The 110406-nt window shown below is 57.7% G+C and carries 120 protein-coding genes, 1 tRNA gene and 1 riboswitch (1 of these 122 only partly in view); of the genes, 50 read left to right on the top strand and 71 right to left on the bottom strand.

Going from position 1 to position 110406, the window contains the following annotated elements:
* Nucleotides 1–98: 98 nt before the first annotated feature.
* On the bottom strand, nucleotides 99–1535 hold the full coding sequence (locus tag ACR0JR_RS17790) for an arylsulfatase (protein WP_480457242.1): 1437 nt from the start codon (nucleotides 1533–1535) through the stop codon (nucleotides 99–101).
* Nucleotides 1536–1788: 253 nt separating this feature from the next.
* Here ACR0JR_RS17790 and ACR0JR_RS17795 point away from each other — a divergent pair, with 253 nt between their 5' ends.
* On the top strand, nucleotides 1789–3735 hold the full coding sequence (locus ACR0JR_RS17795) for a DUF3604 domain-containing protein (RefSeq protein WP_480457243.1): 1947 nt from the start codon (nucleotides 1789–1791) through the stop codon (nucleotides 3733–3735).
* Nucleotides 3736–4215: 480 nt separating this feature from the next.
* A complete protein-coding gene (locus ACR0JR_RS17800) occupies nucleotides 4216–4461 on the top strand; it encodes a hypothetical protein (protein ID WP_480457244.1) in 246 nt (81 codons plus the stop codon).
* A gap of 386 nt (nucleotides 4462–4847) precedes the next feature.
* On the opposite strand, the gene ACR0JR_RS17805 is transcribed toward ACR0JR_RS17800, so the two are convergent.
* The gene (locus tag ACR0JR_RS17805) at nucleotides 4848–5489 is read right to left on the bottom strand and encodes a TetR family transcriptional regulator C-terminal domain-containing protein (protein WP_480457245.1); all 642 of its coding nucleotides are present in this window, start codon (nucleotides 5487–5489) and stop codon (nucleotides 4848–4850) included.
* A gap of 189 nt (nucleotides 5490–5678) precedes the next feature.
* Here ACR0JR_RS17805 and ACR0JR_RS17810 point away from each other — a divergent pair, with 189 nt between their 5' ends.
* From ACR0JR_RS17810 to ACR0JR_RS17840, 7 genes are all read left to right on the top strand, one after another.
* Nucleotides 5679–6542 carry an ABC transporter permease gene (locus ACR0JR_RS17810; protein WP_480457246.1) on the top strand — a complete coding sequence of 288 codons (864 nt, stop codon included), beginning with the start codon at nucleotides 5679–5681 and terminating at the stop codon, nucleotides 6540–6542.
* Nucleotides 6539–7333 (top strand): ABC transporter permease, encoded by a 795-nt coding sequence (locus ACR0JR_RS17815; protein ID WP_480457247.1) that lies wholly within the window; start codon nucleotides 6539–6541, stop codon nucleotides 7331–7333. Before ACR0JR_RS17810 ends, ACR0JR_RS17815 begins: the two co-directional genes overlap by 4 nt.
* A gap of 20 nt (nucleotides 7334–7353) precedes the next feature.
* Nucleotides 7354–8469: an ABC transporter ATP-binding protein gene (locus ACR0JR_RS17820; protein WP_480457248.1), complete on the top strand. Its 1116-nt coding sequence runs from the start codon at nucleotides 7354–7356 to the stop codon at nucleotides 8467–8469.
* The gene (locus ACR0JR_RS17825) at nucleotides 8466–9521 is read left to right on the top strand and encodes an extracellular solute-binding protein (protein ID WP_170475601.1); all 1056 of its coding nucleotides are present in this window, start codon (nucleotides 8466–8468) and stop codon (nucleotides 9519–9521) included. The genes ACR0JR_RS17820 and ACR0JR_RS17825 overlap by 4 nt, the downstream gene beginning before the upstream one ends.
* A gap of 94 nt (nucleotides 9522–9615) precedes the next feature.
* Nucleotides 9616–11682 (top strand): oxidoreductase, encoded by a 2067-nt coding sequence (locus ACR0JR_RS17830; RefSeq protein ID WP_480457249.1) that lies wholly within the window; start codon nucleotides 9616–9618, stop codon nucleotides 11680–11682.
* An 8-nt stretch (nucleotides 11683–11690) separates the two neighbouring features.
* Nucleotides 11691–12890, top strand: coding sequence for an aromatic ring-hydroxylating oxygenase subunit alpha (locus ACR0JR_RS17835; protein WP_480457250.1), 1200 nt, complete (start codon nucleotides 11691–11693; stop codon nucleotides 12888–12890).
* A gap of 25 nt (nucleotides 12891–12915) precedes the next feature.
* Nucleotides 12916–14484: a trimethylamine methyltransferase family protein gene (locus ACR0JR_RS17840; RefSeq protein ID WP_480457251.1), complete on the top strand. Its 1569-nt coding sequence runs from the start codon at nucleotides 12916–12918 to the stop codon at nucleotides 14482–14484.
* Between the two features lie 36 nt (nucleotides 14485–14520).
* Here the strand turns inward: ACR0JR_RS17840 and ACR0JR_RS17845 are convergent, their stop codons facing one another.
* Nucleotides 14521–15915 carry an aminotransferase gene (locus tag ACR0JR_RS17845; RefSeq protein ID WP_480457252.1) on the bottom strand — a complete coding sequence of 465 codons (1395 nt, stop codon included), beginning with the start codon at nucleotides 15913–15915 and terminating at the stop codon, nucleotides 14521–14523.
* 172 nt (nucleotides 15916–16087) lie between these two features.
* Between ACR0JR_RS17845 and ACR0JR_RS17850 the strand changes: the two genes are divergently transcribed.
* On the top strand, nucleotides 16088–16690 hold the full coding sequence (locus ACR0JR_RS17850; protein ID WP_480457253.1) for a TetR/AcrR family transcriptional regulator: 603 nt from the start codon (nucleotides 16088–16090) through the stop codon (nucleotides 16688–16690).
* Nucleotides 16691–17024: 334 nt separating this feature from the next.
* Here the strand turns inward: ACR0JR_RS17850 and ACR0JR_RS17855 are convergent, their stop codons facing one another.
* The gene (locus ACR0JR_RS17855; RefSeq protein ID WP_480457254.1) at nucleotides 17025–18620 is read right to left on the bottom strand and encodes a GMC family oxidoreductase; all 1596 of its coding nucleotides are present in this window, start codon (nucleotides 18618–18620) and stop codon (nucleotides 17025–17027) included.
* A 109-nt stretch (nucleotides 18621–18729) separates the two neighbouring features.
* Between ACR0JR_RS17855 and ACR0JR_RS17860 the strand changes: the two genes are divergently transcribed.
* The 4 genes from ACR0JR_RS17860 to ACR0JR_RS17875 all read left to right on the top strand — a co-directional run bounded on the left by ACR0JR_RS17860 (nucleotide 18730) and on the right by ACR0JR_RS17875 (nucleotide 22848).
* Nucleotides 18730–19968 carry a TRAP transporter substrate-binding protein gene (locus ACR0JR_RS17860; protein ID WP_480457255.1) on the top strand — a complete coding sequence of 413 codons (1239 nt, stop codon included), beginning with the start codon at nucleotides 18730–18732 and terminating at the stop codon, nucleotides 19966–19968.
* A 65-nt stretch (nucleotides 19969–20033) separates the two neighbouring features.
* Complete coding sequence (locus ACR0JR_RS17865) at nucleotides 20034–20699, top strand: TRAP transporter small permease (protein ID WP_480457256.1); 666 nt, start codon at nucleotides 20034–20036, stop codon at nucleotides 20697–20699.
* Entirely contained in the window at nucleotides 20699–22057 is a 1359-nt protein-coding gene (locus ACR0JR_RS17870; protein ID WP_170475616.1) for a TRAP transporter large permease, read from the top strand. The genes ACR0JR_RS17865 and ACR0JR_RS17870 overlap by 1 nt, the downstream gene beginning before the upstream one ends.
* A gap of 11 nt (nucleotides 22058–22068) precedes the next feature.
* The gene (locus ACR0JR_RS17875) at nucleotides 22069–22848 is read left to right on the top strand and encodes an IclR family transcriptional regulator (RefSeq protein ID WP_480457257.1); all 780 of its coding nucleotides are present in this window, start codon (nucleotides 22069–22071) and stop codon (nucleotides 22846–22848) included.
* A gap of 306 nt (nucleotides 22849–23154) precedes the next feature.
* Here ACR0JR_RS17875 and ACR0JR_RS17880 read toward each other — a convergent pair.
* From ACR0JR_RS17880 to ACR0JR_RS17920, 9 genes are all read right to left on the bottom strand, one after another.
* Nucleotides 23155–23229, bottom strand: a tRNA-Phe gene (locus ACR0JR_RS17880).
* A gap of 79 nt (nucleotides 23230–23308) precedes the next feature.
* Nucleotides 23309–23491, bottom strand: a complete 183-nt coding sequence (locus ACR0JR_RS17885; RefSeq protein WP_480457258.1) for a DNA gyrase inhibitor YacG — start codon at nucleotides 23489–23491, stop codon at nucleotides 23309–23311.
* Entirely contained in the window at nucleotides 23488–24510 is a 1023-nt protein-coding gene (locus ACR0JR_RS17890; protein WP_480457259.1) for a ribonuclease E/G, read from the bottom strand. The genes ACR0JR_RS17885 and ACR0JR_RS17890 overlap by 4 nt, the downstream gene beginning before the upstream one ends.
* Complete coding sequence (locus tag ACR0JR_RS17895; RefSeq protein WP_480457260.1) at nucleotides 24507–25085, bottom strand: Maf family protein; 579 nt, start codon at nucleotides 25083–25085, stop codon at nucleotides 24507–24509. Before ACR0JR_RS17895 ends, ACR0JR_RS17890 begins: the two co-directional genes overlap by 4 nt.
* A gap of 10 nt (nucleotides 25086–25095) precedes the next feature.
* Entirely contained in the window at nucleotides 25096–25314 is a 219-nt protein-coding gene (gene infA, locus ACR0JR_RS17900) for a translation initiation factor IF-1 (protein WP_005978431.1), read from the bottom strand.
* A 90-nt stretch (nucleotides 25315–25404) separates the two neighbouring features.
* The gene (locus ACR0JR_RS17905; protein ID WP_480457261.1) at nucleotides 25405–26280 is read right to left on the bottom strand and encodes a carbon-nitrogen hydrolase family protein; all 876 of its coding nucleotides are present in this window, start codon (nucleotides 26278–26280) and stop codon (nucleotides 25405–25407) included.
* A gap of 293 nt (nucleotides 26281–26573) precedes the next feature.
* A complete protein-coding gene (locus ACR0JR_RS17910) occupies nucleotides 26574–26918 on the bottom strand; it encodes a DUF427 domain-containing protein (protein ID WP_480457262.1) in 345 nt (114 codons plus the stop codon).
* 63 nt (nucleotides 26919–26981) lie between these two features.
* Complete coding sequence (locus tag ACR0JR_RS17915; RefSeq protein ID WP_480457263.1) at nucleotides 26982–28772, bottom strand: aminopeptidase P family protein; 1791 nt, start codon at nucleotides 28770–28772, stop codon at nucleotides 26982–26984.
* Between the two features lie 71 nt (nucleotides 28773–28843).
* Nucleotides 28844–30016: an alpha/beta hydrolase gene (locus ACR0JR_RS17920; RefSeq protein WP_480457264.1), complete on the bottom strand. Its 1173-nt coding sequence runs from the start codon at nucleotides 30014–30016 to the stop codon at nucleotides 28844–28846.
* A gap of 139 nt (nucleotides 30017–30155) precedes the next feature.
* Between ACR0JR_RS17920 and ACR0JR_RS17925 the strand changes: the two genes are divergently transcribed.
* A complete protein-coding gene (locus tag ACR0JR_RS17925) occupies nucleotides 30156–30317 on the top strand; it encodes a hypothetical protein (RefSeq protein WP_010437527.1) in 162 nt (53 codons plus the stop codon).
* Here ACR0JR_RS17925 and cobT read toward each other — a convergent pair.
* The 16 genes from cobT to ACR0JR_RS18005 form a co-directional block, all read right to left on the bottom strand.
* Nucleotides 30314–32191 (bottom strand): cobaltochelatase subunit CobT, encoded by a 1878-nt coding sequence (gene cobT / locus ACR0JR_RS17930; RefSeq protein WP_480457265.1) that lies wholly within the window; start codon nucleotides 32189–32191, stop codon nucleotides 30314–30316. The two genes, ACR0JR_RS17925 and cobT, sit on opposite strands and share 4 nt — an antisense overlap.
* Complete coding sequence (locus tag ACR0JR_RS17935) at nucleotides 32188–32889, bottom strand: aspartate/glutamate racemase family protein (RefSeq protein ID WP_480457266.1); 702 nt, start codon at nucleotides 32887–32889, stop codon at nucleotides 32188–32190. The genes cobT and ACR0JR_RS17935 overlap by 4 nt, the downstream gene beginning before the upstream one ends.
* Before the next feature lie 13 nt (nucleotides 32890–32902).
* Nucleotides 32903–33889, bottom strand: a complete 987-nt coding sequence (cobS, locus tag ACR0JR_RS17940; protein ID WP_010437533.1) for a cobaltochelatase subunit CobS — start codon at nucleotides 33887–33889, stop codon at nucleotides 32903–32905.
* Nucleotides 33890–34034: 145 nt separating this feature from the next.
* Complete coding sequence (locus ACR0JR_RS17945) at nucleotides 34035–37382, bottom strand: error-prone DNA polymerase (RefSeq protein ID WP_480457267.1); 3348 nt, start codon at nucleotides 37380–37382, stop codon at nucleotides 34035–34037.
* Nucleotides 37379–38854 (bottom strand): Y-family DNA polymerase, encoded by a 1476-nt coding sequence (locus tag ACR0JR_RS17950; RefSeq protein ID WP_480457268.1) that lies wholly within the window; start codon nucleotides 38852–38854, stop codon nucleotides 37379–37381. Before ACR0JR_RS17950 ends, ACR0JR_RS17945 begins: the two co-directional genes overlap by 4 nt.
* Before the next feature lie 101 nt (nucleotides 38855–38955).
* A complete protein-coding gene (locus ACR0JR_RS17955; protein WP_010437537.1) occupies nucleotides 38956–39687 on the bottom strand; it encodes an amino acid ABC transporter ATP-binding protein in 732 nt (243 codons plus the stop codon).
* Nucleotides 39687–40520, bottom strand: coding sequence for an amino acid ABC transporter permease (locus tag ACR0JR_RS17960; RefSeq protein WP_319546411.1), 834 nt, complete (start codon nucleotides 40518–40520; stop codon nucleotides 39687–39689). The genes ACR0JR_RS17955 and ACR0JR_RS17960 overlap by 1 nt, the downstream gene beginning before the upstream one ends.
* Nucleotide 40521: 1 nt before the next feature.
* On the bottom strand, nucleotides 40522–41337 hold the full coding sequence (locus ACR0JR_RS17965; RefSeq protein WP_480457269.1) for an ABC transporter substrate-binding protein: 816 nt from the start codon (nucleotides 41335–41337) through the stop codon (nucleotides 40522–40524).
* Between the two features lie 229 nt (nucleotides 41338–41566).
* Nucleotides 41567–42298, bottom strand: a complete 732-nt coding sequence (gene thiD / locus ACR0JR_RS17970; RefSeq protein ID WP_480457270.1) for a bifunctional hydroxymethylpyrimidine kinase/phosphomethylpyrimidine kinase — start codon at nucleotides 42296–42298, stop codon at nucleotides 41567–41569.
* Nucleotides 42295–43260 carry a ThiF family adenylyltransferase gene (locus ACR0JR_RS17975; protein WP_170542930.1) on the bottom strand — a complete coding sequence of 322 codons (966 nt, stop codon included), beginning with the start codon at nucleotides 43258–43260 and terminating at the stop codon, nucleotides 42295–42297. The genes thiD and ACR0JR_RS17975 overlap by 4 nt, the downstream gene beginning before the upstream one ends.
* A complete protein-coding gene (locus ACR0JR_RS17980; RefSeq protein WP_480457271.1) occupies nucleotides 43257–43850 on the bottom strand; it encodes a thiamine phosphate synthase in 594 nt (197 codons plus the stop codon). The genes ACR0JR_RS17975 and ACR0JR_RS17980 overlap by 4 nt, the downstream gene beginning before the upstream one ends.
* Nucleotides 43850–44617 (bottom strand): thiazole synthase, encoded by a 768-nt coding sequence (locus ACR0JR_RS17985; protein ID WP_480457272.1) that lies wholly within the window; start codon nucleotides 44615–44617, stop codon nucleotides 43850–43852. Before ACR0JR_RS17985 ends, ACR0JR_RS17980 begins: the two co-directional genes overlap by 1 nt.
* Before the next feature lies 1 nt (nucleotide 44618).
* On the bottom strand, nucleotides 44619–44816 hold the full coding sequence (gene thiS / locus ACR0JR_RS17990) for a sulfur carrier protein ThiS (protein WP_170542936.1): 198 nt from the start codon (nucleotides 44814–44816) through the stop codon (nucleotides 44619–44621).
* On the bottom strand, nucleotides 44785–45753 hold the full coding sequence (locus tag ACR0JR_RS17995) for an FAD-dependent oxidoreductase (protein WP_480457273.1): 969 nt from the start codon (nucleotides 45751–45753) through the stop codon (nucleotides 44785–44787). The genes thiS and ACR0JR_RS17995 overlap by 32 nt, the downstream gene beginning before the upstream one ends.
* Entirely contained in the window at nucleotides 45750–47549 is a 1800-nt protein-coding gene (thiC, locus tag ACR0JR_RS18000) for a phosphomethylpyrimidine synthase ThiC (protein WP_480457274.1), read from the bottom strand. The genes ACR0JR_RS17995 and thiC overlap by 4 nt, the downstream gene beginning before the upstream one ends.
* Nucleotides 47550–47650: 101 nt before the next feature.
* Nucleotides 47651–47771: riboswitch (TPP riboswitch) on the bottom strand.
* Between the two features lie 294 nt (nucleotides 47772–48065).
* Nucleotides 48066–49457 (bottom strand): aminotransferase family protein, encoded by a 1392-nt coding sequence (locus tag ACR0JR_RS18005; protein WP_480457275.1) that lies wholly within the window; start codon nucleotides 49455–49457, stop codon nucleotides 48066–48068.
* A 219-nt stretch (nucleotides 49458–49676) separates the two neighbouring features.
* Between ACR0JR_RS18005 and ACR0JR_RS18010 the strand changes: the two genes are divergently transcribed.
* Nucleotides 49677–51305: an acyl-CoA synthetase gene (locus tag ACR0JR_RS18010; protein ID WP_480457276.1), complete on the top strand. Its 1629-nt coding sequence runs from the start codon at nucleotides 49677–49679 to the stop codon at nucleotides 51303–51305.
* On the opposite strand, the gene ACR0JR_RS18015 is transcribed toward ACR0JR_RS18010, so the two are convergent.
* The 9 genes from ACR0JR_RS18015 to hmgA form a co-directional block, all read right to left on the bottom strand.
* Nucleotides 51302–51634 carry a DOPA 4,5-dioxygenase family protein gene (locus ACR0JR_RS18015; protein ID WP_480457277.1) on the bottom strand — a complete coding sequence of 111 codons (333 nt, stop codon included), beginning with the start codon at nucleotides 51632–51634 and terminating at the stop codon, nucleotides 51302–51304. The genes ACR0JR_RS18010 and ACR0JR_RS18015 overlap by 4 nt on opposite strands.
* Nucleotides 51635–51722: 88 nt before the next feature.
* Complete coding sequence (gene maiA / locus ACR0JR_RS18020; RefSeq protein WP_480457278.1) at nucleotides 51723–52361, bottom strand: maleylacetoacetate isomerase; 639 nt, start codon at nucleotides 52359–52361, stop codon at nucleotides 51723–51725.
* Between the two features lie 7 nt (nucleotides 52362–52368).
* A complete protein-coding gene (locus ACR0JR_RS18025; RefSeq protein WP_010437557.1) occupies nucleotides 52369–52911 on the bottom strand; it encodes a VOC family protein in 543 nt (180 codons plus the stop codon).
* 5 nt (nucleotides 52912–52916) lie between these two features.
* Nucleotides 52917–53114, bottom strand: coding sequence for a DUF2783 domain-containing protein (locus tag ACR0JR_RS18030; RefSeq protein ID WP_480457279.1), 198 nt, complete (start codon nucleotides 53112–53114; stop codon nucleotides 52917–52919).
* Between the two features lie 5 nt (nucleotides 53115–53119).
* Complete coding sequence (locus tag ACR0JR_RS18035; RefSeq protein WP_480457280.1) at nucleotides 53120–54730, bottom strand: FAD-dependent oxidoreductase; 1611 nt, start codon at nucleotides 54728–54730, stop codon at nucleotides 53120–53122.
* A 134-nt stretch (nucleotides 54731–54864) separates the two neighbouring features.
* Nucleotides 54865–55815, bottom strand: a complete 951-nt coding sequence (locus tag ACR0JR_RS18040) for an MBL fold metallo-hydrolase (RefSeq protein ID WP_480457281.1) — start codon at nucleotides 55813–55815, stop codon at nucleotides 54865–54867.
* 3 nt (nucleotides 55816–55818) lie between these two features.
* A complete protein-coding gene (locus tag ACR0JR_RS18045) occupies nucleotides 55819–56175 on the bottom strand; it encodes a VOC family protein (protein ID WP_170781029.1) in 357 nt (118 codons plus the stop codon).
* Between the two features lie 3 nt (nucleotides 56176–56178).
* The gene (gene fahA / locus ACR0JR_RS18050) at nucleotides 56179–57435 is read right to left on the bottom strand and encodes a fumarylacetoacetase (protein WP_480457282.1); all 1257 of its coding nucleotides are present in this window, start codon (nucleotides 57433–57435) and stop codon (nucleotides 56179–56181) included.
* Nucleotides 57436–57501: 66 nt separating this feature from the next.
* The gene (hmgA, locus tag ACR0JR_RS18055; RefSeq protein WP_480457283.1) at nucleotides 57502–58857 is read right to left on the bottom strand and encodes a homogentisate 1,2-dioxygenase; all 1356 of its coding nucleotides are present in this window, start codon (nucleotides 58855–58857) and stop codon (nucleotides 57502–57504) included.
* 58 nt (nucleotides 58858–58915) lie between these two features.
* On the opposite strand from hmgA, the gene ACR0JR_RS18060 reads away from it, so the two are divergent.
* From ACR0JR_RS18060 to ACR0JR_RS18070, 3 genes are all read left to right on the top strand, one after another.
* Entirely contained in the window at nucleotides 58916–59368 is a 453-nt protein-coding gene (locus ACR0JR_RS18060) for a MarR family winged helix-turn-helix transcriptional regulator (protein ID WP_170475727.1), read from the top strand.
* Nucleotides 59369–59430: 62 nt separating this feature from the next.
* The gene (locus tag ACR0JR_RS18065; protein WP_480457284.1) at nucleotides 59431–60666 is read left to right on the top strand and encodes an adenylate/guanylate cyclase domain-containing protein; all 1236 of its coding nucleotides are present in this window, start codon (nucleotides 59431–59433) and stop codon (nucleotides 60664–60666) included.
* A gap of 194 nt (nucleotides 60667–60860) precedes the next feature.
* A complete protein-coding gene (locus ACR0JR_RS18070; protein WP_170475731.1) occupies nucleotides 60861–61574 on the top strand; it encodes a DNA/RNA non-specific endonuclease in 714 nt (237 codons plus the stop codon).
* Here ACR0JR_RS18070 and ACR0JR_RS18075 read toward each other — a convergent pair.
* Nucleotides 61571–62380 (bottom strand): division plane positioning ATPase MipZ, encoded by an 810-nt coding sequence (locus tag ACR0JR_RS18075; RefSeq protein WP_010437571.1) that lies wholly within the window; start codon nucleotides 62378–62380, stop codon nucleotides 61571–61573. The two genes, ACR0JR_RS18070 and ACR0JR_RS18075, sit on opposite strands and share 4 nt — an antisense overlap.
* A gap of 217 nt (nucleotides 62381–62597) precedes the next feature.
* On the opposite strand from ACR0JR_RS18075, the gene ACR0JR_RS18080 reads away from it, so the two are divergent.
* The 3 genes from ACR0JR_RS18080 (at nucleotide 62598) to ACR0JR_RS18090 (ending at nucleotide 67384) form a co-directional block, all read left to right on the top strand.
* A complete protein-coding gene (locus ACR0JR_RS18080; RefSeq protein ID WP_480457285.1) occupies nucleotides 62598–63485 on the top strand; it encodes an AEC family transporter in 888 nt (295 codons plus the stop codon).
* Nucleotides 63486–63614: 129 nt separating this feature from the next.
* Nucleotides 63615–65201 carry an MFS transporter gene (locus ACR0JR_RS18085; RefSeq protein WP_480457286.1) on the top strand — a complete coding sequence of 529 codons (1587 nt, stop codon included), beginning with the start codon at nucleotides 63615–63617 and terminating at the stop codon, nucleotides 65199–65201.
* Between the two features lie 275 nt (nucleotides 65202–65476).
* Nucleotides 65477–67384, top strand: a complete 1908-nt coding sequence (locus ACR0JR_RS18090) for a cellulase family glycosylhydrolase (RefSeq protein WP_480457287.1) — start codon at nucleotides 65477–65479, stop codon at nucleotides 67382–67384.
* A gap of 48 nt (nucleotides 67385–67432) precedes the next feature.
* Here the strand turns inward: ACR0JR_RS18090 and rpmE are convergent, their stop codons facing one another.
* The 3 genes from rpmE to ACR0JR_RS18105 all read right to left on the bottom strand — a co-directional run bounded on the left by rpmE (nucleotide 67433) and on the right by ACR0JR_RS18105 (nucleotide 68385).
* Complete coding sequence (gene rpmE, locus ACR0JR_RS18095) at nucleotides 67433–67654, bottom strand: 50S ribosomal protein L31 (protein ID WP_170542971.1); 222 nt, start codon at nucleotides 67652–67654, stop codon at nucleotides 67433–67435.
* Between the two features lie 11 nt (nucleotides 67655–67665).
* Nucleotides 67666–68049: a 50S ribosomal protein L19 gene (rplS, locus tag ACR0JR_RS18100; protein WP_010437578.1), complete on the bottom strand. Its 384-nt coding sequence runs from the start codon at nucleotides 68047–68049 to the stop codon at nucleotides 67666–67668.
* Between the two features lie 162 nt (nucleotides 68050–68211).
* Nucleotides 68212–68385, bottom strand: a complete 174-nt coding sequence (locus tag ACR0JR_RS18105) for a hypothetical protein (protein WP_170475739.1) — start codon at nucleotides 68383–68385, stop codon at nucleotides 68212–68214.
* 45 nt (nucleotides 68386–68430) lie between these two features.
* Between ACR0JR_RS18105 and ACR0JR_RS18110 the strand changes: the two genes are divergently transcribed.
* The gene (locus tag ACR0JR_RS18110) at nucleotides 68431–69231 is read left to right on the top strand and encodes a glycoside hydrolase family 25 protein (RefSeq protein WP_480457288.1); all 801 of its coding nucleotides are present in this window, start codon (nucleotides 68431–68433) and stop codon (nucleotides 69229–69231) included.
* A 2-nt stretch (nucleotides 69232–69233) separates the two neighbouring features.
* Here the strand turns inward: ACR0JR_RS18110 and trmD are convergent, their stop codons facing one another.
* From trmD to ACR0JR_RS18170, 12 genes are all read right to left on the bottom strand, one after another.
* On the bottom strand, nucleotides 69234–70037 hold the full coding sequence (gene trmD / locus ACR0JR_RS18115) for a tRNA (guanosine(37)-N1)-methyltransferase TrmD (protein WP_480457289.1): 804 nt from the start codon (nucleotides 70035–70037) through the stop codon (nucleotides 69234–69236).
* The gene (locus ACR0JR_RS18120) at nucleotides 70034–70849 is read right to left on the bottom strand and encodes a hypothetical protein (RefSeq protein ID WP_480457290.1); all 816 of its coding nucleotides are present in this window, start codon (nucleotides 70847–70849) and stop codon (nucleotides 70034–70036) included. The genes trmD and ACR0JR_RS18120 overlap by 4 nt, the downstream gene beginning before the upstream one ends.
* Nucleotides 70849–71352, bottom strand: coding sequence for a ribosome maturation factor RimM (rimM, locus tag ACR0JR_RS18125; protein WP_480457291.1), 504 nt, complete (start codon nucleotides 71350–71352; stop codon nucleotides 70849–70851). The genes ACR0JR_RS18120 and rimM overlap by 1 nt, the downstream gene beginning before the upstream one ends.
* Nucleotides 71345–71491, bottom strand: a complete 147-nt coding sequence (locus ACR0JR_RS18130) for a hypothetical protein (RefSeq protein WP_170392664.1) — start codon at nucleotides 71489–71491, stop codon at nucleotides 71345–71347. Before ACR0JR_RS18130 ends, rimM begins: the two co-directional genes overlap by 8 nt.
* Nucleotides 71492–71493: 2 nt before the next feature.
* Nucleotides 71494–72129, bottom strand: a complete 636-nt coding sequence (gene bluB, locus ACR0JR_RS18135; RefSeq protein WP_480457292.1) for a 5,6-dimethylbenzimidazole synthase — start codon at nucleotides 72127–72129, stop codon at nucleotides 71494–71496.
* 12 nt (nucleotides 72130–72141) lie between these two features.
* Nucleotides 72142–72531 (bottom strand): 30S ribosomal protein S16, encoded by a 390-nt coding sequence (gene rpsP, locus ACR0JR_RS18140; protein WP_010437590.1) that lies wholly within the window; start codon nucleotides 72529–72531, stop codon nucleotides 72142–72144.
* 42 nt (nucleotides 72532–72573) lie between these two features.
* Nucleotides 72574–72870 carry a chorismate mutase gene (locus ACR0JR_RS18145; protein WP_170392662.1) on the bottom strand — a complete coding sequence of 99 codons (297 nt, stop codon included), beginning with the start codon at nucleotides 72868–72870 and terminating at the stop codon, nucleotides 72574–72576.
* The gene (locus ACR0JR_RS18150; RefSeq protein WP_480457293.1) at nucleotides 72867–73406 is read right to left on the bottom strand and encodes a GNAT family N-acetyltransferase; all 540 of its coding nucleotides are present in this window, start codon (nucleotides 73404–73406) and stop codon (nucleotides 72867–72869) included. Before ACR0JR_RS18150 ends, ACR0JR_RS18145 begins: the two co-directional genes overlap by 4 nt.
* On the bottom strand, nucleotides 73403–73954 hold the full coding sequence (locus ACR0JR_RS18155; RefSeq protein ID WP_480457294.1) for a GNAT family N-acetyltransferase: 552 nt from the start codon (nucleotides 73952–73954) through the stop codon (nucleotides 73403–73405). Before ACR0JR_RS18155 ends, ACR0JR_RS18150 begins: the two co-directional genes overlap by 4 nt.
* Nucleotides 73951–74508, bottom strand: a complete 558-nt coding sequence (locus ACR0JR_RS18160) for a GNAT family N-acetyltransferase (protein WP_480457295.1) — start codon at nucleotides 74506–74508, stop codon at nucleotides 73951–73953. The genes ACR0JR_RS18155 and ACR0JR_RS18160 overlap by 4 nt, the downstream gene beginning before the upstream one ends.
* Nucleotides 74505–76013, bottom strand: a complete 1509-nt coding sequence (ffh, locus tag ACR0JR_RS18165) for a signal recognition particle protein (RefSeq protein WP_480457296.1) — start codon at nucleotides 76011–76013, stop codon at nucleotides 74505–74507. Before ffh ends, ACR0JR_RS18160 begins: the two co-directional genes overlap by 4 nt.
* A 160-nt stretch (nucleotides 76014–76173) precedes the next feature.
* Complete coding sequence (locus tag ACR0JR_RS18170) at nucleotides 76174–76692, bottom strand: hypothetical protein (RefSeq protein WP_480457297.1); 519 nt, start codon at nucleotides 76690–76692, stop codon at nucleotides 76174–76176.
* An 89-nt stretch (nucleotides 76693–76781) separates the two neighbouring features.
* Between ACR0JR_RS18170 and ACR0JR_RS18175 the strand changes: the two genes are divergently transcribed.
* A complete protein-coding gene (locus tag ACR0JR_RS18175) occupies nucleotides 76782–77312 on the top strand; it encodes a prolyl-tRNA synthetase associated domain-containing protein (RefSeq protein WP_480457298.1) in 531 nt (176 codons plus the stop codon).
* Here ACR0JR_RS18175 and ACR0JR_RS18180 read toward each other — a convergent pair whose 3' ends face one another.
* Nucleotides 77313–78053 (bottom strand): aspartate/glutamate racemase family protein, encoded by a 741-nt coding sequence (locus tag ACR0JR_RS18180; protein WP_480457300.1) that lies wholly within the window; start codon nucleotides 78051–78053, stop codon nucleotides 77313–77315.
* Between the two features lie 64 nt (nucleotides 78054–78117).
* Nucleotides 78118–78699, bottom strand: coding sequence for an FMN-dependent NADH-azoreductase (locus tag ACR0JR_RS18185; protein ID WP_480457301.1), 582 nt, complete (start codon nucleotides 78697–78699; stop codon nucleotides 78118–78120).
* A gap of 119 nt (nucleotides 78700–78818) precedes the next feature.
* Between ACR0JR_RS18185 and ACR0JR_RS18190 the strand changes: the two genes are divergently transcribed.
* The 4 genes from ACR0JR_RS18190 (at nucleotide 78819) to ACR0JR_RS18205 (ending at nucleotide 81451) form a co-directional block, all read left to right on the top strand.
* Nucleotides 78819–79697 carry a LysR family transcriptional regulator gene (locus ACR0JR_RS18190; protein ID WP_260024630.1) on the top strand — a complete coding sequence of 293 codons (879 nt, stop codon included), beginning with the start codon at nucleotides 78819–78821 and terminating at the stop codon, nucleotides 79695–79697.
* Complete coding sequence (locus tag ACR0JR_RS18195) at nucleotides 79694–80605, top strand: DMT family transporter (protein WP_480457303.1); 912 nt, start codon at nucleotides 79694–79696, stop codon at nucleotides 80603–80605. The genes ACR0JR_RS18190 and ACR0JR_RS18195 overlap by 4 nt, the downstream gene beginning before the upstream one ends.
* 69 nt (nucleotides 80606–80674) lie before the next feature.
* The gene (locus tag ACR0JR_RS18200; RefSeq protein ID WP_170475771.1) at nucleotides 80675–80953 is read left to right on the top strand and encodes a hypothetical protein; all 279 of its coding nucleotides are present in this window, start codon (nucleotides 80675–80677) and stop codon (nucleotides 80951–80953) included.
* An 84-nt stretch (nucleotides 80954–81037) separates the two neighbouring features.
* Nucleotides 81038–81451, top strand: a complete 414-nt coding sequence (locus ACR0JR_RS18205) for a universal stress protein (RefSeq protein ID WP_480457305.1) — start codon at nucleotides 81038–81040, stop codon at nucleotides 81449–81451.
* A gap of 3 nt (nucleotides 81452–81454) precedes the next feature.
* Here ACR0JR_RS18205 and ACR0JR_RS18210 read toward each other — a convergent pair whose 3' ends face one another.
* On the bottom strand, nucleotides 81455–81787 hold the full coding sequence (locus ACR0JR_RS18210; RefSeq protein WP_010437612.1) for an ArsR/SmtB family transcription factor: 333 nt from the start codon (nucleotides 81785–81787) through the stop codon (nucleotides 81455–81457).
* An 81-nt stretch (nucleotides 81788–81868) separates the two neighbouring features.
* Here ACR0JR_RS18210 and ACR0JR_RS18215 point away from each other — a divergent pair, with 81 nt between their 5' ends.
* The 6 genes from ACR0JR_RS18215 to ACR0JR_RS18240 all read left to right on the top strand — a co-directional run bounded on the left by ACR0JR_RS18215 (nucleotide 81869) and on the right by ACR0JR_RS18240 (nucleotide 85535).
* Nucleotides 81869–82780, top strand: a complete 912-nt coding sequence (locus ACR0JR_RS18215; protein ID WP_480457361.1) for a DMT family transporter — start codon at nucleotides 81869–81871, stop codon at nucleotides 82778–82780.
* Nucleotides 82781–82964: 184 nt separating this feature from the next.
* Entirely contained in the window at nucleotides 82965–83297 is a 333-nt protein-coding gene (locus ACR0JR_RS18220) for an AtpZ/AtpI family protein (RefSeq protein ID WP_170543010.1), read from the top strand.
* Nucleotides 83298–83299: 2 nt separating this feature from the next.
* Nucleotides 83300–84058 (top strand): F0F1 ATP synthase subunit A, encoded by a 759-nt coding sequence (locus ACR0JR_RS18225; RefSeq protein ID WP_010437618.1) that lies wholly within the window; start codon nucleotides 83300–83302, stop codon nucleotides 84056–84058.
* A gap of 48 nt (nucleotides 84059–84106) precedes the next feature.
* Nucleotides 84107–84331: a F0F1 ATP synthase subunit C gene (locus ACR0JR_RS18230; protein WP_005981269.1), complete on the top strand. Its 225-nt coding sequence runs from the start codon at nucleotides 84107–84109 to the stop codon at nucleotides 84329–84331.
* An 86-nt stretch (nucleotides 84332–84417) separates the two neighbouring features.
* A complete protein-coding gene (locus tag ACR0JR_RS18235; RefSeq protein WP_010437627.1) occupies nucleotides 84418–84969 on the top strand; it encodes a F0F1 ATP synthase subunit B' in 552 nt (183 codons plus the stop codon).
* Between the two features lie 5 nt (nucleotides 84970–84974).
* Nucleotides 84975–85535 (top strand): F0F1 ATP synthase subunit B, encoded by a 561-nt coding sequence (locus ACR0JR_RS18240; protein ID WP_480457306.1) that lies wholly within the window; start codon nucleotides 84975–84977, stop codon nucleotides 85533–85535.
* A gap of 67 nt (nucleotides 85536–85602) precedes the next feature.
* On the opposite strand, the gene ACR0JR_RS18245 is transcribed toward ACR0JR_RS18240, so the two are convergent.
* Both ACR0JR_RS18245 and ACR0JR_RS18250 read right to left on the bottom strand, forming a co-directional pair.
* The gene (locus ACR0JR_RS18245) at nucleotides 85603–86091 is read right to left on the bottom strand and encodes a metal-dependent hydrolase (RefSeq protein ID WP_480457307.1); all 489 of its coding nucleotides are present in this window, start codon (nucleotides 86089–86091) and stop codon (nucleotides 85603–85605) included.
* A complete protein-coding gene (locus ACR0JR_RS18250) occupies nucleotides 86091–86861 on the bottom strand; it encodes an FCD domain-containing protein (RefSeq protein ID WP_170475787.1) in 771 nt (256 codons plus the stop codon). Before ACR0JR_RS18250 ends, ACR0JR_RS18245 begins: the two co-directional genes overlap by 1 nt.
* Nucleotides 86862–87012: 151 nt before the next feature.
* On the opposite strand from ACR0JR_RS18250, the gene ACR0JR_RS18255 reads away from it, so the two are divergent.
* From ACR0JR_RS18255 to ACR0JR_RS18275, 5 genes are all read left to right on the top strand, one after another.
* Nucleotides 87013–88206 (top strand): aminotransferase-like domain-containing protein, encoded by a 1194-nt coding sequence (locus ACR0JR_RS18255; protein ID WP_480457308.1) that lies wholly within the window; start codon nucleotides 87013–87015, stop codon nucleotides 88204–88206.
* Between the two features lie 44 nt (nucleotides 88207–88250).
* A complete protein-coding gene (locus ACR0JR_RS18260; RefSeq protein WP_480457309.1) occupies nucleotides 88251–88646 on the top strand; it encodes a hypothetical protein in 396 nt (131 codons plus the stop codon).
* 141 nt (nucleotides 88647–88787) lie between these two features.
* Entirely contained in the window at nucleotides 88788–92243 is a 3456-nt protein-coding gene (locus tag ACR0JR_RS18265) for a chromosome segregation SMC family protein (protein ID WP_480457310.1), read from the top strand.
* Nucleotides 92244–92297: 54 nt separating this feature from the next.
* Nucleotides 92298–92648, top strand: coding sequence for a hypothetical protein (locus tag ACR0JR_RS18270; RefSeq protein WP_480457311.1), 351 nt, complete (start codon nucleotides 92298–92300; stop codon nucleotides 92646–92648).
* A 131-nt stretch (nucleotides 92649–92779) separates the two neighbouring features.
* Nucleotides 92780–93577: a class II glutamine amidotransferase gene (locus ACR0JR_RS18275; protein WP_480457312.1), complete on the top strand. Its 798-nt coding sequence runs from the start codon at nucleotides 92780–92782 to the stop codon at nucleotides 93575–93577.
* 10 nt (nucleotides 93578–93587) lie between these two features.
* Here ACR0JR_RS18275 and ACR0JR_RS18280 read toward each other — a convergent pair whose 3' ends face one another.
* From ACR0JR_RS18280 to cobD, 3 genes are read right to left on the bottom strand one after another with little or no spacing between them, the layout of a single operon-like run.
* Nucleotides 93588–94751 carry a lytic murein transglycosylase gene (locus ACR0JR_RS18280; protein WP_480457313.1) on the bottom strand — a complete coding sequence of 388 codons (1164 nt, stop codon included), beginning with the start codon at nucleotides 94749–94751 and terminating at the stop codon, nucleotides 93588–93590.
* Nucleotides 94752–94763: 12 nt separating this feature from the next.
* On the bottom strand, nucleotides 94764–95684 hold the full coding sequence (gene cbiB / locus ACR0JR_RS18285; protein WP_480457314.1) for an adenosylcobinamide-phosphate synthase CbiB: 921 nt from the start codon (nucleotides 95682–95684) through the stop codon (nucleotides 94764–94766).
* Nucleotides 95681–96646 (bottom strand): threonine-phosphate decarboxylase CobD, encoded by a 966-nt coding sequence (gene cobD, locus ACR0JR_RS18290; RefSeq protein ID WP_480457315.1) that lies wholly within the window; start codon nucleotides 96644–96646, stop codon nucleotides 95681–95683. Before cobD ends, cbiB begins: the two co-directional genes overlap by 4 nt.
* 181 nt (nucleotides 96647–96827) lie before the next feature.
* Here cobD and ACR0JR_RS18295 point away from each other — a divergent pair, with 181 nt between their 5' ends.
* Nucleotides 96828–97190 (top strand): response regulator transcription factor, encoded by a 363-nt coding sequence (locus ACR0JR_RS18295; protein WP_008756687.1) that lies wholly within the window; start codon nucleotides 96828–96830, stop codon nucleotides 97188–97190.
* Here ACR0JR_RS18295 and ACR0JR_RS18300 read toward each other — a convergent pair.
* A complete protein-coding gene (locus ACR0JR_RS18300; protein ID WP_480457316.1) occupies nucleotides 97172–98161 on the bottom strand; it encodes a glutathione S-transferase family protein in 990 nt (329 codons plus the stop codon). The genes ACR0JR_RS18295 and ACR0JR_RS18300 overlap by 19 nt on opposite strands.
* Nucleotides 98162–98370: 209 nt before the next feature.
* Here ACR0JR_RS18300 and ACR0JR_RS18305 point away from each other — a divergent pair, with 209 nt between their 5' ends.
* Nucleotides 98371–98724 carry a hypothetical protein gene (locus tag ACR0JR_RS18305; protein ID WP_010437652.1) on the top strand — a complete coding sequence of 118 codons (354 nt, stop codon included), beginning with the start codon at nucleotides 98371–98373 and terminating at the stop codon, nucleotides 98722–98724.
* Between the two features lie 91 nt (nucleotides 98725–98815).
* Here ACR0JR_RS18305 and ACR0JR_RS18310 read toward each other — a convergent pair whose 3' ends face one another.
* Both ACR0JR_RS18310 and ACR0JR_RS18315 read right to left on the bottom strand, forming a co-directional pair.
* Nucleotides 98816–99514 (bottom strand): fumarylacetoacetate hydrolase family protein, encoded by a 699-nt coding sequence (locus tag ACR0JR_RS18310; RefSeq protein WP_480457317.1) that lies wholly within the window; start codon nucleotides 99512–99514, stop codon nucleotides 98816–98818.
* Between the two features lie 29 nt (nucleotides 99515–99543).
* A complete protein-coding gene (locus ACR0JR_RS18315; protein ID WP_480457363.1) occupies nucleotides 99544–100716 on the bottom strand; it encodes a MalY/PatB family protein in 1173 nt (390 codons plus the stop codon).
* Nucleotides 100717–100810: 94 nt separating this feature from the next.
* Between ACR0JR_RS18315 and def (ACR0JR_RS18320) the strand changes: the two genes are divergently transcribed.
* From def (ACR0JR_RS18320) to speB, 6 genes are all read left to right on the top strand, one after another.
* Nucleotides 100811–101329, top strand: coding sequence for a peptide deformylase (gene def, locus ACR0JR_RS18320; RefSeq protein ID WP_170392632.1), 519 nt, complete (start codon nucleotides 100811–100813; stop codon nucleotides 101327–101329).
* Entirely contained in the window at nucleotides 101326–101820 is a 495-nt protein-coding gene (def, locus tag ACR0JR_RS18325) for a peptide deformylase (protein WP_480457318.1), read from the top strand. Before def (ACR0JR_RS18320) ends, def (ACR0JR_RS18325) begins: the two co-directional genes overlap by 4 nt.
* Before the next feature lie 43 nt (nucleotides 101821–101863).
* Nucleotides 101864–102778 carry a methionyl-tRNA formyltransferase gene (fmt, locus tag ACR0JR_RS18330; protein ID WP_480457319.1) on the top strand — a complete coding sequence of 305 codons (915 nt, stop codon included), beginning with the start codon at nucleotides 101864–101866 and terminating at the stop codon, nucleotides 102776–102778.
* A 6-nt stretch (nucleotides 102779–102784) separates the two neighbouring features.
* Nucleotides 102785–103021 carry a hypothetical protein gene (locus ACR0JR_RS18335; protein WP_480457320.1) on the top strand — a complete coding sequence of 79 codons (237 nt, stop codon included), beginning with the start codon at nucleotides 102785–102787 and terminating at the stop codon, nucleotides 103019–103021.
* A gap of 1 nt (nucleotide 103022) precedes the next feature.
* Nucleotides 103023–103259 carry a GlsB/YeaQ/YmgE family stress response membrane protein gene (locus tag ACR0JR_RS18340; protein WP_480457321.1) on the top strand — a complete coding sequence of 79 codons (237 nt, stop codon included), beginning with the start codon at nucleotides 103023–103025 and terminating at the stop codon, nucleotides 103257–103259.
* A gap of 62 nt (nucleotides 103260–103321) precedes the next feature.
* Nucleotides 103322–104143: an agmatinase gene (speB, locus tag ACR0JR_RS18345; RefSeq protein WP_010437669.1), complete on the top strand. Its 822-nt coding sequence runs from the start codon at nucleotides 103322–103324 to the stop codon at nucleotides 104141–104143.
* On the opposite strand, the gene ACR0JR_RS18350 is transcribed toward speB, so the two are convergent.
* The 6 genes from ACR0JR_RS18350 to ACR0JR_RS18375 all read right to left on the bottom strand — a co-directional run bounded on the left by ACR0JR_RS18350 (nucleotide 104140) and on the right by ACR0JR_RS18375 (nucleotide 108157).
* Nucleotides 104140–104739, bottom strand: coding sequence for a COG3904 family protein (locus ACR0JR_RS18350; RefSeq protein WP_480457322.1), 600 nt, complete (start codon nucleotides 104737–104739; stop codon nucleotides 104140–104142). The genes speB and ACR0JR_RS18350 overlap by 4 nt on opposite strands.
* 24 nt (nucleotides 104740–104763) lie before the next feature.
* Nucleotides 104764–105387 carry a trimeric intracellular cation channel family protein gene (locus ACR0JR_RS18355; protein ID WP_319546470.1) on the bottom strand — a complete coding sequence of 208 codons (624 nt, stop codon included), beginning with the start codon at nucleotides 105385–105387 and terminating at the stop codon, nucleotides 104764–104766.
* Nucleotides 105384–105851, bottom strand: a complete 468-nt coding sequence (rnhA, locus tag ACR0JR_RS18360; RefSeq protein WP_010437672.1) for a ribonuclease HI — start codon at nucleotides 105849–105851, stop codon at nucleotides 105384–105386. The genes ACR0JR_RS18355 and rnhA overlap by 4 nt, the downstream gene beginning before the upstream one ends.
* Nucleotides 105844–106434: a class I SAM-dependent methyltransferase gene (locus tag ACR0JR_RS18365; protein ID WP_010437674.1), complete on the bottom strand. Its 591-nt coding sequence runs from the start codon at nucleotides 106432–106434 to the stop codon at nucleotides 105844–105846. Before ACR0JR_RS18365 ends, rnhA begins: the two co-directional genes overlap by 8 nt.
* A complete protein-coding gene (ispH, locus tag ACR0JR_RS18370) occupies nucleotides 106431–107381 on the bottom strand; it encodes a 4-hydroxy-3-methylbut-2-enyl diphosphate reductase (RefSeq protein WP_170475826.1) in 951 nt (316 codons plus the stop codon). Before ispH ends, ACR0JR_RS18365 begins: the two co-directional genes overlap by 4 nt.
* A gap of 200 nt (nucleotides 107382–107581) precedes the next feature.
* Nucleotides 107582–108157, bottom strand: coding sequence for a LabA-like NYN domain-containing protein (locus ACR0JR_RS18375; protein WP_010437678.1), 576 nt, complete (start codon nucleotides 108155–108157; stop codon nucleotides 107582–107584).
* A 125-nt stretch (nucleotides 108158–108282) separates the two neighbouring features.
* On the opposite strand from ACR0JR_RS18375, the gene folK reads away from it, so the two are divergent.
* The 3 genes from folK to ACR0JR_RS18390 form a co-directional block, all read left to right on the top strand.
* Complete coding sequence (gene folK, locus ACR0JR_RS18380; protein ID WP_480457323.1) at nucleotides 108283–108864, top strand: 2-amino-4-hydroxy-6-hydroxymethyldihydropteridine diphosphokinase; 582 nt, start codon at nucleotides 108283–108285, stop codon at nucleotides 108862–108864.
* A 94-nt stretch (nucleotides 108865–108958) separates the two neighbouring features.
* A complete protein-coding gene (gene rpoZ, locus ACR0JR_RS18385; RefSeq protein WP_010437681.1) occupies nucleotides 108959–109312 on the top strand; it encodes a DNA-directed RNA polymerase subunit omega in 354 nt (117 codons plus the stop codon).
* Between the two features lie 26 nt (nucleotides 109313–109338).
* Nucleotides 109339–110406, top strand: the 5' portion of a protein-coding gene (locus tag ACR0JR_RS18390; RefSeq protein WP_480457324.1) for a RelA/SpoT family protein. Its footprint extends 1065 nt past the window's final position; only the first 1068 of its 2133 coding nucleotides appear in the window; its start codon is at nucleotides 109339–109341; the stop codon falls past the right edge of the window.

Below are 110406 nucleotides of genomic sequence, written 5' to 3' on the forward strand. Positions count from 1 at the left end.
ACCAACAGGCTGAGAGGAACATCCCAAGCGGCTTTTGCCATCGCTCATCGGCAGTTCCAACGTCGACTTTTTCAACACTATCCGGACAAAGCCGCCGTTCAGTTTTTGGGTGGTTCGAAGGGATCCGGCGTTCCTGGTGGGATTGGAGGGTATTCCTCGAAGGTTGCAATGTGCTCCTGCAACTGCGGCAGCGCCTTTTCGGCCGCCCATGTGTGTGGGAAGAGCACGCTTTCGCGCTCATGGGGATCATTCAAAAGGTTGTAGACCCTTGGTGTGTCGAAAGACTCCGTCGCTCCAAAAGCCGTTGTGTTCTCTTTGAACAGAACTTTCCAGTCCTTCCATTTTACGCCGAATATCTGCTCACCCATGTAGACGATCACGCCTTCTCGGTTTGAGTTTGGTTGGGCGCCAAGAAAGAACTTTGACTGGTCGATGCCATCAAAGGCCCTGTCTTCAGGCACCTTGCCCCCTGCAAAAGCCGCAAGTGTCGGATAGAGATCCATTGAGTGGACAACATCGTTGCTTTCTGAACCGGCAGGGATCTTTCCCGGCCACTTGATTGCAAAGGGTACACGCATGCTTCCTTCGAGGCTGGTGAACAGAGTGCCGCGCCAAGGCCCGGCAGTCCCATGTACCGCAGGAACCGGCGAGACGTTGGCATTTCCAACCGGAAGAGCTTCGGGGCCGTTGTCAGCGGTGAATATCACCACGGTGTCGTCGGAAACGCCTGCCGCTTCAATCGCATCAACGATGCGTCCGATATAGCTATCTGTTTGAAGCAGAATGTCAGCCCAGACGCCGTTTCCAGTGGCGCCATCAAACTCCTCGGACGCGATATTTGGATAGTGGGTCTGCGTATATGCAAGATAGATGAAAAACGGCGCATCTTCGACACTCTTCGCTTCGATAAAGTTGATAGCCTTTTTCGTCAGTTCGCCATCTATCTCGCCGCGATAATCCAGATCGTAGTCCCGCGCGATGGTTGCTGGCTCGCCTGCAACACCCTGCATCACAACAGGCTCTTCCATGTTGGCTTCAGCAAATCCCGGAAGCGTGCGCCAGACTGTAACGTCAGTGGTCTCAACTCCGTAAAATTCGTCGAATCCTTGATTCGTTGGATAGCGTCCTTCGGTCCAGCCAAGGTGCCACTTGCCGTACATGGCCGTGTTGTATCCTACATCCTTTAGCATCTCAGCCATTGTGATTTCCCACTGAGTTAAGCCGTAGACGCCGCCGCCCAGTGGGACCGTGTGGTTGCCGCTTCGGATACCGTATCGTCCTGTCATGGTCGCTGCACGGGACGGCGTGCACTGGCTTTCCACGTTGAAGTTTGTGAGTCGTAACCCTTCCGCAGCGAGGGCGTCCATCTCGGGAGTCGCTGTGCCACGGATAATGCCGCCACCGTTGAAACCGGGCTCACCCCAGCCAAAATTATCTAGAAATATGAATACGATGTTGGGTTTATCTTGAGCAGAAGCAACCGTGGCAAACAGAAGAGTTAAGGCCAGTAGGAATGTTCGCGATAACCATTTCATAACAACGACTCCAGTCAAGATCACGGATCCAAGACTGAAGAAGCAAGTCACCAGTCGTCAAGAGCATCCATTTGTAGCGGAACTTTAGCACAGCGGCTGAACGTCAAAGTTACGCGCGAAGCTGCGGTCCGGGAATAGTCGAACCTCCCCCGGGATTTCTAATGCCAAACTAAGAAAAACCGTTGTTTTCCTTGACGAACAGCCACGTCAGATGTTGGCATGGGCTGGCATTCAGCTCGGCTGGGAGGTTCAAATGAAGTTTTTTCTGACGACATCAACAGCAATAGTTTCCGCAGCATTCATAACAAGCTCTTCACATGCTCAAGAGGCCGCAGAAGGTGGGCAAGTTGGAGAGATGACCATATCAGTTGATGATATGCGTGAACCCGCGCCTGCTGATTTCTCACCTTATGCGGGTCGAGATTTTCCTACACGCCCATTGTGGGGTGACACTCACCTGCACACGTCAAACTCACTCGACGCCCGCGGATTTGGTGTCATTCTGAGCCCCGACGATGCCTATAGGTTTGCACGTGGTGAGGAAGTCACCACATCGCACGGCCTGCGCGTGAAGCTGTCGCGCCCGCTCGACTGGCTTGTTGTATCCGATCATTCTGATGCCATAGGTGCAATGAATGAAATCATCGCGGGAAATTCCACGCTGATGCGCGATGCAACGCTCCGAGACTGGAGCGAACGGCTTAACGCGGGCGGAGACGTTGCACTTGGAGCCACTATGGAAGTCATCGAAACCTTTGCTGGCATCACCGGCGAGGCACTTCCCGAGGCTGTCGCAGATCGCAGGTTCGTACAATCCGTATGGGACGAGTTCACACAAACTGCGGATCATCACAACGCCCCCGGCACATTCACTGCGTTCATTGGATACGAATGGACGTCCACCGAAGCTGGCAACAACCTCCACCGTAACGTGATTTATCGAGATGATGCCATTCGCGCCCGGCAAATGCTGCCCTTCACAACCGCAGAAACCTTTAATCCGGAACGGTTATGGGACTGGATGGAAACATATGAACAAGAGACTGGCGGTCGTGTACTCGCCCTTGCCCACAACGGCAACGTCTCTAACGGTCTAATGTTCCCAGTCGAAACTAACCCGGAATCGGGTGAACCGTTGACAGCAGACTACGCAGAACGGCGTGCGAAGTGGGAACCAATGTACGAGATCACCCAAATCAAGGGTGACGGAGAAACGCATCCGTTTCTCAGCCCGAACGATGAGTTCGCGGACTATGAAACCTGGGATAAGTCCAATCTGGGTCCGACACCCAAAGAAGATTGGATGCTGCAATACGAGTATGCCCGTGAGGCTTTGAAGAACGGTCTCAAACTAGAGGCTCAGCTCGGCACCAATCCATACAAGTTCGGAGTAGTGGGCTCGACTGACAGCCATACGGCGTTGGCCACGGCGGAAGAAGACAATTTCTTTGGCAAACACTCTGGCGTCGAGCCGGAACCTGGCCGTTGGCAGCATGTCGTTGGCGAGTTTGATGCCTTGAGGATTCTCGGGTGGGAAATGGCAGCCTCTGGCTATGCAGCGGTCTGGGCTCAGGACAACACACGCGAAGCCATATTCGACGCCATGGAACGGAAAGAAGTTTACGGGACAACCGGTAGTCGCATCGCGGTTCGTTTCTTTGGTGGCTGGGATTTTACGGAAGCTGATGCAAGGTCTCGTTTGCCCGCAGATATAGGATATGAAAAAGGAGTTCCGATGGGTGGGGACCTCGCAGGCGCGACAGAAGGCGCGGACGCCCCAACTTTCTTGGTCGCTGCGCTGAAAGATCCGTTCTCCGGCAATCTCGACCGTGTTCAGATTGTGAAAGGTTGGCTAAATTCCAGCGGCGAAACCGAAGAGCGGGTCTATGACGTGGCTTGGTCGGGAGACCGAGAACCCGATGCGGACGGCAACTTGCCAGCAGTGGGGAACACCGTGGATGTTGCAACGGGCACATTTACCAATTCCATAGGGTCTCCAGAGCTGATCACTGTTTGGACCGACCCTGAGTTCGATCCTTCAGTGCGGGCTTTCTACTATGCCCGTGTCTTGGAAATTCCTACACCGAGGTGGACAATTTACGACTCCGTTCGGTTCGGAGACGAACTTCCCGCGGAGGTTCCGACGTCAACGCAGGAACGCGCGTACACTTCGCCAATTTGGTATACGCCCGAGAACTGAAATATACCTAATCCGACGTCGTTGCGTTAAAAGCCCGGCAGTTCCTGTCGCAGCAACACTAGGCTAATGTGTTCATACGAACATCCGCTTAGGGCTTGATGCGGACGTTGGCCGAAAAATCGCGCATGACCACTATGCGGACAAAGCCGTCATTTACCGTTTATACGAGAGTTGTTAAGCTGTCATCCATGTGGCGTTCCGTGCAACACCAGCGCCCAATTACTATTGTTTGCGGGGGTGAGGCTATTTCCATCCCTTCCCGAGACGCAACACTTGCCTACTTTGCGAATTCAACTGCGGCTGCTGGCATTTCGGGCAATCTGCTCTTTTTCATGTTCTGGGTGCCTGGCATTTTGCATCGCGGTTGCGTGCGTTGCTGATTTTTCAGAAACAGTTTGTTTCGAATATATTAATTGTCAAATTTGATCCGGTGAACGACGTCAAACGTAAGCCCTATATCGAAACAAATGGGGGCTAAAAATGAAAAAGCTTTTCGTACTTTCCACTACCGCGCTCATCGCGTTCACTGCACCTGCCATGGCTAACGGTAATTCCGATGCCGCGAAAAATATGGCGGACACTCTTTCCAGTACGCCGGGAATTGGAGCTGCCGCACCGTCGGTCAGTGGTAAAAACGCTATCGATGGTGACACGAGTGATAGCGGTTGGGGCAACGCCGGCAGTCGTGAGGTTTCGGGACAGCAAGTCTCTCGCGGAAAGAAATAATAAACCACCTTCGTCGCAGTCTTTATCGAGCGATTGTGGGGAGCGGAGGCTTTGCCGGGCCGGGCCGCGGAAGCATCACCAAGTTTTCAATGACAGGGAAGGGCTGGGAATTGCCGTTTGCAATGCAGCGATCATCGGTGCTTCGTCCGCGAGGCAGCCTTTCGTACTCGTTCCAATGAACGGCCATCACTCAACCGGAGATGGCTTCACATAAAACCGCCACTGCGATGTTCGCAGTTTGTTACGGCACATTCGTCAACTTTGGGTTGCGGATAGCAGGTGGTTCAATTGAACTTTTTGCGTCCGTACTGTGCTTCCAACATGTTGACTGAAAGATGGGGATTGTCCACTTCTAGAGCAGCCGGATAGGAAACCTTTCGCAAGCTCTACTCAAACAACAAAGCGCCGTTTAGGTCAAAATGCTTCGGGAACATTGCGCGCAGAAATCGAAAAACAATTCTCATTGCTTCGTCGCGATCAAATGAATCCGGGTGGAGTAGGTAATCGGTCCACATGCCTTCCAGCATTGCGAGTGTGCCGTGCGTGGCATCCCTAGCAACTTGATTAGTGTGTTCGGTTCCAGCTTCTTTCGCAATTCGAGCGAAAGCGTTGAAAACCAGATTACGAAGCTTAGCATCGCGGGTATCTGAAAACGCAGCGATTGCTGCTCTGTTTCGGGCCTCGCCACGAAACGCGTACCAAATGGAAACGTTTTTCTTATTGAGAATGGCCTCACTCAAGTCGCCCCGAACAATCATCTCGATATGCTCCTGCCCGGTTTGCCCGGTCGTTTCCAACAAGTCATAAATGCCATTGTAGTATTGTTCGGAAGAGTGGCGGGCGGCTTCGTCAACCAAGTTATCCTTGCCACCAAAATGAAGGTGAATCATGCCACGGGATAGCTCGGCACGTTGAATAATTTCGCTGACTGAGGTCTCGGAAATCCCTTTCTCTGCGACCGAATCGAGTACTGCCTCGATCAGGGAAAGGCGATTTCGTTCGCGTATTTCTTGTCGTCTTCCAGTCATTTGATCAGGCGTCTCTGTTTGTTTTCAGTCTCTTGCAGTGTCCTTTAGTGGCCGGTGTGAAATTGGCCAGCCCCGGTGGCCAAATTATCTGTTGACACAACTAGTCCAAAAATTCCAGATTTAAATGGACGATTGTCCATTTTGTTATCGACATGTCGCGCCACCGAAAACGAAGCTCAGCAGGGAAGCATGGCCGGAGTACTACGAAGTGAAACGGGCAAGGGCCTGGCACTGAGCGCGCCTGCGACACTCTACGTGGGGCTGCTTGTAGCTGTGCCCCTTTGTATTCTTGTCGCCTACAGTTTTTGGACCCAGACATATGTCGAGATTGACCGGACATTGACCTGGGCGAACTACGAAGAGGCATTTACCGATCCCTTGGTTCGACACCTAATGATCCGTTCGGTCGCAATTGCGGGTGCGGTGACATTGGCAACGGTTTGTCTGGCCTATCCGATTGCCTACTTCATCGCGTTCCGGACACAGAAGAAGACCCTCTGGCTGTTGCTGATCACTATTCCATTTTGGAGCAGCTACCTTCTGCGCGTGTTCAGCTGGAAGCTAATTCTTGGCTTCAACGGGGTGCTGAACTCAGCGCTGATTTCACTTGGTTTGATACAAGAGCCGCTGACATTCCTGCTCTACAACGAGTTCGCCGTCGTCCTGACACTCGCCCACGCTTGGGCGCCGTTTGCGATCCTGCCGATTTATGTGTCGCTGCAAAAGATCGATCGCAGCCTGTTGGAGGCTGCAACGGATCTAGGTTGCAGCAAACTCGAAAGGTTTGTCCGCGTGTCTCTGCCCCTCACAGTTCCGGGTATCATCGCGGCCTGCCTGATCATTTTCATTCCCACGGTGGGTGATTACGTCACTCCAGCCTTGGTCGGAGGTTCGCAGGGCAAAATGGTGGCGAACTTGATCCAGGTGCAGTTTGGCGCCGCCAACAACTGGCCGTTGGGTGCAACCCTGTCTCTGCTTGCCATGCTTTCGGTTGGCTGCGTTGCAATCCTGTTCGTGGTGGCCGTCACCGCATTGGGCCGGAGGATCAGATGACCAAGGTCATTCGTATCCCATGGTTGGCTGTTTACGCGATCGCCTATCTGGTGTTTCTGTATCTGCCAGTACTGCTCTTGCCGCTGTTTTCGTTCAATGACGGAACCATCGTGGCTTTCCCTCTGAAGGGTTTTACGCTGAAATGGTACGCGCAGTTGGGTCAGCAGGACACGCTGCTACAGGCTATGGTGAATTCTCTGATCGTCGGCAGCGTGACTGCCCTGATGGCAACATCTCTGGGCCTCTTCGCAGCTCGCGCCTATGTTCGATATCGTTTCGCGGGGCGTGAGTTATCTGAGGGACTGGTCATGCTTCCACTGGTCATTCCCGGCATCATCGTGGCCAGTTCGATGTTGGTTCTTTTCATCAGCATGGGCTTGAAACCATCGCTGACCACCGTGATCCTCGGGCATGTGTTCGTGGCGTTGCCCTTTTCCGTATCGATCATGAAGTCTGCATTTGACGATTTCGACCAATCCTTGGAGGAGGCCGCGTTCGACCTGGGTGAAAGCGTTGTAGGAACGTTTCGGCGCGTCACTCTGCCAATCGTCGCGCCGGGCATCATCGCCAGCCTTTTGGTCACGTTTACCGTGTCTTTTGACGAGTTCGTCCTGGCATTTTTCTTATCCGGGAACAGCCCGACATTGCCGGTCTATATCTGGAGCCAAATTCGCTTTCCGGCAAAGCTGCCCAACACGTTGGCGCTGGGATCGCTGCTTTTGCTTTCTTCCGTTCTGCTGTTGTTGATTGCCGAATACTTCCGCCGCCGTTCCATCCAATCCTCCGATTGAAGCCAAAGGAAACAAGTAAGATGAGCGAACAGAACATCATCGAGATCAAGGGCGTCGAAAAACGCTTTGGTTCCTTTGTGGCTGTGTCCGATCTGAACCTGACCTTGAAAGAGGGTGAGTTCTTTTCGCTGCTTGGCCCTTCGGGCTGCGGAAAGACAACAGCCTTGCGCATCATCGCGGGTTTTCAAGATCACGAAGAAGGCGAGATCCGGATCGATGGTCGAACGATGGGAGAGGTGCCTGCCAACAAGCGTCCCACTAATATGGTGTTCCAAAGCTATGCGATCTTCCCGCATCTGAATGTCGGCGACAATGTTGGCTTCGGATTGCGCAAGACAAAGCTCTCGCGGAACGAAATCAAGGAACGCGTTGCCGAGGCGCTTGAGATGGTTGAGCTTGGCGGCTTGCAGGACCGCAAAGCCAATGAGCTGTCGGGAGGTCAGAGGCAACGTGTAGCGCTTGCCCGAGCGCTAGTCATGCGGCCTAAAGTGTTGTTGCTCGATGAGCCTTTATCCGCATTGGACAAAAATCTGCGCGAGGCGATGCAATTGGAAATGCGCCGTCTTCAGCAGAAGCTTGGAATTACTTTCGTCATGGTCACGCATGACCAGTACGAGGCGATGACCATGTCCGACCGCATCGGCGTCATGTTCGCCGGGCAGCTCAAGCAGGTCGACAAGCCCGAGGTCCTTTATTCCCAGCCTTGCAACCGTGAAGTGGCCTCTTTCATCGGCGGAATGAACTTTCTGGATGCCGAGGTGACAGCTGAGAACTCTGAATCGCTGGAGGTTAATGTTCAAGGATTTGGGCAGATGACAATCGGGGTGAACCCCAACGTTCAGGTGCACGATAAAGAGCTTCTGGTCGGCGTTCGGCCCGAGCAATTGGAGATCAGCGCGGAAAAACCGGATGGTTACGATGCTCTTGTTCAGGGCGAGGTGTCCGACGTCGCCTTCTATGGTGAAAGCGTCCACTATTATGTACGGGTCGATGGTTTGAAGGACAGCATAGCCGTCGCCGTACCAAACTACTTTCACACAGTCGATCACAGCCGGGGCGATACCGTCTGGCTGGGCGTTCAAAGCGCCTCGGTGATTGACTTGGGTAAACGTGAATCTTTGGGAGGAGAGAAATGAGTAAAACAGCATCACTTACGGCAGCATTGATTGCCACCTTTACGGCCAGTCAAGCTCTCGCCAATGCCGCTGATCTGACCGTTTTTGACTGGTCCGGATATGAGGATCAGGGTTTCTACGGCGACTATGTCGAAAAGTACGGCGGCGCGCCCAGCTACACCTATTTTGGCAGCGTGGAAGAAGCGTTCACCAAGCTTCAGTCTGGGTTTGAAGCCGATTTGGCACACCCCTGCACAGACGCCCTGAGAAAATGGGTAGCGGCAGACATGATCAAGCCGATCGACACCAGTAAGCTGGAGAATTGGGACAAACTGATGCCCAAGATCAAAGAGGTCGATGGCATCACCATCGACGGGCAGACCTACATGGTGCCGTTCGAATGGGGCAATACTGGCCTTATCTATCGAACCGATATGATTTCGGCTGACGATGTTTCGCTGCAATTGCTTGCCGATCCCGCCTATCAGGGCAAAGTCGCCATTCCGGACGCCGCTTCCAGTGCCTTTGCAATGGCGGCATTAGCAACTGGCGCTTCCAGCTATACCGATATGAGTGACGAGGAGTTTCAAAAAGCAGCGGACTATCTGCGGGCGATTCATCCCAATGTGCGCTTTTATTGGTCTGACGCCGGCCAACTGGATCAGGCAATTGCCAGCGGTGAGGTCACGCTGGGTTGGGGATGGAACCAATCGGAACTGAACCTGATCTGGAACGAAACCCCAGCGGTCATGATGCGTGATGTGGACAAAGGTATCGCAACTTGGGTCTGCGGTTATGTGCATCTGAAATCTGCCAAGCAGTCGGATGAGCAAGTCTATGACATGCTGAACGCGCTTAGCTCTGCCGCAAGCGGTAAATACATCATCGAAAGCTGGGGATACGCCCACGCCAACGAGGACGCGTTTGCCCAAGCTGACCCGGAACTGATCGAAACCTACGGGTTCTCGGATGTGGACAGCTTCTTTGAAGGCAGCCTGTTCTTTGATGCGGTTAACCCTGAGCTGGAAGCCAAGATGTTGAAGGAGTTCGAGCGCATCAAAGCTGGCTTCTAAGGACGGCTATACAACACAGCCGGGAATGGTGGGGACGTAGGAAACCTTCCATTCCCACGAAACTATTTCCGATTTTCTTGGAGGAAGCGCGGCAATGTCAGGCGCTGAAGGATACTCTGTACTCTTCGAACCGGTTCAAATTGGGCCAGTGACGGCTCGAAACCGGTTCTATCAAGTGCCCCACTGCAACGGCATGGGGCATCTGCGACCGCAGGCCGAAGCCGCCATGCGGGCAATGAAGGCCGAAGGGGGGTGGGCCGTCGTGTCCAATCAAGAAACGGAAATTCACCCGACTTCCGACCTGTCCCCCTTTGCCGAAAACCGACTTTGGGATGAACGGGATATCCCGGCGCTACGTCTTATGACCGATGCGGTGCATGGAAAGGGCTCCTTGGCGGCCATTGAATTGGCTCACAACGGCCATCATGCGCAAAACCATTTGAGCCGGGCACCTTTGTTGGCGCCGTCAGAACTAGCCTTGCAAACCGCCTATCCCAAGCAGGCTAGGGCGATGGACAAAGCGGACATTCGCGAATTCCGCAAGTGGCATCGCGCTGCGGCTCGTCGTTCGCGCGAAGCAGGATTCGATATTGTGTATGTTTATGCCGGGCATCACATGACCCTGCCGCATCATTTTCTGCTGCCACAGTTCAATGATCGGACGGATGAATATGGAGGTTCGTTGGAGAACCGGGTGCGTCTGACCCGGGAGATTCTGGAAGAAACCAAGGAAGAGGTTGGAGATGATTGCGCCATTGCCCTTCGGTTTGCGGTTGATGAAATGCTCGGGTCAGAGGGGATGCAAGCGCAGGAAGAAGGCCGTGCTGTAGTCGAAATGTTGGCCGAGCTTCCAGACCTTTGGGATGTTAACGTAGCGGATTGGAGCAACGATTCCGCGACGACCCGGTTCGAGCCCCGCGACGGCTTTCAGACCTCATATATCGAGTTTGTGAAACAAGTGACCTCCAAGCCTGTTGTGGGCGTCGGGCGTCTAACTTCTCCGGACTTGATGGCGTCACTGGTCAGGAAGGGCATCCTTGATTTTGTCGGCGCGGCGCGACCATCCATTGCTGATCCGTTTCTGCCCAACAAGATCAAGGAAGGTCGCATCGAAGAAATCCGCGAATGCATTGGTTGTAATATCTGTGTTTCATCCGACTCTCTCGGCGTCCCCATACGCTGTACCCAGAATCCAACTATGGGCGAAGAGTGGCGGAGGAAATGGCATCCTGAGATCATTGAGCGTCGGGTAAAAGAAGAAGCTGCTCTTGTTGTCGGCAGCGGACCAGCCGGACTTGAATGCGCCATGCAATTGGCGCGGCGAGGCTACGAGGTAACTCTGGCTGAGGCAAAGCAAGAGCTTGGCGGCCGTGTGCTGCAGGAAGCTGGCCTGACCGGGCTATCCGCTTGGAAGCGCGTGACAGATCACAGAATCTACGACCTGCAACAACGCGGAAACGTTCAGCTGTTCACCGACAGCCCTTTGTCAGCCAGTGAAGTCGTCGAGCTGGGTATTCCGAACGTTTTTGTTTCAACTGGCGCAAAATGGCGACGAGACGGGCGCGGGAAATCTGCATTTCACGGTGTATCAATCGGTTTAGGTTCTCGGGTTTTTACTCCAGATGACATTATGACCGGGGTCGTGCCGGAGGACGGCCCGGTTGTGGTCTACGATGATGATCAAGCCTATCTCGGTGGAGTCTTGGCCGATCATTTGGCTCAAGCCGGGCGAGAGGTTTTCTTTGTAACACCGGCCTCACTCGTTTCGCCGTTTACCGAATTGACGTTGGAGCAGACTAAAGTGCAACGAAGTCTGTTGGAAAAAGGCGTTCACCTGAACCTGTCCCAGACCTTGGCCAATGTCGCGCCCGGTCAGGTGACATTGCAGTGCGTCTACACGGGACGAGAGAATTCCATTGAATGCAGCTCCGTTGTGCTGGTGACGCAGCGAATGCGAGAAACCACCCTTTACGACGAGCTGTGCGGTACGAATGCGGGTTTGCTGAATACGTTGGAATTAATCGGAGATGCCGCCAACCCTGGCTTGATCGCGGATGCTGTGTATTCGGGTCACATGGCTGCCCGAAATTTCGAACGCAACGCAGACGACATCGACCGCGAATTTTTCCGCCGGGAACTCGTTTCCTTTGAACCTGCGTGAGGTGCGCCATGCCAAAAGATGACTTGCAAGTAATGCGCGACTTGATGGGCGCACAGAGGGAAGGCTTCGCCTTGCCCCGTCACTTCTATACGTCTCAGTCAGTATACGAGAACGATATCAGTACGTTCTGGAATCGTAACTGGATCTGGGTCGGTCATGTTAGTCAGGTCGCTGAACCGGGCGACTATTTCCTGTTCGACTATGGGCCCGAGTCCATCATCATCGTTCGGGATCGCGAGGGCGAGGTGCGCGCGCATCTGAACGTTTGCCGTCACCGGGGATCGAGGGTTTGCATTGAACGGAAAGGCAAGGCACGCAATTTCATTTGCCCCTATCATGCGTGGACTTTTGACCTGAACGGCAAGCTACGAAACGGACGATCAATGGGGTCGGATTTCGACCCGGGCCAATACGGATTGTTCCCGGTTCAGGTGAAGATATTCCAGGGCCTGATATTTGTCTGTGCAGCTGAAGACGCCCCGCCGCTAGATGCTGCATTGGAGCGGTTGGCCCCACTGTCAAAACCGTTCGACTTTGAAAACCTGAAGGTCGCTCATGAAGCCTCATACCCAGTTCCAGCAAATTGGAAACTGGCGTTGGAGAATTACCTGGAATGCTATCACTGCGCCCCGTCTCATCAGGACTATTCGCGCAGTCATTCGTTGAAGGATCCTGCTCAGGTTCTGGAGTTCGGCGGGGCTCTTCATGAGCGGATGGGAGAAGTCGGAGTTCCCTTGGAGGAGCTAGATCTGACAGGAGAAAACGCGCTCGCGCCGGGTGCAGATGTCTATTGGCGCCGCTATCCGTTGTTTCCCGGCTATGTGACCGGCAGCAAGGATGGAGCGCCTCTGGCGCCGCCTTTGGGTGAACTGAAAGGTCACGATGGAGGTGCCACCGATCTGGGGATCGGGACACTGAACTACTTCCTTGTTTATGCAGATCACGTTGTTGGCTACCGATTCGTCCCGCGCGCCCTGCAGGAAACGGATATTCAGATCGTCTGGTATGTGCGCGGCGACGCTCAAGAGGGTCGTGACTACGATAAGGATGCGTTGACATGGCTCTGGCATGTCACTTCGCTCGATGATGAGCGGATCATACGACACAATCAGGAAGGCGTGAACTCCCACCACTTCGTGCCGGGACCGCTGTCCGAGATGGAATGGAGCATTCCAGGCTTCTATCGCAATTACTTCAGCATGATCTGACACGCTGAGAATTCGGAGAAATACCATGACAGAGTTAACGAAGCGCAGATCAAGACGGCGCGGGGGTGGACGTGAAGCACGAGCCGCCGTGCGAACCAGCAACGTCGCTTCGCAAGCAATCTGGCCGGGCATTTCGGGTGGCAGATATAAGCCTCTTTCAGACGCTGACATGTCGCGCATTCATGAAGCCGCCCTTGGCATTCTGGAGCGTACGGGTGTCGGTGATCCAACGCAGGAAGTTCTTGATCTCGTGCTGCCCAAAGGGGCAGCGGTGAACGAGCATGGTAGGCTGTGCTTCCCTCGCGCGTTGATGGAAGATCTTTTGGCCAAGACGGCCAGCGAATTTTACGTCCATGCACGCGGATCTCGGGCCGGTAAGGACGATATGCACTGCACCAAGGACAAGGTGTATTACGCAAACTCCGGCACTGCCGTGACAACTTTCGACGCGGAGACTCGCAGTTACCGGCCTTCAACGCTCAAGGACATTTACGACTTTACCCGATTGGTTGACCGGCTCGACAACATCCACATGACCGGTGATACGGTTCTGGCAACGGATGTGCCGCAGGACTACGAGCACGATATGAGCATGCTCTACGCCATCTTGGCGGGTAGCGAGAAGCCATCTTGCCTGACGTTCCGTACGCGCGAGCATATTCAGGACGCGATCCATCTGTTCGATCTGGCGTCCGGCGGGGAGGGTAAATTCCTTGAAAAACCCTCGGTGATTTTTGGTGGGTGTCCTATCGTTTCACCACTCAGATTCGGGCGGGAAAATCTGGAGATCCTGATTGATACAGCGAAGATGGGGCTTGTTTGCGATCTGGCCGTACCACCGCAGGCCGGGGCTACGTCTCCTGCGCCTTTGGCCGGTACGCTGGCGCAGGCGGTGGCAGAGACCTTGTCATGTGTGGCCATCGCCAATTTGATCAATCCGGGGACCCCGGTGGTCTTTGCAGCCTGGCCGTTTATCACTGATCTGCGCACTGGATCGTTTACAGGCGGCAGTGGCGAACAGGCGTTGATTTCAGCCGCTGCTATTCAGATGGGCAATTTCTACAACCTGCCGACCAGCGTCGGATGCGGTATGACCGATTCCAAGATCCCCGATGCACAATACGGTCTAGAAAAAGCGCTGACCTTCGCTTTGGCGGCCCATGCCGGGGCCAACCGGCTCTGCGAGTTTGGTGGAATGCTCGGCAGCCTGATGGGCTGTAGCTTTGAGTCAATGGTCATCGACAATGAGGCTGCTGGAATGATCTCACGAACGCTTCGCGGGATCGAGGTGAGCGACGACACGCTTTCGGTCGATGTCATCCATGAATGTGCAATCGACCCCGGGCATTTCCTCGGCAACGCTCAAACCTTGCAGTACATGGAAACCGAGTATGTCTACCCGTCCCTGTTAGACCGAGAGCTGACTGACACCTGGGAGAAAGCAGGTCGTCAGGACATGTTCGAACGTAGCCGATCCGTTGTGGATGACATTCTGTCCAATCACTACCCGAATTACTTTGGTAGCAAGGCGGATGAAGAGGTTCGGTCTAGGTTTCCGATCAAATTGCGCCGTGAGGTAATGCGCGCTGGGTAAGCGCTGCTAAAGGAAGGGCAGGCTTCGCGGTTGTGCCTAAGCTTTGAATACGCCTTGGCGCGTCAGGTCGTCGGTTGCCAGCCGGATTCCTTTTTCAAGGATGTCAAACATCTCGTTTAACTCGTCCTCCGTGATGATCAGCGGAGGGGAGAACACACACATGTTTACGATGGGCCGCAGGATCAGCCCGTTTTCCTGGCAATGGTGATCAATCATCGCACCAACCGACTTATCTAGATCCAATAAATTTTCGGCTTCTGCATCCGCAACGCACTCAACGCAGCCAACCAGACCCATTCCACGGGCATCACCGACCAGCGGCAAATCGGCCAGAGCCTGCAGGCGCTCTTCGAACAGCGGAGTGATTGCGCGGACATGTTCCAGAATACCGTCGCGCTCCATGATCTCGATGGTTTTCAAACCTGCTGCCGCACTCACCGGATGGCCGGAATAGGTGAAGCCGTTTGAAAACGTAGCGTTCTGTGCGTTGTCTCCGCTCACATCTGCAATCAACCGTTCTGAGATGATGCAGGCTCCCATGGGTATATACCCAGACGTCATGCCCTTGGCGCAGGTGATGATATCAGGTTGAATTCCAAAGACGTCTTCGGAGGCAAACCAATGTCCAAGCCTCCCGAAACCGGTCACGACTTCGTCTGAAATATATAGGACATCGTATTTCCGGCAAATTTCCAGACAGCGCTGATGATATCCTAGCGGAGGCACAATGACGCCACCAGAGCACAATATCGGTTCGGCGATAAAAGCAGCGACCTTGTCTGCGCCGGCCTGTAGGATCATGTTTTCCAGATCCGCTATTTTTTCGTCCAGAAAGTCGTCGACCGTCTGATCGGTGCGACGCGTATACGGATTCACATTCGGTAGGAAGCGCGTCAGGTGGCTTGCCTGGTCCAACCACCCCTTGTCGCGCTCTTTTCCGGAAACTGAGGCCGCCAAATAAGTCGATCCGTGATAAGCTTTCTGTCGCGATATCACGATTTTCTTTTCAGGTTTTCCCAGCAGGTTATTGCGAAACTGTACAAACCGCAGTGCGCTGTCCACGGCCGTTGAACCACCTGTCGTGAAGAACACATGGTTCAAATCGCCCGGCGTTCTCTTGGCGATTTCATGAGCCAACCGGGCCGGAGTTGAGTTGGCGTTGTTGAAGGGCGAAAAATACGCCATCTCTTTTGCCTGCTGAGCCATCGCATCTGCAATCTCGGTGTTTCCATAGCCCAATTGAATGCACCACATGCCAGCAGGGCCGTCTATCAGGCGCTTTCCGTCCTCTGTCACGACGTGAACGCCAAGCCCACTTTCGGCGAAGGTCCGTTCGTTTTGGCCAAGATATGCCATGCCTTCCCACGGGTGCAGAAAGTTCTCGTTGTCCCAATTGCGTATGGATTGAAAGTCGGAGTTCGAAAGGGTCATAGGGCACCGTTATGTAACATATATCACAAAATGAACAAACATTCATTCAATGTCAATCCTTGAACCTCTGCTCTGTTAAGTGCGAAAAGGTCAAGAAAGAGCACCCCAGCGAAGGACAAGCAAAATTACTCTCGAGCCCGATACCCCAGCCAACGCACGGGAACTCAGCAGGTTGCAGAACCGAAATCAGCTGATCCAATCGGCTGCGGACGCCATCTATAAATACGGAATTCGCGGCACAACCGCGGCAAGAATCCAGGAGTTGTCGGGATTGTCGCAAGGGATGGTAAACCTACACTTTGGTTCCAAGGAAAAGCTGCTGCTTGCGGTGGCTGAGGATCTATCAGTCCGCTACGCGGGGCAGTGGAAGGCCATCGCATTCAATCCAGAGTTAGCCCCCGCAGACAAACTAATCTCTATCATAAAGGCAGATTTCGACCCCTTGGTCCTTAATGCAAGGGACGTCTCGATCTGGTTTTCCTTTCGGGCTGAAGCGCTCTCGAACCCACACGTATTTCCTTTCATCGACTCGCGAGACAAAGGTTTCCGCGCGGTGACCCTGGAGCTGTTGGAGCAAATAAAGGTCGAAGGCGAGTACGAAGACGTAGACATCAAACTTGCAACAGACGCGTTGGTTGCTTTGTTGGAAGGGCTTTGGACCGACTACCATTTGCACTCAGATATCTTCAAACCCTCGGAGGCTCTGAAGATTTGCCTGTTTGTGCTGCAGTCGGTGTTTCCAAAACACTTTAGCACTCAGTCGATCCGCGGGTGAAGGTGACTTAAGTGACTAGGGACTAACCACGGGCAATCACGAATCCGTCCGCGTCTCGTGGTTCAATCGGCGCAAGTCGTTGATCATTGCTTTCCAGACTAGTTTACTTTCAGTCAGAATAGGACTGAAGCTGCGGAAGCGATAGCTGAGAGGAAAATCTTTGCGTCGCAACTGGCAAAACCTGTGCGGCTATGAAAAATTGAATGACTCAAAATCAAAGGCTTAGCCATCGTTCAAAGTCGACCAATTCAAGCCCGGTACTGCGTGCGCACCGGAGTATGGTTGGCAGTAGTATTCGCAGTTCTAATTGGCGTTCAGACCGCGGCGCAATGTGTCAAGCATCCGAGATTATTAGATCGCTTGCCCTTTCGCCGATCATGATCGCTGGAGCGTTAGTGTTGCCGCTGACGATTTCGGGCATGACCGAACAATCTGCCACCCGTAGGTTTGCTATGCCGTGTACCTTCAGTTTCGCGTCCACTACAGACTTCTCCGATTGTCCCATCGCGCAGGTGCCGGTGGGGTGATAGATTGAGGTGGTGTTTGATCTGGCCCAATCTAGTGTGCCTTCGTAATCGTCGATGCTAAGTTCTGCCGTAGGTCGAAACTCCTCTGAAATCTTCGAGGCGAGAGGATTTTGTTTAGCAATTCTGCGCGCGATGTTCACACCGTCGACGATGGTTCGGCAATCTGTTTCCGTAGAAAGGTAGTTCGGAATGATTTTGACAAGTTTGGACGGATCCGGACCGTTCAGGTGCAACTCGCCTCGACTTTCCGGGCGCAGCTGACAGACCGACATCGTGAAGGCTGAAAACGGATGCACACCTTCACCAGGGCTGTCGGCGGACCAGGGTTGCACGTGGAACTGAATGTCCGGAGTTTCAACATCGGGCCGGGTTTTCATGAATCCTGTGGCTAGGCTTGCAGCCATGGTCATTGGACCTGCGCGGAACAACGCATATTTCAACGCGATGCGGGCTTGATTGAGCAGGCTGCGGACTTCATCATTCAGTGTTGGTTCATTGCATTTGAACACAAGCCGTGCCTGCAAGTGATCCTGCAAACCTTTGCCGACGCCAGGCAGGACATGAAGCGGTTCTATTCCATTTTCTTTGAGATGGTCCGCGTCTCCAATCCCCGACAACATCAGGATCTGGGGCGAATTGATCGCGCCGCCAGACAGGATGATCTCACGCCGAACCTTCAGAGTTTGCTCAACCCCCGACCTGTCCCGGTAAACTAACCCAGTCGCCTTTTTCCCGTCCAAAACCACGCGTGTCACCAATGCTTTGGTGATGATGTTCAAATTCTGACGATTTCGAATAGGTTTGAGATAAGCCACAGCCGCGCTGCAGCGACGGCCGTTGCGGGTGGTTAATTGAAAATAACCCACGCCTTCTTGTTCAGCGCCATTATAGTCGGGGTTGTACGGGTAGCCTGCGGCCTGTGCTGCCGCTACCCAAGCGTCGCAGATTGGGCGTTGAATGCGCATGTTTGACACCGACAAAGGCCCACCAACGCCGTGAAACTCATCTTCACCGCGTTCTTGATCTTCGCAGCGTTTGAACAGGGGCAAGACATCGTCCCACCCCCAACCTTCATTGCCCATTTGCCGCCAGCGGTCGTAATCCTCTTTTTGGCCACGCACATAAAGCAACCCGTTCAGCGAAGATGAGCCGCCCAGCACTTTACCGCGTGGCCAGTCGATGGACCGGCCATTCAGGCCTGGGTCGGGCTCGGTCCGATAACACCAATCGACCGACGGGTTATGCATCGTTTTGAAATAACCGACGGGGATGTGAATCCACGGGTTCGTATCGCGACCGCCGGCTTCAAGAAGCGCGACCGATGTATTGGGATCAGCACTTAGTCGATTAGCAATGACACAGCCCGAAGACCCCGCGCCGACAACCGCATAATCCACCTCCATGACCGCCTCCTTCCAACGTCGCTGAAAAAAACTCTATGCAAGATGCAAGAATTATACTAGCCTTTTTTGATACAAAACGTCTCAATAATTGTGATCAGGGAGGTAAACAATGGAGATCGGTAAGAAACTAAGTGGCATTTCCCGGCGAGATTTTTTTCGCGTGGCCGGGCGTTATGGCATGAGTTCGACACTGCTGGCGGCAGGCGGGTTTGGTGGCGCGATGAGCTTGGCGAATCTGGCGCAAGCTGCCGAATCCACCTATGAAAAGCGCTTTTCTAAGGAGCCGAAGCACACGTTGAAATTTGGTGCTTCAGGTTTCAATACCCGCAATCTGTTAATCGAGCGCGCCGGCGCGATTGAATTCGCTCGGGATCTGGAAGAACGCACTGATGGTGAAATTCGGATCGAGTTCATCGGCGACAATCAGATCTGTGGTCAGCTGAGCTGCGTGGAAAAAACCCAACAGGGAATCGTCGACATTTACGCGGCCTCGACCCAGAACTCGGCAGGTGGCGCACCCTACCTGAACGTGCTGGACTATGCTTACATGTTCCCTAGCCGGGCAGCGCAATATCACTTCTTTTATAGCCCCGCGAGCCAGCGCATCCTGCGTGATCCGTTGGAGAAACGTCATGGTCTGAAGTTCCTGTTCACGCACTGCGAATTGCGCGGGCTGCAGATGGGTTCAACCTTTGCAGACAAACCGACCGTGACCAAGCTGGAAGAGCTGTTTGGCACCAAGAACCGCGTGACAGGCACGCAACTGGGCCGGATTGCGATGCAGTTACTGAACCTGAATCCGGTGCCGGTGGCATGGGAGGAAACGCTGGATGCGCTAAAAACTGGCCTGATCGACGGTGCCGAAACATGGGCGTCGGCCGTTGCATACGCCAATATGGCTCCCGTGGTTTCTCAGTCGGTCAACCTGAAGTTCTTCTGCGGCACAGAACATACCTCGATGTCTGCAAAGGTCTTCGACAGCCTCGGTGGTGAGCTGCAGGACGCTGTGATGGAGTCTTCCTACTTCACTCAGGCGTTGATTCAGGGTGCAAATGAAGCCGCATTGCTGAACACGGTCGGTTTCTCGGAGCCGCAGCTGCCTGATACTATCTTTGCCGAAAATGGAGTACGTCCGGCCTTCCTGGCTGACGATCAGATCAAGCTGGCCGAAGAGATGTGCGCCCCGAACTACAACCCAGAACCTTGGGCCCAGTGGCGCGAACGTCTGAACAAATGGGCGGGCGGCATCGATACCTATCAGGAAATCTACGACATCGCGCGCGAGATTCCGGCTGACACCCTGCCGGAGAACGTTGAACCGCGTCGTTGGTGGAAGGGCGAAGCCTGATACAAAAGACGAACCGGCTTCAAGCGGGCCGGTTCTAATACACACCGACTGGGAGGACGGAGTTCATGTCGTTTTGGGCAGACATCGGCGCGATATTCAGCGCCTTTCTCAGCCAGGATTCGTTCGAGATTCAATCAGCACTCGAATCCGACGCCACTTGGGTGTTGGGCGCAGTAGTCTCGGCAATTGGCGGGTTCGTGATCATGCTGATTTATCGGGCAGTGCCCTTTGTCGAACGCCATCTGGAACGGTCGGTGATGGTTTATTCCTACCTCGCGATTGCGTTGATCATCTTCTGGGGCGTGATCGACCGGTTTGTGTTCAACGACCAAGAGCCGTGGTCAACCACCATTCCGCCCCTTTTGTTCATGGTGATGGCGTGGTTCGGAGCATCCTACAACGTCCGCCTGCGCACACATCTGAGCTTTAGCGAGTTTCGCACCGCAATGCCGCGCGGTGGGCAACTGGCCTGCCTGATCCTTGATGCGGTGCTGTGGTTCATCTTCGCGGTTATCGTCATCGTGACGACGACGCGACTGGTCGCGCTTTCGGCGTCCAATTTCCAGATCGTACTCGGTACTGACAATATCATGCAGTGGTGGTTCCTTCTGGCCGCACCGCTGTCGTTCTTTCTGATGGTCGGGCGCGTGTTTCAGAACCTTGCCGATGATCTGAACAACTGGAAAACAGGCGAGCCGCTGATCAAGCAGGCCGTGATTGGAGCAGACTGATGGCAGATGGAACTTTGGTTACACTGATCTCGCTTGGGGTCACCTTTCTTTTCATGCTGGGCGTACCTGTTTTTTTGGTCATCGGATATTGGGTGATCGGTTGCTCGTTCGTCCTTGGTTTGACGCTGGATAACATGGGTGCCGAACTGTTGAATGTGTTCAATAAAGGCTTTGCCCTGCTGGCGATGCCTCTCTTTATCCTGACCGGAGATCTGATCAACAAGTCCGGCATTGCCCGGAGGCTCAGCGATTTCGCCTATGCCTGTTTGGGCTGGATACGCGGGGGGTTGGCCATGGCGTCTCTGGGCGCTTGTGGACTTTTTGCCGCAATCTCTGGTTCGAACTCCGCAACGACTGCAACCATTGGGTCGATGCTTCATCCCGAGATGGTCAAAGGTGGTTATGACGAACGCTTCAGCGCGGCGACCGCTGCCGCGGGCGGAACGGTGGGGATTATCATCCCGCCGTCGATTATCTTCATCGTCTATGGCTTCTTGATGAACCTGCCGATTTCCGAGCTGTTCGTCGCGGGTATCCTTCCGGGCGCGCTGATGGTCTTTGGTATGCAATTTGCGTGCTGGATCATCTGTCGCATGAACGGTTGGGGTCATCTGATACCGCTGCAATTGAACCGGGTGCTGAAGACCGCATTTGGAGCATGGCTTGGGTTTTTCGCCATCGGTCTGGTTTTGTGGGGCATCTACACCGGTAAGTTCTCCCCGACCGAGGCAGCAGGCGTGACGGTCGGCTTTTGCGTGATCGCAGGGTTGGTCAGCTATCCGATCAACCGGATCATGGGCGCGCGGAACGACATACCGCCAACCGAAAAGAGCTTTGCCGAGATGTTCGTCGTCGAAGGTTTTACGATACCTGAAATACCCTCCATCGTGATCCGCTCGGCCCAGATCACCGGCATCCTCGCGCCATTGATCGCCATTTCGGTGGTGATGCAGCAGATCCTGTCTCTGCTAGGGGCACAGCAAACCATCGGGGATTTTGTAACCTCGATGGGCGGGTACTACGCGGTGTTGTTTACATCGATGGTGATCGTATTCTTCTCGGGCATGGTGCTAGAAAGCCTGCCTGTCACGATAATCCTGGCTCCGATCCTTGCGCCGATTGCGGCCTCTGTTGGGATCGATCCAATCCATTTCTCAGTGATATTCCTTGTGGGGGCGTCCATCGGGTTCATCACGCCGCCCTACGGGCTGAACCTCTATGTGGCCTCGGGAGTGACAGGTGTGCCCTATTTCCGGTTGCTTCGGTATACAGTGCCCTATCTGGTAGCGCTTCTTTCGGTCTGGATATTAGTGTCGCTTGTGCCCGATCTGGCCTTGATCCTGCTGCCAAATAGCTAGACTGTTGCGGGATGGCTGAGACGGAAACACAAGACAAAGAAACTCAAATCCCGACCAACCTGCGCCTCCTTCTGATCCTCGAGGAGGTGGCGCGGCGTGGTGTTGCGGTCAAACCCTCAGACTTGGTTGAGGCACTTGGTCTGGCCAAGCCGACCGTCCACCGCCTCCTGCATACCGCAGAGACCGAAGGCTTCCTGCAACGCGATCTTGATGGGCGTTCTTATGGCCCAGGGCGCCGGTTGCGACTGCTTTCGGTCAATACCATGTCTTCAGAGCACCTGCGTACGGCCCGATTGGCAATCTTACGCAGCGTTGCAGAAGAAGTTGGCGAGACCTGCAATCTCGCCATCCCTGACCGAGAAGGTATGATCTATCTAGACCGGGTGGAAACGAAGTGGCCGCTAAGAATCCAGCTGCCTGTCGGTACACAAGTACCTTTTCACTGCACCGCGAGTGGCAAGATGTACCTGTCCACACTGCGGCAGAAAACGTTGGATGGTGTCCTTTCAGCAGGAAACCTGCAACCAAATACTGAAAGTTCTCTGACTGATCCCAAAATCTTGCGAGCAGAGATCCAAAACATCGCAGTGAATCGTTTTTCCACGGATGATGAGGAGTTTATGGCCGGAATGACGGCACTTGCTGTGCCCGTTCTGGACGGGCAGGGCAGGTTGGTTGGCACACTCTCAGTTCACGCTCCAACCCAACGTCATGACGTCAACAGCCTAATGTCGTTTCTTGGAATTCTGCAAAAAGGGGCGGATGAACTTTCAGCGCTATTGAATGAGTGATTAGGGTCTGAGATGGTACCTAAATCGCGACCAATTCTGAGCGGCAAAAACTTCAATTATCGGCTGGTTTCGGGGAATTTTGATCGAAAGCCGATGCGTGCGTGATCAAAATCCAGTGTGGACGTTTGATCGGCTTGAAAAGTTAAATTCCTGCACAACTCGACCTACGCAAAAACAAGCCCGCGGCAAAATATTAGATGCTGTTCTTGGTGAACGAGAAATACACCGATTTGTCCTATGCCATGAACTACGCCCTCACTGTTTCCACAAGTAAACTGTGAGTGAACAATGGGTTAGATATAGAAGTGGTGCCCGGGGGCGGAATCGAACCACCGACACGAGGATTTTCAATCCACTGCTCTACCCCTGAGCTACCCGGGCACGGGAATGGCGTTTGCCATTGGGTGGAGGCCTTCTATGACTTGCTACAGGCAGTGTCCAGAGGCTTTTTGACATTTTTTCAATGCGGGCGGGGCGTGGGGCTTTCGGTGGGTTCCGAAGTCGCCTCGGCGTCTTCTTCACGTTGCGATGGCACCGCATAGGAGCCGTTCAGCCACTTTGCCAAATCGATATCCGCGCAGCGTTTCGAGCAGAATGGGCGAAAGGCTTGCAGCGTGTTTTCTCCGCAGATCGGGCAGCTCATTTCAGGATCTCCGTCAATGGGATACGACCACGTTTGCGCTGAAGTTCGAAATGGCCCAGCGGTGTCCAACCGGCCAGGATTGTCTCGTCAGGATCGGACTTGAAAGCCGACCGTAAGGCAGATTCGAAACCTCTCCGGTCTTTCTTGGGCATCGGTGCGAGGTCAAGGGTGATCTGCCCCCCCAACCCGCGCACGCGCAGGGCGCGCGGCAGGGTTTTGGCGCAGGCGAAGTTGGCCTTGGTCCCAGCGGCCAGAGACGTGTCGGCACCGGTGTTTACATCAACCGCAACCAGGGCGCGGGTCGGTTGGATATAGAGGTGTCCCCCACCGGGCAGCGCTTCGGAAATCCCCTGTGCGGTGTCAAGCGCGTCCAGCACGCCATGGTCTTCGAAACCACCAGATGCGGTCACGACCTCGGCCGGATCCGTCCAATCGCGCCAAGCCAGGATATGTGGGCCATCGCCCTCACTGAGCAATTCGGGTTCTGTGCCTGAGTCACTTAGCACCTGCTCGGCCAGCGCAAGCATGGCCGAGATATCCTCAGCGATCTCACCTGGCTCGGCTCCTTGGCAACATGAGCGTAAGATCAGGCCGTGCGGGCTGTCGCCCATCTGTTCATGAGCGATTTCAAGCAGTTGGTCGCGTACATCTTCATCCCGGATACGGCGCGAGATGTTCAAGCCGGGAGCGTCGGGTGTCACGATTGCATAGCGGCTTTTGAACAGGATGCGGTTTGTGACGGGGATGGCTTTGCCGGGCTCGGCATACCCAGTCACCTGCACCAAAAGCAGCGCGCCGGGGGCCAACCCTTTGACCTGTCTCAGAAACATCGGGCCATCGGGGGTGGTCAGAAACATGCCGCCCTGACCTTTGACCGGGCGATCCGCACGGGCACGGTAGATCGTGCCGGGTGCCGGGGCATCAGCGGCGATAAGGAGATCGTCGAGGATGCCATCTACCATCAGGGCTGCAGCTTCGTGTCCCTGAATGTGATCCAGAATGATGGTACGGCCCTTCATGATGCCTCGCGATATAGGGGATAGCCGATGCCTTGCAGCAGTGCGGCAGTTTCGGACAAAGGCAGGCCGACGATACCGGTGAACGAGCCTGAAATCCATGGGATGAAAGCACCAGCAGGGCCCTGAATTGCATAGGCTCCGGCCTTGCCCTGCCAGTCATCCGTCGCAAGATAAGCATTGATTTCGGTATCTGACAGCCGCTTCACCTTGACCTGAGAAACCACGTCGCGCTGGAGAATTTTGTCGCCGCGCCGCACCGCGACCGAGGTGATCACCCGATGGCGTCGGCCGGAAAGTGCGTGCAGAAATTCGGCAGCCTGTCCTGCATCTTCGGGTTTGCCAAGAATACGGCGGCCCAGTGCGACCGTTGTGTCGGCGCATAGGGTGATATCATCACTATCTGCCTGAACAGCCTGAACTTTTTGCCGTGTGATGCGGCCGCAATAGGGGGCTGGCAGCTCGCCTTTCAGCGGCGTTTCATCGATATCCGGCGCACGGATCGCATCGGGCTGAACGCCAAGCTGCGCCAGCAGGTCCAGCCGCCTTGGGCTGCCCGATCCGAGGATAAACGCCATGTGCTAGGCGTTACTTGAAGCGATAATTGATCCGACCCTTGGTCAGATCATAAGGGGTCATCTCGACCTGAACTTTGTCGCCGGCCAGAACACGGATGCGGTTCTTGCGCATCTTGCCTGCCGTATGTGCGATGATCTCATGGCCGTTTTCCAGCTCGACCCGAAACGTCGCATTAGGCAGGAGTTCCTTCACGACACCGGGAAATTCGAGCGTATCTTCCTTGGCCATGTTGTCTCCATCATTACGTTGCACCTGCAGAATCTGCAGTTCGTGCGCTTAAATGAGCCTATTCCGGCCTTATTTCAAGGGCGAAGTCACCTAAAGAGGTGATATTGTGACTGAATCGACTCGGGCATCTTGCTCGGCCCAATGTGTGCGGTTCAACACACGACCGTCCGCACGGACGTTTGCGATTGCGGACAGGTCGACCTCGGCATAGGTCCAGCCGGCTGTATTCAGAGTGCCTTCGGCAAGCACACCCGACGGCGGGAACCCGATATCGGGCGGGCCAAACACGCCGCCCATACCGGTATTCATGTCTACCGCTTCAGACCATTCATTGCCGCCAACCAATGATGACATTACCGTAACGCATTGATTCTCAAGAGCGCGGGACATGGCGCCAATCCGCACGCGCCAATAACCGGACAGGGCTTCGGTACAGGATGGAACGAGGATCAGATCGGCCTCGCTCAGCGCGCGACCCAAGAGCGGGAACTCACTGTCATAGCAGATGAGAACGCCGATTTTACCCAATGCGGTATCGAACAGTTTCAACGGACCACCTGGGGCGATGTCCCAGACCTCGCGCTCAAACCGTGTCATGATCTGCTTGTCCTGATGGTCGCGGCGACCATCAGGAGCGTAGAGGACTGCGCGGTTCACTGGACGGCCTGATCCGTCGATCACCGGGGCTGACGCACCCAGAATGTATGCATTGTACGTCATCGCCAGGCGGGAATGTATGTCTTGTACATCTTCCATCCGGTCGGAAACGGCGTGGATAGAACGTTCAAGATTACCTGCCACCTTGGGACCATCGAGTGTCGACAACTCCATCGCACCATACTCGGGGAACACGAGAAGATTGGAACCATGACTTACGGCTTCGGAAACCCACGCCTCAACTTTGTCTTCATATTGCGCCCAACTGTCGAGCCAATTCAGGTTGTAAGCAGCAGTTGCGATTTTCATTCATTTTTTCCCGTTTCGCAGCGTGTCGGATCTCTGGGCCGCAAATTACGGCGGACCAATACAAGCATTATGTTGCTCGTTACGGATCATCAAATCTCGGGAGCCTCGAGACCAGACCCGGATCGAAGCATTACCTGCTAGATCGTAGAACCGGCCGCCAACATCCCACGAGCTGGATTATCGATACTCTGGCTATCTTCGAGTAGGCCCGATCTTGGCACCAAGATAGAGTGGACAGTCAGCTTTGGTGGGCATCGAACACATCAATTGTAAAGTAGAGGCAAATTTTGAACCTAAATTCGTTCAACTTTGACCGAGTCTTCGGGATAAAACGCCAGATGGTTCTTAACTTCGGCGATGGTATCGAGTGGGTTCTCATAGCTCCACGCTGCGTTTTTAGTGACTGATGATTTGTTCACGATCGAGAAATGCGTGGCCTCCCCCTTGCCTTCGCATTGGGTAACTTTGTTGGTGCGATCCAGAAAAGCCATAGCGATATCCGTGCGCGGAAAATAGATGACCGGGTCTTTATCACCCTCAAGCAATTCCAGCGCAGCTGTGGTTTCACCTAGAATTGCGCCGCCTGAACGCACGCTCCATTTACCCGGCGCTTTGCGAATTGTGATGGTGTCTGTCATTCCTGTTCCTTCCCTTGTCGGTTTGGGGCTTCTCCTCTGCCCAATCTATGTAACATGCCGGTGTCAGACCGGCGCAGTTGCGGCATCCAACCACAGTTGAGCGGCGTCGCCCAGCCTTGGCCGGATTTTTTCCACCACATCGAGGTGATAGGCGTTTAGCCAAGCACGTTCCTCTCGTGTCAGCATATCTATTACAATCAAACGCCTGTCGATTGGGACATAAGTCAGCGTCCGCCAGTTCAGCATGGCCCGTTCGTCATCGCCACTGGGCAGGGCGGGGGCATCCTCCACGACGACGAGATTTTCCAGACGGATACCAAAGGCGCCCTCGCGATAATATCCCGGCTCGTTCGACAGGATCATTCCCGGCTCAAGCGGGATGTGGCTGACCCGTGACAGGCGTTGAGGGCCCTCGTGCACGCTGAGATAGGTGCCGACCCCATGTCCGACACCGTGGTTGAAATCCTGCCCGGCCAGCCAAAGCGGCAGCCGTGCGACGCATTCGATATCACGCCCGGCCAGACCAACAGGCCAGCGTAGCATCGACATGGAGATCATGCCTTTTAGGACGCGGGTGAAGCAGGCTTTTTCCTCATCCCCCACATCACCGATCGCAATCGTGCGGGTGATATCGGTGGTGCCGTCCAGATATTGCCCGCCGCTGTCCAGCACCAGCAGGTGACCGTTTTCCAACCGACTGTCTGTTTCTTCAGTCACCCGGTAATGCATGATGGCGCCGTTTGGTCCAGTGCCCGCGATGGTGTCGAACGAGATATCCTGCAGGGCGTTGTCGCGGCGGCGGCTTTCTTCCAGCCGCGTCACCACCTGAGTCTCGGTCAGGCTTCCCGGGGTCTGTCCATCCAGCCAGCATAGCAGTTCCACCACCGCTGCAGCATCGCGCAGATGCGCCTCGGCGGTGCCAGCGATTTCGGCCGGATTCTTGCGGGCTTTGGGCAAGGCGCAGGGATCGCCGCCGTCTACCAAACGGTCCCCCAACGTATCCGCCACGATTTGCGGAACCGTGTTTGGATCAACCTGCACCTTGCCTACTAGCGTCTCGACTGCCGTCAGGAATGTGTCGGGCTCGTGCTGGGTAACCTTGTCGCCCAAATGATCCTTTATCTCGGCCAGCTTGCCAGCGGCCATGAACAGATCAACCCGGCCATCGCCGTGCAGGATGGCGAATCCATGAGCCACCGGATTGTACGCGATGTCCGAGCCGCGAATGTTCAGCAGCCACATGATCGAATCCGGCAGAGTGATCACTGCAGCCGTGCGATTCGCTGTTTTTAGCTCATCGGCGAGGCGATGGATCTTGCTCTCGGCACTTTCGCCGGCAAATTCAATCGGATGCACCCTAACCGGATTCATCGGAGGGGCAGGCTGATCCGCCCAAACACGGTCCACAAGATTATCGCAGCGCACCAGTTCGATCCTGCTGCCTTCAAGCTCTTTTTGTGTAGAAGAAATCTGACCTGCTGCATGGAGCCACGGATCGAAGCCGATTTTACCGCCGTTTGGCAGCTGCTCTTTCAGCCACGCGCTCAGGCTCAAATCCGGCCACGGCACCGGTGTGTAATCTTCGGCGACCTGCGCCTTTACCTGCGTACGATAGCGCCCGTCGATAAAAACCCCGGCAACATCCGTGAGTGCCGCACAAAATCCGGCAGACCCCGTGAATCCGGTGAGCCAGGACAGACGTTCATCCCGAGGGGCCACATATTCGCCTTGATGCGCATCTGCGCGGGGGACCAGAAAACCCTGCAAACCTTCGCGCGCCAATTCTTCGCGCAGGGCCGCCAGTCGCGGGGGGCCTTGTTCCGGGCGGGCGGTCACTTCGAAACTTTGGAACATGGGCGGCCTCTTCGGGTGGATTTGGATGCGGTGAAACCTGAGGGCTGCGCCAAAGAATGTCCAGCGCCAGATCAGCTTTGCGAAGTCGCTCCAAGAAATTCGATGAGGCTTTGCATGTAGATCTCGTAGGCGGGGTTTCCGGGCAGCGGAATTTGATTGGCGGTTTCAAGGATAACAAGCGAGGCATTTGGAATACCTGCAGCCAGTTTTCGTGCCTCGGTCAGAGGGTGAACTTCGGTGTGGCGTCCGTGCAGGATCAGGGTTGGGCAAGTGACCTCGGATAGCAAATGCAGGGCGGATGTGCTGTTTCCGATGTCTCGATACAAAAGCTTTTGCTCACGCGAATAAAGCGCCTGCATCTCTTGCACCATGTGCCGAACATCATCGAGCGGACCGTCGGGAAAGTAACTGAGCGTTGAGCCGATTGCGTATCCGCCGCCCGGTGTTTGCCAACCTTCTGCAATGAGTGTTCGGATCGAATCGGGTTGTTTCGTATCACCCCGGTGGTCTCGCCCTTCGGCCCAGCCGCCAGCGATCACCAGCTTATCAACTCGATCCGGATGCCGCGCTGCAAAATGCAGGGCAGGGAAGGTTCCCCCAAACTCGCCGATGATCGAGAAACGCTCGAACCCGGCGGCATTGGTCACGGCCAGAATTTCCTGGATCCTGAGGTCAAAGACGGCTTGATGGTCCGAGTTGGAGCTTACTCCGTGATCCTTGTTGTAGCGCAGCAGGCGGAATTGCTTGGCCATATCCATCAACCGGGTGCGTTCAGAGGACAAGCGCCATTCGGCTTCCAGATCATGAATGACCGAGCCGATGCGAAGAACGGGGTGACCACTGCCCGAGAGCGCGTAGGGGATTGGTCGTCCATCGTTGCCTTGGGCATAACGCAATTTTTGGGTCTGGCTGTTCTCGTCCGAGTTTGAACCAGCGTCGCTTTTGACCTCGGCAGTCATCTGCAATCCGCGCCGAACGATTGTTCGGATGATCCGTTGTGACTTGCCATCATCGCCAACGGCGCGACGGGCTGCCGCAATGCGTGCACTGATCGTTGAATCCGAGACAAACCGGCCGTTCCAGACCCGATCAATGATCTCCTCTCGAACAACCAGTTTACCGGGGCTTTCAGCCAGCAATTCCAGCAGATCAAAGACCTGCGGTTCTACCCGCACGGTCTCGCCGCCTCGCAGCAATACGTGGCGGTCCACATCAAGAACACAGTCTGCAAACTCATATCGCATGGGCTGAATACACTCTGTTTCGGCGCAGGCCTCAAGTTTCAATGATTATCCCAAGGAATTCTCGGGGGTTTCTCAGGATCGCCTTCAAGCAGGCGCGCGGCATAGTGACCACATTGGAAGCAACAGACAGGAGATACAGATGATGCTTCCCTTTGACACCGCGTTGTTGCGCCACCTGGCTGCCCGCCACCGGCCAAGCCTACCCCGCCCGCGCGCTGAACCCTTGGGCAGGGCGATAACCATGCCCAATTGGCTGGTAATTCTGGTGCTTCGTTTGACGGCGCAAGGCGGGCGGGCTTAGCTGGCCCGCTTCATCCCCATGACCCGCGCCCGTGCGCGGGGATCACTGTCGAATAGCGCTGCCAATTGCTCGGTCATGGCTCCGGCCAGTTGTTCCACATCGGTGATGGTCACGGCGCGGTCATAATACCGCGTCACGTCATGACCGATGCCGATGGCCAGCAATTCGACCATCTTGCGTTTTTCGACCATGGCGATCACGTCGCGCAGGTGCTTTTCAAGATAGTTCGCCGGGTTCACGCTGAGCGTGGAATCATCGACCGGAGCGCCGTCCGAGATGACCATCAGGATCTTGCGGGCCTCGCGCCGCGCCAGCATCCGGCGATGGGCCCATTCCAGAGCTTCACCGTCGATGTTTTCCTTCAGCAGGCCTTCTTTCATCATCAGCCCCAGATTGGGCCGCGCACGCCGCCATGGGGCATCGGCACCTTTGTAGATGATGTGGCGCAGGTCGTTCAGACGCCCCGGTTGCTGCGGGCGGCCATCGTTCAGCCACGCCTCACGCGCCTGACCGCCTTTCCACGCGCGGGTGGTAAAGCCCAGAATCTCCACCTTGACGTTGCAGCGCTCCAGCGTTCGGGCCAGAACATCCGCGCAGATCGCGGCGATCGAAATCGGACGCCCGCGCATCGAGCCCGAATTGTCCAAGAGCAGCGTCACGACTGTGTCGCGGAACTCGGTGTCTTTTTCGACCTTGAAGCTTAGTGGCGTGGTCGGGTTTGCGACCACGCGGGCCAGACGTCCGGCATCCAAAATGCCTTCCTCGCGGTCGAACTCCCAAGACCGGTTCTGCTGTGCCTGCAAGCGGCGTTGCAATTTGTTGGCCAGACGGCTCACCGCGCCCTTCAGCGGTTCAAGCTGCTGGTCCAGATAGGCACGCAACCGTTCCAGTTCGGCGGGTTCCGCCAAATCTTCAGCCGCGATTTCTTCATCATGGGTGTTCAGATAGACCTTGTAGTCAGGATCGGCCTCGGACGCAGGGGGCGGGGCAGGTGGCTCCAGCGGGGCCTCGCCTTCGGGCATTTCAGCCTCATCGCCCATCTCATCCTCGGCCATTTCGTCCATCGAGACCTGGGCCTGAGATTGGTCCTGCTGTTCCTCCTGAGTTTGCTCAGGGGTTGCGTCGGCGTCCTGTTCGTCCTGATCATCCTGGCCGGTGCTGTCGGGATCGGACTGTTCTTCGGCGTCTTCCTCGGCCTGATCTTCCTGCTCGTCGTCCAGCTCATCAGGGTCTTCGCCCAGCTGGTCGCCATATCCCAGATCCTTGATCATCTGGCGGGCGAACTTGGCGAACTCGGCCTGATCCGAGAGGATTTCGTCAAGGTTCTCCAGCGTCCCGCCGGCTTGCTCTTCGATGAAGCCGCGCCATAGGTTCATGACATTCTCGGCGGCAGGCGGCATGTCGCGTCCGGTGGCCAGATGCCGGATCAGATAGCCCGCCGCCACAGCCAATGGCGCATCCGCGGGCTGCTTGCACTGGTCATAGCCACGCCGGATCGCCTCATGCCCGATCTTAACGTCGATATTCGATGCGGTACCGGGCATATCGCGCGCGCCCATCGCTTCGCAGCGGGCGGTCTCCATCGCCTCATAGAGATCACGCGCCATATCGCCCGGAGGCGCATAACGCGCATGGGTCGCGTCGTCGTGGTACTTACGCTGCAATGCCAGAGCATCTGCCGTGCCGCGCGCCAACAGAACCTCTTCGCGCGTCATCCGGCGCGACACCTGCGGCAACCGCATCGACTCGCCCGATAGGCCAGAGGGGTCGACCGTGTAACTTACCGACAATTCGGGGTCATCGGCCATGACTTTAGTGGCTTCGGCCAGCGCCTTCTTGAACGGATCAGCAGGGTTGTCGTTTGGTTTACTCATCTGTCCGCCCCTGCTTCTTCAAGCGTCATTTCATCACTTGCCAGACGCGCCAGCATATCCACATGCACATCCAGCGCATCAACAACTCTATAGCCGGAATCTCGCCCATCAAAGGCAAGGTTCAGATCTGTCCCGGCCAAAACGATGGCATCCGCATTCAAATCATCCACCATACGGCGACCTGCGTCCAGAAACAGCGCGCGATCCTGATCCGAGCAAACCCCGGCGACCGCCATATCCTGATAGGTTTGTCCCAGCACTTCGATCTCATCTTCCAACGCAACCGCCCGGGTCTGCCCAAGCTGACCATAAAGTTTGGTCTGCATCACAACGCGCGTTCCCAGCAACCCAACAGTGCCAAACCCCTGCGAGGCGAAATACGCATCCAGAGGTTTTACGGCCGAAACAAGGGGCAACGAAGACAATGGCACGGCCTCATCATAGCAGAAATGCCCACCCAGCGACGTGATTGCTGCACAATCCGCACCTGCCGCCTTCAGGCGATCAATGAGCCCTGCGTAGACCTGCGCCTGTGCATCGCGTTCGTCCGCCAGATTGTTGCGGATCAATTCCTGCACATCCGCATGCACGATGGTCAGTTCCATCGGCTTTCCACGCGCCGCCATCGCCGCACTCAGCCGCTGATAATAAACCACCGTTGCAGCAACACCGATCCCGCCAATCAATCCGATATGCATGGCGGCCCCCCTGTCACCCCAGGCTGGCGCTCGCCGCGCTTTCCGGCAGTTCCTCGTCAAAGCAGCGCTGATAGAACTCAGCTACGGTCTGGCGTTCCAGTTCGTCACATTTGTTCAGGAAGGACAGGCGGAAAGCATAGCCGATGTTGCGGAAAATCTCGGCGTTTTGGGCCCAGTTGATTACTGTCCGGGGGCTCATGACGGTGGACAGATCGCCGTTCATGAAGGCAGTCCGGGTCAGGTCGGCGACGGTGACCATCTGGCTGACGGTCTTGCGGCCCTCGGCTGTGTTGTAATGCGGGGCTTTGGACAGCACGATCATCGTCTCGGCATCGTGGCTGAGGTAGTTCAGCGTCGAGACCAGCGACCAGCGGTCCATCTGCGCCTGGTTGATCTGCTGTGTACCGTGATAGAGGCCGGTGGTGTCGCCCAGACCGACGGTGTTGGCAGTCGCAAACAGGCGGAAGTTCGGGTTCGGCGTGATGATTTCGTTCTGGTCCAGCAGGGTCAGCTTGCCGTCATGTTCCAGCACGCGCTGGATCACGAACATAACGTCTGCACGGCCAGCATCGTATTCGTCGAACACGATGGCAACCGGGTTGCGCAGGGCCCAGGGCAGGATGCCTTCGTGGAACTCGGTGACCTGCTTGCCGTCGCGCAGCTTGATCGCATCCTTACCGATCAGGTCGATCCGGCTGATATGGCTGTCGAGGTTTACACGAACGGCGGGCCAGTTCAGACGCGCGGCGACCTGTTCGATATGGGTCGACTTACCGGTGCCGTGATAGCCCTGAATCATCACCCGGCGGTTATGGGTAAAGCCGGCAAGAATCGCCAATGTGGTTTCGGGGTCGAACTTGTAGGTCGGGTCGATGACCGGCACGCGGTCGCTGCGCTCGGCAAAGCCTTTGACTGCCATATCGCTGTCAATGCCAAACACCTCGCGAACCGAAATGTCCTCGGTGGGTTTTGCGTTGATGTCGATCGATCCGTCAGCCATGCGCCTTGTCCTTATCCTTTGGCCCGTTCACCGGGTTTGAACCCGTGTGTGGTGCAACATATTACGGGCAAGGGCAAGGGAAAGAGGCGGTCGGATCACGTTAGCCGGATGTTTCTTTGAAACTGGCCTTATGGCGGTGCGGGTTCTAGTGAAAATCCCGGCTTGGAAACAGCCGTTTGGCCTGTTCACGCGGATGGCGGGCGCTTGGGCCGTTCTGCCGGGGGCGCGGGGTGTCATCAGCTTGCGGTTGGGTGATGCCGATGGCTTCGTCTAGAGGATGCCCAAGCTCGGACAGTTTGTGCGACATATCGGTGATCTCTTGCGCGATCAGATGCACGACGATCCCCTCGCGCTGCAGATACCCGCGGACCTGCAACAGGCGCCCTCCCATCACGATGCGGCGAAACCGTTCATAGACCTTGGGCCAGACAACCACATTGCTGACGCCGGTTTCATCCTCAAGCGTCAGAAAGATCACGCCCGAGGCGGTTCCCGGCCGTTGGCGTGTGATCACCAGCCCGCACACGCTGTAGCGGCCCAGCGGGATGTCCTGCAGCGTGGCATGGGGCACAAGGCCGGGGATGGACGGGCGCAACAGCTCCATCGGGTGCGAGCGCAGGGTCAGGCGGGTCGAGACGTAATCTTCGACCACTTCCTCGCCCAGATGCATCACCGGCAGGTTGACCTGCGGCTCATTGATGCTCTCGCCATCGATGGGGTCATTGAACAGCGGCAGGGCGGTCCGGCTGCGGATGGCTTTGACATGCCACAGGGCGTCGCGCCGGGTCAGGTCCATGCCGGAAAACGCATCCGCCTCGGCCAGACGGGTCAGCACATCCGGGCGCAATCCGGCCCGCAGCCACAGCGTTTCGGGGTCCGGATACCCATTGCCGCGCGCAGCCACGATCCAATCCGCATCCTCCTGCTTGAACCCTTTGATCTGGCGAAAACCCAGCCGCAGGGCCAGCGCCCCGTCGGCGCGGCGTTCCAGCAGGTTATCCCAGGTCGAGGCATTGACGCAGACCGGACGAATCTCGACCCCATGCTCGCGCGCGTCGCGCACGATTTGGGCAGGCGCGTAAAACCCCATGGGCTGCGAATTCAGCAGCGCGCAAGCAAAGATTGCCGGGTGGTGGCATTTCATCCAGGCCGAGACATAGGCCAGCATGGCAAAAGCTGCGGCATGGCTTTCGGGAAAGCCGTAATCGGCAAACCCTTCGATCTGGCCAAAGCAGCGGTCGGCGACCTCGGGCGTATAGCCGTTGTTCAGCATCCCCGCGATGAACTTGTCACGATATGTGCCAATCGTCCCCATGCGCCGGAACGAGGCCAGCGAGCGGCGCAGGTGATCCGCCTCTTCCGCCGAAAACCCTGCACCAACCACGGCGATTTGCAGGGCCTGTTCCTGAAACAGCGGCACGCCCAGCGTGCGCCGCGTCACCTCTTCCAAGGCAGGGCCGAAGGGTTCGGATTTTTCCAGCCCGTTGCGTCGCCGGATATAGGGTTGCACCATATCGCCCTGAATGGGGCCGGGGCGGACGATGGCAACCTCGATCACCAGATCGTAGAATTCACGCGGTCGCATCCGGGGCAGGAAATTCATCTGCGCCCGGCTTTCGACCTGAAATACGCCCACCGCATCAGCGGCACACAGCATGTCATAGGTCGCCGTGTCCTCTTGCGGGACGGTGGCGATGCTGAGGGGTTCGCTGTTGTGCTGTTGCATCAGGTCAAACGCCTTGCGGATGCAACTGAGCATCCCCAGCCCCAATATATCCACCTTCAGAATGCCAAGCGCATCGATGTCGTCCTTGTCCCACTCGATCACGGTGCGGTCTTCCATCGCGGCGTTTTCGATCGGGCAGAGCTCATCCAGCCGCCCTTTGGTGATGACGAACCCGCCCACATGTTGCGACAGGTGGCGCGGAAAGCCGATGATCTCGCCAATCAGGCGAACCGTCTGCATCAGGCGTCGGTCCTTGAGGTCGAGGCCCAGTTCCTGCAGCCTCTCGGCATCAACGCCGCCATTGCTCATCCCCCAGATCTGGCCGGACAGGCCTGCGGTGACGTCCTGAGACAGGCCCATCACCTTGCCCACCTCGCGGATTGCCGCGCGGGATCGGAAATGGATGACCGTGGCACAGAGGCCCGCGCGGTGGCGGCCATATTTCTCGTAAATCCACTGGATTACCTCTTCGCGCCGCTCGTGTTCGAAATCCACGTCGATATCCGGCGGCTCGCCCCGGTATTTCGAGACAAAACGCTCGAACACCATGGCGATCATGTCGGGGCTGACATCGGTGATGCCCAGCAGATAACACAGGATCGAATTGGCGGCTGATCCACGCCCCTGGCACAGAATGCCCTGCGAGCGGGCGAATTGCACAATGTCATGCACGGTCAGGAAATAGGCCGGGAAATCCAGATCGGCGACCAGGGCCAGTTCCTTTTTCATCAGACTGATGGCCTTCTCGGTCGGGCCATCGGGATAGCGCCGTTTCAACCCCTCGCGCGCCAGACGTTCCAGCCGCGCCAGCGGGGTCTCAGAACTGGCGATCTCGTCTGGGTATTCGTAAGACAGCTCGCTCAGGTCAAAGCTGCAGCGGTCGGCGATTTCCAGCGTGCGGCGCAGCGCGCCGGGGTGATCCTGAAACAGCCGGGCCATATCCGCATAGCCTTTCAGCCGCCGTTCGGCATTGGGCAGGGCGCGGGTGCCGATCTGGTCAATCGTGATGTGCTCGCGCATACAGGTCAGCACATCGGCCAATTGGCGACGGTTGCCACGGTGCATCAGCACATCGCCCACCGCCACCATCGGGGCCGAGGCTCGCAGAGCTGCCTGCGCACAGGCCGCCAGATAGGCCCGATCACTGCCGTCATAACGGGGCACGGCCCCCAGAAAGACCGAATTGGGGAATTGTCGCCGGACGGTCTGAATATCGGGGATGGCCTGTTTCAACCCTGCCTGAGGCAGCGCGATCAGGATCATCCCCTGACAGGCCGCCAGCATATCCCGCATATCCAGATGACAGTCGCCTTTCTCGGCCCGTCGCTTGCCCAGCGTCAGCAGCCGGGTCAGCCGCTGATAGGCGGCGCGATCGCGGGGCAGGGCCAGCCAGTGCACCGCGCTGTCGCGCAGAACCAGACGGCAGCCGACGATCAGCTTGGGCAGGGCGGGTACGTCCGGTTTGTTGATCGGCTGCACATGCCCGACCTCTTGCCGGGACGAGGAATCAAGCCGGTGTTGCGAGCGGATTTGAACCGCGCCTTCCGCCTCGCGCCGCAGCTCTTTCAACGCGCTCCAGCCCCGGACCACCCCGGCCAGAGAGTTCCGGTCGGTGATCGCGATGGCCTTCAGGCCCAGCTCTGCCGCGCGGGTCACCAGCTCTTCTGGGTGTGAGGCTCCGGTCAGGAAGGTGAAATTGGTGGTCACGCCCAGCTCGGCATAGCCGGGTTCCTGCGCGTGTGAGCTGGGCGGGTTCGGTTTGCTCATGCGAATTCCCCATGCACGAACCAGCCCGGATTTTGCGGCGTGTAATACAGCCACAACCGTCGTCCCTGCCGGGTTTCAACCTGCCAGTAATCGCGCAGGCCCGTGCGCCAGTTCTCATCTTCCAGCCACCATTCGGGGCAGATGCGTTCGGGGCCGGTTGAGCGGCCTGTGGTCAGCGACATGCGTCGCCAGCGAAAGCGGCGTGGCGGGTGCGGGCCCGATCCAGCGATGGGTTCCGGCGGAAACAGGTGCAGGGGGCGGGGGCGCAGGGCGCACCAACCGCCTGCGGGGTCGGAATAGGCGGCGGGCGAGATGATGAAGCTGCGTTCGGGGATGTGGCTTTGCGCGGGCAGCAGGCGGTGGACCTGCTCCAACCCGATGCGGGTGCCGATGCGGGTGATCAGGTCGTCCAACTGATCTTTGTCCCGGCTTGCGGCGCGGCTGATCTGGCGCACGGGCAGGGGTTCCACCAGCGTGGCCTCGAGCCGCAGCTGATCGACGCCAAAGCCTGCATCCACCTCGGCCAGCCCGCGTTCGAACAGGGGCAGGATGCGGTACGGGTCACGCAGAGGGCGAGCCAGGCGCAGCTCGACCTGCTGGTGGTCCTGATCCACCCGGCGCAAGATCATGCACAGCTTGCGCGCGCCCATTTCCTGCGCTTTCAGCTTGTCGCAGAGCCGTTCCAGCAGCCGTTCCGCCCCGGCCATCATGTCGGACAGCAGCCCAATGGGCTCGGGCAGAGTCATGCGCACGCCGTAATGGGGCGGATTGGCCAGCGGTGTGATCTGTTCGGGTTGGTCCCCCAGTGCCTGATCCAGACGCATCAGCACCTCGGGGCCAAACCGGCGCGTCAATGGCGCGCGCGGGGTTTGCGCCAGCTCGCCAATCCGGCGCAGTCCCAGCCGTTGCAGCGCGACCGAGGTATCCTCATCCAGCCGCAGCGCTGCCACCGGCAAGGTGCGGATCGCTTTCAGCGTATCCTGGGTCGCGACCCCTTCGCCGTAATGCGCCAGGGCCCAGGCCGCGCCGCGTGTTGGGGCCAGACCGATCTGAACCGCCAGCCCGGCCCGGGCCAGACGCCTGCGCATATCGGTCAGCATCATCTCTTCCCCGCCCGCAAGATGAGCCGATCCTGTGATGTCCAGAACCAACCCATCCTCACCCTCGAGCCCGACCCAGGGGCAATAGCGCGTGGCCCAGCGGCGTAGAGCGTGCAGAAACCGCTGATCCCCTTGCGGGTCGGCGGGGTGACTTTGCAGATCGGGGCAAAAGGCGCGGGCATCGGAATAGGGCATGCCGCTGTGCAGGCCCTGCCGCTGGGCCTGAGAATTCAGGCAATACACTCGGTTTGCATTATTCTGTTTCAGCGTCAGAACAAACGGCCCATCCACCGGGCGCAGCCGCAAAGCCCGGTCACTTGCCAGCCGGGGAAACCAGAGTGAAACGATGCGGCGCTGCGTCCCGCCGAACATATAAAACCCCCAAATGTTCTACATTTGTTCTTATATGTTCTTGACCCTCAAAGAGTCGAGTCCTTGAGGGCCAGATCGTCAGGGATTCAGAGCCCGGGCGCTTACTTCAACGCCCGTGCCAGAAAGGCCTGCGTGGTCTGGTGCGAGGGGTGGTCGAACACCGCTTCGGGCGGGCCTTCTTCAATGATCCGTCCGCTGTCGAGGAAACAGATCTTGTCAGCGGCCTCGCGGGCAAAGCCCATTTCATGCGTGGCCATAACCATCGTCATGCCCTGTTTCTTCAGCATCAGCAGAACATCCAGCACCTCGCCCACCAGTTGGGGATCGAGGGCTGAGGTGATTTCATCAAACAGCATGACCTCAGGCTGCATGGCCAAGGCGCGCACGATGGCGACGCGCTGCTGCTGACCGCCCGACAATTGGTCAGGATAGTTGTGCATCCGGTCGGCCAACCCGAACCGGGCGAACAGCGCCTCGACCTCGGGCTGCAATTCGGCGCGGGTCAGTCCACGCACCCGGCGGGGGGCGAGCATGACATTTTCCAGCGCGGTCATATGCGGAAACAAGTTGAAGCTTTGGAACACGATCCCGATCCGGGCGCGCACCGATTGCGGGTTCAGACCGGGGATCGAGATATCCTCGCCATCCAGAAAGATCGCGCCGTCTTCGATGGGTTCCAGCAGGTTGATACAACGCAGCAGAGTCGACTTGCCCGACCCGGATGCGCCGATCAAGCAAACCATTTGGCCCTCATCAACGGTGAGATTAATCCCGTCACAGACCGTGCGGTCGCCAAAGCGTTTCACCACGCCCTGAAGTTCCAGTTTGGGCATCAGCGCCTCTCTCGCATTTGGCGGGCCATCAGGTGATCGGCGTAGCGGGTGGCGGGGATGGTGACGATCAGGAAGATGATCGCAGCGCCCACATAAGGGGTGAAATTCGCGAGAAGCGATTTGAATACCCCCGCCTGACGGAAGATTTCAACTGGACCGATGAAGCTGAGCAGCGAGACGTCCTTTTGCAGCGCGATCAGCATGTTCATCTGCGACGGCACCACATTGCGGATGGCCTGCGGCAACACCACGTCACGCATCACCTGCCGCTCTGAAAGACCAAGCGACAGAGCGGCGGCGCGCTGGCTGTGGTGGACACTATCGATGCCAGAACGGAAAATCTCGGCCACATAGGCCGAATAGGTCAGGATCAACGCCAGTGAGCCCCAGATGTAAGGCGAATTCCACGGGCGGGGTAGGCCCAGCCCCGGAATGCCGAAGCCGATCAGATAGACCGTCAGGATCACTGGCACGCCGCGGAAAATGTCGGTGAACGCCGCGCCAAAGATGCGCAGAGGAAACAGGGCGGGGGATTTGGCATCCCGCGCCAATGCGATCAGCAGCCCAAGCACCGCGATGGCCGGTGCGGACCACAAAAAGATCATCACGTTGATCCGAAACGCCTCAAGCAGTTTCGGGAAGGTTTTGACCAATGTCTCGCCGTTGAAAAAGCTCTGCTGAACCTTCGACCAGCCCGGCGCCAACGGCACCAGAAAGTAAATCGCGGCCACAACTGTGACCGTACTTATCGTGGCGATCCCCAACGACCTGCGCCGTTGGTGCGCCTCGTACCGTTCGCGGCGGGTCATCCCCGCCGCCTTGTGATCTGCCATGTTACTTGATCAGAGGGACACCGGTGGTGTCCTGCAGCCATACGGCTTCGATCTCGGCCAATTTGCCGTTTGCTGCGAGTGCTGCCAGCGCCTCGTCCACGCAGGCTTTTAGCGGGTTGCCTTCTTCCATCAGCATGCCGAAATGATCGGGATTGTCATTTTCATCCGCCGGGAACTGACCGATGACTTTCGAGCCTTCGATCATAACCGCGCTGAGGAACAGGGCGGTGGGCAGGTCGAACAGGGCCGCATCGATTTGGTTGGCCGACATGGCGGCGTTGACATCCGCATTGTCGCCATAAAGCAGCGGATCGCTGTCGGGTTGGATGATGCTGGCCAGTTTTGGAACCGCTGTGGTCGAGCCGACGGCCCCCCATTGCAGGCCTTTCAACGCTTCGAGCGTTGGGGCAGTTTCGGTTGAATTGGGGCTGACCAGAACCGCCATCGGGGCGGTGTAGTAAGGGGCAGAGAAATCAACCACCTGATCCCGTTCGGGCGTGATCGAATATTGCTGCATGTTGACGTCGAATTCCTTGGCGCCAGGCTGGATCGCCTCGTCGAAGGACGAGCGGACCCAAACGACATCATCAGCTGCGAACCCCATTTCTTCAGCCACGGCATAAGCAACGGCTGCCTCGAACCCCTCGCCACTTTCGGGCGTGTCATCAAGTACCCAAGGGTAATAGGCAGGGTTGCCTGTTGCGATGGTGAATTTGCCGTCTGTCAGTGTCTTGCCAGCGGCGCATTGGTCCTGCGCATATGCTGCCGTCGAGAGAAACAGAACCGAACTTGCCGCGATCGTGAGTGTCTTGGACATCCGAGTGAATCCTCCTGTTGGATCATTTTGCCGCTACGGTAGTTCTGCCGGTCGGGCCTGTCCAGCAGATGCGTAGCTATTGGGCTTCGACTAGATTCGATTTCTATCTTATTTCAGATGATCGAAAGCCCGCCTACACAGCAGCAACAAAATTTGGGAATGAGCTCCAAAGTGACTGGTGCAGTGTCGAGGCCGAATGTCCGTTTTGGTGAAACCGGTATCGACGATATCAGATGTTGATTGCCTCGCGGAGGTAGTTATGGACGAATGATTTTGCCCTCTTGCATGCTAATAGAAGATCGTTCCCCTGGATCAGGCCGCAGGCGATCGCCGTGGCCATCGCGCAGCCTGTGCCGCGCATCGTTGCTACTTCGAGCCTCGGTGCCGTCAGGATATTCTGCTCTGCAAGTGTGTACAGATGATCGACGGAGGTCTCACCCGATGCATGGCCTCCCTTGATCAACACGGCCTGTGCTCCATCGGACAAAAGCCAATCTGCCTGTGCCGCGATCTGGTCGACGCTCTCCGCCACGGGATATCCTGAGAGCGCTGCCGCTTCGAGTAGGTTCGGGGTGACAAGCTGAGCCTGCGACAGCAACGTTCTGGGAAACTGCCCTGACATGAGTTGACGTCCCGAGCTGGCTTTTAGCACCGGGTCCAGGACAATGGGGCACGATTGCCTATGGATGGCGTTGCCAACCGCATTAGCAATTTCTTCATTACCAAGCATGCCGATCTTGATGGCGGCAGGAGCGGTTGTGGCCAATGCGGCTTTGATCTGGCTGGCGATCATTTCCGTCGATATGAGCTGGGTATTGAACACCATATCATCTGATTGAGCGGTCACCGCCGTGACAATGGGAAGGACCTGACATCCAAGTTTTTGGGCCACCCAGGCATCTCGGATCAGGCCTGCGCCCCCGCTACTGTCGGTTCCGCCGATTATCATGATCGGCTTCATTTACTTGCCCTCGCAGCCAACAAAGCGAGGTTGGTTTCACCCTGCGCCTGCAAGCCTTTTGCCGCCCGCCAAGCTCGCAATCCGCTTTGGCAGCACAAGACTACCCTTTGCCTTGAAAACGGAAACTGATTGCGCAACTCGGCTTCGGAAATGCGCTCAGCTTCTGGGCGGATTTTCTTAGGTGCTTCGTGATGGCTCCTCAGTTCAATGATCAGGTCAGAACATTGCAACATCGGTTCTGCGATGAAAGGGATTGCAGTTTCAGGTTCTGGGTTACCCAGAAAGCTGAACCCACCAAAATGCATTCCAGAAAGATCTGCTGTTATCATCTGCCCTAATGCTGGCTGTGCACCCAAAAGGACTTTGATCGCGATCTGTGCCTGCAATGCGCCGATGACGCCTACCACGGGCCCCAGCACACCTGCAGTTGCGCAGGTCGCTCCGGTTGCGGGCAATTCAGGGAACACGGCACGTAGAGACGGTGCGCCCCCGCAAAACCCGCCGACATATCCGGTTTGCCCCAGAACGCTTGCTGAGACGAGCGGCGTATCTTCAGCCAGACAGGCATCTGACAAGATATATGAGGCCGCGAAACTGTCCGCCGCGTCGATCACGAGATCCGCCTTGGCTGCGATCTCTGGTGCTCTAGTTGGGCCGATCGACTCTACATTTGCTGAAACTTCCACCTGTGGATTGAGCGCGCGCAGAGCATCGCGTGCGGCAAGTGCTTTAGGCTTGCCGATATCCGGCATGCCATAAAGAGGTTGGCGGTGCAGGTTGCTTTCCTCGACCTCATCCGGGTCAAATATCGAAATCTTCTCAATTCCTGCACCGACTAAGTATTGCAGGACAGGGCAGCCTAACCCGCCAGCCCCGACGACCGCGACATGGGCTTTGCCCAATCTGGACTGACCGGCCTCGCCGATTTCGGGCAACTGCATCTGGCGGGCATACCTGCTCATGTGCTGCACACCCGCAACCATTCGCGCGTGCGGGCTTCGGGGTCGGCGGCCTGTTGAATGTCTGTCACCACCGCGGCACTATCCGCACCGGCGGCAAAAACACCGGACGCACGCTCTGGGGTCAACCCACCAATTGCGACTAACGGGACGGTTCCAGCCCTTGTTTTCCATCGGGTCACACGGTCCAATCCCTGCGGCTCCCATTTCATTTTTTTCAGTAGTGTCGAATAGACCGGGCCAAGCGCCACATACGCAGGATCGGAGGATAAGGCACGGTCAAGTTCGGCTTCGTCATGAGTGGAGAGTCCAATACGCACGCCCGCACGACGAAGGGCTGCAAAATCGGCAGTGTCCATATCCTCCTGCCCTAGGTGGACAAAGTTACAATTGAGATCCAAGGCCACCTGCCAGTAGTCATTCACCACAAGTTGGGCTTGATGGACGGCACAGATGTCGCGGGCTCGGGCGATCTGACGACGAACTTCGGGCTCTGGCATATTCTTGATGCGCAATTGCACAAGCTTCACGCCCTGAGGCACCAACAGTTCCAACCGCCCCACATGGCCCGTGATCAGATAGAACCGTTCCATCACATCAACTCCGCGAGGCCGAGTACGGGAGTGGAAGGCACCGCCACATCTCTCCGATCAATTGGATCAGAGGTAAAACCCGCACGCCCGGCCTCGACCGCCAGGGCCATGGCTCGTGCCATGCCGACGGGATCGCCCGCCTTGGCCACCGCGGTATTGAGCAGGATCGCATCCATACCCAGTTCCATGGCCTGTACCGCATCAGAGGGCCGTCCGATTCCGGCATCGACGATCAGAGGAACATCCGGAAAATGCGCACGCATCGTCCGCAAAGCATCAGGCGTGCGCAACCCTTGGCCTGAACCGATGGGCGCTCCCCAAGGCATTAGGACTTCGCATCCCGCTTCCAGCAGCTTCTCACCCACAATCAGGTCATCCGTCATGTACGGGAAAACTTTGAAACCATCGGTCGTCAGAATACGTGCGGCTTCGACCAAGGCGAAGACATCCGGCTGAAGATTATCCGCGTGGCCAATCACCTCCAGCTTGATCCAATCGGTTGCAAAAAGTTCACGAGCCATTTGTGCGGTGGTCACAGCCTCTTGCACCGAATGGCACCCGGCAGTGTTGGGCAGGATGTGGGCACCCGTTGCGCGTAGCATGTCCCAGAACCCTGCACCTGTCCCATCCGCTGTTTCGCGACGCAGGCTGACAGTGACCACCTCGCAACCGCTGGCGCGGATCGCTTGGTGCAGAATCGCGGGTGACGGGTATTGCGCTGTGCCTAGAAACATAGGCACTGAAATATCGACATCGTAGATTCTCATGTCAGCCTCCTTGCATCGGGGCCAGAACTTCCAGCCGGTCACCTATGTTCAACACGGTTACGCTGCGCGCAGACGCCGGTACAAACTGGCCATTTAGCGCCGTTGCGATGGCGGGACTGATAAAGCCAAGCTCGACGAGCGCCGCGTCCAGCGTTTCGGCAGATACTTCATGCGTTTTGGCATTCACTGTGATGTGCATGTTTCGTCTCCGGAATGAGATGTTGGACCACCCTGGCCGCCATTGCCGGGGCCAGAAGGAAGCCGTGACGATAAAGACCGTTCAGATGCAGAGTGTCGCCACACTGAACAAGGCGAGGAAGGTTGTCGGGAAAGGCCGGGCGTAACCCGCTACCGGTTTCTGTGACGCTGGCTTCGGCGAAACCAGGGTGGATGGCAAAGGCCGCAGTAAGTAGTTCGGAAAGCGAACGCAGGGTTACCGGACGCTCGGACGAGCTTTCGATCATTGTGCCGCCGATCATAAAGTGGTTGTCTCTACGCGGGACGAGGTAGAGCGGAATGCGCGGATGCAATAGGCGGATGGTTCGGCTGATCGTGACCCCCGGGCAATGCAGTATCGCCATCTCACCGCGCACAGGGCGCAGATCGGACAGAGCGGCTTGAATACCTGTGCAATCGAGATCGACATGACCCGGTGCTTTGGTTCCAAGAAGGATCTCAACACCCAGAGCCTGCGCTGCCTCGGCCAGATCCCGCAGGGCGCGTCGCGGATCCAGGTGGGCCTCGGTTTTATAAAACAACCCGTGCGAAAACCGGCCTGCTAAAGACGGTTCCAAGGCGCTGATGTCAGCGACGTCCATCTCACGATACCCGAAGGTGCGCCGGGCAAAGCGCGTCAACTCTGCCCTGTCGCGGGCCGGGGCGACTACCAACGTACCAAGACGGGTGACGGGTGTGATGTCCGCCCACCAATCAGCCGCCCTCGCACCAAGAGTGATTACTTCTTCCTCGGCATTTTCACGTTCGCACCACGGAGCCAACATGCCACCTGCGAACCGAGAAACGCTCCCATCTCCGATCTCGGTGCGGGCTTCGTACACGCGTACCCGGACCCCCGCCCGTGCAAGCTCCAAGGCTGAGGTGAGGCCGGCGAGACCGGCCCCCGCGATGGTAATCATTCGCTCGGTTCCTCGACGGGCATATAAAGATCGCCCCCCTCGCGGTATTTTGCAGCCATGGCCTCCATCCCCTCTTTCTGCGCTTCGGCACGGATGTCATGGGAAATCCGCATCGAGCAGAACTTAGGCCCGCACATGGAGCAGAAATGCGCTACTTTATAGGCCTGTTTGGGCAAGGTCTGGTCATGAAAATCGCGTGCAGTGTCAGGATCAAGCGACAGGTTGAACTGGTCCTCCCAGCGGAATTCGAACCGCGCCCGGCTTAGCGCATCATCGCGTCGCTGTGCGCCAGGCAGCCCTTTGGCCAGATCGGCAGCATGCGCGGCGATTTTGTATGTGATCACTCCAGTTTTGACATCATCGCGGTCTGGTAGGCCCAGATGCTCTTTGGGCGTGACGTAGCATAGCATGGCGCAACCGAACCAACCGATCATCGCAGCGCCAATACCGCTCGTGATGTGATCATAACCCGGCGCGATATCGGTGGTAAGCGGCCCAAGCGTATAGAAAGGCGCTTCGTGGCAGCATTCCAACTGCTTATCCATGTTCTCCTTGATCTTGTGCATGGCCACATGGCCCGGCCCTTCGATCATCACCTGGCAGTCTTTGGCCCAGGCGATTTTCGTCAGCTCACCCAAGGTCTCTAGCTCAGCAAATTGCGCCTCATCATTGGCGTCGGCGATCGAGCCAGGGCGCAACCCGTCACCCAAGCTGAAGGCAACATCATACTGACGGCAGATGTCGCAAATCTCTTCGAAGTGTTCATAAAGAAACGACTCCTTGTGGTGATGCAGGCACCACTTGGCCATGATCGAGCCGCCGCGCGAGACAATGCCAGTCACACGGTTGACCGTCATGGGGACCATATGCAGGCGTACACCCGCGTGGATGGTGAAATAGTCCACGCCCTGTTCGGCCTGCTCGATCAGAGTATCGCGAAAGACTTCCCAGGTCAGATCCTCGGCAATACCGTTCACCTTTTCCAGCGCCTGATACATCGGGACAGTCCCGATAGGCACTGGGGAATTGCGAATGATCCATTCGCGGGTGTTATGGATGTTGCGCCCGGTTGAGAGATCCATAATCGTATCGGCACCCCAGCGGATGGCCCAGACCATCTTGTCGACCTCTTCCTCCATGCTGGAGGTCACGGCGGACGTTCCCATATTGGCATTCACCTTTACCAAAAAGTTTCGACCGATGATCATCGGTTCGGTTTCTGGGTGGTTGATATTGGCCGGGATGATCGCACGCCCTGCGGCAATTTCAGAGCGGACAAATTCAGGCGTCACATAGTCGGGGATATTGGCCCCAAAGTCGTTCCCGTCCCGATGGCAAGGTGACGTTTCGCGCAGCTGGTTTTCGCGGATCGCCGCAAACTCCATTTCTGGGGTGACGATCCCGGCCCGTGCATAGGCCAATTGAGTCGGAGCCAACCCATCCTTACCACGCAGCGGTCGTGTCTTGACTGGAAATTCGGGTGTCAGCTTGTCCTTGTGAACAAAGCCGTTATCTGCATCAGTGATCTCGCGCCCTTCATATTTTTCGACATCACCGCGCGCCTTGATCCATTCGGCGCGCACTGGTGCCAGACCCTGCCTAATGTCCGTCATCACTCTCGGATCGGTGTAAGGGCCTGAACTGTCATAGATAGGCAGCGGAGCTTCACCGGCTGTCGGATGAGTCGAAATTTCGCGCATCGGTACGCGGATGTCTGAATGCAACTCGCCAGCGACGTAGATTTTGCGCGATGCGGGCATTTCATCGGTGGTAATTTTTGGGTTTGGTAGGTTCACTTTGGCGCTCCTCAAGCTCAGGTCTCAAAAAGACACCAGAAGAGTTTGGGAGGAGGCAAAGGCAAAACGTGCCTTGTGTTCCGGTTGCGCAAGCCAGAATGGGCTGTGCGACCTTAGCTTCCTACGCCAGTGTCAACTGGGTCAGGTTCAAAGGGTCGCATCACCGGGTTTTCACCCAATCAGCCTCTCAGTCCCTTGGGCGGGACTCCCCTGCGTAGGTTTGCGATAGGATGGAACAGCCGGTTTGTAAAGTCTCAAGAAACAACCTTTCGTGCAATCGCGGTGAAAGCACACCTTGTCCGGATAGCGGGCAATCAGGCGGGTTGGTCTGACGACAGTTTCAGTTGGGCTTGAAGCGCTCAATCAATACTACCGGAAAACGTATTGGCTAAATCGAGAATAGTGTCGATGCTCTACACCGAACCGAGCGGCCTTTACCTACGGAGATGTCCGAAAAAGAAACCCGCCAAAATTTGGCGGGTTTCGGTACTCTAGTGGATAGCCTGTATTGTAGGATCAGCCGAAGACACGCCCCAACGCGCCGTCTACGGCATCGGTGATCTGGTCGATATCGTCCGCTGTTGAAATCAGCGCTGGCGAGAAGCAAAGGGTGTTGTTGCGGCTGGGGATCGAACGGTTGGTAACACCGATGATAACGCCCTGCGCCATACAGTCAGCCACGACGGCCTGTGCCTGCTTTTCGTCCACCGGCTCTTTGGAACCACGATCCGCGACCAGTTCGGCGCCCAGGAACAGGCCCTTGCCACGCACATCGCCGATAACCTTGTGCTTTTCCATCAGCGCCTGAAGGTTGCCCATCATGCGGTCGCCCATATCGATGCAGTTCTGCAGCAGGTTTTCATCCTGAATGATGCGCATGTTCTCAACCGCCGCTGCCGGACCCGCGGTGCAGCCGCCAAAGGTGGAGATGTCGCGGAAATAGCTCATCGGGTCTGAAGCGTCGTCCTTGAACATGTCAAAGACTTCCTCGGTGGTCACCATGCAGGCAATCGCGGCATAACCCGAGGCAACGCCCTTGGCCATGGTCACGAAATCAGGCTTGATACCGTATTGCTGATAGCCAAACCAGGTGCCGGTCCGGCCAACGCCGCAGACAACCTCGTCAATGTGCAGCAGCACGTCGTATTTCTTGCAGATTTCCTGCACGCGGGGCCAATAGCCTTCGGGCGCTTCGATGACGCCACCGCCTGCGGTCACCGGCTCAAGGCACAGGGCGCCAACGGTGTCGGGGCCTTCGCGCAGGATGACCTCTTCGATCTGGTTGGCAGCCCATTCGCCAAAGTTCTCTTCCGGCGCGCCGTCGAGCTCGTGCTTGCGGTATTCCATGCAGTGCGGAACGCGCACGAAATCGGGTGCGAAGGGGCCGTATTGCGCAGTGCGCTCGTCCTGACCGCCTGCCGACATGGTCGCCAGGGTCGAGCCGTGGTAGTCGCGGTCGCGATACAGGATTTTGGTCTTTTTACCGCCGTACTTCTTGTGCGCGATCTGGCGGATCATCTTGAACGCCTTCTCGTTCGCCTCGGAACCTGAGTTCGTGTAGTACACGCGGCTCATGCCCGGCATCTTGTCGATCAGCATTTCCGCGAAATTCGAACCGGGGATCGAGCCTGCGGTATTGGCGAAATAGCACAGCTTCATCAGCTGGTCATAAACCGCCTTACAGATGGATTCGCGGCCATAGCCAACGTTGACAGTCCAGACCCCGCCAGAGACAGCATCCAGATGCTCCTTGCCCTTCTGGTCCCAAACGCGCATCCCCTTGCCTTCGACAATGATACGGGGGTCATTGGTCTCAAAAGGCTTATGCTGGATCAGGTGATGCCAGATGTGGGCGCGGTCAGCTTCGACAACGCGGGAAAGATCGTTTTCGTTGAACGTGCCGTCCATGACATGTCCTTTCAAAATAGGGCGCACGGGAATCAGAGCATCCCTGTGGGCGCAAAGTGACGTGATACTGCAGATCAACGCGAATGGTGCGCGTGAAGTAGGGCCAGATTAGCCCAGAGAATATCTCCAGTGTACCAGAATCGCGTATTAATACGGGTTTGTTCTGGCGTAAACTTTGTGCTCAATACGCCAATCTGTCGAGTTTGGGAGGATCGCCGGATGACAGCCACACCAATCTACCAGCAACATCTGGATAAAACCCCTGCGAATTTTACGCCTTTGTCCCCGCTCAGCTATCTTGAGCGGACAGCGGCAGTGTATCCGGATTACCCATCCGTGGTGTATGGCGAGCGCCGGTATAACTGGGCTGAAACCTATGCGCGGAGCCGACGACTGGCCAGCGCGCTGACTGCGCGTGGCGTGGGCGTGGGCGACACTGTTTCGATCATCGCGGCCAATATCCCCGAGCTTTACGAGGCACATTTTGGCGTGCCCATGGCGGGCGCAGTGCTGAATGCGATCAACACTCGGCTGGATGCGCCGATCATCACCTTTATTCTGAACCATGCCGAAACCAAGGTGCTGCTGGTTGATCCCGAATTCTCGGGCGTCGTGAAACAGGCGCTGACGCAGGTGGATCATGACATTCTGGTGATCGATATCGAAGATGCCAGCTTTGACGGTGGCGAACGATTGGGTGATTTGACCTATGAGGGGCTGCTGGCCGAGGGCGATCCGGAGTTCGATTGGTCTTTGCCCGCAGATGAATGGGACGCGATCACGCTGAACTATACGTCCGGCACCACCGGCAACCCCAAGGGTGTGGTTTATCATCACCGGGGCGCGGCACTGAACGCGACGTCGAATATTCTGACCTGGGGGATGCCGCAGCATTCGGTCTATTTGTGGACCCTGCCGATGTTTCATTGCAACGGCTGGTGCTTCCCGTGGACGATGGCAGCCAACGCCGGCACGTCCGTTTGCTTGCGCGCCGTGCGCGAAGAACCCATCTATCGCGCGTTCCGTGAAGAGGGCGTAACCCATTTCTGCGGCGCGCCGATTGTGCTGAACATGCTGGCCAACGCGCCGGATCACCTCAAGGATTTCACGCAGCAGATTAAGGCGATGACCGCTGGCGCCCCACCGCCTGCCAAGGTGATCGAAGCGATGGAGGGGATGGGCGTTGAGGTTACCCATGTCTATGGCCTGACTGAGACCTATGGCCCGTCTGTTGTCTGCGCCTGGAAGGACGAGTGGAACGACAAGGGCGCGGAAGATCGCGCTGCGTTGAAGGTGCGTCAGGGGGTGAAATACGTGGCACTCTCGGGCCTGATGGTCGCTGACCCCGAGACGATGGAGCCCGTGCCTTCGGATGGCGAAACCATGGGCGAGATATTCATGCAGGGCAATATCGTCATGAAGGGCTATCTCAAGAACGCCGAGGCGACGGACAAGGTCTTCAAAGGCGGTTGGTTTGCTTCAGGCGATCTGGGCGTGATGCACCCGGATGGCTACATCGCGCTGAAGGATCGGTCCAAGGATATCATCATCTCGGGCGGCGAGAATATCTCATCCGTTGAGGTCGAAGACACGCTTTATAAACACCCGGCCGTGATGGAGGCAGCGGTGGTGGCCCGCCCGGATGAGAAATGGGGTGAAACGCCGTGCGCATTTGTTGAATTGAAACCGCAGGCAGAGGCGAATGAGGCGGATATCATCACTTTCTGCCGGGATCATATGGCCCACTTCAAAGCGCCCAAGACGGTTGTTTTCGGGGCGTTGCCGAAAACGTCGACGGGGAAAATTCAGAAGTTCATCTTGCGCGACCGGGCGCGGGAGCTGGGTTAATCGAAGATCGACAGATCAAGTTCCAGCATCTCGCCCATCCAAATGGCGCGATCCCGGTGATCGGCCAAGTGATCGCCGGTTTCTGGATGGGTAAAGATGGTCAGCCCTTTCCGGTTCAGGATCAGCCAGGGAAAGACCTGATCAAAGGCTTCGGCGGGAAAGCCCAGCTGGCAACTCCAGCGCGGGTGGGGCCCAACATTGCGCGCGTGCATCCGACCCATCTGCACGGTGGGAAACAGACGCGTGGCCTCTTCACAGACCTGCTGCGCCGTGTCCTGTGTGTCGGCGTCGAAATAGACATGGGCGTGGTAGCCGGTGATCTCGGGCATGGGGGTCTCCGTCTGACGTTGTACAGAAACCTAAGGGTGGCGCGAGGATTTGTGCACCCATACTGCCACACAGACCCTGTGCACCGGTTCAGAGCGGAGTGTGCAGATCGGGATGGGCTGCGGCAAAGGCGGAATGCTCGGCGCAGACGGCCTCGACTGCTGTCAGGCGTGGCATGTCGGATAGATCAACTTCCCACCGGCGCGCATTATAAAGCTGTGGGATCAGGCAGATATCGGCCAGACCGGGGGTGTCTCCGGTGCAGAACGGGGATTGATCAAAGCCGCTCAGCAGCGATTCAAACGCCAGCAGACCCGGCCGGATGAAGTGGCGCATCCAGTCGCCGGGCATGTCGCCAGCGCCATTGCTAAGCGCGGTGGCATGTTTGGCAACCGACAGGTTGCAGACCGGATGGATATCCACCGCGATGCTGTGCGCCAATGCCCGCGCCGCGGCTCGCTTGGCCGGATCGGTTGGCAGCAGGCCCAGGTCGCGGGTCTCATCCAGATAATCGATGATCGCCAGCGATTGGGTCAATCGAACCCCATCGATATCCAGCACCGGGACCAGACCCTGCGGGTTGCGTTCCAAATGATCCGAGGCGCGATGCGCTCCGTTCACCAGTTCGACCACAACAGGGCGATAGGTGATCCCTGCTAAATTGAGCGCAATTCGCACCCGGTAACTGGCGGACGAGCGCCAGTAATCATACAGCACCACTTCGGACATATGATGGTCAGCCTTTGCTTAGTTCCTTGGCATGCAGCCAGTCGGCATGCTGAGGGGCTCGTTTGGTGCGCGACCATTCTTCGAGCATATCCCATTTCACCGAATCCAGCCGGGCCAGCATGGCCTCTTCCTCGGGGTCGGGGCAAGCCAGTTCAACGCGGTGGCCGTTTGGGTCGAAGAAATAGATCGAGTGAAAGATCGAATGATCCGTGACACCCAGAACCTCGACCCCGTTGGCTTCGAGGTGGTCCTTGAACGCGATCAGTTCGTCGCGGTCCTTCACCTTGAACGCGATGTGTTGCACCCAAATCGGCGTGTTGGGATCGCGCCCCATCTCGGGCTTGGTGGGCAGTTCAAAAAACGCCAGCACGTTGCCGTTTCCAGCGTCCAGAAACAGGTGCATGTAAGGGTCGGGCTCGTGGGTCGAGGGCACATGGTCTTCGGCAATCGCCAGAATGAAGTCCATGTTCAGCATCTTGCCGTACCATTCCACCGTCTCTTTCGCATCCTTGCAGCGATAGGCGACGTGGTGAATTTGATCGATTTTCATGAGGCTTACTCCTGTTTCAGCGTTGCGGCCTCAAGCGCCTGCTTCAAGATTGCATTGTCGCCAATGTGGTTCGCCAGTACCAGCACGAGGCGTGCGTTGAACGCATCGCTTTCGGATTTCTCAAGCCCTTCATGGGCCGCCACCAGATCGGCATAGAAATCGTCGGCCTGGGTCAGGTTGGGTGAGAGTATCAGATTGGCCATGTCGCTTACTCCTTGCCTGTGGCGCGGCGCACCGCGTGCCGGAATGCGTTTTCTTCGTAAGTGTCGCGGCGGGCGGCCACGTGCTGATCGGGACGGATCAGGTAGACTGCTCCGGTCGCATCGCCCAGATAGCGGCGCTTCAGCGTCAGGGTCGGGTCGTCTTTGACCGAGAGTGCCAGGCGTTTGACGGTGATCCCATCGACCTCGATCTCATCCGGCGCATCGGCGTCGATGGTCAACAGCGTGAACTGTCCGGCCAGTTTCGGCAGCAGGAAGTCATCACCCAAAGGCGCATCGGGACAGGATGCCCCGGGGCGCGTCTGCGATGGTCCGTTCAACGCGTCCGCCGAATTCAGTGACGAGCCATCATAGACGCAAGGCACGCTGAGCCGACCTGAATTCACCATCGGTCGGGCAAAATCATAATGTTCACTCAGGTCCAATACCGCATCGCGCAGGATGCGGGACATCTGCGATTTCGGGGTGATGAAATCGGTCGAGCGGGTCGAGTTCAGGATATTCTCGTCCGCGCCGTGAATGCGTTCCTGATCGTAGCTGTCCAGCAGCGACTCTGGCGCTTTGCCGTCAATCACCAGTTTCAGCTTCCAGCACAGGTTGTCGGTGTCCTGAACGCCAGAATTTGCACCCCGTGCACCAAACGGGCTGACCTGATGCGCGCTGTCGCCTGCAAAGATCACTCGGCCGTGGCGGAATTGCTCCATCCGGCGGCACTGGAAGGTGTAGATGCTGACCCATTCCAGTTCGAAATTAACGTCCTCACCCAGCATGGCCTTGAGGCGCGGGATTACGTTTTCCGGGCGCTTTTCGCGCTCTTTGTCGATATCCCAACCCAGTTGTAGATCAATGCGCCAGACGCCATCGGGTTGCTTGTGCAGCAGCGCCGATTGGCCTTTGTTGAAGGGCGGATCGAACCAGAACCAGCGTTCCGAGGGGAAATCGGCCTCCATGATCACATCGGCGATCAGGAAGTTGTCCTCGAACACGCGGCCCACGAAATCCTTGCCCATCATGGCGCGCATAGGTGAGCCCGCGCCGTCGCAGGCGATCACCCAATCCGCCTCGATGGTGTACGAACCCTCGGGCGTTTCGACCTCAAGCTTGACGTGATCAGGGTGGGTTCCGACTGCTTCAACCTTGTTGCGGCCGCGGATTTCGATCGGAGCGCCCTGCGCCTGCAATTCGCGCACGCGGTCGACCAGAAACTGCTCGAAATAGTATTGCTGCAGGTTGAGGAAGGCCGGGCGCCGATCGCCGCTGTCGGGCTGCAGGTCGAACTCATAGACCTGACGTTCGTCGAAGAACACTTTGCCCTTATTCCAAAGAACACCCTTGTCCACCATCGGCTGTCCGCAGCCCAGACGGTCGAGGATTTCCAGCGGGCGTTTGGCAAAGCAAATGGCGCGGCTGCCGAAGCTGACTTTGTCATTGTCGTCCAGCACCAGCACCTCGACTCCTTGCTGTGCCAGATCAATGGCGGCGGCCAGACCCACCGGACCGGCCCCGACAACGATGACCTTGTGGCGCACTGGCGCGGGCGCGGATTGGTCCGGGCTGGCCTCGTAAGCATAAAGTGGAACTTCAAAGATCTTGTTCACTCTCTCTCTCCCATTTCTGGCGCATCGGGCGCACCGCATCTGTTCTCCGGCACAGTTGCGCCGGAGGTCTCGCGTTAGAGTTTCACCGTCAAATCCGGGCCGCCACGATCTGGATCAAATTCGGCCCGGAAATCTTAGCCCTGCAGGGCCTCCCACATCTCCAGATCGCGCTGGGCGGTCCAGATACGGGGTGTGTCGATGCCGCGCGCCTCGTCATAGGCGCGGGCGACATTGAAGGGCAGGCAGTGTTCGTAGATCGCGTAGTCGGCGAATTTGGGGTCGCATTCGGCGCGAACCGCGTCCCATGCTTCTTTCAGGCTGCCACCGCGCGCTGCGACCTTGGCCGCCGGGCGATAGGTGCTTTCTACGAAATCGCGAGTGTTCTCGATGGCCGCATTGACCATGTCCTTACCGACCAATGCGTCGCCACGCCCCGGCGCGATAGCGTCTACGTCGAACCACTTGATTTCATCCAGCGTATCGCCCCAGTCGCTGAAATGCCCGTCGCCGCAATAGCATGCCGAGTGGTATTCGACGATATCACCGGTGAACATGACATTCTGATCGGGCACATGGATGACGATATCACCTGCCGTATGGGCGCGGCCCAGATGCATAAGGTCGATCCGGCGGTTGCCCAGATAAACGGTCATGTTGTCGCTGAATGTGGTGGTGGGCCATGTGAGGCCGGGGATGCTTTCATGCCCTTCGAATAGGCGGGGGAAGCGTTGGAATTCGCTGTCCCAATCCTCCTGACCGCGTTCAACAACCATGGCGCGAGCCATGTCCGACATCAGGATTTGCTGCGCGCCAAAAGCGCTGGCGCCGAGCACACGAACTGCGTGGTAATGCGTCAGCGCCACATGGGTGATCGGCTTGTCCGTGACCGAGCGCACGCATTCGATCACCTTGTTGGCCAGACGCGGGGTCGCCTGCGCCTCGACAATCATCACGCTGTCATCGCCGATGATCACGCCCGAGTTTGGGTCGCCTTCGGCGGTGAAGGCGTAAAGCCCTTCGCCCACCTCAGTGAAGCTGATTTTCTTTTCCGACATGTCCCCCTGGGACGCGAATGCCTTGGCCATCTCTCAATCCTTTTGCAAAAACTCGAGCCGGTTTCCAAAGGGGTCTTCGGTGAAAAACCGGCGGCGGTCATTTAGTGTTGTGTCCCAGCGCAATTTCTGACCGTAACTTTCGATCTGAGCGGCGATCGCATCCAGATCATCGGCGGCGAAACCCGGATGGGCTTTGCGGGCTGGTGAGAAGTCTTTCTCGACACCCAAGTGAAGTTCGCACTGACCCAGCGCCAGCCAGAGGCCACCACGCGCGTGCAGGGCTTCGGGCTTTTGCAGTTCGCTCAACCCCAGAGCATCGCACCAGAATTTCCGGGCGGTGGATTCGCCACCTTCGGGAAGCGCGATCTGGATATGGTCGAGCCCAAACATCAATCAGCGCGCATAAGGGTCGCTTAACGCTGGCAGCACAGTGCCCACGCAATCGCCGAAGCCGATGGTGTAGCCGTCGCCCTTGGCCGCGCCGGTCAGAGTCATGGTGTCACCATCTTCGATAAAATTGCGGGTTTCGCCGGTGTCTAGCGTCAGCGGTTCTTTCCCGCCCCAGCTGAGTTCCAGTAATGAGCCGCGTTCCGGTTTGGTCGGGCCCGAGATGGTGCCGGATCCCAGCAGGTCGCCTGTGTTCATGGGGCAGCCAGACGTCGAGTGATGCGCCAACTGCTGTGCCGCCGAGTAGTACATCTCGCGGTAATTGGTCCGCGCGATGGTCGTGGCGTCTTTGCCTTCGGGTGCCATGGTCACGGCCAGATCAATGTCATACAGCATCGGTCCACAATCTTTCAGGTGATCCAACAGGGCAAACTCACGATCCGACGTGTCGCAGCGAAATGGCTCCAGCGCCGCTTTGGTCACGATCCACGGGCTGATCGAGGTCGCTGTCGCCTTGGCTTGAAACGGTCCCAGCGGTTGGTATTCCCACGCCTGAATATCGCGCGCGGACCAGTCATTCAGCAGGACGTATCCAAAGATGTTGTCATCGGCTTCCTGCACAGAAATCGGGCCGTCAGACGGTGTGCCGACGATCGCACCCATCTCAAGCTCGATATCAAAGCGGCGGCAGGGCAGGAAGGCGGGCAGGTCTTGATCGGGGGATTTCAGTTGACCCCAAGGGCGGCGGATATCGGTGCCCGAAACAACCACCGAAGAGGCGCGCCCATTATAGCCGATGGGGATGTGCAGCCAGTTCGGCGGCAGCGCATTTTCAGCGCCACGGAACATGGTGCCAACGTTCTGGGCGTGATGGCGTCCCGCGTAGAAATCGGTGTATTCGCTGACGGCAAAGGGCATATGCATCGCGGCCTCGTCCTGCGGGATCAGCAGGCCTTCGATCTTGTGCTGCGCGTCTGAGCCTTCGGCCAGCAGAGCGATCAGGCGGTCGCGCAAGGCGGCCCATACGGCAGGGCCTTCTTCCATCAACGGATTCCAAAACGGCAGATCAAAGAGCGGCTCGTCAGAGAGTGCGATTAGCCCATCGACCTCGGCGGCGGTGACGTCAAAGATCATGTCACCGATAGCCACCCCACAGCGGGGCTCGGTGCTTTCTGTAGAGAATACGCCATAAGGCAGGTTGTTCAGTGGAAATGGGTGATCGGCGGAATTGGCCGATGAGACCCAGGAACTAATTAAAGGCATCTTGTCTCCAAACCTTTGTTCGCGGCCAAGATTTTTCGACGAAAAATCTATGGTCTTGAGCTGTACTTACTTCTTGCCGGGGGTTCCGTCGAATTTCTTTTCGATGTCGCTCCAGCAATCGATGTAATCGTCCTGCAGCGGGGCCTCGGTTGCGGCAAAACCGGTCAGGTGCTGCGGGAAGCGGGTTTCGAACATGAAGGACATGGTGTTTTCCAGCTTATCCGGGCCGAGGTTCGAATTCGACGCCTTTTCAAAAGCTTCCTTGTCGGGCCCGTGTGGGATCATCATGTTATGCAGGCTCATGCCGCCCGGGATGAACCCTTGCGGTTTGGCGTCGTACTGACCGTAGATGTTGCCCATCAGTTCGGACATGATGTTTTTGTGATACCAGGGTGGGCGGAACGTGTCTTCCATAACCATCCAGCGCTCGCGGAACAGCACAAAGTCGATATTGGCCGTGCCCGGCTGGCCTGAGGGTGCGGTGAGGACGGTAAAGATCGACGGATCGGGATGGTCGAACAGGATCGCGCCGACCGGGCAATAGGTGCTCAGATCGTATTTGTAAGGCGTGTAGTTGCCATGCCAAGCGACCACATCCAGCGGGCTGTGACCGATCTTGGTAGTGTGGAACTGCCCGCACCATTTAATTGTCACGGTCGAGGGCACCTCGCGATCCTCAAACGCCGCCACGGGAGCTTTGAAGTCGCGTGGGTTTGCCATGCAGTTGGCCCCAATCGGGCCACGCCCGGGCAGTTCGAATTTCTGTCCGTAATTCTCGCAAACAAATCCGCGCGCGGGGCCTTCCAGCACTTCGACGCGATAGAGCAGCCCGCGTGGGATAATCGCGATCTCCTTCGGCTCCAGATCGATGATGCCCATTTCAGTGGCAAAACGCAGGCGACCTTCCTGGGGCACCACCAGCAGTTCGGAATCTGCCGAGAAGAAATAGTCATCCACCATCGATTCTGTGACCAGATAGATGTGGCTGGCCATTCCGACCTGAGTATTCACGTCCCCGGCCGTGGTCATCGTGCGCATGCCGGTCAACCAGGTCAGGCCTTCATCTGAATGCGGAACCGGGTTCCAACGGTATTGTCCCAACGAAATTACGTCCGGATCAACGCAGGGCGCTGAATTCCAGTAAGGCAGGTCGATTTTCTCATATCGATGCGAATGCTTCACCGATGGCCGGATGCGATAGCACCACGTGCGTTCGGGCGGGTTGGCAGTGAAGGCGGTGCCGCTCAGTTGTTCACCATATAACCCATAGTTACATTTTTGCGGACTGTTCATGCCCTGCGGCAGCGCACCGGGCAGGGCCTCGGTCTCAAAGTCATTGCCAAAGCCGGGCATATAGCCGGGATGGGTCCCGACAGGGGTGCTGGCCTGGGTCATCTTATGCGGATCGGTGGGGCGATTCATCGGGCGCTCCTTCAAGTTGCTGCTTGTCGGATAATAGTTGATTTTGTAACTAACAAGGATGACACAACAGAATAATGACGAAAAAGATGAGTTTGATTTGCGAAATTTCCTGCCATTCCTGTTGAATCAGGCGGCCGAGGAAAGCTCGCTCGAATTTCAGCGCGTCTACAAGAATCGATATGGGATGTTGCGTACCGAATGGCGGGTGCTGTTTCACCTTGGGAATTATGGTGAGATGACGGCCAAGGAAATCGGCTTGCGCGCGAAGATCCATAAGACCAAAGTCAGCCGCGCTGTGCGCAAGCTTGAACAGCGCCGATATCTGAAACGGACGCGGGACGAAAACGACCGCAGAGTTGAAAGACTAACGCTGACAACCTCTGGCCAGAGTGTGTATCGTGAGCTACGCGGAATTGCGCGCGATTATGACGCTAAGCTTGCAGCCCATTTTACGACCGGCGAAGCCGCATTGCTGCGCATGATGCTGCGACGTCTAGCTGGAATGGAATAGCGCTCTGGTAATCTGGGGCAATGATCCCCAGATCAACGCCATAACAAACACAGGACTGTGAAATGACCAAGCCGGAGTCCCCAACGGCAAAATCCCATAATCTGATCGATTGGCTTGTTGCCCGAGGTTTGGAAGGGGCTGACAAAGAAGAGCTGCTGGACGGTTACTGCAACCGTCTGGTCGATCTTGGCGTGCCTTTGATGCGGTTCCACGCAGCGCAACCGGCATTGCATCCGGTCTACGGTGGCACTGGATACAGCTGGTATCAGGATCGCGGCGGTGATTTCCAAACTTTCGAATACTCCGAGGAGCCCAGCGAGGTTTGGACCAAAAGCCCGCTCTATGTCATTCTGAACGAGGACGTCGACGCGATCCGCGAACGTCTGGTCGATCAGAATGAACCCAGCCGATTTCCATTGCTGAACGAATTGCGGGAAAACGGTGCCACGGACTATTACGCGACTGGTATTAGCTTTGATGTGCCCAGCCAAACCAACCCGCACGATGCAAAAATGTCAATTGATGGCGTGCTGATGTCCTGGGCCAGCAACGCGCCTGAAGGGTTCGGCGACGATGATCTGGAAGTGATCGAAACTGCGCTGCCGCACCTGGGTTTGGCCTTGAAGTCGGCCTCGAATGCGCGGGTGTCTAAGGACTTGATGCGGGTTTACCTGGGACGTGATGCCGGGCGGCGGGTCCTGTCCGGCGAAATCCGACGGGGGTCTTTGCAGCAAATCGATGCAGTGATCTGGAATTTCGATCTCGAAGGTTTCACCAGCCTGTCGGAAGAACTTCCGGGGATTGAAGTCATTGACATGTTGAATGACTACCTCGCTGCGGTGGTGGATGTGGTTCATCAATGTGATGGCAATATCCTGAAATTTATGGGCGACGGGGTTATGGCGATGTTTGATGTGGGCGAAATTGATGCCGACGCCCGTGCCGCTCTGGCTGCCGCGACAATGCTTCAGGAGCGTATGGCCGAGCTGAACACCCTGCGCAAAGAGCGTGGGCAGCCCGTTTCGAACTATACGCTGGCCCTGCATGCGGGTGAGATTCTTTATGGCAATATCGGTGCCGACAGCCGTCTTGATTTTACTGTCATCGGCCCGACCGTGAACCAGACATCCCGTATCGCCGGGATGCATCGTTCGTTGGGGCAACGAATATTGATCTCGGATGATGTGGCCCGTGCGGCTCAGCCTTGCGATCAGGAACTGATCTCAGTTGGGCGCTATATGCTGCGAGGCGTGGCAGAGCCGAAAGAGCTGTTTACGGTCTACCATGCAGCGAACTAGATCGTGATAGGCGATAAAATATCCCGGGTGTAGGCTTCCGATGCGGAGTTGGTTGACGTCGGGGCAACCGAAAATCTATCATTGTACCGGAACGGATCTTTTCTTCAGTTCTTGATACAACATTGAACTATTGCAATTTAGAAAAATGCAACTCTTTAGTTTTGGTATTGATCAGTTGGGAACCTGTACGAGTGATGGCACTAAAAATTCCAAAATTCTCAGTGGATTATGCCCCGAGCGATAAGGTTTATGGTGGCAGAGCCGCGACCGCTACTCTTACATCGACCTGCCTAAATCGAGGGCAGAGTGCAAGCAAAAGCGATTGTGTGATCGTTGATGAATTCAATACAAACTGGAATGTGCGCGACTTCATCAAGATTTCAGATGTTACCGCCGCTGTTTCCAGCCTTGATGTCAAAAAGATCGAACGAATGCGATCGGTCGATTCCATACTCAAAGAGCTCAAGCTCACCGGTATACTTGAACTTGCGGATTACGCGGAACTGAACTCGCAGCGGTGGGTTCGTGGCCACTTATTAGCGCAAAAACTGGGTGGGTCTGGAAAATCCGAAAACTTGGTGCCGCTGGATCGCAACAAAAATGCTGTTATGGAGAAGTTTGAAACCTCTTTATACAATTTTTTCAAAGCCGCAAAAAACGCTGAGAAAATGTCGGCTAGTAAACACTATGTTCGTGTTGAGCTGAAAATCAAAGCCGAAGGCAATATGTCACCCTGGTTCAGCAATTGTTCTGATAGAGTAAAAAGAAAGTTAAGAAAACTCCCAGAGAAAATCACCTACAAGATTAAGACAGAGTACGTTGAAGCGAGCACGGGCAAAGCTCAATCAGCCCCGCCCAACAAGAACTACCCTAGACCTTTGAAGGCTCCACCACCGTTGAGCCTCTAAAAATCGATCTCAACCCCCGGCAGGTTCAATTCTTTCATCATGTCGCGCAATTCCTGCCGCGCGGCGATGTTCGAGATATTGAGCTGCTTGACGCCAATATCCTTGAGGTCCAGCAGGGTCAGCCCGCGCGGAAAAAGTTCGCGAAAGATAACCCGTTCAGAGAAACCAGATGCCACCCGGAAACCGATGCGCTGCGACAGCATCTCGATGGCGCGTTGCATCTTTTCCTTGTTGACCATGCGCTGCGTCCCGACCCGGTTTCGCACCACCACCCAGTCGATCGGTTTCAAGCCGGCCTGAGCACGCAATTGGCGCGCGTTCCAAACCATTTCGGAGTAGACCGACGGACCAAGGATTTTCTCACCCTTGGAATCGATCCGCGCCAGCAGGTCGAAATCGATGAAACTGTCGTTCAGCGGCGTAACCAGCGTATCGGCCAGTGAATGGGCCACCTGGCTGAGGCGCGTATGCGATCCGGGGCAATCGATCAGGATGAAATCGCTGTCACTTTCCAGCTCTGCAACGGCAGCCGACAGGCGGTGGTCATATATATTCTCGCCGGGTTTCAGCGCGCTGGCGTCAATCTCGGGCAGGTCGTGATGGCGCGGACTGGGCAGAGACAGGTCCGAGCCGTTGAGGAAGTTCAGGCGATTCTCGAAATACCGGCCCAGACTGCGCTGCCGCAAGTCGAGATCGAGCGTGCTGACCTTATGCCCCAGTCGAGCCAGGGCAGTGGCAACATGCATTGACACGGTCGATTTACCTGCGCCGCCTTTTTCGTTCCCGACCACGATGATATGTGCCATGCCTGTATTCCCAAGTCCCGCCGTGTTTATCTACACGTTGTGGCAGCCACTATATGTTGTGTGAGCGTGGAAGGGAAGAACCTCGGGCCGTCCCGAGTAGCTTTATCAGGCTCTATTTTGGAAAAACGCGTGATGGGTAGGGTTTAGTGTAAATCCTTGCCAATCAGACGCCCGTATTTCACTGTCGGGATCGAGGAATTGTGATTAAGGACAGCAATTGGACCATCTGTTTTTGAACGTCCTGAACGTGGTTCTGCCCGTCCTGATTTGTGCTGGAATCGGTTATTGTCTGGCACTAATCCGTGCTCCGTTCGACAATAAGGTCATTGGTGGAATCGTATCGAGGGTCGGGTATCCAACCCTGATCATCTCGCACTTGTCGACCACCAAAATCGCGGTCGGCACGTTTCTTGACGTGATGACAGCAGCCGCTTTGGCGATCGCAGGATTTGGAGTGTTGGGGTTTGTCGCGCTCAAACTGATGCGGTTGCCAGCGCGGGCGTTTTTAACGCCGCTTATGCACGGCAATGTCGGCAATATCGGTCTTCCCATAACCTTACTGGCGTTGGGGGATGCCGGCATGGCTTATACGATGGGATTTGTGGTTGTTGTGCTGATCAGTATTTTCACGATCGGTATGTGGATTCCGGCTGGGGAGTTCTCACCCAGAAAACTTGCTACATCTCCGATCATCTACGCCGTAGCACTGTCTCTGGTGCTGATGGCCACGGGCTATAGCCTTCCACAACCGGTTGCCAAATCCTTTGACATACTGGGTGGTCTCTCAATTCCGTTGATGCTGCTGACGTTGGGGCACACGCTTGCAACGCTGCGGATCATAAGCCTTGGGCGCGCTGTATTGCTGACCGCGTTGCACCTGGTGATGGCCATGGTGATTGCAAGCGCGCTGGTCTGGTCTTTCGGCTTCACAGGGGCCGAGCGGGGGGCGGTGATCTTGTGCTGCCTGATGCCGTCTTCCGTCGCAAGCTATCTATTCATTGATCAACATGTACCGGAATACGGGCCCGACGTGGCCGGGTTCATTCTGGTTTCAACCCTGACCACGATTTTGGTGTTGCCGGTGGCACTGTCCTACTGGGTCTGAAGTGGGCAAAGCTCGCCTAGTGGAAAAACTATACGCACCAACGAAAAATCGTTTAATAATAGGAACAACACAGCGCTAAGCTGTGCGCCACGAAGGCCAGCAGGCTATTCCTGAACGAGGAGTACACAGATGCCAGCAAGCGTCACTGATGACAATTCAGGCTCGGGTGGGGGGCGTCTGGTTCTCATAATGACGGCGCTGTGCATGATGGTAGTTGGGTTCAATTCGACCGCCGTTGCGACGATCCTGCCCAACCTGAAAACCGAATTTGATCTGTCACCATCCAGCCTGCAATGGGTGATGGCAATCTATACGGTGGTGAGCGCCACACTTGTTACCATCGTTAGCCGGCTGGGTGATATTACCGGCAAGGTCGGCGTATTCTTTGCCGGGATGATTGTGTTTGCCCTTGGCTCTGCCCTGGTGCTGCTTTCGCAGGATGCTGCCATGTTGTTGATAGGCCGAGGGGCTCAGGGCGCAGGGGCTGCGGCGTTGTTTGGCACCTCTCTGTCATTGTTGACGGCGGCGACGCCAGAAGATCAGCGGGCCAGCGTAACCGGCGCCTGGGGTGCGATCGTTGGGTTGGCGATCGGTGTGGGTCCGATCTTGGGCGGCGCGTTCGCGCATTACCTCAGTTGGCGGGGCGTGTTTGCCACCGATCTCGCGCTGCTGCTGGTTGCATTTCTGGTCGGGTTACGGGTGAGCAAGGAACATTATGTACCTGACACGCGGCTTGCTGGTGCGAAGTTTGATATGGCTGGTGCCGTTGCTTTGGTCCTTCTGCTCGGTCCGCTGTCCTTCGCTTTTAGCAATGGCGAAAGCCAGGGCTGGACCTCCAGTTCGACACTTATCCCGCTCTGCGTTTCAGCGATTGCGGTGATTGCGTTGATTATCACCTCGCGCCGAAGCGCAGACCCTCTGATCGAGCTACGTTATTTCCGTCATCCCCGCTATTTCATGGCAGCGGCGGGGATGTTCATCACCGGCTTCGCGCTGTTTAGCTTCTTTGTCTATTTCAACGTGTTTGTGCAGTCGCCCGATGCATTTGGCTTATCGGCCGTCGGCGCAGGTGTGGCGATCCTGCCGTTGAGCCTCAGCATGTTCGTTGTGTCCGTGATCGCGCCGCGCTTTCTGGCACCCTATAGCTTCCAATGGCCCGTGATACTTGGCATGGGTTTCATGGCCTGTGGTTTTCTGCTGTTGACCACGACGACGAACACGACCGGAATGGGGGGGATCTGGTGGAAGCTGCTGATCATCGGCACCGGGCTTGGCATCGGGTTTTCATTGCTGCCTCGTCTCGGGCTGCGGTTGTTGCCAGAAGAGCATATGGGGCAGGGCTCGGGTGTGGTGAACGCGTTCCTCTATTTTGGTGCGACCCTTGGTGCCGTGGTCGGTGGGCTGGCCGAGGCGATCACCACCCGTCGGGGTCTGACCGAAGTGATCGCCGCATTACCCGCTGGATCAGAGCAACGGGCCGATCTGGCTCATGCGTTGACCCATGGTACAGCCAGTCAGGTACAGCAGCTTATCGCTGGGCTTGATCCGGATACTGGCGCAACACTGGCACGTGCTCTGCGTGATCTTCAGGATGATGCTTTTGACAGTGTGATGCTGATCGCTGCCGGTGTTGCACTGGTTGGGATGCTGCTGGCATTGCTGCTGCTCAGAGGGCCCGTTCCGCCTGTGCATAGCGCGGTAAACCTGACCCGATAGCGCACGGTTTCAAGTGCGATTCTGGGTTTGGGGCTTACTTCATGCTCTGAGTTGAGCATCGCGAAAACACAACTGGTACGTCCGGAAGCACAACTTTTGTGAATAGCGGCTACCGGAACTGAGGTTATGATGTGGATGTACTGGTATTGGAAAATTTAATGAGTCTATTTGGTATCACGAAACGGTTTCTGTATGTCCTCTTATCACTGTGTACCTTGCCCGTATGCACTTTGGCACAAGATTCCTCGGCTTCGGGCAAATGGCCAATAGATAGGGTGCTGTCCTATGCACCGACACCTGATCTGAGTTGGCTCAATCATAAACCTGCCGGGTTTCACGGAAAAATTCTAGCGCAAGACGGTGCATTGGTGTTTGAGGATGGGACGCCAGTCCGTTTTTGGGGCGTTAATCTACAGGCATATGCGTTATTTCACACCAACCTGAATTCAGTCGAACTGCATGCCCAAAGGATGGCGCGGTTGGGGATTAACCTTGTCAGAATTCACCACCACGATTCTCATTGGGTGGGTCCTAACGTCTTCGGGTCAGATCCCTCTGATACGCTTAACCTCGACCCAGCGTCGATGCAAAAGCTCGACGCTTGGATTGCAGCGCTCAAGCGGCAAGGAATTTACGTATGGCTTGATCTCCATGTAGGTCGAAGGTTTACGCAGCAGGACGGAATTTCCGGGTTCGATGAGATTGCTGGGGATGACGATATTGCCGATGTCAGAGGCTTTAACTACATCTCGCCCAGTATTGAGGCGCGAATGATCGAATTCCAGAACGCCTATTTGCGCCACGAAAATTCATTGACGGGTCTTATGTATGCCGAGGATCCGGCAGTCGTCGCTGTGATGTTGACGAACGAAAACGACCTTACACATCACTTCGGCAATGCTCTCCTCCCGAATAAGAATGTACCTATGCATAGTGAACTATTCATGGCTCTGGCAGATGAATTTGCGCGCGGCAACGGGCTTGATCCCGATGAAACCTGGCGGACATGGGAGCACGGCGACTCGAAGATTTTTCTGAACGATCTTGAACGCCGTTTCAACGAACAACTGATCCCCGCTGTTCGCGACACTGGATTTGAAGGTCTGATCTCGACAACGAGCCTTTGGGGCGGGATGACAATCGCGGGTCTGCCATCGCTGACCGTTGGGTCCATAATCGACGCGCATAGTTATGGAGCAGTTGGTGAAATCGGTTTTGACCCGCGCCAACAGAGTGGTTTTTTGGAATGGATCGCGATCGCGCAGGTCGAAGGTATGCCGCTTAGCGTTTCAGAGTGGAACATTGGGGAGTTTCCCGCAGAAGATAGGTTCATCACGCCGCTCCGTGTGGCGACGAGCGCAGCGCATCAAGGCTGGGATGCCATGATGATCTATGGCTACTCACAGCAATCTCTGAACCGATCTACTTCGCCAAACAATTGGAGTATGGCCGAAGATCCCGGGATGATATGGATGATGCCCGCCGCAGCCCTTCTGTTCCGGGAAGGCCATGTCAAGCAAGCCGAGAATACGTACGCGATTTGCTTGGATGAGGACACGTTCTTTGGCCGTCCCGTGTCTCCGGAAACATCAGTTGCCATACGGACAGTGTTTGAACAAAGCAGGTTGGTAACATGTATGCCCGAGACTCGTGCATTGCCGTGGCTCGCGGCGACCAAATTGAACCGCGACGAATACGGCCCGCTTGATCTCGACAGATCATATCTGGCAGAGGATGCCACCGTTGTTGCCGCAGATACGGGCGAGTTTCAGCGCGACTTTGGCAATGCCCGGTTCACGGTGGACACGGTAAAGAGTCAGATTGCGGCAGGCTTTTTCCATGACGAGGTAATTACGACCAGAAATGTTGTATTCGACATCACGACACCCATGGCGGCGGTGGCAGTTCAAAGTCTGGATGGCAATGACATTGCACAATCGCGTCAGATTTTGATCTCGATTTCAGGGCGAAGTGTTCCTGTCGAACCTCAATCAGATAGCTTCCGGGTCGAACCGGTCACGGGCATTTTGCAGATTACCGCCTCCGCTGACCTCAAACTGAGGTCCGTTGATCCGGGCCGGGCCCTTCCTCCAATGGCGCATCAATATGAAAATGGCAGGCACATAGTTGACCTGACAGAACTTAATGGTGCGCGCTGGCTTTATCTTGATCTGTTGCAATAAAAAAAGACCGCCCCAAGGGACGGTCTTTTGAATTCGAGCGGTTTGGGATTAGAAGCCCAGACCTTCGTATTTCTTTTTGAACTTCGACACGCGGCCGCCAGCGTCCATCAAGCGCGACGAACCACCAGTCCATGCGGGGTGCACGGAGGGGTCGATTTCCAAGGCCAACTGGTCGCCTTCGGCACCCCAGGTGGATTTCATCTGAACCACGGTGCCATCGGTCATTTTGACGTCGATGAGGTGATAATCGGGATGGATGTCTTTTTTCATCTTTCCGCTCCTTACGCCTCGGCGCCAGCCTTGGGCTTGTAGTTGGTGACCTCTGCGATACGCGCGGATTTACCACGGCGCGAGCGCAGGTAGTACAGTTTGGCGCGACGAACGCGGCCACGGCGGACAACGGTGATGCTGTCGATGTTGGTCGAATGCAGCGGGAACACACGTTCCACACCTTCGCCAAACGAGATTTTGCGAACGGTGAACGAACCGGCGATGCCGTTGCCACCTTTACGTGCGATGCAGACGCCTTCGTAGTTCTGCACACGGGTACGTGACCCTTCGGTCACTTTAAAGCCGACACGGATGGTGTCACCGGCTTTGAAATCGGGGATGTCTTTCCCCAGGGCGGCAATCTGTTCCGCCTCAAGCTGTGCGATTAGGTCCATCGCAGTTACTCCTATCTGCTCGTGGTTGGTCCACGAAGTTTGGGCACGGGCTGAGAGCTCTTGGTCTTCACCGGGTCCTGCGTACAGCCCGCCAGAGGTCAGATCGAATGTTCCTTTTGGTCCGGTCCGCCCTGTCGCGCCGGGGCCGAAGAAAGCCGGGCGTCACGTCAGGATGCAAACCAAAACACCGGAGTCGCGTAATGCGGCACCGGATTGCGCTGCTTTAAGGGCTTTGTGTGCAGGGATCAAGCCTAAACTGGCACGATTCACTGCGGATGCCGGTGTGTTTTCGCCATCGGTCAAATACATCGTTGCCTTGGCGGCCAGATCAGGCATTCTGGGTTCAATTATCAGAGCAGAAATTTGATACAGGACCAAAAGATGCGCAAAGCACTCCTGCTGGCCGTCATAGCGCTTGCACTCTTCTCATGTGGCCGCCGCGGCCCCCAGCCTCAGGCGGTTGAACCGCAGGCCTTTGCGGACACGACCCCGCCTTCGATCATCTATCCCGCGTTTGGTGACGCCGACCCGCATGAATGGGAGGGTCGCCACCCCGGCCATTACCCGGTGCACGGGCTTGATGTATCGCGCTGGCAGGGGCCGATTGACTGGCGCACCGCCCAGAAATCCGGTGTCAGTTTCGCGTTCATCAAGGCCACCGAGGGTGGGGATTTCTCCGACCCGATGTTTGAAGAACATCGGCGCGGTGCACAGGCTGCTGGTGTGCCTTGGGGTGCCTACCACTATTACTATTTCTGCCGCCCAGCTCATGAGCAGGCCCGTTGGTTCATCCAGAACGTGCCCAAAGGGGCCGATCTGCCGCATGTGCTGGACATGGAATGGACGCCGCATTCCAAAACCTGCACCTTGCGCCCCGATGGGCGAACCGTCCGGGCCGAGGCAAAAAAATTCCTGGATATTCTGGAACGCCATTATGGGCGCCGCCCGATTGTCTATACAACGGTCGACTTTTACCGCGACTCCGACATTGGCCGGCTGCCCAAGACAGAGTTCTGGCTGCGTTCGGTCGCCGGACATCCTCGCAATGTTTATCCAAGCGCGATCTGGCGGTTCTGGCAATATACCGGCACAGGTCTCGTGCCGGGGGTTCAGGGCAAGGTCGACATCAACACCTTTAATGGTACGCCTGAGACTTGGGCGCTCTGGAAAGCGACCCGCTAGCCTTAGTCGTTGTCTTTGGATTTCTGATATGTGTCCCAAAGATCGGGCCGCCGTTCGCGGGTGATCTCTTCCGACATCTCATGACGCCAGTCAGCGATGCGACCGTGGTGGCCCGACATCAGAATGTCCGGGATCGGACGGCCTTTCCAGTCTGCGGGGCGGGTGTATTGCGGATGCTCCAGCAGGCCGGAGGAGAAGCTTTCTTCCTCAGCCGAAGCCTGATTACCCAGAACGCCAGGGATCAGCCTCACCGTAGCGTCGATCAGGGCTTGCGCCGCGATCTCGCCTCCGGTCATGACGAAATCGCCCAAGGAAACTTCTTGCACGCCGTAATGCTCAAGCACCCGCTCATCGATGCCCTCAAACCGACCACAAAGCAAGGTCATGCCATCGCAGCGCGCCAGACTCTGCATCATCTGCTGGTCCATCCGTCGCCCGCGTGGGCTTAGGTAGATCAGTGGCCAGTTGCCCCGGATGCCTGCCATCGTGTGCTCGATGGCATTGCCCAGCACATCGGCACGCAGGACCATGCCCGCACCGCCACCTGCAGGGGTGTCATCCACATTGCGATGCTTGCCAACCCCGAACTGGCGCAGATCGACGGTTTCCAATTGCCACAGCCCTTCCTGCAGAGCCTTGCCGGTCAGGCTTTCGCCCAGCACTCCGGGAAAGGCCGAAGGGAAAAGGGTGATGATCTTGGCCTTCCACACCCCATGCAGATCGGGCGTCGGCGTCATCAACTCGCGCGGCTTCAGCGTCGGGCGGATGGCTTTGCGGCCATGGGACTTTCCGGGTTTCTCTGTCATTTCGAGCCGATCAGGTTATTTTGGACGCGTTGAACCAGAGCAGCCTTTTGTTCGATCAACGCAGCGTCGTCCAGATCGGATCGGTTTATCTCCAACATTTGCTGCAAGATATCTTCAGGTAGACGTGGGTTCGAACGCGTCGGGCCCACCAGTTCGGCGGCCTTGTCGGGGGGCAAGTCAAGGAATTCGGAAAATGTATTTCCCGGACCATAGCGCAGGCCCTGCAGATCTTCCAGCCATTCGGTTCGGACTGACACCGAGGGCAGGCGATCCCGCACCGCCTCTGCCGCGATCTGGGGTGAGGGCACGGGTTCAAGCCGCGCGCGGAAGGTTTCAAAATCCTGGATCAGGCGCGATCGTTGCAGATCATGCGCCCAGAGGCTGCGCAGCCAGCTTCCGCGTTGGCGCAACGAGTAGTAGATCGTGATATGCACTTCTTCTCCGGCAAACCGGTCGCGGATCAGGCCGACAAGGCACGAGGCGAGCTCGGGCGCGGCCTCATAGCCCACCGCGACATTGCGGCTGGGGCGCAGGCCAGAGAAATTCTCTTCGCTCAGAACCAGTCCGCGCTTCTGGCCGAATTCCAGTGAATTCAGGAAGTGCCGCATCTGATCCTTGAAATCGCTCATCGCGCCGGGGGTGCCGTAGACGGAATAGCGTGTGGCTGCTTCGGACAGGCCGGTTTTGCGGGTCCGATAGGGCAGGACCAACGCATGGTGCGGCCAGATCAGTGACCGGTTTTCGAACAGAAAGGACTGTGCCGCCGTTGTCCCGGTCTTGTGCAGACCCAGATGCAGCAACACGCGGCGCATTACAGCAGGCCCTCAGGCGGATCGGCGATGATGCGGCCCTTGTCGAGATCAACGGTCGGAACGGATTCGAGTGTAAACGGCAGCAGCACGGTGGCCTTTAAGCCCGGCCCGTGTAGTTCCAACAGATCCGCCGCGCCGTGATTTTGAACCGATTTCACCCGGCCCAGCAGGGTGCCGCCGGTATCATAAACCTCAAGCCCGATCAGATCGGTGTGGTAAAACTCATCATCCGGCAGCGAGGGCAATTGATCGCGCCGCGCATAAAGGCGCAGACCGTTCAGCGCATCTGCCGCTTCCTTGGTCTCAATGCCACCCAGCCGGGCGGCAAAGCCGTTCTTGATCGCGCGGGTCAGGACTACGGGATAGCGCTCCTTTCCGGCTTCGTCGGTCAGGGGCGAGTAGCCCTCGATATCCTCGGGGACGGCGCAGAAGCTTTTCAGCCGCACCTCGCCACGCACACCGTACGAGCCCGCAATGCTGCCCACGCAGATCAGATCACTCATTTCGACCATCCGTCACACATAGCCCGTCCCGCCATTGCCCGATCACCTCGCACGCCTCGCGCTGGTTCGAGCGTTCGAAGAATACGCCCACAATAAAGGCGATCGCCAGCAGGATGGGAAGCCGTAACAATCCGAACATGTCTAGCGTACCTCGATGGGCAAAGTGTCATTGCGGTCTTCCCAGCCGACCTGTTCCAATTCAGGCCTATCTGAATAGCTTTCGGGCAGGCCTACACAGAAATAACCGATCAACCGCCAGTCTTTGGGCACATCCAGATCGCGCGCCAACTGGTCCGGGTTGAGGATCGAGACCCAACCCAGCCCCAGCCCTTCTGCCCGTAAGGCAAGCCAGAACAGGGTGATGGCAGAGACCACAGAATAGCGCCGCATTTCGGGCATAGTACCCGCGCCCAGACCTTGGCCTTTGTCGGTGGCATCGTCGCAAAACACGGCCAGCTGCACCGGGGCTTCTTTCATCCCGGACAGTTTCAACTGGCTATACAGCTGCGCCTTTTCGCCGGAATATCCGGTCAGCGCCTGTTCGTTTGCGGCTTGGAAATTCTTCAATGCCGCGTCGCGCGCGGCCTGACTTTCGACGCGGATCACGCGCCAGGGTTCGCTCAGCCCCACCGAGGGGGCCAGCCGAAACGCGTCGAGGCAGCGCGTCAGCACTGCCTCGTCTACCGCGTCGGTACGGAACCGGCGCACATCACGCCGGAGCCGCATCAACAGATCGAACTGCGTGCGAAAATCGTCGGTAAAAGCCTGATCCTGCACGCGTCCGACTGCTTATTCTTCTGCGGCTGCTTCTTCAGCCGGTGCAGCAGCGGCTTCGGCAGCTTCAGCAGCCTTGGCAGCTTTCTCTTCCGCGCGTTCCTGAGCTTTCTTGCCCGGGGTACCCTTGTTGGGGTTGTTGCGCTCGGCCTTGTCGCGGGCGCCGGCAGCTTCCAGCATACGCGCGATCCGGTCGGTGGGCTGTGCGCCCTGATCCAGCCAGTACTGGATGCGCTCCATGTTCATTTTCACGCGCTCTTCGCTGTCTTTCGGCAGCAGCGGGTTGTAGGTGCCCAGCTTTTCGATGAAACGGCCATCGCGCGGCATACGGCTGTCAGCCGCAACAATGCGATAGAAGGGACGCTTTTTCGAGCCGCCGCGGGCGAGACGAATTTTCATTGCCATGGTGGTATCTCCTTTGAATGGCGTATCCGGCGTAGGTGCCGGTTAGTTCTGATGTTTCTTGTGGTGTCGGATGACTTCCTGAATGATGAAATTCAGAAAAGCCTTGGCGAAATCGGGGTCCAGATCGGCCTCTTTCGCCAGGTCTTCTAACCGTGCGATCTGCGCGGCTTCGCGCGACGGATCGGACGGGGGAAGGTCGTGTGCGGCCTTGAGCTTGCCAACGGCCTGCGTGTGCTTGAACCGCTCGCCCAGCGTATAGACAAGGATCGCATCCAGCCGGTCGATGCTTTCGCGATGGTCTTTCAACAGCGCAGCAGCCTGTGTCACGGGGTTGTTCATTGGCCGGTCCTTTCGGTGGTCAAATCAATCTGCGGATGACGCCAGATCTGAGCGTGCTTGCCCAAAAGCTCGGCTCTCTCAATCTCCAGCGTTGCGCCCAGCCGTTCGGCTAGCGCGCGCGAACGGTCATTGGCATGGGCGATGTACGAAATCACACCGTTCAGCCCCTGATGCCGGGCGGCGTAGTCGCGTGCAGCCGCTGCGGCCTCAAAGCCCAGACCTTTGCCTTCGGCCTCAGCCATCAGCGTCCAGCCCAGCTCGGGCTCGGCCCAACCGGGGACGCAGATCATGCCCGCCCAGCCGACAAAGGCGCTGCTGGCCTTTTCGGTCAGGTGCCACAGGCCGTAACCACGCAGCGCCCAATGGCCCAGCCGGTTCGACAGAGAGCTCCAGCTTTCCAGCGCGTCCTTGGGGCCGCCGACCATATGGCTGCGCTCGGTCGCGAAGAATTCGGTCATCGCGGGTAGATCGTCCAGATGCGGTGCGCGCAGGATCAGGCGGTCTGTTTCGACGGTGGGGATGGTGAACGTGGTCATGCGTAGGCCTCCATCCCACCGTTCACCAGATCGCCGGGGGCCGGGTGCCGCCAAACCTGCATCGTGCCAAAAGCCGGGTGTTCGAACATATATTCAAACTGCGCGCCCAGCCGTTCCGCGACAGCCTTGCTGCCCAGATTATCCGGATCGATCAGCGAGATTGCGCTTTCCCAGCCCAGCACGTCATAGGCATGTGCGCGTGCAGCCAGTGCCGCTTCGGTCGCATAACCCTTGCCGGTGGCGTGGTTCATCAGGGTCCAGCCAATTTCGGGCTCGGGCCAGCTGTGAGGGTTCCACAAGCCAACATGGCCTACATAGGTGCCGGTGTCTTTTTCCTCGACACCCCAGAAGCCATATCCCCGCATCGCCCAGTGCCCCAACAACATGGCAACGGCACGCCATGTCTCATCCGGGCGTTTTGGTCCACCGACGAATTTCGAGGCGTCGCTGGCAAAGAACTCTGCCTCAGCCTCAAAATCGGCCTCGCAAGGGGCCCGCATGATCAGGCGTTCGGTTTCGAGGGTCGGTATGGCCATGGCAAGTGTCATGCCTGCACCTCGCCGTACCGCCAGACATGCTGGGTTGGGCCAAAGGCGCTTTCGGCAACGGCGTCGCGCGTTGCACCCAGACGCTGCGCCAATGCGTTCGAACGTGTGTTGGAGTGCGATACGTAGCTTACGAACTGGCCGGACCCCAGCAGATCGAAGCCAAAATCGCGAACGGCGCTGCACGCTTCGGTCGCATAGCCTTGCATGCGGTACTTGCTTTCGAACATATAGCCAAGCTCGGGCTCGTGGTCGTCCCATTCTAGGCCCAGAATGACGAAGCCAATGACCTGATCATCGTCTTTCAGCGTGACCGTGAACAGGCCATGTCCATGCAAAAGCCAGCCCGATGTGTAGTAGGAAAACTCGGTCCAGGCGTCCTGTTCGGTATCGCCAAAGCTGTCCTTGCAGATCGACGTCCATACCGGCAGGTCGTCCAGAGTAGGCGCGCGCAGAACCAGCCGCCGGGTCTGAATGACCGGCAGGGCCGCGCGATACTGCGCTGCTGCCATCGCCGCCTTTCCGGACGGGGGCTGGGTGCAGCGTGCGGGTGTCACTTTTTCTTTCCGAACCCGCTTAGACCCGGGGGCAGACCCATGCCGCCACCCAGTCCGGGCAGACCGCCGGGCATTTTGCCACCCATCGCTTTGGCGGCTTGCTCCAGAGCCTTGGGGTCCATGCCGGCGGCCATTTCCTCGGGGCTGGGGCCGCCTTTGCCGAACATGCCTTTCATGGCTTGTTTCAGCATCTTGCCTTTGCCCATTTTGCCCATCTTCTTCATCATGTCCGACATCTGCCGGTGCATCTTGAGCAGTTTGTTGAGGTCGCTGACCTCCATCCCCGAACCGGCGGCGATGCGTTTCTTGCGGCTCGCCTGCAACAGCTGCGGGTTGGCGCGTTCGCGTTTGGTCATGGATTGGATCATGGCGATCTGCTGGCGCAGGATCTTGTCGTCCAGACCCGCCTGATCCATCTGCTTGGCCATCTTGTTCATGCCCGGCATCATGCCCATCATGCCTTGCATGCCGCCCATCTGGATCATCTGCTCCAGCTGCATTTTCAGGTCGTTCATGTTGAACTGACCTTTGACCATGCGCTTCATCATGCGCTCGGTCTGTTCCATCTCCATCGTTTCCTGGGCTTTTTCGACCAGAGCAACGATGTCGCCCATGCCCAGAATACGACCGGCGATCCGGTCCGGCTCGAAGGTTTCGAGCGCGTCCATCTTCTCGCCCAGACCGACAAAGCGAATGGGCTTGCCGGTGACCGCACGCATAGACAGCGCCGCACCGCCGCGCCCGTCGCCGTCCATCCGGGTCAAGACCACGCCTGAGATGCCGACCTTAGCGTCGAATTCGTCGGCTACCTCAACGGCGACCTGACCGGTCAGGCCGTCGACCACCAGCAGGGTCTCGCGCGGGTCAACCGCGTTGCGGACCTGCTCGACCTCGTCCATCAGGACTTCGTCGATATGCAGACGGCCCGCGGTGTCCAACATGTAGACGTCATAGCCGCCCAGCGTCGCCTGCTGTTTGGCGCGCTTGGCGATGTCGACCGGTTTCTGGCCAGGTACGATCGGCAGCGTATCGACGCCGACCTGCGTGCCCAGAACGGCCAACTGATCCATCGCCGCTGGGCGATAGACGTCGAGCGAGGCCATCAGGACCTTCTTGCCCTCTTTCTCTTTCAGGCGTTTCGCCAGCTTACCGGTGGTGGTTGTCTTACCGGAACCCTGCAGGCCGACCATCAGGATCGGGGCAGGCGGGTTGTCGATCTTCAGCGCACCGGGGTCTTCTTCGCCGCGCAGTGTATCGACCAACGCGTCGTGCACGATCTTAACGACCTGCTGGCCGGGCGTGATCGATTTGGTGACAGCTTGACCGGTCGCCTGTTCCTGTACTTTCTTGACGAACTCGCGCGCCACCGGCAGCGAGACGTCGGCCTCAAGCAGGGCAACGCGGACTTCGCGCAGGGCAGTTTTCACGTCTTCTTCAGACAGGGCACCCTGTTTGGTCAGCCGGTCAAAGACGCCAGAGAGGCGTTCGGATAGATTTTCAAACATGCCTTCGGCCTCCTTAGCCGGTTATCTGGTGGCGTGCCCTAGATAGGACGCGTCGGTTAAATGCACAAACGCCCCCACGGGCGAAACTCGCTGGTGGGGGGCGATCCCTGAACGACTCAAGGGACCGGAAGATCAAACGCTTCCGGATGTTGGCGGCGATTTAGGCCGATTGGCTGGCAGAGTCAACCTTGCGTGCCGGAAGCCAGTCATTGACCGCATCCACCAACCGATGCGCACCGCGCCCGCTGGAATAGGCCTCAACAATGGGATGGCGTCCGGCGCTCATGCCTTCATCCAGTATCAGGACAGGGCGATAAAGGGTCGAGGTGCCATTGTCGCTACGTGAGGTCGTGCTTTCGGTTTCCGCGTGCGAAAGGTTTGAAAGAACGTGCTCCACTTGTTCGTACCCAAAGACCGACTGCCTGCGAATAGTGATGCTGTTCTTATCGCGGTCCAGAATGACCTGCACACGCCGGACGAAAGCGCAGAAGGCGCCAAAACCCAGTCCCCCGCCGAATAGTGCGAAGAAAATGCCGAACAAGATACCCTCGCCACCTTCACTGGCCATGAAGACGCCCGCGCCGACAAATGCCAGAATGAATAAAACCAGCGTGATGCCGATGAACCATGGCGTATTCGACAGGATCAGTTGGCTCTGAGTGTTGCGCGTGACTTTCATGGCGGCACGCTAGCACCGAAAACAGCGCCCGTCGTGTCTTGAATTTACCCGTCTGTTGAGCGATGAGCGCGCTATACGAGGAGGTTCCCATGGACGCATCATCTGTCTTTCAGGATACGTTGCCGCTCAGCTCGGATGCACTACTGGCGAAGTTGGATGAATGGGGGCTGCCATATCGGTTGCATACTCATATCCCGCTGCGCACCGTTGAGGATGCCAAAGGGGTCGAGGGCCGGTTCATGGTGCCGGGTGAAAACACACTGCGGCTCAAGAACCTGTATCTGCGCGACAAGAAAAAGCGGAACTATCTGGTGACGCTGGAACAGAGCCGCGAGATCGACCTCAAGGCGCTGGGCGCGGAGTTGGGGATTGGCAACCTATCCTTCGGCTCGGCGGATCGGCTGTTCCAGAACCTCGGCATCCGCCCTGGCGCGGTCAGTCCGCTGGCGATGATCAACGGCGTTGAGAACAACGTTAAGTTCTTCATGGACGCCTCCGCGCAACAGGCCGATGTCATCAACATGCACCCTTTGGTCAACGACCGAACCGTCGTTTTGTCGCGCGAAGACCTGATGGTGTTCTTTGATAAGATCGGGTGCGAGATAAACTGGCTGCCGTGATCACCCCTCAAGCGCTTCGTTCAATGCGGCAGCGACATGGGCGGCAGAGGGGTTGACGAACAGGTGACCGTCCGCCTCGAACACCGGATCGTCCAGATGATCGGGGAAGGCCAGAGGCAACTCGGTACAGGCCAGCAAGATCGCGGTTCCGGGTGTGGCGTGTTTGTTGCAGAAGGCCAGCAGGCGCGCATGTGCGGTGTCGGATGCGCCGCCGTAGAAATCACTGTCGATCATCGCCTGCATCTCGGCGATCTCAGGCTCGGGCAGGCGTGTGTTTGCCGTGATACCCTCGGCGGCCAGCCGGTCTGCATAGTTTGTGGCCTGCATGGTGACTGCGGTTCCAAGGACCAAAGCATTGGTGGCGCCGGTCAAGGCGGTCGCGTCGGCGGTTGCGTCAAAAATGCTGAGAATAGGCATGGAGACGCCTTCGCGGATCGCGTGAAGCCGCGCGTGTGGCGTATTGGATGCGATGATGCCGAAATCGCAGCCTGCGTGTTCCAAAGTCAGCAGCGCTTCGCGGAACACCGCGTCGAAAGCGGCCCAGCTGTCTTCGTGACCGGCCACGCCGCGCAAGGCGCGGGTTTTGGCTTGGGTGACGGATTCGATGGTCATGGGTGGGATGGGCAGCGGCGATCCGTGGCCGCGTTCAGCGAAATATCGACCCGCGCCTTCAGCAATCGCCCGGTAGTAGTCGACGGTTGAGGCCCAGCCAACACCGCCCAATATTCCAATCTTCTTCATGTGAAACGCCCAGCCTGCTGATTTGCCTCGGCGCAGACTGGACGGTTCAGGGGGGGCAGGTCAATCAGGCCGCCAGTTCAGTGACAGCTTTCTGCGCATTGGACAGGGTTGTTTCGGGGTCCAGTGCCATGCGATCAGCGGCGATGACCTCCACATCATGGATGCCGATGAAGCCCAGAACATGGCGCGCATAGGTGGTGGCAAAGTCAATCTCGGACCCGACAGCGGTACCACCCGAGGCTACGGCGAGGATGGCGCGTTTGCCATCCAGCAGGCCTTTCGGACCTTCCTCGGAATAGGCGAATGTCAGACCCGCGCGGGCGACCAGATCAATCCAGGCTTTGAAGGCTGCCGGGACCGAGAAGTTGTAGATCGGCAGGCCGATGACGATGGTATCCGCCTTTTGCAGTTCCGACACCAGCTCGTCCGACAAGGACAGAACGTCCTGCTGGACAACGTCGCGCTGATCGGCGGGGGTGAAATTGGCAGCGATCCAGTCTTCGGTGATAAGGGGCAGGGGAGAGGCGAGATCGCGGCGGATAATACGCCCGGCGTTCAGGTGGCGAACCACGCGTTCGGACAGATCGCGGGTGGCTGAACCGGTGCGGCGGGCTGAGGCGTCGATGTGCAGGATGGTTTTGGTCATTTCGGAGGTCCTAAACTGTGGAATTAGCTTCTGCCGCCCCAATATGGCTGTTGCGAATGTGAACAAAACTCGGATATATCAACAAGCATTGTTAGAATTTGCACAGTGGAACGGATGCAATGGACAATTGGGATGAAGTAAGAACCGCCTATCAGGTGGCGCGCATGGGAACGGTCAGCGGCGCGGCGGATGTATTGGGCGTACACCACGCCACCGTGATCCGCCATATCGACGCGATCGAGGCACGGCTGGGCGTCAAATTGTTTCAGCGTCATGCGCGCGGCTATACCCCGACCGAAGCAGGTAAGGATCTGTTGCGTGTAGCGCAGGCGACCGAAGATCAGTTCAACCAGTTGGTTGGCCGCATGAAGGGGCGCGGAGATGATGTCTCGGGCGAACTGGTGGTGACCTCGCTGGCCTCGCTTGCGCCTTTGATCGTGCCGACCTTGAGCGAATTTCAGCAAGCCCATCCGGGTCTGATTGTGCGCTATCTGACCGGCGACCGCCTGTTTCGACTGGAATATGGCGAAGCGCATGTGGCTATTCGCGCAGGGGCCGCACCGGATCAGCCGGACAACGTGGTGCAGCCTTTCATCGCGCAAGAAGTCGGGCTGTTCGCGAGCAAAGGCTATATCGCACGACACGGTAAACCTTCGAGCGTCGAGGATTTCGCCAATCACCACTTCGTCGGCAATGACGACGAAAACAGCCGCGCGCCGTTTTCCCGCTGGCTGCGTGCCAATGCACCGGAACAGGCGATCACCTTCCGCTGCACCAACAATTTCTGTATGCGAGAGGCGGTTCTGGCCGGGGCCGGTATCGGTTTCATGGCCCGATGGGAGGCCATGCGCGACCCCGATCTGGTTGAGGTGATGGAGCCTCTGCCCGAATGGTCGGGCAAGCTGTGGTTGGTGACCCATGTGGATTTGCACCGCACAACTAAAGTCCAGGCGTTTTTGTCCTTCCTGAAAGAACAATCCAAAGGTTGGCTGCCGTGACACCACAAGCGCGCGGCCATCTGGCCATGCTGACATTTTCTGCCCTGGTTGCGGGCAGTTTTTCGCTGGGTTCAATGGCAGCGAATGAGATCGCGCCCTCGGCAATCACTGCGGCACGCTTTGCCATTGCGGCAGTGGTGATCGGCATTGCAGCGCTGGCAACAACAGGCATATCGCGCAGCGCTGCCCAAGCGCCTTGGCGCTATCTGGTACTGGGCGGGTTGTTTGGGTCGTATTTCGTCCTGATGTTCTACGGCCTCAAAACCGCGCCACCGGTCAGTGCCGCTGCGGTATTTACGCTGACGCCGGTTATGTCGGCTCTGGCTGGCTGGGTGCTGCTGCGTCAGATCACTACCGCGCGCATGGCGCTGGCCCTGACCGTTGGCGCGGTCGGCGCGCTTTGGGTAATCTTCCGGGCTGATTGGCAGGCCTTTCAAACCTTCGAAATCGGAGGCGGAGAGATCATCTATTTCTGGGGATGCGCTGCCCACGCCGTCTATACCCCGATGGTGCGTCGCCTGAACCGGGGAGAGCCTGCGGTAGTGTTTACCTTCGGAACACTGGTGGCCGGGTGCCTTATCCTGACGCTGTGGGGCTGGTCCGATATCCGCGCGACCGATTGGGCGAACCTACCCAGGATTGTCTGGGTAACGCTGCTCTACATTTCGCTATTCGCGACGGCGGCCAGCTTTGTACTTGTTCAGTTTGCGGCGCTGTGTCTGCCTGCAGCCAAGGTCATGGCTTATACGTATCTGATTCCCAGCTGGGTCATCTTGTGGGAGATCGGGCTCGGGCGTCCTGCACCAACGGCCTTGGTATTGGTTGGGGCGGCTTTGACAGCCGTTGCGTTGCTGATGCTGCTGAAAGGAGAAGACACTTCTTCCAAACCTGTTCTGACACTGGATTGAATCTTGCCTTCTGAGTCGGGTCTTGCAAGTTGGCCGGTACTAAGAGCTATTTGAGTGCGGAGTTTCGCTATGAAATCAACCCTCCTTGTTCCTGTGCTGTTTGCCTTGTCCGCTTGTGCAACCGGAGGAGCGAACGACGCCGCGCAGGCTGACCTGCAGGCAAGCTGCGAGGCTCTGGTAGGTGCTGAAACCGGGACCGGGCCAAGTGGTGTCAAAGCAATCTCGACGCAATCCGGACCGACTGGCTCGGTCACCAGTGTTTTCGTGGCAGGGGCAGAGGCGCCATGGCTTTGTCGGGCCGATGCGACCGGCGTCGTGACCGGGGTCGAATATAGCCGAGAAGGTTAGGCTAACGGCTCCCAGCACCTTTGAGGCAGGTCAAAGTGGTTATATGCGAATTTCTCTATGCTTTTTGGCGAGGAGGAAGATGAAATGTTCAAACATATTATGGTCCCAGTCGACCTGCACCTGCCACCCGAGGTCAAGAAGGCGACTGAAGTTGCAGCACAATTGGCCAGCTGGCAAGCCGCCAAAGTGACCGTCGTAAGTGTCACGGGCACCCGGCTCGGGGATGTTAATCTGTCGAAAGACGCAATTGAGCAAAAGCTGAAGGACTGCGCTAGTGAGATTGCAGAACAAAGCGGCGCTCCGGTTGCCACACGCAACATACACTCGGTCGATGTCGCTGCCGAAGTCGATGGCGATCTGACCCGCGCGGCAGAAGATATTGGTGCTGATCTGATTGTGGTCGGGACTCACGCCCCAAGGATCACAGACTATATCTTTTCCAGTCATGCTGGTTATTTGGCCAAACACGCCAGCATGTCAGTTTTTGTGGTGCGTTGAAACTCAGGCCTCGTCCGAGGGCAGTTCGACCTCGAGGAACCGCTCGAACGCATCCAGATTGACCGGTTCGAACTGTCCGAAACCCTGCATCCAGACCGACGCCGCACGCAGGGCGTCAGGCTCTAGCTTGCACCACTTAACCCGCCCTCGTTTTTCCTGAGAAATCAGCCCGGCCTTGGTCAGGATCACCAAGTGTTTCGAGATCGCAGCCAATGACATGTCGAACGGTTCAGCCACGTCGGTGACGGCCATATCGTCCTCCAGCAGCATCGCAAGGATGGTGCGGCGGGTTGGGTCGCCGAGGGCCGCAAAAACAGTGTCGAGGTCGTTGGACATGGCTCATTCCTAAAGCGCAAGAACCGGTTTGACAATTTTCGCTGCAACGACAAGGTGCCAGCAAACAAAAAAGGTTTGGGTATGGCACTGAAATACTGGTTAGTGATTTGCATACTTGGCATCGGCTGGGGCATGTCATTCATGTTCAATGCCATTCTGCTGCGCGAGCTTGGGCCACTGTCGGTATCGATGGGGAGGGTGGGTTTTGGTGCGGTGGGGTGCTGGGTCTATGTGTTGGGTGCCCGTTTGCAAGTCAATCTGACCTTCGGTCGTGCAGCCGGGTTGCTGGGATTTGGCGTGCTCAGCTATGCTGCTCCGTTTGCCTTTTATGCCTTGGGTCAGCAGCATATAGGTGCTGGCGTCGCAGGGATCGTGAATGCCACGACGCCCGCCTTTGCGGTTGTTGTATCACATTTCTGGCCCGGAGGAGAGCGGGCGACGCTATTGAGATCCCTGGGCGTGGTCTGTGGTTTTGCGGGTATCGTAGTATTGTCGTTGCCGGTGCTAAACTCAGGCGCAAAATCCGAGTTCTGGGCAATTCTTCTCACCTTGTGCGCCCCTGTCTGCTATGCCTTTTCGGTCAACATCGCGCGCGCGTTCCGGGACATGCCGCCGGTTGTTCTGGTCGCGTTGGCCCTGACGGGCGCGACACTGGCAATAGCTCCGCTAGCCTTGTGGCGCGAAGGCGTGCCCCATATCACCCGGATCGAAACCTGGGCTTCGCTGGCCATGATCGGCTTTGTACTGACCTCCGCAGCCTTTATCGCATTCTACTGGCTTCTTCCCAAGGTGGGACCAACGAATATATCGACGGTCACCCTGATCGCTCCGGTCTCTGCGCTGGTGCTGGGAACATGGGTGCTGAATGAGACGCTTCGGCCCGAGCACCTGTTGGGCATGGGAGCAATTCTTGTCGGGCTTTTGCTTATTGACGGGCGGATCGTCAGGCGCAGGCAGCGGGATGCAGTTGGAAAAGATCAACCGAAAGGTTGAATATGCAGAATTCGCCCAATTCGCCCGTTTGGCCTGTTTTAACGAATGGGATGATTTGAGTGAAGTTATATTAATATTATATAAATCAATCGGTTAACGATGTTCTGGGCGGGCGGTTAACAGCGTTGACTCTGCGCCCTCAGACCCTTAGCACCCTACCCAAGACTGTGCGAGGGAAACGCCCGTGACCGATGATGACCAAAAGCAGCGTATGGCGCAGCTGGAGGCCAAGATCGACGCGGCAAAAAAGGCCAAAGCGCCCAAGCCTCGCGCAGATGCTGACGTGTCCGGGGGTGAGCTTGCCTGGAGGATGGTCATCGAAATGGTATCCGGTCTGGGGATCGGATTTGGCATCGGATACGGGCTTGATAGCCTGCTCGGGACGATCCCGATCTTTCTGGTGCTATTTACATTGCTGGGCCTTGTAGCGGGCGTGAAGGTTATGCTCCGCAGCGCGAAAGAGGTTCAAGAGAAACAAACGGCTGCAAATGCGGCCGAGAAGGACGAGAGGGACTGAACGTGGCGACCGAGACCACCGCAGCAGAAGGCAGCAGCCTGGTATTCCATCCGATGGACCAGTTCATCGTCAAGCCGTTGTTCGGCGACGGTGCGGTTGGCATGTTCACGGTCACCAATGTGACACTGTGGCTGTTCTTTGCCGTATTGGCCGTGGTGGCTCTGTTGGTTCTGCCAACGTCCAAGCGCGCGATCGTCCCAAGCCGCATGCAGTCGATTGCAGAACTGGCCTATGGCTTCATCTACAAGATGCTTGAAGACATTTGCGGTAAGGAAGGCGTCAAGTTCTTCCCCTATGTCATGACCTTGTTCATGTTCATCGTAACCGCGAACTTCTTGGGCCTGATCCCGACCTCGTTCACCACCACATCGCATTTTGCAGTCACCATCCCGCTGGCTTTGGCCGTGTTCCTGACCGTGACCATTCTGGGTTTTGTCAAGAACGGTGCAGGGTTCCTGGGTCTGTTCTGGGTCTCCAGCGCGCCTTTGGCGCTGCGCCCGATCCTGGCGATCATCGAGCTGATTTCGTACTTTGTACGCCCCGTCAGCCACTCTATTCGTCTTGCTGGTAACGTCATGGCTGGCCACGCGGTTATCAAGGTTTTCGCAGGCTTCGCCGCGATTGCCGTGATCTCGCCCGTGTCGGTTCTTGCGATCACCGCAATGTATGGTCTTGAGGTCCTGGTGGCCTTCATTCAGGCCTACGTATTCACCATTCTGACCTGTGTTTATCTGAAAGATGCACTGCATCCGTCGCACTAAGGTCCGAACACCCAACATCGAAACTTCCAATTCGTAAGGAGACACATCATGGAAGGCGATCTCGCACACATCGGCGCAGGCCTGGCAGCAATCGGTTCCGGCGCAGCCGCAATCGGGGTGGGCAACGTTGCAGGCAACTTCCTGGCCGGCGCCCTGCGCAATCCTTCGGCAGCTGCATCGCAGACTGCAACCCTGTTCATTGGTATCGCGTTCGCAGAAGCCCTGGGGATCTTCGCATTCCTGGTCTCGCTGCTGCTGATGTTCGCCGTATAATCTGCGGAACCTGATCCTTACGCGCAGATGGGCCCAAGCCATAGCGGCCCATCTGTTGTAAAGACTACGTTCCGACGGAGGATATCATGGCGACAGAACCTATTGCCGAAGAAGTAGCCGGCTCGTGCGTCGACTCCTATGGCTCTGCCATCGGGATGCCGCAGCTCTGCTTCGATTGGTTCCCCAACCAGATTTTCTGGCTGGTCATTACGCTGGTCGTCATCTTTCTGGTCCTGTCCCGCGTGGCGCTGCCGCGCATCGCGGCAATCCTGGCGGAACGTCAGGGGACCATTACAAATGACCTGGCTGCGGCCGAAGATCTGAAGGCCAAGGCGGTCGAGGCCGAAGAGGCCTATAACAAGGCGCTGGCCGATGCCCGTTCTGAGGCACAGCGTATCGCAGCGGAAGCGCGCGCGGAAATCCAGTCTGGTCTGGATGATGCGATTGCCAAAGCGGACGCGGAAATCGCTGCAAAGGCGGCTGAATCGGAAAAGGCGATTGCCGAAATCCGTGCCGGTGCGCTGGAAAGCATTCAAGTGGTTGCTAAGGATACGGCGGCTGAACTGGTCACCGCACTGGGCGGCGAGGCGGATGCCAAAGCCATCAACGGTGCAGTAGACGCACAGACGAAAGGATAAGTGACATGCGGAACACTCTTGCCCTTATCCTGACCGTTGGTGCCACCAGCCCTGCGTTGGCTGCAAGCGGACCGTTCTTTTCGCTTGGTAACACCGATTTTGTGGTCCTGCTGGGCTTCATCGTTTTCATAGCGGTCCTGTTCTACTTCAAGGTCCCCGGCATGATCGGTGGTGCATTGGACAAACGTGCCGAAGGCATCCAGTCCGAACTGGACGAAGCACGTGCCCTGCATGAAGAAGCGCGTAGCCTGCTAGCCTCGTTTGAGCGCAAGCAACGCGAGGTGCAGACACAGGCCGACGCCATCGTCGAAGCGGCGAAGCAGGACGCGGCATTGGCCGCTGAGCAAGCCAAGGTCGATTTGGAGAAATCCATTGCACGCCGTCTGGCGGCTGCACAGGATCAGATCGCATCGGCTGAGGCCTCAGCAGTCAAGGAAGTTCGCGATCAGGCCGTCACCGTTGCAGTTTCCGCAGCGAAAGCCGTTCTAGCCAAGCAAATGACCGCCACGCAGGCGAACAAGCTGATCGACGCATCCATCGCGGATGTCGGTGAAAAGCTCCACTGATCACATTGATCAAGCGACTTAATGAAACCCGGGGCCCTGAGGTTCCCGGGTTTTTTTTATCGTGACTTTATTTTGGTTTCTTTGCCCGGCGCCGGGTCATGATCCAGACGAATATAGCGATCATCGTAATCAGAAGCTCGATCTTGAAGGTCCAATGATTGAGAAATGACAAAATCCAGTGAGAATGGGTCGCCTGTACCGTGACCAACGGATATGTTGCGTCCGAAAAGGGCCACATCCATGTGACCTCACCCGTGATTGAATCCAATAACATGTGAACCAACCCGCCCGCGCCCAGGAAGGTCAGGAAAGTCCCGATTTGTAGGCGCCATTGTCGGATCAGGAGACCTAAAAGCAGAATGCTCGCCCAGATGATTGGTCGGTGTGTCAGGTAGGAATGATGATGGTGCCCGCGATCATCGATAAGATAAAACCAGAATATGTCTATATCTGGCGCCACGGCTCCGATCATCGCAGCTGTAAATGCAAGCCTTCCCAGGTTCGGCGCAGTCGTTTGGAAGATCAAGTAGGCGCCCGGTAAATGTCCTATAAACATTAGACCTCGCCGGTCTCGTGCTTCAGTCGCTGCTGCGCGATTTCTTCATTGTGCAGGGCCTTCTGCTGATCGGCCATGCAGCTTTTGACAAAATTCAGATGGTCCTCGACCGCCCGGCGCGCACCCTTTGGGTCGCGATCTTGTAGTGCTGTGTTGATGGCGCGGTGCTGGTCCAGAATGGCGTCGCGCGTGGTACGCTGCTGAAACATGATCCGGCGATTGTAAAATACACCCTGCCGAAGCAGATCGAACATCGACCGCATCATATGCAGCATCACTACGTTATGACTGGCCTCGATGATGGCCATGTGAAACTGGGCGTCCAGATGCGCCTCTTCTTCGGCAGCGTTACGCGCGTGGGCGGTTTCCATCTTGTCCAGTATGGTCTGCACCACTTTCAGATCGCTGTCAGATCCCATCCGCGCGGCGCGCTCGGCGGCCAGCCCCTCCATATCGCGCCGGAACGAGAGATAGTCGAACACCGCCTCGTCGTGATTGCCGAACAACCGGATTAAAGCGGGCGAGAAGGCCGAGCCCAGAACCTCGGCCACATAGATGCCTGACCCGGCCTTGGCGGTCAGCAATCCCTGATCCTGCAGGTCCGCGATCGCTTCGCGTAGCGATGGGCGCGACACGCCCATCCGCTCGGCCAGTTCCCGTTCCGAGGGCAGGCGTTCACCGGGGCGCAGGATGCCGCGCAGAATCAACAACTCAATCTGGCGCACCACGGCCAGAGACAGTTTTTCGGTCTGAACTTTTTGAAAAGGCATCCGGCTAACATCTGAAATTGGTCAACTCACTTGACCACGATTGCGGGGCGCGTTCAAGCCGCTCACACAGGTTGAAACATTGGGTCAGTATTATTGACATAAGAGGTGCATTGCCTAGTCTGCGACCTAAGGGCGGAGGAGGCCCGCAACGATGGATCAGCTATACGCCACCCGCGCATCCCGAATGAAAGCATCCGAAATCCGCGAATTACTGAAGCTTCTGGGCGAGCCCGGTATCATTTCGTTCGCAGGCGGTATCCCTGACCCGAACCTGTTCCCGGCTGAGGCCTTTGCCGAGGCGTTCCAGAACGCGCTAGGCCCGGATCAAAAGGCTCAGGCCTTGCAATACTCTGTCAGTGAGGGCTATGCGCCCTTGCGCCATTGGCTGGTTGGCTACATGCGCGGGATAGGTGTGGAGTGCGACATCGACAACATCCTGATCACCTCCGGTTCTCAGCAGGCGCTGGATTATCTGGGTAAGCTGTTTCTATCGCCGGGCGATACCGCGCTGGTCGGCTGGCCCACCTATCTGGGCGCGCTGAATGCCTTTGACGCTTATGAGCCGCGCTTCGATCAGCTCAGCATCAATGGCAATCGGGGTGCGACCGAATACCGGGCCGCCGCCGGGGACAGCCCGATCAAGTTCGCCTACCTCTCTGCCGACTTTGCCAATCCGACGGGGGAAACTGTCGACCTGCGGGGCAGGGAGGCACTGCTGAATCTGGCCGAGGAACTGGATTGCGCCGTGATCGAGGACGGGGCCTATCAGGCGCTGCGCTATGACGGCGACCCGATCCCCCCAATTATGGCGCTGGAACAGGCCCGCAAAGGCTCGATTGAGGCCTGCCGAACGATCTATTGCGGCAGCTTTTCGAAAACCCTGTCGCCCGGATTGCGCGTCGGTTGGGTCGTGGCTGCCAAACCGGTAATATCGCAACTGGTGTTGTTGAAGCAGGCCGCTGATCTGCATTCTTCGACGATCAACCAGATGGCTGTCTATCAGGTGGCGCGGGACTGCTTTGAATCACGTGTTCCGATGTTGCGCCGCACCTATGCCGCCCGCCGCGATGCGATGTTGGAGGCGTTGGCCCAGCATATGCCCGATGGTGTGGAATGGACCCGGCCCGAGGGCGGCATGTTCGTCTGGGTCACCTTGCCCAAAGGGGTGAACGGGGCTGACCTGCTGGCCCGGGCGCTTGAAACCGTCAAGTTGGCCTTTGTCCCGGGTCAGGCGTTCTACCCTGATGACACCGGGGCTAACACAATCCGGCTGAGCTTTTCCAATTCCGATGAGGATACGATCCGCGAAGGTATCCGCCGGTTGGGAGAGGTGCTGCGCGCCTGATCTGGGAAAGGATTCATTAACCATATTGCCGCAAGAACGGCGGTATGATCCGTCTGCTTGCCTTCCTGCTGCTGGCTGCCTGTTCGGGCGGCACGCCTTATTTTCGCGAGTTGCCCGCGACGCGCATCTCGGTAAATGGCAGCGTGTTTGACGTCCGCGTCCGCGACGAACTGGCCGAAGCCGTCCGCATAAACCCGCAATACGCGCCGCGCCTTGGTCTGATCCGCGACCGCGCCGCGCTGGCGATGGCGCAGGTCTCGGGCTGTCCGCTTCTGGACGTTCTGGGCGATGCAGCGGTCACTGTGGGCGTTCTGGGCTGCGACCAGGAACTGGGGGAAAAGCTGATTTTCGGAGCGCTCCTACGCCGCCCTTATGAATGCGTCGATTATGGCTATTACGAAGATTACGGATATCAGGTCTTTGAATGCACACCGTACTGATATACGCGAAACCTTGCGTAATTATGCCAAGATATTGTGGATAACTCGGCCAATCATCCCATATCCTGCGCAATCACGTTGACACCTCCCCCATCCGTTGCGCAGACTTCTTACCTATAGGAATCATACCAAGAGCAGCCATTGCGCTTTAGCAAACTCAAACTGACCGGCTTCAAAAGCTTCGTGGACCCGACCGATCTGATCATCGCGGACGGGCTGACCGGAGTGGTTGGTCCCAATGGCTGCGGCAAATCCAACCTTCTGGAAGCTCTGCGCTGGGTGATGGGCGAAAACCGACCCAAATCCATGCGTGGCGGGGCCATGGAGGATGTGATCTTTGCGGGCGCGGCGACCCGACCCGCGCGCAATTTTGCCGAGGTGGTCCTGACCATGGACAACTCGGAACGGCTGGCCCCTTCGGGCTTCAATGAAAGCGACCAGTTGGAGATTATCCGCCGCATCACCCGCGACGTGGGCAGCGCCTATAAGACCAACGGCAAGGACGTCCGCGCCCGCGATGTGCAGATGCTGTTTGCAGACGCCTCGACCGGGGCGCATTCGCCTGCGCTGGTGGGGCAGAACCGAATTGCTGAGCTGATCAATGCCAAGCCCCGCGCCCGCCGCCGCATTCTGGAAGAAGCTGCGGGCATCTCAGGCCTCTATCAACGCCGCCACGAGGCTGAACTGAAACTCAAAGGCACCGAGGCCAATCTGACCCGCGTCGATGACGTGCTGGAACAGTTGGGCGGCCAGTTGGCGCAACTCGCCCGTCAGGCCCGTCAGGCCGCGCGCTATCGCGAGATCGGCGAGCTGTTGCGTCAGGCCGAAGGGATGCTGCTCTATCGTCGCTGGAAAGAGGCCGACATGGCCCGCCAAGCGGCCGAAGAAAAGCTGCGCGACCGGATCACGGAAGCCTCTCGCGCCGAGGCTGCTGCCCGCGAAGCCGCCGCCAAACGCGCCGAAATCGAGGAAACTCTACCCCCCCTGCGCGAGGAAGAGGCCATCGCCGCTGCCGTCCTGCAACGCCAGCAAGTGCAGCGCGATCAGCTGTCGGATCAGGAAACCCGCGCGCGTCAGACGATTGAAACGCTTACCAACCGCATCCAGCAGTTGGGCAACGATATCGAACGCGAATCCGGTCTGAACCGGGACGCAGGCGAGATGATCGAACGGCTGGAATGGGAGGCCCGCGAGCTTGCTAAAGCCGCCGAGGGTTATGACGACAAGGTCGCCGAAGCTGCGGAAATAGCCCGCGAGGCCGCCTCGGTTCTGCAGGATCGCGAAGATCACCTGTCGCAGGAAACAGAAGACATGGCCCGTCTGGTGGCCCGCCACCAATCGGCGCAGCGTCTGGTCGAGGACAATCGCAAGACACTGGCTCGTTCCGAGGGCGAGGAAGAAAAGGCCCGGGCCGCCGTGGACGAGGCGCGCAATGCCCTTTCCCGTGCCAGCGAGGCGTTCGAGACCGCGCAGGAGGGCGAAGAAGAAGCCCGCGAAGCTGCTGAGGCAGCGGAAGAAGCACTGGCCGCCGCCGACGAACTGCGCAACGACACGCAGGCGCGTGAGGCCGAGGCCCGCGCCAAACGCTCCGAGGCCGAGGGTGAACTGGGCGCGATAAGGGCCGAGACCACCGCGCTGGCCAAGCTGGTCGAACGCGACACGGCTGAGGGTGGGCAAGTGCTCGACATGCTGCGGGTGGCAACGGGCTTTGAAAAGGCATTGGGGGCTGCGCTGGCGGATGACCTGCGTGCACCGTTGGTCGAAGGTGACGGGCCTTCAGGTTGGGTGCAGGTAGCGGGCTATGACAGCGACCAGCCCTTGCCCGACGGAGCAGAGCCTCTGGCCTTGCATGTGTCCGGCCCCGACCGGCTCAGCCGCCGGATCGCGCAGATCGGTCTGGTCGATGCGGATCAGGGCGCACGGTTGCAGGCGTCGCTGAAACCAGGGCAAAGGCTGGTCTCGCGCTCGGGCGACCTGTGGCGCTGGGACGGATTCCGCGCCTGGGCCGAGGATGCACCAAGCGCTGCCGCCCTGCGTTTGGAACAGCTCAACAAGCTTGAGGCGCTGAAACAGGAACTGACACGCACCGAGGCGCAGGCCGACGGCGCGCGCGCCGCGCATGAAGCGCTGTTGCAGCAACTGGCCGACGTCACCGAAGCTGATCGCCGCGCCCGCGAGGCCCGCCGTGCCGCGGATCAGCGCATGGCGGAAACCGCGCGGATGCTCAGCCGGGCTGAGGCGGATCGAAATCTGGCGCAGGGCAAGCTGGAAACACTGACACTCGCGGTCGACCGTCATAAGGAAGACGCCATGTCTTCCCGCGCGCAACTACGCGAGGCCGAAAACGCGCTGACCGGTCTGGGCGACCTCGACAGCGCCCGCGCGCAGGTCGAGGACATCAAGCAGACGGTCGAGGCGGCGCGGATCACCATGCTGACCCACCGCTCGTCCCATGACGAGTTGCGCCGCGAGGGCGAGGCCCGGACCCGGCGCTCGCAGGAGGTGACCAAAGATCTCAGCGGTTGGCGGCACCGTCTTGAAACAGCGGAAAAGCGCATCGCGGAACTGGCCGAACGCAAGGAAAGCTCGGAAGAAGAACTGTCAGACGCCATGGCCGCCCCCGGCGAAATCGCCGAGGCGCGCGAAGAACTGAACGAGTTGATCGAAACCGCCGAGGCCCGCCGGGCCGAAGCCGCTGACAAGCTGGCAGAAGCCGAAACGGCGCAGCGCGAGGTGGTTCTTGCCGAGCGCGAGGCCGAACGTCTGGCCTCGGAAGCCCGCGAAACCCGCGCTGCGGCTGAGGCGCGCTGTGATGCGGCCAAGGAAAGCGTCGTCGCGGCAGCCGAACGGATTGCTGAGGATCAGCAACTGACGCCCAACCAGTTACTCAACCAGCTGGACGTGAACCCCGACCAGATGCCCGCCGCCGACGCGTTGGAGGCCGAAGTGAACCGCCACAAACGCCAGCGCGATGCGATGGGCGCTGTGAACCTGCGTGCCGAAGAGGACAGCAAAGAAGTTCAGGAAGAATTCGACACGCTGAACGGCGAAAAGGCCGATCTGGAAGAGGCGATCAAAGCCCTGCGCAGCGGCATCGCCAGCCTCAACCGCGAGGGTCGCGAACGCCTGCTGACCGCGTTCGAGCAGGTGAATTCCAACTTCGCCATGCTGTTCAAGCACCTGTTTGGTGGCGGTGAGGCCAATCTGGTCATGGTCGAAAGCGACGATCCGCTGGATGCGGGCCTTGAGATCATGTGCCAGCCGCCGGGTAAAAAGCTCTCGACTCTCAGCCTGCTTTCGGGCGGCGAACAGACCCTGACCGCGACGGCGTTGATCTTTGGCGTGTTCCTTGCCAACCCCGCGCCGATCTGTGTGCTGGACGAGGTCGACGCCCCGCTCGATGACGCCAACGTCACCCGCTTCTGCGACTTGCTGGACGAGATGTGCCGCCAGACTGATACGCGTTTCCTGATCATCACCCACCACGCGGTGACCATGGCGCGGATGGATCGGCTGTTCGGTGTGACGATGCAGGAACAGGGTGTCAGCCAACTGGTTTCGGTCGATCTGAAAAAGGCCGAGCAGATGGTCGCTTGATCGATCACTGCAACGTTATGAGCCATCGCCCGTGTATGAGGGTAGGCTAGCATCATGATCCGATACTTCATTCTCGCATTGCTGGCGGCTAATCCCCTCTGGGCTGCCGACTGGCCCACCAAGCCCGGCGACATCCCATTGTCGCCTCAGGAACTTGAGGCGCTGGCAGGTCGTACACTAACTTTCTACGACGACGGCCAGTCCAAATTTTCGGCCGGAGGAGCCTATTCCTACACCTACGCCAGCGGGGATACTGCCTTTGGTACGTATTCCATCGCCCAGGATGGCAGCGTCTGCATCGCCTATCGCAACGGATTCAGCCGGTGCGATCTGTATGTTCGCAGTGGGGAACGGTTGATCCTGATCGACGAGAAAGGTGACCGCTATCCGATCAAGAGAGAGTAATTGATCTATTTTTTCCAGCCAAAGCGACATATCGATAGAAATTATGATCGCATAGGGTGAAGAACGGGATAATTTTTAGCTGTTGAAGTTGTAGAATGCTCCAGATCAATAGATTTTATGGGGTTCACAATATGTGCCGTTTTTTAGCTTGGGTTGGGGAACAGCGATATCTGGATGAGTTGGTTCAAGAGCAGGAGCAATCGCTGGTCATTCAAAGCCGCAACGCATTGATAGGGAAGACACCGATCAATGCCGATGGGTTTGGACTGGCTTGGTATTCTGACCGCGAAACGCCTTGTTTCTACAAGGACACTCATCCCGCGTGGTCCGATGCAAATCTCAAGCAACTGGCACATCACACACGATCACGACTGTTTCTGGCCCATGTGCGAGCGTCGACTGGCACTGCGACTTCGCGTAACAATTGCCACCCGTTCGGTGTTGGCAAATGGAGCTTCATGCATAATGGCCAGGCTGGTGGGCATGACCAAATCCGGCAAGAGCTCGACTCAATGATCCCGGCACATTTGTACGGGCACCGAATGGGTGCCACGGAAAGCGAGGCGATCTTTCTGATTGCTCATGGTGAAGGTCTGGATTCAAACCCGATCGGCTCAATGGCACGGGCCGTGGGGCGGGTGGAAGCGCTGTCCCGACAATGCGGGTCGTTGCCCTATATGCGGTTTGCGGCGTGCTGGTCAGATGGCAAGCGTGTATTTGCGGCGCGCTATGCGTCTGACCGTTATGCACCCAGTTTGCATTACCGGGCCTCTGAAGACGGGATAGTGATATCTTCCGAGCCGCTTGATGCAGACAGTGACGGCTGGGTTGAAGTACAACCCAATACCGCCATCGTTACAGAAGGCTCGGTGGTATCGATCCATGCGTTTGATCCGTCAGTGAAACGTGAACCGGCAAAGGTCGCCTAGGCGCTGAGCCTCATAGCTGGTTCAACAGCTGTGTCGTTGGCCAGGCATCGGCCGGTAGACCTAGTCGTACCTGTTCGGCCTGCACCGCTGCGCGTGTTCCGGCCCCAAGGATGCCGTCGATCTTGCCCACGTCGTGCCCCCGTGCCTGCAGTTTTGTCTGCAACTGCTTCATCTGCGCGCCCGTCAGCGCCGGTGCGGGGTTGCCTGCGTCGTAGATCTGCGCGCCTTCCAGTCTTGTGCCGAAGTAGGCGGCCGTCAGGACGTAAACGAAGCTCTGGTTCCATTCGAAATAAACATCGAAATTCGGGTAAGCCAGAAAGGCGGGGCCCTTGTGCCCTTGTGGCAGGATAAGCGAGGCGGGCAGGTCGCTCAAAGACCCACTGCGCGCCTGTACGCCCATCGCCTGCCACTCGGACACCGGGCGGGGCTTGCCGGGGCCTGATAGAGACCAGTCCATCTGCGCGGGCACTGTGACCTCCTGCAGCCATGGCTGACCCGGTTGCCAACCCAGATGCGACAGCATTTTGGCCCCTGACATCAGTGCATCCGGCGCGGATGTTTTCAATGAAACCTTGCCGTCTCCGTCCCCATCCACGCCGTTTTCCAGAATGTCGCGCGGCAGCATCTGCACCATGCCAATCTCGCCCGCCCATGCGCCGGTGGTGCGGGCAGGGTCGAAATTACCTTGTTGATAGAGTTCGATGGCAGCGAAGATTTGCGGTCGGAACAGCTCGGGCCGGCGGCAATCATGGGCGAGCGTCACCAGCGCGTTGCGGGTGTTGAAATCACCCTGAAACGCGCCGTAATCGGTTTCGAACGCCCAGAACGCCAGTAACACACCGCGCGAAATGCCGTATTCCTGCTCGATCCGGTCAAACACCGCGTCGTATTTCCCTGACATGGCCTTGCCCCGGTCGATCCGGTTCTGTGAAATCAGATGGCGCGAGAAGTCTATGAACGGTTTTTGGAATACGCCCTGTGCGCGGTCGGCTTTCAGAACGGCTCCGTCCTGCTGCACGCCTTTGAAAAAGCTGTTGACGGTGGATTTGTCAAAACCCTGCTGAATGGCTTCGGCTTTCAGCCCTTTGACGAAGGTATTGAACCCACCGCCGCATTGGGCAAGGGCGGGCGAGGCGAAGAGGGCGGCGGCAATAAGGCCGGAAAGGAAACGCATAAGGCTGATCCGTCAGAATATGAAGTTGAACCCAACCCACACCGACACGAGCCCAAGCGCAAGCCCCCAAACCTGCCAGAGCATGTTGGATGCGCGAAAAACCTCCGCCGCGTCGATATCTTGCCGGGCATTCCCGTTCACCCAGGCAAGATCCCGCATCTGCCCGTCATAGCTGCGCGGTCCTGCCAGCGCGATATCCAGCGCGCGCGCCATCGCGGCCTCGGGCCAGCCTGCGTTGGGTGAGATATGGCGGCGTGCGTCCTCAACCATCTCTCCCCAGCGCGACCATTGGCTGGACAGCGCGACGATCATTACAAAGGTCAGGCGTGCCGGGACAAGGTTCAGCAGATCATCCAGCCGCGCCGCTGCCCAGCCGAAGGCGCGGTACTTGTCGTTGCGATAGCCGATCATACTGTCGGCGGTGTTAACGACCTTGTAGACCAGCAGCCCCGGCAGACCTGCGACCAAAAACCAGAAGGCGGGGGCAATCACCCCGTCGCTCAGGTTTTCGGCGGCGCTTTCGATGGCCGAGCGCGCCACCTGCGCCTCGGTCATATCTCGCGTATCGCGCGAGACGATCATGGCGACCTGAGCGCGCCCTTCGGCAAGCGAGGTCAACAGGCCTTCGCCAACTGCGCGAACATGGGTGATCAGGGATTTCTGTGCCAGAAGGATGGCGCAGACCACGATCTCGACGATCGGACCAAGCAGTGCCAGCAACCGGCCAAGGATGAGTGCCGCCACAACCAGGATGAGTACCGTCGCAACCCCTTTGAGGCGGCGATACGCCTCATGGTTCAGCCGGTTGTCTAGCCAGCCAATCGCGTTGCCCATCAACACGGCAGGGTGGCGAATCCGCGACCACAGCCAATCCGGCTCACCCAGTGCTGCGTCCAGACACATGGCGCAGACCAATAGAAACGCGGTGCTCACAGCGCTGCTTCCAAACGGGCCCAGCCGTCTGCTGGCGGTAATCCAAGGCGCAGGTAGGTTCTGGAATAGGGGAATATACGGCTCCAGATATGCGCCCGTGCCAGCCGGTCCTGCCATGCGGTGGCATCGTCTACGTCATAGAGGCGGAACAGGCTGGTCCCACCGATCAACCGCGCACCTTGGGCCGTTACAAGCTGATCCAGCCGGGTTGCGTCATTTGCCAGACGCTTGCGGGTTTCATCGGCCCATTTAACATCGCGCAGCGCTTGCGTACCGATCCGCAGCGCCGGGCCGGAAACCGCCCAGGGTCCGGTCAGGTCATTCAATCGTGCAATCAGATCGGGATGCCCGATCGCAAAACCCAGCCGCAATCCAGCCAGCCCCCAAAACTTGCCAAAACTCTTCAACACCACGACGCCTGGTCGCTCGGCCAGATGAATCAGCGAGGCATCGGGGGTGACGTCACAGAAGCTTTCGTCAATCACGGTCAGCGGGGCGTCGGCATCCGTCTCTTGCCAGATGCGCCCGTCGGGATTGTTGGGGTGCACGATGACCCGTGCCTGGGCGGGGCCGGTCTCGTGCACCGTCCAGCCCTGCGCGGTGAACGCGGCGGCATGTTCGTTATAGGTTGGCATCGTGATCTGCACGCGGCCCGCTTTGGCCAGCGCGGGCAAGCGGGCAATCACCGCTGAAGCGCCGGGAGAGGGCAGAATCTCGGCCCCATCCGGCACGTTCCAAAACTCCCGCGCCGCGTCCGACAGGCGTTCGAACGCGCCATGATCGGGCAGTTCCATCCAGTCCGACTGCTGCAGGCCCGAGACCAGATAAGCGTGCGGGTTGATCCCCGTTGACAGGTCGATCCAGTCCGTGCGAACGCCCCCGAACCGGGCCATCGCGCCATCCAGACCCCCGCCATGATCGCGCGCGGCCCGAGGGTTCAATCTGTCATTCTGTCCAACCATCAGCCCCAGCCGGAATCGCCTATTTCGTATGCTTCAAGCGGATTTTTGCCGCTCATACAAGCGAATCCGCCAGTTCATGGCCCTGTGCGGGCGCTGTTAACACTTTGTTAAGGAAATCGCGTGATCACGGACAACAGGGGTCGGCACCACTCACCCATATCACGTGCCGAGGTTGTTGCAAATGAAAGTACTGATTGTTGAGAGTAACCCCGATCTAGGTCGGGTCTGGCAACGGCATCTGCAAAGGCAGGAGGCCGAGGTCACTTTGGTTGAGACGCAAGAGGCTGCAATATTGGCGCTCTATGGCACAGCCTTCGATATCATCGTGTTGGATCTGGTTTTGGAAACCGGCAGCGCCTTGGCGGTTGCCGATTTTGCAAGCTATCGCAGGCCCGAGGCGCGGGTGATCTTTGTCACCAACACCACATTCTTCTCGGACGGGTCCATCTTTGCCCATAGTGCGAATGCCTGCGCCTATGTGCAAAGCTCGACCCCGCCCGAGGATCTGGCAGCAATGGTCGAGCACTACGCCGCCGGGCGCTGATCCCGTCCATGGGGTTCTGAATAATCCAGCTCTGGGTTCACCGGAATGATCCGATGCGGATTGATGCTATCGTGGCTGTAGTGATAGTGGCGCACAATGTGGTTCATGTTCACCGTCTCGGCCACGCCGGGCCACTGATACAGCTCGCGGGTAAAGGCCCAGAGGTTCGGGTAATCCACCAGGCGCCGCTTGTTGCATTTAAAATGCAGGTGATAGACCGGATCGAACCGGATCAGCGTGGTGAACACGCGCCAGTCGGCCTCGGTCACGCGGTTGCCCATCAGATAGCGGTTGCGTGCCAGACGATCCTCAAGCCAATCCAGCGTGTCGAACAGAGGGCCTATGGCCGCGTCATACGCCTCTTGCGAGGTGGCGAAGCCGCATTTGTACACCCCGTTATTAACATCGGAATAGATGCGCGCGTTGACCTCTTCGATCTCGTCCCGCATTGCCTCGGGCCAGTAATCATCAGCGTTGCCGGTGATCCCGTTGAAAGCCGAATTGAACATGCGGATTATTTCCGAGCTTTCGTTCGAGACGATGGTCTTTTCCACTTTGTCCCACAGGATCGGCACCGTCACGCGGCCTGAATAGTTGGGGTCGGCACGGGTATAGATCTGATGGGCAAAATCATGTCCGAACAGTTTGTCTCCTGTCGCTCCATGGTCGTCTATCTCAAAGGTCCAGCCTTTATCCAGCATATCCGGATGTACAACCGAGACCGAGATGTGTTCTCGCAACCCCTTCAACTCGCGAAAGATCAGCGTGCGATGCGCCCAGGGGCAGGCGTGAGAGACATACAGATGATATCGCCCGCTCTCCGCCTCGAATCCGCCACGCCCCGAGGGGCCAGGTGCCCCATCGGCCGTGATCCAGTTGCGAAACTGTGCGGCCGAACGTTTGAACGCCCCGCCAGTGGATTTGGTGTCATACCAAGTGTCATGCCAAACGCCGTCGACAAGCAGGCCCATTGTAATTCCTCCGCATTGCGATTGAGACAAAGATAGGCTGTTGCGGCTCAGGTTCCTATTTCACCGCGCGCGCAACTGACCTGCATCCGCGCACAGTGTCATCGGGACACCTGCGCAACAGATCGTAAATCTCGGGCCCAAGTGAGACAGTTCACTGGATTTTTACACAAGCTGGTCCACAATAAAGAAAGTTCTGGGGGAAGTTTATTATGAGTACCTATGTTTCTAAGGAAATTCGCGCTGAATTGGATGCCGCCCGAATCGCTACATTGAAGAAATCCAGCCGTTTGCGGGTGGAGTTTGGCGACAATAGCTTCAAAATTCTCACATTGTGGAAGGATGGTTTCACCGTCGAGGCCGAAACCACGCCACGCCTGCGTGGGCTCGTCGATATCTATGACGGTGCCAATCACATGTATCAGTGCCTGATCATCGCAGATGAAGAAGCGGTGGGTGAGATGCGCTATGAGTTCAAGCGCAGCACTGTGGCAGCCGACAAGGCCCCGCTGGATTTCTACCGCGCGCCGGATGCACCTATCGCACTGCTTGAAAACCGCGACTGACACGCTCACCGATTGACCTGTGGCACCGAAGCGCCGTCGGCGCTCGGAGCTGCAATGGTGTCACAAGATTTTCAGGTATCGGGCCGGACGATTAGTCGTGGGCCGTCAGGGTTAGGTGCACAGGGTCCAAACCATCGATGCCGCCTTCGATTCGGTCTCCGGCGGCCACGGGCCCGACCCCAGCGGGTGTGCCGGTCAGGATCAGATCGCCGGGGCGCAAATGATAGAAACCGGATAGATGGCAGATCAGCTCATCAATCTTCCAAACCAGCTCGGATAAGGTGGCGTCCTGTTTCACCTGCCCATTGACGCTGAGATAGATGCGCTTGTCATCCGATGGGCTCCAATGATCGGCGCGGGTCAGCGGGGCGAAGACCGCGCCGCTTTCCACATCCTTGCCCAGATCCCAGGGGCGCTGTTTGTTGCGCTCTCGGATCTGCAGGTCGCGGCGCGTCATGTCCAAAGCGCACCCGTAGCCAAAGATCGCCGCATGGGCCTGTGCAGCCGTGGCCTGGAAGACCGGTTTGCCGATTGCAACGGCCAGTTCCATTTCGTGATGATAATTCTCGGTTCCCGCAGGATAAGGCTCATGTGCACCTGTCAAAACCGCGTTGGGCGCGGATTTGGTGAAATAGAATGGCGCCTGACGATCCACCTCATGCCCCATTTCAGCGGCGTGGGCGGCATAATTGCGGCCCACGCAGAAAATCCGCCCGATCGGATAGGTCGTCTGCTCCCCTTCTACCGGGATGCTCGGGATGTCCGGAAGCGCAAAGAGTTGGTTGGGCATGATTTGCCTCCGATTGTTTTCAGACAGGGTTATTGCAAATCGCCAAAGGCGCGTTTGAGACGGGCGCAAGCCTCTTCCACCCGCGCGCGTTGGGTGGCCAGATTGAACCGTTCAAAGGTTTTCCCGCCCGACCCGAAACCGGGACCTGAAGATGTCGCGATCCGAGCGTCCTCGCGCAGACGGCGGACAAATTCATCATGGCTCATCCCGGTGCCCGAGAAATCGACCCAGGCCAGGTATGTCGCCTGCAGCGGCATCGACCACAGGCCCGGAATCTCGGCGATGGTGGCATCGAACAGTTTTCTGTTGGCATCCAGATGGGCGACCTGTTCATCGACCCATTTCGCCCCTTCCGGAGAATAAGCGGCGGTGATCATCGCCACCCCCAGCGCACTTGGATCATAGTCCAGAGTGGTGATCCGGTGTCGCATCTCGGCCCGCAGCTTGGCGTCGGGAATGATCATGTTACCGGTGCGCTGGCCCGCGATATTGAATGTCTTCGACGCCGCGGTCAGAGTCACGGTCCAGGGACGCGCATCCGGGGCGGCCACATCCATCGGCACGAAGATATTGCCCGGATAAACCAGATCGTGGTGAATCTCATCCGAAACCAGGATCAGTCCGTTACGTTCTGCAAAAGCTGCTACCGCACGCTGCTCATCCGGCGTCCAAACCCGACCCGAAGGGTTCTGCGGCGAGCACCACAACAGCAGCTTTTCCGAACCGTCCAGCCGCGACTGCGCATCGTCCAGATCAAGCGCATAGCTGTCGCCGTCACGTACTAGAGGGCATTCAACCACGCGACGGCCGGATTTATTCACCTTATGGGCAAACTCATGATAAACGGGCGTGAATATAACGACGCCATCGCCCGGCTCGCTCCAGACATCCAGACACAGGGCAATGGCGTTGCCCAGACCCTGTGAGGTCAGCACCCAATCGGTGTCGATCTCCCAATTGTGGCGGGTCTTCATCCACCACTGGATCGCGTTCAGATACTCCGGGTGCATCCACGAATAGCCAAACGCGCCATGATCGGCGGCCTCGCGCACGGCCTCGATCACGCAAGGGGCGGTGGCATAGTCGGAATCGGCGGTCCACATGGCCAGCCCATCCTCGGGCGAGACGCCATAGAGCTGCTCCATCTTGTCCCATTTTGAAGAGTTGGTGCCCCGGCGGTCGATCAGGTCGTTGAAAGTCATGTCATCTCCATCTGTCGAGGCGAAAGCTAACCACAAATCCATCGGGTGCAAGGGGGCCGTTGCGGTGGCGGGCGCGATGGCCTAAATCAGCCTCATGAAACGCAATATCCTGATCCATCCCGATCCCCGCCTGAAAAAGGTCTGCGCGCCGGTGGCCGATATCACCGATGACCTGCGCAAACTGGCTGATGACATGCTGGAGACGATGTATGATGCGCCTGGCATCGGCCTTGCTGCGCCTCAAATTGGCGTGCTGGATCGGCTGATCGTGGTGGACTGCGTCAAGGAGGAAGGCGAAGCCCCACGCCCCCTGGTGATGTTCAATCCCGAGGTCATCGCCTCTTCAGACGAGACCAATGTCTACGAAGAAGGCTGCCTTTCGATCCCCGAGCAATATGCCGAAGTGACCCGTCCTAAGACTGTGGATGTCACCTGGCTGGATCGCGACGGCAATCTGCAGCAGGAAACCTTTGATGATCTCTGGGCGACCTGTGTTCAGCACGAGATCGACCATCTGAACGGTAAGTTGTTCATCGATTATCTCAAACCGCTCAAGCGTCAGATGATCACGCGCAAGATGCAGAAGCTCAAGCGCGAAAAGGCCCGCACATGACGGTGCGGACCTGCCTGCCATGGCCCGACAAGCGCCTGCGCACCAAGGCCGAGGATGTCACCGAGATCACCGATGACATCCGCGCCATTTGGGACGACATGATCGACACGATGGAGGCGATGCCGGGAGTCGGTCTCGCCGCGACACAGATCGGGGTGATGCTGCGCCTGGCCGTCTTGGATGGCTCGACCCAGCGGGGCAAAGCCGTGCGGCTGGCCAATCCCAAGATCCTGCACAGCTCAGTCGAGCTGCGCGAGCATGACGAGGCCAGCCCGAACCTTCCCGGCGTGTCCGCCAAGGTGAAACGCCCCCGCGCGGTAACGGTGAAATTTCTCAACGAGCAGGGTCAGATCGACCGCCGCGATTTCGTCGGCATCGAAGCCACCAGCGTACAGCACCAGATCGACCACCTGAACGGGCGGATGTATTTCGACCGTCTCAGCAAGGTCAAACGCGACATGCTGCTGCGCAAGGCGCGAAAATCAACGTAGGCCGGGCTTCAGCCCGGCACTCACCCAACCCCCGGAGCCGACGATGCGCATAATCTTCATGGGAACCCCCGATTTCTCGGTCCCCGTCCTAAACGCACTCGTCAAGGCAGGACACGAAATCGCCGCCGTCTATTGCCAACCGCCACGCCCCGCTGGTCGCGGTAAGAAAGACCGCCCGACTCCGGTCCATGCAAGGGCCGAGGCGCTGGGACTGGAGGTGCGCCATCCGACCTCGCTGAAAACGCCCGAAGAACAGGATAGATTTGCAGCGTTGAACGCTGATGTGGCGGTAGTCGTAGCTTATGGCCTGATCCTGCCACAGCCGATCCTTGATGCACCCACCTACGGCTGCTTGAACATCCACGCCAGCCTGCTGCCGCGCTGGCGCGGGGCCGCCCCGATCCATCGCGCGATCATGGCGGGTGACGCGCAGACCGGTATCTGCATCATGCAGATGGAGGCCGGGCTGGACACAGGGCCCGTTCTGCTGCGCGAAGCCACCGATATCGGGATCGAGGAAACCACGGCCCAGCTGCATGATCTTCTATCGGACATGGGCGCGGCGCTGATCGTTGAGGCACTGAACAAGCTGCCAAGCCTTACACCTGACCCGCAGCCCGAAGAGGGCGTGACCTACGCCGCCAAGATCGACAAAGCCGAGGCGCGGATCGATTGGTCGGCCCCCGCATCCGAAGTCGACAGAAAAATCCGCGGTCTCTCTCCATTCCCCGGCGCATGGACCGAGTTCGGGGGCGACCGGATCAAACTCCTCGCCTCCCGGCTGGCCGAAGGGCAGGGCACTCCGGGTGAGGTGTTGGACGACCACCTGCGCGTGGCCTGTGGTGAAGGCGCGGTTGAGCTGTTGCGCTTGCAAAGGGCAGGCAAGGGCGCGCAGGATAGGGAAACCTATCTGCGGGGCTGGCCCATCCCGGCCGGCACCCGCCTGTCATCGGAGTAAGCCTAAATGTTCATGATCATGATGGGCACGGTCGTGATTGCCGGGATTGTTGGCTATCTGTCTGAACAGACCGGCTTTACCCACAACGGCTATCTGCAATCGATCATCATCTGCGTGGGTGGTGCCTTCCTGTTCTATTTCCTCCGCATCATGTTCGGCATCAGCTTTGGCCCGCCGGGGCTGGACGCGGTGTTGTCATCGATCGGTGCGTTGATCATCGTGCCCACCCATTGGAGGAAATGACATGCCCATCGTCGTTCTGATCATCATTGGCGCCGCCGCAGGTTTCCTCGCCACGCGTCTTATGCGGATCGAGGCCGACATTCCAACCACCATGCTGATCGGCATCGTCGGCGCTTTGGTGGGCGGCTTGGTCCTACGCACGCTCATCACTGTGATGGGATGGCTCTCAGGGTTTATCGGGGCTGTTCTGGGGGCACTTTTGGTGATCTGGATCTGGCAGACATACATACGGCGCTGAGCGCTTGACCCGACCGTGATCTGCGACCAATGTCCGGGCAATTTTTTGTTGAAAGGCCTCTCATGTCGCATGATCTGACCAAAGGTGACGTCGCCCTGATGGGGGTGCCTCTGGACCTGCATTCCTCGTTCCTGCAAGGCCCCGCCTTTGCGCCGGGCCGCATCCGCGAGGCGCTGCATTCCGGCGCGGCCAATCTGACCGCCGAAGATGGCACCGATCTGGGCGCAACCGAGCGCTTCAAAGATACCGGCGATCTGGATGTGTTCGAGATGATGGGGCAAGAGCCCATTGATCGTATCGAAGCAGGCGCGGCTACCCGGATCGAAACCGGCGCGCGGTTGTTGTCACTGGGCGGCGATCATTCGGTTGCGTACCCGCTGATCAAGGCGCATGCGGATCGGTATGAGGGGTTGAATATCCTGCATATCGACAGCCACCCTGACCTCTATGACAGCCAGCAGATCGGTCCGCTGGGCCATGGCTGCCCGTTTGCCCGGGTGATGGAGACCGGCAAGATCAAGCGCCTCGTACAGATCGGCATCCGCACCATGAACGCGCATCAGCAGGAACAGGCCGACAAATTCGGGGTCGAGGTGATCGACATGCGCAACTGGCGCGCAGATCTGGAGATCAGTTTTGACGGGCCGGTTTACTTGTCATTGGACCTCGACGCGCTGGACCCGGCCTTTGCTCCGGGCGTTTCGCATCACGAACCCGGCGGTCTTAGCACGCGTGAGGTGATCGACCTGATCCATCGGTTCAAGGGTCAACTGGTCGGCGCGGATATTGTCGAATTAAACCCACACCGCGACCCCTATGGAATGACCGCCATGGTGGCGGCGAAATTCGTCAAAGAGATCGGCGCACGGCTGCTGACGCGCTAGCGCTCATCGCAGATTGCGGCGGTCCCAAGTCTTGGGGCCGCGCTCGTTGTCATGTCGTATCGGTTCGCCTCGGATGCGGTCATCCAGTGCATTTCATCCTCAGATGCGACATCCAGCGTGAACCAGTAGAAGTCCGGGTCGACGCCGATATCTGCGAAATAATCAAGATACCGGTTATGTTCAGGATGACCTTCGGGCAGTTCCGCGGCCACGTAACCTCCACCACCCCAACTGTGAACCCCCACACAGGCGCCGGGTTCCAGCACCCGCCGGTTACCGGCCAGAAACAGGTCAGTTCCGCCAGAGGCGACCAAACCGTTTGATGGTACGACCGTATTGAACCCTTCCTCGCGCACTACGCGGCTGAAGACCACATTCGAGTCATCATCCACCGAGCCTTCGATATTTTGCAGTACCAGTGTCTTGATCCCTGGGTTTTCGTCCATCACCTCTTCAAACGCGCTGAGCGTTGTGTGGTCGATCGTTCCAGACGCCACGATCTGATCCCCTTCGGTCCTGAATGTGACCGGGGTGTAGTGATCTGCACAAGCCGCCAGCAGCAGCGTTGCCGCAAGAAATGAAAGTCGGGGGGTCATAGCGTTCTCGTGTCTGTTTGTACCCTATTGCCGAGGCGGTCGGGCCTTGTAAACCGGCAACTGCCAACCGAACAGCAGCGATCCGGCCCGCAGCGACCAGCAGACCAAGGCGCATAGCCCCAATGCAGGCAGGCCGGTTAACCCAAGCTGAGCCGCCAATACCGCTGTCAGGGCACCGGCAAAGGCGCAGGAAACATAAAGCTGACCCTGTTTCAGCACCAGCGGCACCTCGTTGCAGACCACATCGCGCATCAGCCCGCCGAGGCAACCGGTGGTCACACCCATCAGCACCACAATGACGCCGGTCTGTCCCAGCGAAAGGGCCGCACCCGTTCCTGCAGCCACGGCGATGGACAGGGCAAAGCTGTCCAGCCAAATCAGCCAATTATACCTGCTTTCCACCAGATGCGCGGTGAAGAACACCAGCACTGCCGCGCCACAGGCAATCAGGATATAGTCGGGTTGCCCGACCCAAAACACGGGATGTCGATCCAGCAGCAGGTCGCGCACCGTGCCGCCGCCCACCGCTGTCAGGCAGGCGATGAAGGCAAACCCCACCAGATCCAGCTGCGCCCGGCTGGCGACCAAGGCGCCGGTCAGCGCAAAGACCAGAACCGAGGCATAATCCAGCAGGGCAAGCCCGCTCACGCCTGCTCCTTTTTGGGCTTAAACGGTGCCATGCCCGCACGCGCTAGTTCATCCGCGCGCTCATTCTCGGGGTGGCCTGCGTGACCCTTGACCCATTCCCAAGTCACCTGATGCCGCTCTTGCGCCTCATCCAGCCGCTGCCACAGATCAACATTCTTGACCGGCTTCTTGTTAGAGGTCTTCCAGCCGTTTCGCTTCCAACCGAAAATCCAGCCGGTGACGCCGTTTTTTACATAGGCGCTGTCGGTGACGATTGTGATCACAGATGCTCGCTCTAGCGTTTCCAGCGCGCTGATCGCAGCCAACAGTTCCATTCGGTTGTTGGTGGTCTCGGCCTCTCCGCCATTCAATTCGCGCTCTTTCAGAACGGTATCACCATCCATCGCGCGTAGCAGCACGCCCCAGCCACCGGGACCGGGATTGCCGGAACAGGCGCCATCGGTATAGGCAAACAAATCAGGCATGGGCAAACACCAGAATGAACCCGTCATAAGACCCGGCGAGACCTTTGCCGATCCCCTGCACGGTGCGGTCGATGGTGAACCCGGCCGTGGTCAGAGTCTCTTCTATCTCGGGCTGAGTATAATAGGTATAATAGCGGTTAATATCGTCGCGATGCTCACCCGTTCCAAGCTTCATGCCCAAAAACAACTGACCGCCGGATTTCAGTGCCGTGTGGATTGCGCTTAGATGACGCGGGAAATCGGATCGGGGCGCATGCAGTAGCGAAAAGCTGGCATAAACGCCGTCGTATTCCTCGGCCTCGGTGACGTCATCGAAAGTGCCTAGATAGGCATCGACGCCATTGTCGCGTGCGTGTTCGACAAAGGCCGGCGTGGCATCCAGCGCCCGCACTTTTAGCCCTTGGCGCATCAAAAACGCGCTGTCCGATCCGGGCCCCGAGCCCAGATCCAATACATATCCGCCCGCCTCGACCGCATCCGCAAAGGCCTGCCGGGCCTCAAGCTGTTCGGGGGGCAGGGGGATTTTCAGATAATCGGCGACCCGCGCAGTGTAGGCGTCAATCGTGCGTTTGTCCTGAGTCATGCAGGCACCCGCAGAACACGCGGCACTTTGAACTCTACGTTTTCTGTCGCGGTTTCGACTAGCTCGACCGTCACGTCATAATGGTCGCGGAAGGCTTCGATAACCTCGTTCACTAATACTTCGGGGGCCGAGGCCCCTGCAGTAACCGCAACGCTCGCGATACCCTCCAGCGCCCGCCAATCGATCTCAGTCGCGCGTTGGACAAGCTGTGCATAGTTGCAGCCCGCACGTGAGGCGACCTCGACCAGACGGCGCGAGTTTGACGAATTCGGCGCTCCGACCACCAGCAGCGCATCGGATTTCGGCGCAACCGCTTTTACCGCTTCCTGCCGGTTGGTGGTTGCATAGCAGATATCTTCTTTATGCGGCCCAACGATGGCGGGGAACCGGGCTTCTAACGCTGCAATGATATCCTTTGTGTCATCCACCGACAGAGTGGTTTGGGTGACAAAAGCCAGTTTATCGGGATCCCGCACAGCAACCTGCGACACATCCTCAACCGTTTCAACCAGCAGCACCTCGCCTTCAGGCAGTTGTCCCATGGTGCCGATAGTTTCGGGATGGCCTTTGTGACCGATCATGATCATCTGCAGCCCGGCATCGGCGTGGCGCTGCGCCTCGACATGCACCTTAGACACTAGCGGACAGGTGGCGTCGACATAGATCATCTCGCGCTGGGCGGCAGTGGCAGGTACGGATTTTGGTACACCGTGGGCGGAAAAGATCACCGGGCGGTCGTTTGGACATTCGTCCAGTTCTTCGACGAACACCGCGCCCTTGGCGCGCAGCCCATCTACAACGAATTTGTTATGCACGATCTCGTGACGCACATAGACCGGCGCGCCCCATTTCTGCAGAGCCATTTCAACGATCTTGATTGCCCGATCCACTCCGGCGCAAAACCCGCGTGGGGCGGCAAGATACAATATCAGTGGTGGCTTGGTCATGGGCGGTCTCCTTGACTGAGACACCTAGGTCTTTTCATTGCCATGGTCCAGACAGCAGCACGTCATTTACCTGACATGAATCGCTGTTAGCAAAGGGGTGTTTTTAGCACCTATCCCTTTGAAAGTAGCGCGGCCAGGGCTTTCAGCCCTGGCCGTACATTTCATCGCCCCACATCGTGAGTGGGTAATCGGGCTTGGTGTTACTGACCGCCCGCAGCGGCGACGCTGCGCGGTTCAAGCGGCATCTCGCGCGGAGGTCTTCCGATCACGTCGCGCAGGTCCTCCAGCTCGATAAAGTTGTCGGCCTGACGGCGCAGCTCGTCCGAAATCATCGGGGGCTGGCTGCGAATGGTCGAGACAACCGAAACGCGCACGCCCTGACGCTGCAGGCTGGCAATCAGCGGGCGGAAATCCCCATCGCCCGAGAACAGCACGATATGATCTACACGTGGTGCCAATTCCATGGCATCAACGGTCAACTCGATGTCCATGTTTCCTTTGACTTTCCGACGCCCCATGCTGTCGGTGTATTCTTTGGCCGGCTTGGTGACCATGGTGAAGCCGTTGTAATGCAGCCAGTCCACCAAAGGTCTAATCGGCGAATACTCGTCATTTTCCAGTAGCGCTGTGTAGTAGAAAGCTCTAAGCAGTTTGCCTCTGCGCATGAATTCTTGGCGCAGCAACTTGTAGTCGATGTCAAACCCCAGTGCTTTGGCGGCTGCATAAAGATTCGAGCCGTCGATGAACAGCGCTAGCCGTTCGTCCTTGTAAAACATAAAATGGTCCTTCCGGTATAAGCCACCGCACCGTGAGCTCCGTGAGTGAAAATGAATTGGTCAGTGCAATGGTGCCTCTAAAATAGGCCTTTTTGCCTACATCGCAAGCATTCTCTGTTCCGAATATGGGGTTCGAAGTGGACAAATCTTTGTCAAAAGCGGTCATTGCCCTTGGCGCAAATCTCAGTCTGAGAGGTAATGGGCCTAAGGTAACACTTGAGCAATCATTGGTCGCAATGGCCGAGGCTGGCTTGGTGATTCGCGCAATAAGTCGGTTTTTTGCCACGCCCTGCTTTCCTGCGGGGGCCGGGCCAGACTACGTTAATGCGGCAGTTTCGATTGAAACGGATCAGAGCCCGCACGGGGTTCTGGCGCTGCTGCACCGTATCGAACATGATTTCGAGCGCGCCCGCGAACAGCGTTGGGGGATGCGCACGCTGGACCTTGATCTGGTCTGTTGGGACGATTTGGTGCTACCGGATGATGTGGAATATCACCGCTGGCTGACCCTTCCGCATGAAGAACAGGCCATATCCGCACCGGAACACTTGATCCTGCCGCATCCACGTCTGCAGGACCGCGCATTTGTGTTGGTGCCGATGGCAGATGTTGCCCCCGGTTGGCGCCATCCAGTACTGGACAAGACAGTCACGCAGATGGTTGCCGCACTGCCACGCGAGGACGTGGCAGAGGTTAAGCCTCTGTGATCCTCGCATTTGCGGCATTTCCTGCTTGTCAAGGCGGGGATTCGCGCTTAGATAAACCCCTTCCTGCCACGGATTCATTTACGGAGAGCGCCCCATGGCCCGCGTTACGGTCGAAGATTGTGTAGACAAGGTCCCGAACCGGTTCGAACTGGTGATGCTTGCAGCCCACCGGGCGCGCGAGATTTCCGCCGGTGGCCCGATCACTGTTGATCGCGACAACGACAAGAACCCCGTTGTCTCGCTGCGCGAAATCGCCGATGAAACTCAAAGCGCTGATGAGCTGCGCGAGCGTCTGATTGAGGCCAACCAAACCCAGATCGAAGTTGATGAGCCCGAAGAAGATCAGATGGCTCTGCTGATGGGTGCGGAATCCGACAAGCCTGCGGATGACGACATGTCCGAAGAAAAGCTCCTGCGCGCGTTGATGGAGGCTCAGGGCCAGGGGTAAGCCCCAACGACAAAGGTGCGGACCGGATGATTTCAGCAGAAGACCTGATTGCGCTGGTCCGCAATTACAACCCCAAGACAAATGCCGAGCGCATCGAACGAGCCTATGAATTTGGCCTGCAGATGCATGAAGGGCAGTTCCGCCACTCTGGCGAGCCCTATTTCTCGCACCCTGTTGCCGTTGCCGCCATCCTGACCGAACAGCGTCTAGATGATGCGACCATCATAACGGCCCTGCTGCACGACACGATCGAAGACACCAAAGCCAGCTATGGCAAGGTTTCCGAGCTGTTCGGCGATGAGGTCGCCAAGCTGGTCGATGGCGTCACCAAGCTGACCAACCTGCAGCTTTCCAGCCGCGAGACCAAGCAGGCCGAAAACTTCCGCAAACTGTTCATGGCCATGTCCAAGGACCTGAGGGTCATTCTGGTCAAGCTCGCCGACCGTCTGCACAATATGCGCACCATCAAGGCGATGCGCCCCGAAAAGCAGGTGCAAAAAGCGCGCGAGACGATGGATATCTACGCACCGCTTGCGGGTCGCATGGGGATGCAATGGATGCGCGAGGAACTGGAAGATCTCGCCTTTCGTGTCCTGAATCCCGAAGGCCGCCAGTCGATCATCCGCCGCTTCATCACCTTGCAGCGTGAAACCGGCGACGTGATCCACCGCATCACCGGCGACATGCGGCACGAGCTGGAAAAAGCCGGGATCGAGGCCGAAGTCTTTGGCCGTGCCAAGAAACCCTATTCGATCTGGCGCAAGATGCAGGAGAAAGACCAAGGCTTCTCGCGCCTGTCCGACATCTATGGGTTCCGTATCATTACCGGGTCCGAGGAAGACTGCTATCGCACCCTCGGCGCGATCCACCAGCGCTGGCGCGCGGTGCCGGGTCGGTTCAAGGACTATATCAGCCAGCCGAAATCGAACGGTTACCGCTCGATCCACACGACTGTGTCCGGGCGCGACGGTAAACGGGTCGAGGTTCAGATCCGCACCCGTCAGATGCACGACGTGGCCGAAACCGGCGTGGCGGCACACTGGTCCTATCGCGATGGTGTCCGGTCCGAGAACCCCTTTGCCGTGGATCCGGCA

It is taken from the genome of Ruegeria sp. AA3, assembly GCF_056542905.1.

Excerpts from the sequence above, each read along its gene's own strand:
- ACR0JR_RS17790 (WP_480457242.1), bottom strand. The coding sequence starts at position 1,535 with ATGAAATGGTTATCGCGAACATTCCTACTGGCCTTAACTCTTCTGTTT.
- ACR0JR_RS17795 (WP_480457243.1), top strand. The coding sequence starts at position 1,789 with ATGAAGTTTTTTCTGACGACATCAACAGCAATAGTTTCCGCAGCATTC.
- ACR0JR_RS17800 (WP_480457244.1), top strand. The coding sequence starts at position 4,216 with ATGAAAAAGCTTTTCGTACTTTCCACTACCGCGCTCATCGCGTTCACT.
- ACR0JR_RS17805 (WP_480457245.1), bottom strand. The coding sequence starts at position 5,489 with ATGACTGGAAGACGACAAGAAATACGCGAACGAAATCGCCTTTCCCTG.
- ACR0JR_RS17810 (WP_480457246.1), top strand. The coding sequence starts at position 5,679 with ATGGCCGGAGTACTACGAAGTGAAACGGGCAAGGGCCTGGCACTGAGC.
- ACR0JR_RS17815 (WP_480457247.1), top strand. The coding sequence starts at position 6,539 with ATGACCAAGGTCATTCGTATCCCATGGTTGGCTGTTTACGCGATCGCC.
- ACR0JR_RS17820 (WP_480457248.1), top strand. The coding sequence starts at position 7,354 with ATGAGCGAACAGAACATCATCGAGATCAAGGGCGTCGAAAAACGCTTT.
- ACR0JR_RS17825 (WP_170475601.1), top strand. The coding sequence starts at position 8,466 with ATGAGTAAAACAGCATCACTTACGGCAGCATTGATTGCCACCTTTACG.
- ACR0JR_RS17830 (WP_480457249.1), top strand. The coding sequence starts at position 9,616 with ATGTCAGGCGCTGAAGGATACTCTGTACTCTTCGAACCGGTTCAAATT.
- ACR0JR_RS17835 (WP_480457250.1), top strand. The coding sequence starts at position 11,691 with ATGCCAAAAGATGACTTGCAAGTAATGCGCGACTTGATGGGCGCACAG.
- ACR0JR_RS17840 (WP_480457251.1), top strand. The coding sequence starts at position 12,916 with ATGACAGAGTTAACGAAGCGCAGATCAAGACGGCGCGGGGGTGGACGT.
- ACR0JR_RS17845 (WP_480457252.1), bottom strand. The coding sequence starts at position 15,915 with ATGACCCTTTCGAACTCCGACTTTCAATCCATACGCAATTGGGACAAC.
- ACR0JR_RS17855 (WP_480457254.1), bottom strand. The coding sequence starts at position 18,620 with ATGGAGGTGGATTATGCGGTTGTCGGCGCGGGGTCTTCGGGCTGTGTC.
- ACR0JR_RS17860 (WP_480457255.1), top strand. The coding sequence starts at position 18,730 with ATGGAGATCGGTAAGAAACTAAGTGGCATTTCCCGGCGAGATTTTTTT.
- ACR0JR_RS17865 (WP_480457256.1), top strand. The coding sequence starts at position 20,034 with ATGTCGTTTTGGGCAGACATCGGCGCGATATTCAGCGCCTTTCTCAGC.
- ACR0JR_RS17870 (WP_170475616.1), top strand. The coding sequence starts at position 20,699 with ATGGCAGATGGAACTTTGGTTACACTGATCTCGCTTGGGGTCACCTTT.
- ACR0JR_RS17875 (WP_480457257.1), top strand. The coding sequence starts at position 22,069 with ATGGCTGAGACGGAAACACAAGACAAAGAAACTCAAATCCCGACCAAC.
- ACR0JR_RS17885 (WP_480457258.1), bottom strand. The coding sequence starts at position 23,491 with ATGAGCTGCCCGATCTGCGGAGAAAACACGCTGCAAGCCTTTCGCCCA.
- ACR0JR_RS17890 (WP_480457259.1), bottom strand. The coding sequence starts at position 24,510 with ATGAAGGGCCGTACCATCATTCTGGATCACATTCAGGGACACGAAGCT.
- ACR0JR_RS17895 (WP_480457260.1), bottom strand. The coding sequence starts at position 25,085 with ATGGCGTTTATCCTCGGATCGGGCAGCCCAAGGCGGCTGGACCTGCTG.
- infA (WP_005978431.1), bottom strand. The coding sequence starts at position 25,314 with ATGGCCAAGGAAGATACGCTCGAATTTCCCGGTGTCGTGAAGGAACTC.
- ACR0JR_RS17905 (WP_480457261.1), bottom strand. The coding sequence starts at position 26,280 with ATGAAAATCGCAACTGCTGCTTACAACCTGAATTGGCTCGACAGTTGG.
- ACR0JR_RS17910 (WP_480457262.1), bottom strand. The coding sequence starts at position 26,918 with ATGACAGACACCATCACAATTCGCAAAGCGCCGGGTAAATGGAGCGTG.
- ACR0JR_RS17915 (WP_480457263.1), bottom strand. The coding sequence starts at position 28,772 with ATGTTCCAAAGTTTCGAAGTGACCGCCCGCCCGGAACAAGGCCCCCCG.
- ACR0JR_RS17920 (WP_480457264.1), bottom strand. The coding sequence starts at position 30,016 with ATGCGATATGAGTTTGCAGACTGTGTTCTTGATGTGGACCGCCACGTA.
- ACR0JR_RS17925 (WP_010437527.1), top strand. The coding sequence starts at position 30,156 with ATGATGCTTCCCTTTGACACCGCGTTGTTGCGCCACCTGGCTGCCCGC.
- cobT (WP_480457265.1), bottom strand. The coding sequence starts at position 32,191 with ATGAGTAAACCAAACGACAACCCTGCTGATCCGTTCAAGAAGGCGCTG.
- ACR0JR_RS17935 (WP_480457266.1), bottom strand. The coding sequence starts at position 32,889 with ATGCATATCGGATTGATTGGCGGGATCGGTGTTGCTGCAACGGTGGTT.
- cobS (WP_010437533.1), bottom strand. The coding sequence starts at position 33,889 with ATGGCTGACGGATCGATCGACATCAACGCAAAACCCACCGAGGACATT.
- ACR0JR_RS17945 (WP_480457267.1), bottom strand. The coding sequence starts at position 37,382 with ATGAGCAAACCGAACCCGCCCAGCTCACACGCGCAGGAACCCGGCTAT.
- ACR0JR_RS17950 (WP_480457268.1), bottom strand. The coding sequence starts at position 38,854 with ATGTTCGGCGGGACGCAGCGCCGCATCGTTTCACTCTGGTTTCCCCGG.
- ACR0JR_RS17955 (WP_010437537.1), bottom strand. The coding sequence starts at position 39,687 with ATGCCCAAACTGGAACTTCAGGGCGTGGTGAAACGCTTTGGCGACCGC.
- ACR0JR_RS17960 (WP_319546411.1), bottom strand. The coding sequence starts at position 40,520 with ATGGCAGATCACAAGGCGGCGGGGATGACCCGCCGCGAACGGTACGAG.
- ACR0JR_RS17965 (WP_480457269.1), bottom strand. The coding sequence starts at position 41,337 with ATGTCCAAGACACTCACGATCGCGGCAAGTTCGGTTCTGTTTCTCTCG.
- thiD (WP_480457270.1), bottom strand. The coding sequence starts at position 42,298 with ATGAAGCCGATCATGATAATCGGCGGAACCGACAGTAGCGGGGGCGCA.
- ACR0JR_RS17975 (WP_170542930.1), bottom strand. The coding sequence starts at position 43,260 with ATGAGCAGGTATGCCCGCCAGATGCAGTTGCCCGAAATCGGCGAGGCC.
- ACR0JR_RS17980 (WP_480457271.1), bottom strand. The coding sequence starts at position 43,850 with ATGGAACGGTTCTATCTGATCACGGGCCATGTGGGGCGGTTGGAACTG.
- ACR0JR_RS17985 (WP_480457272.1), bottom strand. The coding sequence starts at position 44,617 with ATGAGAATCTACGATGTCGATATTTCAGTGCCTATGTTTCTAGGCACA.
- thiS (WP_170542936.1), bottom strand. The coding sequence starts at position 44,816 with ATGCACATCACAGTGAATGCCAAAACGCATGAAGTATCTGCCGAAACG.
- ACR0JR_RS17995 (WP_480457273.1), bottom strand. The coding sequence starts at position 45,753 with ATGATTACCATCGCGGGGGCCGGTCTCGCCGGCCTCACCTCAGCCTTG.
- ACR0JR_RS18005 (WP_480457275.1), bottom strand. The coding sequence starts at position 49,457 with ATGGACGGCACGTTCAACGAAAACGATCTTTCCCGCGTTGTCGAAGCT.
- ACR0JR_RS18010 (WP_480457276.1), top strand. The coding sequence starts at position 49,677 with ATGACAGCCACACCAATCTACCAGCAACATCTGGATAAAACCCCTGCG.
- ACR0JR_RS18015 (WP_480457277.1), bottom strand. The coding sequence starts at position 51,634 with ATGCCCGAGATCACCGGCTACCACGCCCATGTCTATTTCGACGCCGAC.
- maiA (WP_480457278.1), bottom strand. The coding sequence starts at position 52,361 with ATGTCCGAAGTGGTGCTGTATGATTACTGGCGCTCGTCCGCCAGTTAC.
- ACR0JR_RS18025 (WP_010437557.1), bottom strand. The coding sequence starts at position 52,911 with ATGAAAATCGATCAAATTCACCACGTCGCCTATCGCTGCAAGGATGCG.
- ACR0JR_RS18030 (WP_480457279.1), bottom strand. The coding sequence starts at position 53,114 with ATGGCCAATCTGATACTCTCACCCAACCTGACCCAGGCCGACGATTTC.
- ACR0JR_RS18040 (WP_480457281.1), bottom strand. The coding sequence starts at position 55,815 with ATGGCCAAGGCATTCGCGTCCCAGGGGGACATGTCGGAAAAGAAAATC.
- ACR0JR_RS18045 (WP_170781029.1), bottom strand. The coding sequence starts at position 56,175 with ATGTTTGGGCTCGACCATATCCAGATCGCGCTTCCCGAAGGTGGCGAA.
- fahA (WP_480457282.1), bottom strand. The coding sequence starts at position 57,435 with ATGCCTTTAATTAGTTCCTGGGTCTCATCGGCCAATTCCGCCGATCAC.
- hmgA (WP_480457283.1), bottom strand. The coding sequence starts at position 58,857 with ATGAATCGCCCCACCGATCCGCATAAGATGACCCAGGCCAGCACCCCT.
- ACR0JR_RS18060 (WP_170475727.1), top strand. The coding sequence starts at position 58,916 with ATGACACAACAGAATAATGACGAAAAAGATGAGTTTGATTTGCGAAAT.
- ACR0JR_RS18065 (WP_480457284.1), top strand. The coding sequence starts at position 59,431 with ATGACCAAGCCGGAGTCCCCAACGGCAAAATCCCATAATCTGATCGAT.
- ACR0JR_RS18070 (WP_170475731.1), top strand. The coding sequence starts at position 60,861 with ATGGCACTAAAAATTCCAAAATTCTCAGTGGATTATGCCCCGAGCGAT.
- ACR0JR_RS18075 (WP_010437571.1), bottom strand. The coding sequence starts at position 62,380 with ATGGCACATATCATCGTGGTCGGGAACGAAAAAGGCGGCGCAGGTAAA.
- ACR0JR_RS18085 (WP_480457286.1), top strand. The coding sequence starts at position 63,615 with ATGCCAGCAAGCGTCACTGATGACAATTCAGGCTCGGGTGGGGGGCGT.
- rpmE (WP_170542971.1), bottom strand. The coding sequence starts at position 67,654 with ATGAAAAAAGACATCCATCCCGATTATCACCTCATCGACGTCAAAATG.
- rplS (WP_010437578.1), bottom strand. The coding sequence starts at position 68,049 with ATGGACCTAATCGCACAGCTTGAGGCGGAACAGATTGCCGCCCTGGGG.
- ACR0JR_RS18105 (WP_170475739.1), bottom strand. The coding sequence starts at position 68,385 with ATGCCTGATCTGGCCGCCAAGGCAACGATGTATTTGACCGATGGCGAA.
- ACR0JR_RS18110 (WP_480457288.1), top strand. The coding sequence starts at position 68,431 with ATGCGCAAAGCACTCCTGCTGGCCGTCATAGCGCTTGCACTCTTCTCA.
- trmD (WP_480457289.1), bottom strand. The coding sequence starts at position 70,037 with ATGACAGAGAAACCCGGAAAGTCCCATGGCCGCAAAGCCATCCGCCCG.
- ACR0JR_RS18120 (WP_480457290.1), bottom strand. The coding sequence starts at position 70,849 with ATGCGCCGCGTGTTGCTGCATCTGGGTCTGCACAAGACCGGGACAACG.
- rimM (WP_480457291.1), bottom strand. The coding sequence starts at position 71,352 with ATGAGTGATCTGATCTGCGTGGGCAGCATTGCGGGCTCGTACGGTGTG.
- ACR0JR_RS18130 (WP_170392664.1), bottom strand. The coding sequence starts at position 71,491 with ATGTTCGGATTGTTACGGCTTCCCATCCTGCTGGCGATCGCCTTTATT.
- rpsP (WP_010437590.1), bottom strand. The coding sequence starts at position 72,531 with ATGGCAATGAAAATTCGTCTCGCCCGCGGCGGCTCGAAAAAGCGTCCC.
- ACR0JR_RS18145 (WP_170392662.1), bottom strand. The coding sequence starts at position 72,870 with ATGAACAACCCCGTGACACAGGCTGCTGCGCTGTTGAAAGACCATCGC.
- ACR0JR_RS18150 (WP_480457293.1), bottom strand. The coding sequence starts at position 73,406 with ATGACCACGTTCACCATCCCCACCGTCGAAACAGACCGCCTGATCCTG.
- ACR0JR_RS18155 (WP_480457294.1), bottom strand. The coding sequence starts at position 73,954 with ATGACACTTGCCATGGCCATACCGACCCTCGAAACCGAACGCCTGATC.
- ffh (WP_480457296.1), bottom strand. The coding sequence starts at position 76,013 with ATGTTTGAAAATCTATCCGAACGCCTCTCTGGCGTCTTTGACCGGCTG.
- ACR0JR_RS18170 (WP_480457297.1), bottom strand. The coding sequence starts at position 76,692 with ATGAAAGTCACGCGCAACACTCAGAGCCAACTGATCCTGTCGAATACG.
- ACR0JR_RS18175 (WP_480457298.1), top strand. The coding sequence starts at position 76,782 with ATGGACGCATCATCTGTCTTTCAGGATACGTTGCCGCTCAGCTCGGAT.
- ACR0JR_RS18180 (WP_480457300.1), bottom strand. The coding sequence starts at position 78,053 with ATGAAGAAGATTGGAATATTGGGCGGTGTTGGCTGGGCCTCAACCGTC.
- ACR0JR_RS18185 (WP_480457301.1), bottom strand. The coding sequence starts at position 78,699 with ATGACCAAAACCATCCTGCACATCGACGCCTCAGCCCGCCGCACCGGT.
- ACR0JR_RS18190 (WP_260024630.1), top strand. The coding sequence starts at position 78,819 with ATGGACAATTGGGATGAAGTAAGAACCGCCTATCAGGTGGCGCGCATG.
- ACR0JR_RS18200 (WP_170475771.1), top strand. The coding sequence starts at position 80,675 with ATGAAATCAACCCTCCTTGTTCCTGTGCTGTTTGCCTTGTCCGCTTGT.
- ACR0JR_RS18205 (WP_480457305.1), top strand. The coding sequence starts at position 81,038 with ATGTTCAAACATATTATGGTCCCAGTCGACCTGCACCTGCCACCCGAG.
- ACR0JR_RS18210 (WP_010437612.1), bottom strand. The coding sequence starts at position 81,787 with ATGTCCAACGACCTCGACACTGTTTTTGCGGCCCTCGGCGACCCAACC.
- ACR0JR_RS18215 (WP_480457361.1), top strand. The coding sequence starts at position 81,869 with ATGGCACTGAAATACTGGTTAGTGATTTGCATACTTGGCATCGGCTGG.
- ACR0JR_RS18230 (WP_005981269.1), top strand. The coding sequence starts at position 84,107 with ATGGAAGGCGATCTCGCACACATCGGCGCAGGCCTGGCAGCAATCGGT.
- ACR0JR_RS18235 (WP_010437627.1), top strand. The coding sequence starts at position 84,418 with ATGGCGACAGAACCTATTGCCGAAGAAGTAGCCGGCTCGTGCGTCGAC.
- ACR0JR_RS18240 (WP_480457306.1), top strand. The coding sequence starts at position 84,975 with ATGCGGAACACTCTTGCCCTTATCCTGACCGTTGGTGCCACCAGCCCT.
- ACR0JR_RS18245 (WP_480457307.1), bottom strand. The coding sequence starts at position 86,091 with ATGTTTATAGGACATTTACCGGGCGCCTACTTGATCTTCCAAACGACT.
- ACR0JR_RS18250 (WP_170475787.1), bottom strand. The coding sequence starts at position 86,861 with ATGCCTTTTCAAAAAGTTCAGACCGAAAAACTGTCTCTGGCCGTGGTG.
- ACR0JR_RS18255 (WP_480457308.1), top strand. The coding sequence starts at position 87,013 with ATGGATCAGCTATACGCCACCCGCGCATCCCGAATGAAAGCATCCGAA.
- ACR0JR_RS18260 (WP_480457309.1), top strand. The coding sequence starts at position 88,251 with ATGATCCGTCTGCTTGCCTTCCTGCTGCTGGCTGCCTGTTCGGGCGGC.
- ACR0JR_RS18270 (WP_480457311.1), top strand. The coding sequence starts at position 92,298 with ATGATCCGATACTTCATTCTCGCATTGCTGGCGGCTAATCCCCTCTGG.
- ACR0JR_RS18275 (WP_480457312.1), top strand. The coding sequence starts at position 92,780 with ATGTGCCGTTTTTTAGCTTGGGTTGGGGAACAGCGATATCTGGATGAG.
- ACR0JR_RS18280 (WP_480457313.1), bottom strand. The coding sequence starts at position 94,751 with ATGCGTTTCCTTTCCGGCCTTATTGCCGCCGCCCTCTTCGCCTCGCCC.
- cobD (WP_480457315.1), bottom strand. The coding sequence starts at position 96,646 with ATGGTTGGACAGAATGACAGATTGAACCCTCGGGCCGCGCGCGATCAT.
- ACR0JR_RS18295 (WP_008756687.1), top strand. The coding sequence starts at position 96,828 with ATGAAAGTACTGATTGTTGAGAGTAACCCCGATCTAGGTCGGGTCTGG.
- ACR0JR_RS18300 (WP_480457316.1), bottom strand. The coding sequence starts at position 98,161 with ATGGGCCTGCTTGTCGACGGCGTTTGGCATGACACTTGGTATGACACC.
- ACR0JR_RS18305 (WP_010437652.1), top strand. The coding sequence starts at position 98,371 with ATGAGTACCTATGTTTCTAAGGAAATTCGCGCTGAATTGGATGCCGCC.
- ACR0JR_RS18310 (WP_480457317.1), bottom strand. The coding sequence starts at position 99,514 with ATGCCCAACCAACTCTTTGCGCTTCCGGACATCCCGAGCATCCCGGTA.
- ACR0JR_RS18315 (WP_480457363.1), bottom strand. The coding sequence starts at position 100,716 with ATGACTTTCAACGACCTGATCGACCGCCGGGGCACCAACTCTTCAAAA.
- def (WP_170392632.1), top strand. The coding sequence starts at position 100,811 with ATGAAACGCAATATCCTGATCCATCCCGATCCCCGCCTGAAAAAGGTC.
- def (WP_480457318.1), top strand. The coding sequence starts at position 101,326 with ATGACGGTGCGGACCTGCCTGCCATGGCCCGACAAGCGCCTGCGCACC.
- fmt (WP_480457319.1), top strand. The coding sequence starts at position 101,864 with ATGCGCATAATCTTCATGGGAACCCCCGATTTCTCGGTCCCCGTCCTA.
- ACR0JR_RS18335 (WP_480457320.1), top strand. The coding sequence starts at position 102,785 with ATGTTCATGATCATGATGGGCACGGTCGTGATTGCCGGGATTGTTGGC.
- ACR0JR_RS18340 (WP_480457321.1), top strand. The coding sequence starts at position 103,023 with ATGCCCATCGTCGTTCTGATCATCATTGGCGCCGCCGCAGGTTTCCTC.
- speB (WP_010437669.1), top strand. The coding sequence starts at position 103,322 with ATGTCGCATGATCTGACCAAAGGTGACGTCGCCCTGATGGGGGTGCCT.
- ACR0JR_RS18350 (WP_480457322.1), bottom strand. The coding sequence starts at position 104,739 with ATGACCCCCCGACTTTCATTTCTTGCGGCAACGCTGCTGCTGGCGGCT.
- rnhA (WP_010437672.1), bottom strand. The coding sequence starts at position 105,851 with ATGCCTGATTTGTTTGCCTATACCGATGGCGCCTGTTCCGGCAATCCC.
- ACR0JR_RS18365 (WP_010437674.1), bottom strand. The coding sequence starts at position 106,434 with ATGACTCAGGACAAACGCACGATTGACGCCTACACTGCGCGGGTCGCC.
- ispH (WP_170475826.1), bottom strand. The coding sequence starts at position 107,381 with ATGACCAAGCCACCACTGATATTGTATCTTGCCGCCCCACGCGGGTTT.
- ACR0JR_RS18375 (WP_010437678.1), bottom strand. The coding sequence starts at position 108,157 with ATGTTTTACAAGGACGAACGGCTAGCGCTGTTCATCGACGGCTCGAAT.
- folK (WP_480457323.1), top strand. The coding sequence starts at position 108,283 with ATGGGGTTCGAAGTGGACAAATCTTTGTCAAAAGCGGTCATTGCCCTT.
- rpoZ (WP_010437681.1), top strand. The coding sequence starts at position 108,959 with ATGGCCCGCGTTACGGTCGAAGATTGTGTAGACAAGGTCCCGAACCGG.